We start from the raw sequence: 115,343 nt of genomic DNA, 5'->3' as shown, positions 1-115,343 counted from the left end.
ATTCCCGTCGACACCGGTATTGCCCTCAATTGGGTGGATGTCAAAGACGTCGCCGAAGGCTGTTACCTCGCTGCTATGAAAGGGAAATCGGGGGAGCGCTACATACTCGCAAACGAAAAGTGTATGCGCATTACTGATACCACCAAAATAGCACAAAAACTATACCCTGAGCTCAATTTACGTATTCCAATGTCAGTGCCCAAGTTTGCGCTCTATGGAATTGCTGGACTGATGCAGTTGTCAGCGAAGTTAAAAGGGAAACCACCCATAATCACGACAAAAGATATTGCAATGTTCTCAGGTCTTCAACAGGATTTCGATATTTCTAAGGCAAGAACGGAACTGGGATTTAACCCCAAAAGCAGCGAACAGGCAGTCACCGAAGCATTGGCCTATCTGATGGAACACAAAATACTGCTTTAGCGTTTGCGCGGAATAAATGCATCATAAATTGATTTATGATGCAATTTTTATTGTATGATGCATAGCTTGTCAACATATAGCCAACAAGCTTGTCTTTATATGATAGAGCTCTTAAATTTTTATCTGCGGTATATGTTTTTTTTATAAGCTATCTTAAATAAAGATGCATTGTTCGCATTAAAAAAGCATATTGGGATTTGCTGGATCTGCTCAATTTTTTGTATCATTGGGGAGATCATAACCAATGCAGCAGCTTAAGTCTTTTTTATACGCGTATATCCACCTCTTTTTTCTCCTTTTGTTAGGGCAATCTTCGGCTTGGAGCCAGGTCAATAGCTATGCTTTTAAAACCTTAACTTCTGACCAAGGCCTGGTTCATAATCACGTCAATTGTGCACTCCGGGATAAGTATAATTACCTTTGGTTTGGTACCGAATCGGGCTTGAGCAGATTTGATGGTGTACAATTTACAAATTTTCGTTATGCAGCCAGTAAACTTACAGGACTAAGTGGCAATGTCATTTCTGGGCTCTTTGAAGGGCCCGAAGGAAATGTATGGATTCGTACCGCGAATCGGATGAATGTATATGATCAACACTCGGGCATCATTATCCAACAAATAGATTCCATATTGACTGCCCTAAAGCTACCTGTGATGGATGTCTATTCCATCAGGCCTATGGATGAGCATTGCTTTGCACTTTTGTATAGCGATCGTTCTCTGATCTTGTTCGATTATCTAAAGAAAACGTATCGCAAGGTGCCGCAGTTGACCAAGGACAGCAGAATCACCGATGTAATTCCCGGCAGAGGCCAAACCATCTGGGTAATCTACGAAAACGGCCTACTTGGCAACATCGATACAAAGTCACTGCAAAGTATAAAGACCAGCAGGCTGCCAATGCCGAACAAACTGATAAATTATAACCTCTTTACCGACCGCGATGGCGCAATCTGGATCTTCTCAAAAGATATTCCGATCGGCGTTTACTGGCTTGATCCCAAAGACGGACAAATTCATCATCTACAAAAAGAACTGTCCAATCCTTTCGTGGGTAATATTGTTCAAGACGATCAGGGACAGCTTTGGCTGGGCACCGATCATGGCGGCATCAACATCTATGACAAGAAAAATAATAGCATCCAGCGAATTGGCAATGATAGATATGACTTAAGGAGCCTGCCTTACAATAGCATTACGTCGCTATACCGGGATAAATCAGGAATTATCTGGGTCGGAACATATAAGGGCGGGATCAGCTATTATCATCCCAATTTGTTGTTGTTCTCCCTAATCAAAAATTATCCCGGACTCCCCAAATCGCTCCCTTTTGATGATGTCAATAAGTTTGTAGAAGATCGTAAAGGCAACCTCTGGATCGGAACAAATGGGGGTGGATTGCTCTATTATGATACCAAACAGAAGACTTTTACTCAGTATCTCCATGATCCGGCTAACCCAAATAGCCTGAGTAGCAATGTGATCGTCTCCTTATTTTTGGATGCAGACAATGTACTCTGGATAGGAACTTATCGAGGTGGTATGTGCCGTTTTAATGGCAAAGATTTTCAGGTTTTCCACCGAGATCCGGCTCCCGGAGGACTAAACGACGATAGTGTATGGGAGATCTATGAAGATAGTCAGCATCGTTTTTGGGTAGGAACACTGAGCTCGGGCCTTTATCTTTTTGATAAAAAAACGCAGCGCTTCGCAAAAAAACATACCCGACGGGGTGAAACTGTCAATAGCAATTATATATCGGTGTTGTTTGAGGATTCAAAAAAACGCCTGTGGATCGGTACAGCGACAGGTCTGGCGCTGCTGGCGCCTGACGATGAGATCAGCTATATCAGCACCGTTAGTTCTCCGCTAAAACTTCGTAACGATTTAATTTATGATATAAAGGAGGATAAAAAAGGGCGTATTTGGGTAGCGACACAAGAGGGATTGCATGTGATAGATGAAAAAAAAATTAGCTACCTGACACAAGCAGATGGACTCAGTGAGGATGCGATCCTGGCCTTACTGGTCGATAATCAAGGTGATATTTGGGCATCAACCAATAAAGGACTGTCAGAGGTCGTCGGTACGGGGCAAGCACAAAAATTTATTATCCGCAACTTTACACAGGAACTGGGCCTTCAAGGGAATGTATTTAATGAGAACGCTGCGTTAAAATTGCAGGATGGAAGACTTGTTTTCGGCGGGCCAAAAGGATTTAACTTTATCGATCCTTCAAAAATCAGGGACAAAAGTGAACTGATACTGCCGGTTTTATCTAATCTCTACTTATTCAACAAACGCGTAGCAGTAGGTGAGGAATTTGCGGGTCGTGTGATTTATGGTCAATCCTTAAATAATCTCAAGAAGCTGACTCTCCCGTACACCCTGAATGCCATCTCCCTGGAGCTCTCCACCTTTGATTATCTGCAACAGCATAACGGTCTCTACCAATATCAGCTTAGTGGCCTAAGTGATAAATGGTTTGATTTTGAACCGGGGACCATGCGCGCCAATTTTACCAATCTGGACAGCCGGACCTATAGGTTGTACGTCCGGCATGCCATCGCTTCGAATAGCTGGTCGGAGGGAGTGCTCCTCCTAACAATCGACGTACAACCGCCGCTTTGGCGTTCAACATGGGCCTTCCTTTTATATGGAGGCCTGATATTGGTCGTACTTTGGACGTATATTTATTTAACCAAGCTGCGTGCCAAGACGCGCAATCAACTCTACCTGGCGCAGGAACAGGCCTCACAAGCCAAAGAACTGGATGCCTTAAAAACGCGATTCTTCACAAATATTAGCCACGAGTTTCGGACACCGATCAGTTTGATTCTGACACCAACGCAGCAGTTGTTGGATGGCGAACAACATCCGGATAAAAAAGCAGACTTAAACTTGATCAAGAAAAATGCAGACCGTCTACTCAAACTCGTCAATCAGCTCCTGGACTTCCGAAAGCTGGAAAAAAGTGAATTGGAACTGAGCGAAGAATATGGAGACCTTATGGGTTTTATGCGCGAACAGCTCGATGCTTTTATAGGACTGGCACAGAGCAACCAAGTTATATTGCAGGTTAGTCTCGCCCCACAGGTGTATTCGGTCTGGTTTGACAAAAATAAGCTGGAAAGCATTATTTTCAATTTGATGTCGAACGCAATCAAATTTAGCCCACTATCCGGCATCGTGACATTCAAGGCCAAAATAGGTGAAGAAGGTATGGCAAAGATATTGTCTATTGAAGTCCAAAACCTAGGGACAACAATTCCCGAAGCCCTTCAATCCCGTGTTTTTGAACGCTATGTTCAACTGGACGTTCCTAATGGTAAACTGAACCAGGGTACAGGTATCGGGCTTTCTATCGTCAAGGATTATGTAGAGTTTCTGGGAGGTAACATCAGACTGAACAGCAATGCGGGACGGACAACATTTTACGTGGAGTTGCCTATACACAGCGTGGAGACGAGCAGCGATAGCAACGAAAGTAGCACGCGGGATAAACCTTGTATTTTATTGGTCGAAGATGATGCTGACTTTCTTCACTACCTTGAGCGAATGCTCAGATCAACCTATCTAATTACTTCTGTACAAAGTATCAATGAAGCAAAGCTGATTCTAAATAAACAACAGGTTGATCTGGTGATCACTGATTTTAGCTTGCCCGGCGATACTGGATTGGATCTGTGTCGCTATATAAAAGCTCATACCAAGCTGGTCCATATCCCTGTACTTATCATAACCGCCATCGTCAATCAGAAAACTGAACTGGAAGCCCTACAAGCTGGCGCCACAGATTATATCAACAAGCCTTTTAATGTGAGTCTGCTGCGTTCTAAATTGGCCCAAATACTTAGTCAGCAGCAGACCTTGGTGAAACGGTACAAAAAACAGATTAACGTACAGCTGACGCAACCCGATATCGAGTCTGCCGATGAACAGTTTATCCGTACGCTTGTAAAGGAAATTGAACAGGACATCAGTGACTCGTCGCTTTCTGTCGAACTGCTAGCCAAAAGAATGAATATCACGCGCGTAGGACTTTATAAAAAAGTGCTTGCCATTACAGGCTATTCACCGATGGAATATATCCGTCATATCCGGCTTAAACGTGCTATGCATCTGGTTCAAAACTCAAAATTATCGATGGCCGAAATTGCGTATGCAGTCGGATTCGGAAATCCCAAGCAATTCAGTAAATATTTTAAATCTGCTTTCGGTAATTTGCCTTCATTCTACCGTAAACAGCTGTAAAACTACCATTTAAGTATAATCAATGCCCTGCATTATATTTTGTATGTTAACAAAACAACCCCTAAAAGTTAACAAATCATAACCTTTATACAACCGGTTGCACCCTATATTTGATTTGTTCTTTCGATGGGAAAGGACACGTAATAACCAAGGGAAATATAGTAACCAATAATCTTATTTTAAATGCGCAACTTAACGTATGCTTTAAGTGGTTTGATGCTCTTCGCAATGCTGCAGCAAGGGCTCGGACAGGCCAGCAAAGCTCATTATGAAAAAACACCAACTGGTATCAAAGTCAGCTTCAAAAATTCGGAAACTTCCATCGATCAAGATGTCTATTTGGATGTCGTAACGGATAAAATCGTGCGTGTCACGGCAGTTCCGGCTGGTGCCACCTTTCCAAAACAAACGAGTATGGTGATTATTGATTCATTGCGTCGGCAAGTGAAATCACTGGTTGTCAGTTCAAGCGATTCGACGGTAAATGTGCAAACAGCAAATATAAAGGCAGTCGTCTCCTTGGTAAGTGGCAAAGTAGAATTCTTGGATCTCACGGGGCAATCCATCTTTAAAGAGGCGAAGCGGAATTCAAATTCCTTTTTATCGAACAGTTATCAGGCTGATGCATTTTATCAGATCAACCAAGACTTTATCGTCAATTCCGAAGAAGGGATTTATGGGCTTGGCCAACATCAGAATGCCGTCATGAACTATAATCGTGGGAAGCAAGTTTCTTTGCTGCAATACAATACGGAAATCGGGATCCCTTTTTTGCTATCAACCAATAACTACGGGATCTTATGGCACAATTACTCCATTACAAAGGCGGGTGACGTCAGGCCATTGCTGCCCTTAAATGCCTTCAAGCTTCTGTCAAAAGAAGGTGAACCGGGCTGGCTTACCGCGACCTATGTAAATCGGAACCAGGCCGACGAAGTGTTCGTATCCCGACCGGAATCGATCATCGATTATGGTTATCTAACGGATCAGCACAAGTTTCCAACGGGGATAAAGCTGGCTGACAGTAAAGTCATCTACGAGGGCAGCCTTGCTTCGCCCTATACAGGCAAGCATGTGCTGCATTTCAAATATTCAGGTTATATGAAAGTCTGGATAGACGGTGAACTTGTAGCCGACCGCTGGCGGCAATCCTGGAATGCAGGTACTTTTGAAATCGAAAGGAATATGAGCAAAGACCAGCCGCAGCAAATCCGAATGGAATGGATACCTGATGGCGGTGAATCTTATTTTACCTTAAACTGGCAGAGCCCTATTCCCGCAGCGCGTGAAAATATATTCTCTTTTAATTCGGAAGCTGGTGATGCCATTGACTATTACTTTGTTCGGGGTACATCGATGGACGAAGTCATTTCGGGCTATCGCCAATTGTCCGGTAAGGCACCTATTATGCCACTTTGGAGCTTTGGGTTCTGGCAGAGCAGGGAACGTTATAAGACCCAGGAGGAAATTGAACAGGTGGCTGCGGAATTCCGGAAGCGTAAAATTCCGATTGACAATATTGTTCAAGATTGGTCTTACTGGTCTGAAAACGACTGGGGGAGCCAAAAATTTGATCCGAAACGCTTTCCGGATCCTCAGGCAATGATCAAAAAATTACATGATCAACACTTTAAAATCATGATTTCGGCATGGCCCAAAATCAATGAGGAGTCTACAGTATACCAAGAATTTAAAGCCAACAAATGGATCTATCCACGCAATATCTATGATGGCCGTAAAGATTGGATAGGAAAAGGGTATACGTCTACTTTTTATGATCCTTTTAATAAAGGAGCGCGCGATGGATTTTGGAAGTTGTTGGACGATAACCTCTTCAAAATTGGAATTGACGCCTGGTGGATGGATGCCAGTGAGCCGGACATCCATTCCAATATCGATTTAGATGAACGCAAATCGGTCTTTCAACCCAGTATAGGATCATCTGTTCGCTACTACAATGCATTCCCTTTGCAAAATGCCAAGGGTATCTATGAGGGGCAGCGTGTGACAGACCCCAATAAAAGGGTTTTTATTTTGACACGATCCTTTTTTGCCGGACAACAACGCTATGCTGCGGCAGCCTGGAGCGGTGATATTGCCTCCAGATGGCATGATATGAAAGATCAGATCGCTGGGGGGATAAATTTCTCGATGTCAGGCACGCCCTATTGGACAATGGATGCAGGCGGCTTTTTGGTCGAAAACAGATTTCACAAACCGAATGCAACTGATCTGGAAGAGTGGCGCGAACTCAATAGCCGATGGTACCAATACGGCGCATTCTTACCTTTATTTAGGGCCCACGGACAGTTTCCATATCGGGAACCGTACAATATTGCTCCCTCGGATCACCCTGCTTATAAAAGCATGACTTATGCAATCAACCTGCGTTATAAATTGCTATCCTACAACTACAGTCTTGCGGCAAAAACATTTTTTGAAGATTATTCGATGATACGTGGGCTCGCCATGGATTTTCCACGGGACAAAAACGGCTTTAACAGCAACGATCAATACCTCTGGGGGCCATCCTTACTGGTCAATCCAGTCACCGAAAAAGGAGCGATATCCCGCAAAGTACATTTCCCGAAGGGTACGACCTGGTATGATCTATATCATGGCAAGCAGATCGAAGGAGATCAGGACCTGATTGTTGCAGCACCTTATGAACGCATGCCAGTCTATGTCAGAGCGGGCGCAATACTACCCATTGGGTCGGTCATGCAGTATACAACAGAGAAAAAACAGGATATACTGGACCTTTATGTCTACGATGGAGCAGATGGTCATTTTTCACTTTATGAAGACGAAGGAAACAATTATAATTATGAAAAAGGGAAATATAGCCGCATAGATTTCAACTATGACAACACGACAAAAACGCTGTCCCTGCAAGAACGTAAAGGTGATTTCGACGGGATGCTGACCAAAAGGAAGTTTAATATCATTTTTGTCAGTGACAAGAATGTAGTCGGGCTGGATGTACCATCAAAAAAATCAACAGCAGTATCCTATACGGGTAAAGCTGTACAGATCAAATTAAAATAAATAAAAAACCAACTTATAAATCAAGACGTATGATAAGCAAACAATTGTTGAGCAGGGGCGTGGCCGTCGTGGTCATGACCAGCGTGACCTCTTTGGTCTGGGCACAATCCTTCACAGGATCGGTTGTTTCGGCTGATTCAGGCTTGCCAATCGGGGGAGCGAGTATCAAAGTAAAGAATCAGAAGATTTCAACAAGTAGCGATGAATCGGGCAAATTTTCATTGACGGTCGGTACTGGAACAATTTTAACGGTCTCTTATGTGGGGTATAAAACCGAGGAAATTACAGTGACCGGTCCCAATATGGTGATCCGTCTACAACCACAAGCTTCCGATCTCGAAGAAGTAGTTGTCATTGGCTACGGTGTGCAAAAGAAAAAATTGAATACAGGAGCCAATTTGAAGGTAGAGGGTGAAGAACTGCAGAAACGCAATCAGTTGAACCCCCTGCAATCGCTTCAGGGGCAAGCGCCGGGGGTATCCATCACCTCCACTTCCGGTCAGCCAGGAGCAGATATGAAGGTCGTCGTCCGCGGACTGGGAACAATCGGCAATTCCGGTCCTCTATATGTCATTGATGGCGTCCCCGGTGGCGATATTTCGGTCTTGAATGCCGCCGATATCCAATCCATTGATGTTTTAAAAGATGCCGCCTCCGCAGCCATCTATGGATCGCAGGCAGCAAATGGGGTTGTCCTCGTCACCACAAAGATGGGGGCCGCAGGTAAAAATGTACTTTCGTTCGATGGCTATACAGGCATTCAGAATGTTTCGCGCAAAGCGAAGTTATTGGATGCAAATCAATACAAGCTGATCATGAATGAGCAATCGCTGAATTCGGGTGCGTCGCCGATCAATTTTGATGGTATGGAAGGCTTAGCTAACACAAGATGGCTGGATTACATGTTCAAGGACAATGCAAAAATGGACAATTACAACGTGGCGCTTACGGGCGGATCGGAAAAATCCACCTATGCCTTGTCGATGAACTATATTGGTCAAGAAGGAATAGCAGGTGGTAAAGAGGTGTCCAATTACCAGCGTTATGGTTTTCGAACAAACTCGGAGCATAAACTCTTTGATAATTTTGTAAAAATCGGCCAGCACCTCAACTTTAACTATATAAAAAATCGGGGTATTGGTGTCGGCAATCAATACAACAATACGCTACGCGGCGCATTTGCCACGTCGCCCTTGTCACCGGTCTATTCGGACAATGGCCTATATGGCAGTCCTTTCAATGACACCTCCAACTCGCCCTGGTATAATGGGGACAGTAATCCATATGGTGTCATGATGACCAATTCGAATAACAATAACGATGGTCAGAAATTGCTAGCCGATATTTTTGCAGAGATCGAACCGATCAAGGGGTTAAAAGTCCGCTCGCTATTGGGGTTCAACTATTATGCCTCAGAATATCGGAGTTTCACGCCTTTGTACCGCTTTTCGATTTATACCTACAACCAGGATCATACGACTACCTCGCAGAATATGAGCAAGGGGCATACGCTTACCTGGACAAATACCGCATCCTATGACTTTGATATCAACACAGACCATCGCTTTTCGGCCATGCTGGGTATGGAGTCGTTACGTTATCAGGGAACCTATCTGTCAGGATCCAACTGGAACTTGCTTTCCCAGTTTAACGATTTTGCGCATGCTTACCTTGACAACACCACAGGGCAGGCGCATTTGGATGAAAAGGGTAATGTCGTGGAGACCAGGACGGTCTCGGGAAAGCCTGAAAATATCTCCCGAAGGGTTTCATATTTCGGAAGACTGGGTTACAATTACAAGGAAAAGTACCTACTGAATGCGACAATACGGGCAGATGGGTCCTCCAAATTTTCACGTAGCAACCGCTGGGGGTATTTCCCTTCGGTGTCGGCTGGCTGGGTCATTTCTTCGGAAGATTTCTTTAAGGAGAATTTAGCTGGCGTAAACTTCTTCAAACTGCGTGCTTCATGGGGACAGGTGGGCAACCAGGATATTGCTGATTTCCAATATGCAGCGCCCATTAGTACCTCAACAGGTATCACCTCATCCAACCCCGGAGCGCATTATGTCTTCGGAACAAGCAACAACAATATTGCTGGCGCCTATCCAAGCCGTTTGTCCAATCCAAATTTGACCTGGGAAACCTCCGAGCAAACCAATATTGGGTTTGATGCCAAATTTGCGAATAACCGCCTGGATGTGGTTGCCGACTTTTATGTCAAAAAGACTAAAAATTGGTTGGTTACAGCTCCAGTCTTGGCAACGACAGGAACACTGCCTCCATTTATCAATGGGGGTGATGTAAAGAATACAGGTGTGGAGCTTGGGCTGAATTGGGCTGACAAGATCAATGAACTCAAGTACCGGGTGGGGGTAAACGGAGCCTACAACAAAAATAAAGTTGGCCAGATCCCTACCGAAGACGGCATTATTCACGGACAGACGGCCATGTTGTACGATAATTCAGAGGAATTCTATCGTGCTGAAAATGGCCTGCCCATTGGTTACTTCTGGGGATATAAGACCGACGGTCTATTCCAAAATCAATCCGAAATTGATGCTTGGCGAGCAGCTGGAAAAGGTATCCTGCAAGCGGATGTAAAGCCTGGCGACGTAAAATATGTAGATCAAAACAACGATGGCATTATCAATGCCTCAGACAAAACAAATCTGGGAGTAGGCATGCCTGATTTTACCTATGGTTTTAATATTGGTCTAGATTATAAAGGTTTTGATTTATCGGTGAACGCCTATGGTTCCCTCGGGAACAAGATTGTACAGTCCTACCGTAATCATACCAATAAACAGGCAAACTATACAACGAGAATACTAGATCGATGGACCGGGGAAGGTACTTCCAACAGCATCCCGCGTGTCACCGAAACGAACGTCAACTGGCAGTTTTCAGACCTTTATGTTCAGGACGGGGATTTTCTGCGGATCAGCAATGTTACCTTAGGCTATGATCTTTCCAAACTTATCAAGTGGAAGTATGGCAATCAGATCCGTTTCTATGTACAAGGACAAAATCTGCTCACATTCACCAAATACGACGGTATGGATCCCGAGATTGGCTATGGTACGGACGGCTGGGTATCGGGCATTGATCTGGGCTATTACCCAAGACCCCGGACAGTTCTATTTGGCCTAAATGTTAAATTCTAAATCAAGAAATCATGAAAAAAACGAGCTATATCTATCATTCCATGTTATTGGGATCCTTATTATTAGGGTCATGTTCTTCCAATTTTTTAGATGTCGAACCGATGACAAGCGTTTTGGAGAGCAATTTTTATAAAACAGTGGCCGATGCTGAAATGGCTTTAGTCGGCTGCTATGACGGTTATCAAAGGACGACGTCCAACGGCAGCCAAGCCTTTTATATCACGTCGGAGATCGCCTCGGACAACTGTTTTGGCGGTGGGGGGACAACAGACGGCCGAGGGTTTCAAGCAATAGACCGTTTTGATATTGCACAATCCCAATCGGACAATAATATCTTTGACGGCACCTGGTCAGATTACTATGCCGGTATTTTTAGATGCAATACGCTACTAGGGAAATTGGATGGCACCGACTTCTCGGGAAGCACAACCGCCCGCGCGCGAATTGAAGGTGAAACCAGATTCCTACGTGCCTTAATGTACTTTGATCTTGTACGCCTTTTCGAAAGAATACCTTTGTTAACGAGTCCGACCAACGAGAATATTCCACAATCGGATCCTAAAGCGATTTATCAATTGATTGTTTCGGACCTCAAATTTGCGGCTGCGAACATTCCGGAGACAGCTTATCCGAAATCGGCAGCCGCCACCAATGACGGTCGGGCTACGACATTTGCTGCAAAAGCGCTCTTGGCCCGTGTTTATCTCTTTTATTCGGGATACTACGGCAGCGAGGACATCGGCGTATCCAGAGCAGAAGCCCTGACGGGGTTGGAAGACGTGATCAGCAGCGGACAGTTTGCCCTGGTGGCAGATTTTAAGAATCTATGGCCAGCAGCAAGTTATATTCCAAATGCCAGCAACAATACACTAGATATTTCCAAATATGCCGGCAAGGGAAATTCTGAGGTTGTATTTGCGCAGAAATTTAACAATACCTCTAACTACAGCGGGTATGTCGATGGTAATCGCTGGGTAGTATTTCTAGGCCTGCGGGGCAAAAATTGGTCGCCCTATGGACAGGGATGGGGTGTATGCACAGTAAGTAAAAACTTCTTCAATGAGCTTGACAATAACGACACACGTAAGACGGCGTCCATCATTGATATCGAGGGCGAAAAAATAACGGGTTTTGACCTCAAAGATCAGCGCGAATACACGGGATACGCCGTAAAAAAATATGCACCCACCGCATTGCCGGATGGCACCACGAATACGGGTGGGGATAAGGATATGCAATTATCACAGGATCAGGATTACTTTGTGATCCGCTATGCCGATGTCCTGTTGATGGCAGCCGAACTGGGTTCCGTAAATGCCCAAAAATATTTTGACGAGGTGCGGAAAAGGGCTTATAAAACCAATTTTGTAGCGCTGCCCGTATCAAAAAGCAATATTCTAAAGGAAAGAAAATTTGAGTTTGCATTTGAAGGTATCCGCTATTGGGACGTGCTGAGACAAGGGCTGGATATGGCAGCAACCACGCTACAAACATCAGAAGATGTGCTTAGTGGTTCGGTGCCTGAGAAAGTTATTGTAAACCGAGAGCGTTTTTTGACAACAAGAGGCTTTATGCAAATTCCAAACAAGCAGATCACCCTTTCCAACGGTATATTGAAACAGAATGCTGGATGGAATTAAGCGTAAACACCGTACAATGGACTATTGGTTTAACTATAATAAATTGATAAAAATGAAAAAGATACTAACAGTTATCATCTGCTTCTTTGCGGCGATGGTACTCTTTGGAGCCTGCACTCCGGAGAACTATACACTGGGTGACATCGATGTCACATCGACACAGTTGGAGAAGGGAAAAGCTTTTACCGTTGAACATGATGCTAATAATCCCAATATTGTGTATTTAACCAGTTTAATGGATCCCAAATATACGCCTTTATGGGAACATCCACAGGGACGCAGCCAGGAAAAAAAGGTAACGCTGAAAATGCCTTTTCCCGGGGAATACACGATCAAGTTTGGCGTCGAAACCCGAGGGGGAATTGTCTACGGAGAGCCGGTGTCATTTAAAATCGATCAGATGTATGCCGAATTTATCAGCGACGAGACCTGGACTTTGCTGACGGGTGGCGCAGGAGAGGAGAAAACATGGTATCTGGATCTAGACGCAGATGGCATCTCCCGCTACTTTAAAGGCCCCCTATATTTTTACGGCACAGGAGACTGGTGGGGAACGATAAACAAAACCGGTGAGCCGCTCAATAGTGACAGCTGGAGCTGGGAGCCCGATTGGAAAAGCAACAGCTGGCTTATGCCCGCGGGTGACTATGGTAGCATGACTTTCGACCTGAAAGGCGGGGCAAACGTCAACGTGAAGCACGCGATGTTGGGTAAAGTTCAGAAAGGGACTTTTAATATTGATACCGAAAAGAAAACCATGCGTATGACAGGGGCTTCACCTTTGCACGGAAAGCCGCAAGATGGGATCGTCGTCGACTGGGGAGATGTACGTATTATGTCGCTGACGCAAAATACCATGCAACTGGCGGTACTACGGGATCCGGTGCTGTCGAATGACGGTGCCGCCATGCTGACCTTCAATTTTATCAGTAAAGCCTATAAGGAGAGTTTGACTGAAAATGGAGCGGAAACCAATAACGATAAATAAGATAATTGATCCTGACTATTTACCTAAAGCTTATTCAATACATACCATTTGTACGATCTATCACCATCAGGATAGGTCCATGTAAGTAAATATGCATGAGACAAATGACTATATGATTGATCAAATTTGGTGCCTACAACGGGAGATAAATTTATGTGGAAACGACTATTTTATAAAGGATATTGCCAAATAATGGGCCTGCTGTTCCTAACATTGGTAACAACAGGCTCTTCCATCGGGCAATCCAGACAGGTTATTAATTTTAATCCGGGCTGGTGGTTTAAACTGGACAGTAGCCAACAATATACCGATGACCGAAGTGGAGAAGGCTGGCGCTACGTCGACCTACCGCACGACTGGAGCATTGAAATGCCATTCAGCGCAAGCAGCCCTGCGGCTAGCGGCGGGGCTTACCTCGATGGTGGAATTGGCTGGTACCAAAAATCATTTAAGCTGCCTAAGGCTGAAAGGGGACAACGGATATTTATTGCATTTGAAGGGGTGTATGAAAATAGTGAAGTATGGATCAATGGGCATTTCTTAGGCAAAAGACCCAACGGTTATATCGGATTCGAATATGAAATGTCACGCTATCTGTTCCAGGATGGCAGGGAGAACCTGCTTTCGGTCAAAGTAAATAACAACAACCAGCCCAACTCGCGTTTCTATTCAGGTTCCGGGATTTATCGGGATGTAAAATTAGTTGTCCGAAATCCGATTAGCGTAGCCAGCAACAGTACCTTTATAAGAGCCTCACAGCTCAATGAAAAGCACGCCGTCGTAAACCTGTCGCTGGAAATTGAACAGACCCTTAAGGAAGCAAAAACGATCACGGTACTGACACAATTGCTTTCGCCAGACGGCCTGTCTATTGCAAGTGAACATACGATTTTGTCAAAATTAAAAACGGGGCTTCACCACATCCAGCAGCAAATATCCATTGACAATCCTATTTTGTGGAGTATTGAAACGCCGCGGCAGTATACGGCACGCGTACAGTTGATTGCGGATGGCCAGGTGCTGGATGAACAGAATAACAAATTTGGTTTACGTAATTTTAACTTTGATCCTCAACAGGGTTTTACGCTAAACGGGAAGCGTCTTAAAATCCGAGGTGTGTGTCTACACAGTGATCTCGGTGCACTGGGTATGGCATTCAACCGTTCTGCAGCATTACGTCAACTACGATCCATGAAAGCAATGGGTGTCAATGGGATACGTACATCACACAACCCTGCAGCACCGGCATTTTTGGATCTCTGTGATAGCTTGGGTTTTGTGGTGATGAGCGAAACATTTGACGTTTGGAAGGGGCACAAAAACCCGTATGACTATCATTTATATTGGGATCAATGGTACAAACGGGATTTTGTGGACCATGTTAAACGCGACCGTAATCATCCGTCGCTGTTTATCTGGTGCCTGGGTAATGAAGCGCAAGAACAGTGGCATTCAAAACCGGATGGAACAGCTATTCCAATCGCTCTGGCCTCGATCGTCGACAGCTTGGATGGAACCCGTCCGACTACCATTGCAAACAATGAACTTTCCAAAGCGAATCCGGTGCTGATGAGTTCTGCAGTGGATCTGATAGGCTATAACTACAACCATAAAAAATGGGCAAGTTTTCCAGAGGATCATCCTGGCAAAAAGTTCATCGTAACGGAAAGTACCTCTGCATTGGAAAGTCGTGGACAGTATGATTTGATTCCTTATGATTCCGTTCGCATGTGGCCCGAAAGATGGGATATCCCTTTCGATGGAGGCAACAAGGATAAGAGTATATCGGCTTATGACCATGTATTTACCCCTTGGGGGTCAGACCATCAGACGAGTTTGAGGTTAATGGAAAAGTACGATCATATCGCGGGCATGTATGTATGGACGGGATTTGATTACCTTGGTGAACCCACACCTTATACTTGGCCAGCAAGAAGTTCGTACTTTGGAATTGTGGACTTAGCAGGCTTCCCGAAGGATATATACTATTTGTACCAAAGCGTATGGACATCGAAGCCTGTCCTACATGTATTGCCTCATTGGAATTGGAAAAAAGGAGATAAAATAGATGTGGTGGTTTACTTTAACCAAGCAGACCGGGTAGAACTTTATCTCAATGGCAAAAAGATAGGCAATAAGAAAAAAGATTCCGACCGTTACGAACTCGTTTTTAAGGGTATAGCATTCGAACCCGGCACGCTTGAGGTTATCTCTTATCAGCAGGACAAAAGAGTGTTAAGTAAAATAATCCGTACAGCAAAAAAGGAACAGCGGATAGCACTGATTGCAGAAAACGACTCACTTAGTGTCGCGACAAATGAACTTTCTTTTGTACATGCCTATGTTGTGGACGAGTTTGGCACCCTTGTTCCCGATGCAGCAAATAAAATTGATTTTGAGGTGGAGGGAGATGGGGCAAAAATTGTGGCGACGGATAATGGGGATACAATAGATCATACGCGTTTTCAGTCGACATCGCGACGGGCATTTCATGGTAAAGCGTTGGTTATTGTCTCAAGTAAAAACAAAGGCCAAATTGTCGTAAAAGCAAAAAGTAAGGGGCTTATTTCGGGGGATATTCGCATCAAGGTTGAATAGGGGAATCAGCCCTATTTTTGTTGGACTGTCGGCAATGCCTTGTCATCGTACGAAGCAAAGCATTGCCCACTAGTCCATTCGAATAATCCTGTTAATTACTTAATATTGTATTGATTTTGGAAGTAATCTCATCCAGATCAAAAGGTTTAGCAATAAATCCATTGGCACCTAAATCGTCTGCAATGACAGCTCCATCGACACTCGCGGAAAGGATAAGAACTGGCAAGTCTTTCACTTCAGGCGTATTTCGGATAATTTTTATGACCTGATCACCCGATAGCAACGGCATCCATAGGTCCAATAACAAGAGATCTGGCCGGTGCGTCGTGAGCTGTTTAATCAGGTTGGTACTGTTGATCTCGCATATAACATTAAATCCTTCTAATTCGAGAAATAGCTCAAGCATCTCTACTATTCCTTGATCGTCATCACAGATCATTATTTTTCTACGCTCCATGGCTTTCGTCGTTATTTGTAATTGGTAATGTGAAATTAAATGTAGACCCTTCTCCGGGTTCACTTTCTACCCATAGCGTTCCATTATGATTGGCAATAATCTCATGCGATACATAGAGCCCGATCCCTAATCCGGGAAATTTTTTCTGTATATGGCTAGCCCTGAAGAATCGTTCGAATATTTTCAGTCTGTCCTGATAATTGATACCCATGCCGTAATCTCTTATGGAGATTTTTACAAAATTGGCAACTTTGTGCATCCTTACTTCCACCTTATTTGAATCGGGTGAGTATTTAATAGCATTGGATAATAGGTTATTAACTACTTGGATGATCTGTAGCTCGTCCCCGTGGACAATGGCGCCTGTAGCACCTGATAGCTGGATTTCATAACCGGGCACAGCGAGCGTAATATTATCAATTGCCTCGCGAATTGTCTGATCAATATCAAATGGCTCCATATGCAATTCAATATGACCGGACTGTATTTTTGATGTATCCAACAGTTTAGTGATTAAGAGATTCAAGCGATCGACATAGGCCGACATCTTATCGAGCGTGCTCACAAACTTGTCATTCGAATGATCTGGGCTCATGCGCTGTAAAATTTGAACCAAACCTTTAATCGTCGTTAGGGGCGTCTTGAGCTCATGGCTAGCAATGGACAAAAAATCGTCTTTTCGCTGGTCTTGCTCTTTTTTCTCCGTAATATCTTCGAAAGCAATCAATATGCGATCTTTGTAATGCCCTTCAAATTCAATGCGATAAGCATTTAATAGCATCACTTTACGGCCTATATGGGGAAATATATTGTCGACCTCGTAATCAATAACAGGATTGTTGGTTGGTAGAATCTGGGTCAGGAGCTCTTTCAAAGATTTGATATTCCACTGTTGCATCCCAAGTTCAAAGAGAGGTTTTCCTAACGTTTCTTCGGAGGAAACCTTAAAAGAATTTAAAAAATGTTTATTCGCACTCAACACGATATAATTGGCATCTAATACCAATAAACTCTCCCGGACAGTTTCAATGATACTGGAGAGAAAAATTTCCTTTTCCTGTAATTCTTTTGTTCGTTCCTGTATTTTAAGTTCGACATGCGCTTTCTCTTCCCTAAGGTCGTACTCGGCTTTCTTGCGCGCCGTTATATCATTTTGTACACCTATAAAATGGGTTACCTGTCCCGCTTCGTTTTTAACTGGAGATATAAAAAGCTCATTCCAAAAAAGTGTACCATCCTTGCGGTAATTACGAATTTCGACTTTACATTCTTCACCCCGCTGGATACTTTCTTTTAAAAGCTGGCGTTGCGGCTGTGAACGATCCTGAGCCTGCAAAAAACGGCAATTATGCCCAATAATCTCGTTGTGCGAATAGCCACTGATAGTTTCAAATGCTTTGTTGCAATAGATAATCGGATTGTCGTATTGCATATTATCTGTAATAATAATGCCTGAATAGGCGGAATTTAAGGCTTTAAGATAAAGATCGAGATCATTGCTCGAATTATGAATGGTATGTTTTGATTTATCAATATACGTGTTTTTTTCTTCCATATACGTTTAAGACCCTAACGAATTAATGTCCTACAATTTAATTTTTAATTTGAAAACTAAATGCAAACCATATGCCTTTTCTGTATTGACCGTATTTTTTTAAACAAAATGGGTATTTATCCCTATAAGGCATGTGAAAGAGCGGATCAGAAGTTAAGCCCTTCCAGGTGTTCTTTCTGACGAATTCGGCCAGTGACCTCATTGACAAGGAACATTGACTACACGCCGCTTAGTGATGCCGATTTCCTTTTTGATGGTAGGGTACATGCTGAGGTGAATTTATCACTTGGGCATGTTTGTTGTCGATGACCACCTGCGGATCAGCATGCTGCAAGGCAACAATATCTGGATTAATTTCCGTAGCCAGATCTTTAAATGGCCGATAACCGATGGGTTTATTTTGTTGTTTACCTTTTGATTTATTTTTGGCTTTCTTTTCCTGTTCTTTATGTTTAACTTTTTCTGTATGACGCTTGAATAAAATCAATGCTGCTCCAGTAATCAGGGCAATAGCAAATTTGAATTTGAGATGCATAATAATTCTTTTTAGTTGATCTTTTCTGAATGAACAAAGCCAGGACATAAATCGTTTACCTTTTAACACAGGCATTCCTTGAGGCAAAGTTGTCTATAAATCACAAAGAGCGATATGGTTGTAGCCATATCGCTCTTTGTGATTGGAATATTACAAGACACCCTTACCCGGAATTATATAGCTATGGTAGGGTAGTGAAGTCAATTGCAGGAGCGGGATTACCATTGTTGACCGTAAATAAAGTGCCCGGGCTAACAACAGTATTGAAAAATCCACCATTTTTAAGGAAGAAACTGCTTCCATTGGTACCGCCCATGGCATCTATACGCTGGTTGCTGGAATAGGTGCCGTCTACGGTAAATTTGGCCTGAACCACCGGCAACCAGGTGCCGGATGCGGTGCGTACCCATTGATTTTTATAATCCGCCGAGCGTCCAAGATAGCCGTTATCCGCATTGAAATTTTCCAAAAAACTGTGGAAATTGGTCAGATAAGTTGCTATTTTAGGTCGTTTCCAGCTTGCAATCAAGGTCCAAGTATTTACCGTCGGATCATTGAACCAGGCTGTAAAATCGGTCGCGCCGTTGCCATCGGGTTCACCCTTGAGTAGGAATTTATAGTTCTTGCCGCTTGTCCAACCATACTTCATATAACTTTGTCCGCCGGAACCTTCACCGCCAAATTCGCCTGTTGTAGTATTTGCCCCCTTACGGTTAAGGGTAATGCGGTCCTCAACAGGTATTTCCGCCGGATTGTCGGTGCTGTAGGGACTCCATACCGAAAACAGAATGCGGCGCTCGCTGGCCGAATTAACCTGCATGCCAAAATAGCCCTGACCAAATCCATTGGCCATAAAGTAAGAACCTATTTTGTCTTCGCCCGTAGGAACATTGATTTCGCTATAGTAGTAGGAAACCTGCTGGTTGGTCGGCACCGAATAACTTAAGTGACAGGAAGGCCCGCGTCGTGACCAGTAGTAAGTATTGTCGACATTATTGTCGCTATAGATGGTAGTTCCGCTAGTAGCGCTTCCGCTCAAAATAAGGTGCGAAACATCCGCAAAGTAACCCCCAGTCTTGGAGACACCCTGAAGGTCCATTTTTACGTAACCAGCAGCATTTAATGTGTAGTTGCCCACTGCATAATCCTTCACGGTACCGCCTTTTAGACTAATTTGTTTGCTGACGCCATTAATGGTTAGCTTGACCACGCTACTGTCCCCATTTGGCAAGACTTTAGCCCTGATTTTTACGGTTAATGTACCTGCCTGCGGCAGCTTGGCGTAAGTACTTACGATGCTATTGGCATTGGTCCAGTTGGCTAGGCCATTGCTATTGATCACTTCAGCAGCGCCGATAGGTGCCGATGTGACAAAGGCATTTCCTCCAAGGGGAACTTCATAACCGTTAGGCCCCGGGGTGGCCGCCCGCAGTGATAGTTTTTCTTCGGTCTCCGTTTTCTCCACAGTCTTTTTGCAGGAAACAAAACAGACCAATGCAGCACCGAGCAGTGCTAGAAATTTGATTTTTCTCATAATTTATTTTTAATTGTTCAGTATGAATTTATTAAACAACTTTCATATTGTGAAAATGAATTAAATGCAATCGATTGTGCTATTTACTTTTGTAACAGAATATACAATTCAGGGTAATTTACAGACAGCTGACATTTGCGCAGTTCATTGGATTGCTGATTTTTGTATATTGCACTAGCCGCTATTAGCCCAAATTTAAGCGGATATCATTACACATTATAAAAAAGCATAAGGAATGGATTTAAAAATCAGACAGGCACAGGAACATGAAATCGATGTATTATTGGAATTTGAACAGGGAATCGTGGCGGCAGAACGCCCGTTTGACGATACATTGGAAGAAGGTGAAATTCACTACTACGACCTGCTGGAACTCATAAAATCACCAGAAGCAGAAGTATTGGTCGCTGTGGTCGGCAGTGAGCTTGTCGGATCTGGCTATGCGAAAATAGTCGATGCCAAGCCATATCAAAAGTTTGCCCGATATGTGCATTTGGGATTTATGTATGTTAAACCAGATCACCGTGGGCAGGGGATCAATAAATTGATTCTGGAAGCATTGCTAAGCTGGGCAAAAGAAAGAAATATCTCGGAAGTGAGGCTTCAGGTTTATGATCAGAACGACAGTGCAATAATCGCCTATAGTAAAGTCGGGTTTAAGCCCAATTTATTGGAGATGAGAATAGAAATTTAGAGATTCCCCCGACCAGAAGTGCCAAGGGAAGATATTAAGGGGCTTATGTTTTTCTTTTCATTCAGGACGGGACCAGAAACAGAAACAAAAGAAGTACAATACTGTTATATCAGGCATGAAAGTCTTGATCAGCATATTTTTTATTTTTCTATACGTTTCCGTTATTGGACAGACGGGGACCTATCGGCTTGTGACTACCACTGGTGCTTCAAGTACGATGGTGATCAGATCCATGCAATCCACTGTAGTTGCCGATGTTTTCGCCTGGTGGAATATTCCTTCTGGCACCCATGGCACTTTCTCAGGGAAGGGTACCTGCACTGGCAATAGCTGTTTCTTAAAAGAAAAGGACGATCAGGGCTGCACACTGAAATTGACTTTTGTGGGAAAGCAGCTTAAAGTTCAATTTTCGGGTTGTAACAGACAGAATATACCCGAGGATTTTTCGGGTAGTTATAATCAACTGACACTACGAACGCATGGCACCTATCGGACCAGACCGGCTAAAACCTATTTTTATAAATATCCAAGACTTACTAAAACACGGAAAAATTATCTCCGGAAAGGGACTACGGTCCAAGTGAATATTGAAAATATCGTCGACGACCGTTGGGTTTACATCAATTGTCGTGACAACCTAGGCAAGGTATCCAGCGGTTATATTTTATGGTCCAGTCTAGGACAATAAAACACTATTTGCTATTGTAACGTCTGCTTTCAAATCGGCCCGTATCAACCCCGTGCTTCCCAAAGTTTGTTAAGACCAGCATTTTTATTTTTTCGAACTGTTGTGCAGAGAGTCCATCCTGTTCTTTGGCAACCATATAAAAATAGGTTCCTTTGTATTTCTGAAGTATAGAACGGACGGAAGCGAAGTCCATATTATCGAGGATTTCCGATTTCGGTTCTCCAGCGCGCGGCATTGCAATTGAAGTACTATACCGGATGGGTCTAAAAGTCGAATCTACGGCTTGCTGGCCAAATGGAGTAGGCAGAGATTCTTTGGGGTTATAGACTGTGAGGTAAATCGGTATGGCTAAACTATCATCGCGGCTAAATATGCTCTTATTCATCACGGCGTAAAATTTTTCGGCTGGATTGACTACTGTCAGATCGTAGTTTACACTATCTGGATGTTGGATATACTGTTCCAACAGTTTATTATCTTCGACATGCCGCAGGCCGATCACATCGATTTCGGCACCGTAAGGATCCTGGGGAATATCGGGGCTAAATACCACAGTAGCGCGAGGGTCATTGGTCCACAAAAATATAGGGCCGAATGTAAGTCCGTATTCCGCGGCCACATTTTTGGCTTTTTGCACATTGTTTTCGTAGTCTGTTTCTATGCTAAGAATCCCATCTCGAAAACCTGCCATTTCTTTGTCCCGTTGTTGCTGAATAAAATCAGCGCCACAGGTGCGAATGAGCATGACGAGTGCAAATACCGCAGATATGGGTATTGCAATGTATTTGTAGTCACGTTTTTTAGATTCTTCGAGTTGGGAGACAAGCGCTTTTGCATTATTTTTTTGCTTGCTACCTACGGCAACACCGCTGGTAGCGATATTCTCTTTAAGGTGTTCATTCTGCAGCACTACAGCCTGCTGTCCAAGATGACGCAAAAGCTCTTCCCTGAATGCAGTAAAGATAATGATGTCGGCGGCTGATTTTGGATGATCAGGATTGAACAGCCAAACCAGCTTTTTACCATTATTGAGTTTGATCCGCATAGATGGTGGGGGAGCCTGAAGCAGACCATAGGGTGGAATACTATGAATATCTTGGTAAAGAACACGTCCATAACTGTGGGATGTAAACCCATTCTCATCCAGACTGATGGTATCCGTTGCCCTAGATTTCTTGACAAAACGCCAGACACCAAATCCCATCAGGCAAAGCATAAGTACAATATTAGGCCAAAAAATCCACTGCACATAATTCATAAGCCATACCGTCGGCAGAATAATGCCGAGCGGTATCCCAATGAGAACCAGTATTAGATAGAGAAGTCCGCTGTTATTCTGATATTTGAATGTATATTCTTTCATTGTATGTCCTTTCCCAAGTTACCTGTCTATTTTTGTGGGGTGTTTCCCCAAAACTACGACAAATAACCAGGCAGAAAAATCCATGAAAACAGGGATTTCATAGTCTAATAGGGCCCAAAAATACCTGATAAAACTCGGCTGAATAGCGAAATGTAGGAAGTCGATCGACTTTAAAACCGATACCCTAAGGATAAGGCGGTACGAATTCCAGCGAATGGGCCTTTCGTCTTGAGCGTGACTCCTTCGGAATCAACTTCTTTTTTGAGGTCTAACACATCAATGTCAAAATCCTCCAACTGTTTACGCAGTTCCTCTTGTTCATCGGAATTTAATTGGGTTTTCCCCTCAAAGGTGCCGTTATTAAATCCGTAGTTGGGACCAATAATTCGCCAATCTAGATAGATATGCTCGCCGAGACGCCATTGGCTACCAATAGCTAGTCCAGCTGTCAAGGCATTCAAGGCACCCGAAATCGGAACTTCCTTTTGGTAGTCTGGCTCTTCAACCGACAGTATGGTGTTAAGGCTATAACGCGCATATTTTACGAAAGGAGCAAAGTAGAATCCTCTGAAAGCATCATTATTACCGAGATAAAAGCGCATTTCCGGTGTAAAGGAAAATGCCCCAAATTTCGCTCCACCCAGAATGTCACTTGGATCATCAATAGCAGATTCCCATATCGAGCGGAAGGGAAGACCAGATTTAGGACGAAGACTTAATGTCGCATTTAGTGATAGGCGTTGTTGAATCGCCTTTTCATATTCGAACGCAACATTGCCAACCGCCAATGGCAAGAGATTTAATTTAATTAAATTGGTATTTTCCTGTGCTTTTAATCCCGACATCGCCAATATTCCGATGATAAGTGTAGCTAGGTAGTGATGTTTCATATTGATATTTTAAACTGATCCGGCCTATTGGCGTAGATGAACAAATCCAAGCTGTAGCATGTATAAATTCCTCTACCCCAATAACGTTATTTAGTAGGATTTATTTTATCTCATTAAGAACATCAGAGGTCGATATAAGGTTTTACTAAAGATCTGCCGATCTAAGTGAAATTTTAGCCAAAGCATTGGGCTTGCTGGACAATCTTGGTGAGCCGATCTATGACGACCCTCAGATGATGACCTGGCGAAAGCGCCTACGGGTAGTGGAACAAAAACTGAAATAATATATTGGCCAGATTCGGCCAAATTTAGGCCAATTATATAAAATCCCACAGCATCTTTCCCGATAACTTTGTCAAATAGCGTTAAACAAGGTTATCATGAAAGAAAAAGTACAAAAAATTATTGCGAAAGTCGTCCATGAGAAATCGGCTGACCCGATTGCCGATGACGATAGACAAGTGAACAGGCTATACTTCAACTACGCAGGTATGTATCTATTCCCCCTATTTCCTATGGGGGATCTGTCCGTTGTTCTCCATGAATTGAGGCGAACCTGGAAGAAATATGCCGAAAAACGGCATAGCGCCAAGCAACAGCATGTTGTTTTTAAAGGAGTAAAGAAATGAGGCGGGATCTTTCTTTTGTTTCTATTGCTGTGGGCATATTTTTCTTTTTACGGTCCGCCAACGGCCAGGTAAGAGATACAATACAGCCTATGAACCTGGTAAAAATATGGGAGTCGATAGCCTCCCATAACCACCAGCTAAAGTTACAGGGTCTCAAGGGTGTAGCTGCTTCACTTGCCATTATTGAGGCGAAAGATCAGTTTTTACCAACGATTTCTCTCAACGGGGATTTTAAACTCAACACTAAATTCCTCCTGTATCCAGAAGGACTGTTCTCTGCTCCACAGGATGTGCCGGTATCCGGTTATGGCTATGGGCTGGGTTACAACCTAAACCTCAATCTTTACAATGGTGGCCTCGATAAAAGAAATATTCAGCTAAAAAAGGAAGAAAAGTTGGCCATGCAATTTGAATACGAATTGCAGCACAGCAATCTAAAGTATATAACTGCTGTCGCTTATTATGAACTATACAAATTCATGAAATTCAAGGAATTTATTTCTGCCGAAATATCCGCTGAACAACGCCAGCTATCGACAATCGAACATCTCTACAAGAATGGAATTGTCTTAAAGAGTGATGTGCTGCGAATCGCTGTTAAATTGGACAATTTAGAACTCCGCCGGTCTGAAGTACTCAGAAGAATTGACCTTACGAAACAGAAACTGAATGTGCTCATGGGCCGCGGCGAAATGGAATCACTCCAGATAGCACTTCAAGAAGACTTGAACCCTGATCTGCAGGATGTACATACATACGGTGATTATGTTGGCATTGCCCAACAACAGTCTCAGGAATTTAAAATCATTGAATCCACGATCAAAACCAGTGAATTAAAACTAAGACAGGTGAAATCTGCCACACGGCCAAAGCTCTACTTATACTCGACCTATAGCTACACCTATCCGCAGATCTCATTCTATCCATATAGCAATAATTTATGGGGATTTGGACAGACAGGGCTCAAAATGCAATGGTCTATTGACAATGCATTCAAAAGTAAACATGCTGTGGCACAGGCCAACATACATATTGAGGAACAAAAGTCAGTCATGCAGATCAAACAGGAAGAAGTTAACCTGAAGATCAGACAGGCATTCCTGCAGCGCGAACAGGCCCAACAACAGGTAATAACAGCTGAGAAAAACATCGCGCAAAACACCGAAACTGTCCGTGTCATCAAAAACAGTTACCTCAATCAAGAATCCTTGCTGACGGATCTGTTAGAAGCAGAAAATGCATTGCTTGAAGCCAAGTTTAACCACATATCTGCGTTGGTCGAATTAAAACTAAGCCACATCCAATTGTTGGCGATAACAGGGATACTTTAAAAAGATATCAGATAATGAATAAGAATAAAATAGATAAGGTCGTGGTCATCTCCACGAAGTACTTTGGTATTGTCTTCCTTACGGGCATGCTGGGTTGGGCTGTGCTATACCTATGGCGAAATTTACAGTATGAGCAGACAAATGATGCACAAATAGATGCTTACTTATCGCCCATAAGTGCCAAAGTGGGTGGATATATCAGTAAAATTTATTATAACGATAACCAACAGGTACACCAAGGCGATACACTTGTATTGATTGAAAAAGATGAGTATCGACTCAAACAGAAGGCCGCTGCAGCCGAGTTGTTAAGTTCGCGTGCGAAACTGCCGATCTTGGCGGCAAGTGAAGAGACACAATCCAAAAACATTGCTGTAATCAGTGCACAATTAATGGGGGTCCAGGCAAAATTAGAGCAACAACGCAAAGAGTTTGAACGATATAAAAGCCTGCTGGCAGATGAATCGACCACACAACAAAAGTTTGACCTCGTGAATACAACACTCCTGAGCCAACAATCTGACTATGCCCAGACAATAGCTTCTCTGGAGGCCGCCAAATCAAGACTCAAGGATATACAAGCTCAGCGGGCTGCAATTGCCGCTGAAATAAATATCAAAACGGCGCTATTGGAGCGACAAGAACTTGATCTTCGGTACACCGTAATAACGGCACCTTTTGATGGTCGTATTGGTAAGAAAACCATTCAACAAGGACAGCTTGTGCAACCGGGGCAAACATTGGCTTTTTTGCTCAATGAGGCCGAAAAAAAATGGGTAGTCGCCAACTTCAAAGAAACACAGATCAAGTCATTTCATATAGGCCAGCGGGTTGCTATAGAAACAGACGCTTACCCCGAAGAAGTATTCTCTGGAGTAATCGAATCGCTTTCGCCAACGACAGGAGCACGTTACTCGTTGTTGCCACCGGATAACGCCACCGGTAATTTTGTAAAAATCATCCAACGCATCCCCGTCAGAATTAAATTGACCGGTAATTCGGAGATGCTATCTAAGCTCTCGCCCGGAATGAATGCCAATGTTTATGTTTTAAAGAAATAACTATGCAAGCACATAAAATACCTTTATTTAAACACTGGGTCTCGGAAGGTCTCGCACGGGCAGTCATCTTTGCGATATTGATGACATCACTTTGCTGTTTTGCCTTATATAGCAGTCCTGTAACCATTATGGGATTTTACGGTATCGATGCTACGGCCATGCAATACGGAATGGTGGTTATTTATGGCTCGACCGTAACTTTCCTGGCGCTAGATGTGCGCATCGTAAAACGCTTTACTTCGCGAGGCTATTTGCTCCTGGCCCTCGCCATCAATGGGATATGTGCCTTAATCTGCTTCTATAGCAGAAATTGGACAATCTTTATAATCGGCCAATTTTTACAGGGGATGACATGTGCTCTTTTGTCCGGTATCGTACTCAACCTAATCTTTCCACGGCTGGAGTCGACCAGAGCAAAGGTAATTGGCTACACAATTTTATATGCTGGTATACAGATTTCAGTGCCACTATATGCCATATTCTGTAGCGCTATCTTGTATGTCAGGGATTTCAATTGGCTATTTTATGGTATTATCATGCTACTTATACTACTTGGGCTAAGCGTATTGATTACTATGCATCCAAACGCCAGGCTTCATAAAAAGCTACCGTTATATCAGGTCGACTGGATCGGTTATATCTATTACACCTACATTACCTTAGCTCTTGGATATATTCTTGTATATGGGCAACAGTTGGACTGGCTGGATAATCCGTACATTAAAATACTAAGCCTTATTTTAGGTCTTGTGCTTATTTTATTCGTCTTACGGGAAATGCGACTGAAACGACCTTTAATTGACCTTCGCATTTTTGGAACCAAAAACTTTGTATTGGGACTATTATTACTAGTGATTTTCTACCTCTTTAAGGGAAGTACAGGACTGACCTATAGCTATGTGGAGAATGTTTTGGCCACCGATTCCCTACACACAATCCCGCTCTGGCTCGCCGTGATTGCAGGAACCTTACTAAGCATGTTTGTGACGGCCCGCTTTGTCTTAAGTGGGACGAATCTGATGCAGCTCATGCTTGTGGGATTTATGATTATGGCCATGTATTACGGCTATATGCTCCTGTTTGTCTCCGTGGCAGGGGAGACCTTAGATTTTATCCTACCCATGTTTATTTATGGTCTTGCCACTGGAGCGCTGTTTGTACCAATTGTTTTTTTTACAGCTTCGGCAGCGCCACAAGGGATGGCACTATACGCCTCCCTATTAGGTATCTTCGCCCGATTCGTTGGATTCTGCAGTAGCATTGCCCTTAATAACCAGCTACAGCTCTATACAAAGGGAGCTATCCGCGAAAAACTACGCGAAACACTGACCGAAACAAACCCGCTTATCCCTTCGCTGTGGCAGGATATTCAAAATACTTATATAAATGCGGGGAACGATATGTATGTGGCTAAAAATGCATCGGATTTTCTTTTTAATAAGTTAATCAAACAGCAGTTATTTGCACGAGCGGTGCGGGATTATTATGATGTAATGCTTGTTATACTGCTTTGTATCATAATCGCCTTGTTGTTGGTACCAAGGATCCGCAATATTGTCCTAAAGCTTGGAAAGAATAATATCCCTTATTGAATTAAGATAGCCTTGCCTTACTTTAACTTAGAACGAAAATCTGAAGGGCGGATATTTGTCAGTTGGAAAAAAGTATTGCTGAAAGCCGAAATATTAGAATAACCGACCTGATAGGCAATCTCACTTATGGAAAGACTCGTATCTTTGAGTAGTTCCATCGCACGTATGACACGGAGCATTTTGAGATATTGAACAAAGGAAAGGTGTAAACACTGTTGAAAAAGCCGAGTCAAACTGCGGACACTGAGACCGAATTTTTGGGCAGACTCTTCCAAGCTTAACGGCTCGCCAATACGATGGCGCATATCATCGGTGATGGCACGTATACGGCTATCGTCTGTGATAGGTAGTTGAATAGAAAATTTCTGCAAATTTTCATGTGCGAGCAGCTTTTTCATGGTAGACATCAATTCATACTCCCAGCAGCCAGCAAAATAATTGCCCTGCCAGGTCTCACTAAAGGCAAGCAGTTCAAACAATAACCTGCTGACGGGATAGATGCCAAGTTCTTTGTAAAAGGCCCCATCATCAGCCGCGGGGAAATAGATATTGATAATATGAAGATCTTGTGCATTATACATCAGGTTGTGCGCATAATCTGCTGGGATCCAAATATAATGATTCGAGGGAATGTAATAATCACGCTCCAGAGTTTGAAGATAGGCTATACCACCAAATACCAGCAGCAACTGTCCTTTGGCATGCTGATGGGCCGGCAATTTCTGCTCCATCTGTTGACGCATCACTAAAATGGATTCGGGATACTGGTCAATGGTTTTTGAAAGCTCGTTTACGTATTCCATCAATGGCTTAAATTTATCTTATACTGCTTGATAACCTGTATGTAGAGTTTTGATCTATATGCTATCAATATCTTGATCATCCGGTTGACTTAGTTTAGAATAATTATAAAGAATGTACAATTATACAGCTTTGTAACGAATAAGTCAAACGACCTAATTTGACTGCGCACAAAACCACGTTAAAAGCGTTTACATTTTTGTACAAAAGATATGGATAACGTTTTTTGTTTTTTCACCCTAAAAACGTACTTCTTACAATTTCAATCCGATTTATTACCTAATCTATTTTTTTTCCTATTCAATTAATTTTTGAACAATATGAAATAATTTACTCGAAAAGGGCTTTAATAGTACTTGTATAACCATTCTCAGCGAGAATACGTATTTCTACCCCTGCCACCAGTATAATTATTTTCGAGGTAACACCCATTTAAAATTAGCATTCTTCTTGTTCTACGCTATTAGGATCAACTTTAAACAACAAAGAGGATAAATTATGAACAACTACAATTTAAACGTACTAATTAAGGAGAAAAGAGGGTTGCTAAACCATTTTGCTACTAAATTTACAAACGACCCAGATGAAAAAGAAGACTTGATCCAAGAAACGTGGATCCGGGCATTAAAATCTATTGATAAATTTGTGCATCACCCCAAATTAATGAGCTGGTTATATGTAATTATGAAGCATACATATATTAATAAATACCGTAAAGCTAAACGTGTGGGGGAAATACAAGAGACCTATATTGACCTAGAACGTTCCAATAATACTGTTCATAATAGGGGAGTAAGCAAATTTGTGGCGGAAGACATCGAAAAGGCAATGTGTAGTCTGACGCAGGATAATTATGAGATCTTCCGATTATATTTAGATGGGTACAAGTACCATGAAATTGCCAGTTACTTTAACATGCCGGAAGGAACAATAAAAACAAGAATTCATATGGCCCGCAAAAAATTACAGAAACAGCTTAAAGCTTATAAATTGAATTGATCGTACACTATTTTTTATAATTATATCCAGAGCCAAACGGAATCTCCTTTTGGCTCTTTTATTTTTACCTTCCATCGTGCACGTTGAAATGCTCATGAAGCAGGACCGAGCGAGCGACAAAAGTACTAGCCAGATCAAATTAAATAAATAAGCGCACAGACTTTGTGCGCTATATATAATCCTTCGCAGTTTACCAGAGATAGAGTGGCTATTGCGTTGTCTTTTTTAGCTCTTGCAGTATTGACAATTTTATATTGCAATTTTACCGCCTGTTACGGCGATAGTGGCTCCAGCAATGTAACTGCTTTCCTCTGATGCCAGAAATACGTACGCAGGGGCAATTTCCGCTGGCTGTGCTGGCCTTTTAATTGGACTATCCTTACCAAAGTTCTCAGGTTCGGGCATTGTGGATGGAATTAAAGGTGTCCATACTGGACCAGGGGCGACGGCATTGACGCGAATTCCCTTATCCTGCTCAAGCAGCATCTGTGCAAGATTGGCTGTAAAATTTTGAATGGCACCTTTTGTGGCTGCATAATCCAATAGCACGGCGTTGGGATGGTAGGAGTTTACGGATGCTGTATTAATAATGGAACTGCCTGGTTTCATATAAGGAACTGCGGCTTTACACAAGTAGAACATACTCCGTATATTGGTTTCGAAAGTACGATCCCATTCTTTGGATGTAAGCTCCTCCAAGGTTTTATGAGCCATTTGATAGGCCGCATTGTTAACCAGAATATCAATACCACCTAGTTCCTTGACACAGAGAGCAATCAATTCGTTAGCATAGGCTTCGTCTCGTAAATCACCTTTGGAAATAATGGCCTTACGACCTTCGCTTTCAACAAGACGTGCAGTTGCTGCTGCATCCTCATCCTCGATATCATAACCATAGTTAATAACCACATCTGCACCTTCACGGGCAAAAGCGATCGCTATCGCACGACCTATTCCGGAATCAGCACCAGTGATGATGGCTTTAGCATCCTTTAATTTTCCCGTGCCAATATAGCTCTCTTCGCCGTGGTCAGCTTGTGGCTTCATTTCTAGTTCTACTCCCGGTACTTCTTGTTTCTGCTTTGGAAATGGGGGCACCGGATATTTTGTGTGTGGATTTTTGAATTGTGTCATAGCATGAATTTTATAGTGACATTAAATATTTCTTTTAAGTGGTCCAATGTTATAGCAAACATCCTCCCGGAAACAATAACGGTTGAAGTATTTATAACAATTTGCCTACTGATTACGGTGCGATTTTTGTATCTATTTTATCTTTCCTTTACACTTTTAGAGTGTTTAAGGAATGTAAAAAGTTTTCTTCATTGCTTTATGAATTAGTTTTTAAACTGAACAGTAGTGAACCGCGTATCGTTCAAAAAAAATAACGATATACCTCAACTGATCGGTATAGATAGCGTGAAGATAAACCTCAACATTCTACGATCGCCAGCCGTTTACGTTTCCCGATGGCTTCGGTTTTCACTTAAAATACAGCGCACACCCTTTCGGTAGGCAACTATTATGGCGGTAGCGTTGTTCAAGATACAGTTAGAACCTGTTTAATATCAGGACACAAGTAAAAACAACAAAACAATGATCACTATAAAGCATATCTTTTGTACAGCCGAAACACCAAAAGGTTCAAATGCCAAATACAATTACGATCCGAATTGTGGAGGATTTGTACTTGCTAAGTACCTACCTCTGGGATTTGTTTTTCCCTACGATTTTGGTTTTATTCCAGGAACGGAGGGTGAAGATGGAGACCCACTGGATGTTATTATAATAGCTGAGCAGGGAACTTTTCCGGGCTGCATGATGAAATGTAGAGTCATAGGCGCAATAAAAGCTGTACAGCAGGAGACCGGTGAGATGGTGGAGAATGACAGGTTTCTGGTCGTTCCTGAAACTTCAATGATCTTTGGAAATATTCATAGAGTGGCACAATTGCCCGACACGGTGCTAGAAGAGTTGCAAAATTTCTTTATCAGCTATAATAAACAGGAAGACAAACTCTTTCGGCCCCTCAAAATAATGAGTGCGAAGGATGCCCTTAACGCAATAGAAATAGCAAAGAAAAAAATGAAACCGGCCAAAAAGATTGAGATTTTTGTACCGTTAACAGACAGAAAAGGAAAGCCTTTTCCAAATTACCTTTATAAAAATATTAAGAAGCAACTCACAAAAGATTTTGGTGGGATGACCGCTTATATACAAGCTCCCGCCGAAGGAATATGGGCGGATGAGGGGCAAGAAGTGGTCAAGGATCGTATGATTGTTTACGAAGTCATGGTACCTGTCGTTGACCAGTCCTATTGGCGGGAGTATAAGCACAAATTAGAATACCAGTTTGCACAGAAAGAACTGGTGATAAGGCAAAGTGACATTGCCGTGTTTTAAACTTTCGGGACTGGCCCTTACAATATCTAAGACCAATGGATGCATGATGTACTTAAAAGTATGTAGTACAGCTGCTAGATGCCATTGTTCAAATCATAGCAGGCTAAACAGCTTACCAACTTATTTTGATCATTCCTGCAGCGTCCAACGCGAAATGCCCAAGGCTTATCGCCTTTATCTCCCGATATGCTGACTTAATTTTTTGTTTAACTTTGATTGTTGATAAGACCGTTTGAGACAGCATAAGAAGCTGCATTTCTGCTTGGAGCAGGTGACTGCCCTCCATATGGAAGGTGGCTGAGTTTTTTCCTACTCTAAATCCGGTAATAGGATAGTTGACAAAGACAATCGCACCAAGCCCTTGAATTGTGAAATATTGTCTCGGTATAATTCCGAATGCAAGTCCTGCACCATAGACTTCCTGACCAACTGACCCACTTTTTTCCCATCCGTCATGTATGTCTTCCAGCGGAACCCAAAGATCTTTCTTGATTTCACCGGTCTTGATTTCATCGGCGATCATCTCATCAGGTAGAAGGGGTGGATAGTAATAAGCTAATCTTCCGATTGCATATTTGATAAATTCAGGTAGCAAAACTTTTAGGGAAGGCAAAATCGCCATATCTTTAGCGACTTCCAAATAATGATGGAGGGCAGCAAATACTTCTAGTTCTTCATAAGCCGCGGTGTAAGGCGCATCGTTCAAAGGGAACACGGCGAAGAAATAAGGAAAATTCGTACCATGACCGTAATTGCAATCCCATAGCTGACAATTTTTAAAAACCCCGGCTAGACAGCAATAACTAAGTTCCAAATAATGTTTTTCTGCTGTTTCGCGATATAATTCAAGTAGGGCTGCTGCTGCAAACGCGGTATTATTTGCCTGATAAAAGATGTCGAAAGCCAGTCCATCAAGACTTTTAACTGCTTTTGCAGCCTCATTCAAAAATCTCTTTTCCTTTGTCAATTGCCAGGCCATGAACATTACATGGGCATAGCTCCCGGGAACATCCTTTTCGCCACCCTTGCCGGGTTCGGTTTCTGCTTTTAAAACCTCCAATGTAGTCATTTTATAGAACACAGGCCAGTTATAATCGAAATGCTGAGCCCCCCTAATTGTATAGTCTATTGAATCAAGAAACAATTTTTTAGCTTGTTTATCGCCACGCAACGCTAATCTAGATAGATTTAAAAGGGGATGGTGAAGGTACCAGGAATCCATTACCATTTCGCGCTTCTGCTCCTCCGATCGATCTAAACCGTGTTGCAAAGCTGGATGCCATCTGACAATACTCTCTACGGTCTGATCGTAGAAGGCCTCGAGACCACTACTTATGTCTTCATAAAGCGGATGCGCTTTGCCTGTCCAGCTTAGATACTCATGCAGGGGCAACAATACTGCAAGCTGTACCATAATCTCAGAAGGTGTATCATAATCACTTACATAGGCATTGAGATAGGGGACACCACCTGTTTGTGTCCAACAACCTTTGTTTCTATAGAGATCTATCAGCACTTTCTCAGCCGTAGACAACCAATCGTGCTTGGCAGGTGCTGGCTTTGGCAACAATAAGTAAATATTTGCAAGATGTTCAAGGAACTGTGTTGTAATAGCCAGATCGCCACCAGGTATATCCTCACGCAAGAGAACAAAAGCATCAGAAATTATAAATTCGCGATTAGCAGGCAGTGGCTTTTCAGCATTGACAGGAAATTGAAAGCCGATTTCGGGCCATTCCCCTCCAACAGTGTCACGCAGGGAAACTTCGGCAGCTTGACAATACGAAGACATGGCACTTAAATTCTGAAAGTAAAACACTGAGCCGACCTGAGGCTTTGTCATACTGAAAAAGAGCTGGCCGGAGCGCGCCCCCACTTGCTTCGCATGGATCAGTCCATTGGTATTTTCTATTCTTCCTTCTTTGGTAAGTGGAACTATATCCCGCGGCCAAAAGGGTATAAGCAACGGAAACTTAACTTGTAGTGTCACCGTATAACGAAAGATGGTAGCTGGGCTTTGGGGGATGAACAGAATAATACGATAATATGCTAACCGAGTTGAAGCGGTGACGAGTATCTCATCTGTGGCTTCTGTAATCGAAGCTTTTTCAAACTGACTATTCATTCCAAAGGCAAGCCTGAAAGCTATGCTTCCCCCTTCCGGCCATGAGACTACCAGCCAAATGCTGTCGCCAATGTTATAAAATCGAAGTAAGTATGCCTCCATAGCCATCTCATAGATAGGCTCGCTGTCCGAAATGTCGGATTGGACTGTTACGGACCAGGGTGTGACCGCGTTTATCATATTCAATTGTTGAATTAGTTATCAAATAGCCTTTTAGGCCTTAATATGCTAGTAACTATAACCGAAAAAGTTGTGTGACTGACCAATAGTTTTACAAATGTGTGAATTTGCTATACTTCGATAGAAAAGTATTTAAAAAGCCTGTCCGTGACGATGGCACATGCACGCTAAATAGGAGCGCGAATGGACTTTTGAGATTGGCTCGACAAGCTAAAAATAACTGTGGCATTTTGCTGTTTCTCTTATCGATGAAAACAGTTGGGCTGGATGAAGATCTGTCGATAAAAAAGCTTTAATATAGTTTGTGCATCGCTGGGCCTCTTTGAAGTGTTGCTTGTCAACTATAAGAAAAATGGGTGTTCGAGGAAAATAGTCGTTAAGTAGAGAAAAAAAAAGCGCAGTATTATTCAGCACGAGGCGATAATCTAAAAATAGGAAGTCAATTTTCCCCAAGCTGTCAATCTTGCCCCCAAAGGTTTCAATTGAAGGCCCTTCAAGAACTATCCTTGCAGGGCTTTGAGCATCTTGATCAAAAAGTATCCGGTAGGCACATCTTAGCTTACGAACGTTGGAAATTATAGCGATATTAACCTTTTCCATAGGAAAGCAATTGATTCATTTCTGATTTAGCAGACCACAAAAAGATTGAAACTATAAGATCATTGACGAATTTTGTGTAATGCCTGTGCGTTTGATTGTATCTTTTCGACAGCAAAAATATTTTGCTTCTTTTGGAGTTCTTTTTCACTTACCATTTCACGTAATGACTGGCTCGAAAAGCGATTTTTGCGCTTAGTATATACAATTTCAATACCTTCAGCGATACAAAAGTCTCTTCCAGCAAAATCCAAGGTCTTATATTCCTCGCTGACGAATAGTTTGTGAATTGGTAAGGACTGCAACATATCTGAGAGATCATCTTCAGACTCATACGGAATAATTTCGTCTACAAATTTACACCCTTCCAATTTGATAAATCGCTCGACCATCGTTTGCGCAGCAACGTATTCCTCTGTTAATTGGGTATTTGAATCCGTCTTAAGCCCTACAATTAAATAATCACATTGTTGTTTTGCTTCCTGCAATGCCACGATATGCCCAACATGCAACATATCAAAAATCCCAAATATTATTCCTATAACCATATCCTGTCTGTTTTAAGCATTAATCCTTTTTAACTTATAATTTGTTTCATCATTCAATTTAACAATGGCACCTTGTGGATTTTCCTGTTTTTTTGCAATGATCTTGCGCAGTGAAGAACTTGAAAATCTATTTTCGCGTCTATTAAAATAGAGCTCGATACCTTTCTCCTCACAATATTTACGTCCAGTGAACGCCTTATCAATATATTCATCACCCAGAATGCGAACATGTATTTTATAAGACCGAAGCACGTCTTCCAAATCCTGCTCAGTGGCATAAGGTATGATCATATCCACATGTTTGCAGGCCTTTAATTGCATATAACGTTCGAAAACACTCTGCGTTGGTTTATTTTTCTCTGGCCTGTCTAAAGTGGGGTCTGTCTGAAGCCCGCAGATCAAAAAGTCACATTGCTCTTTAGCATCCTCCAACATTTTGACGTGACCAGCATGTAAAAGGTCAAACGCGGAAAATGTAATTCCTATTTTTCTCATCATATTACGAATAAACTGTTTTTAAAATTTCCATTGTTATAAGCAGAACGTCCCTTAAAATGGAATGGTTTTAATTTTAAATTATTTTTTTACCAAATTGTGATTTCATATTTTGTGTATTAAATTTTTTGAAGACAGACAGAACTAATTTTATCGAGCAGCGTTCTGATGTAAATGAAATCAATCAACACCATGCACACAAAAGGACTTAGAACGATATGCCCGCATACTTTACCACATACAACCTATAGAATCCAATTTCATAAAGATTTTAATTTTAATGCCTTAGAATCTATCCTACCATATTTGCATGAATTGGGCGTGGATACGATTTATGCATCTCCGATCCTACGCTCAACACTGGGAAGTATGCATGGTTACGATGGTACAGATATGCAACAGATTGATCCTGAACTCGGGACTGTCGCTGATCTAAGACGGATTCGAAAGCAGCTCAATCTGTACGGTATAAAATGGTTGCAGGACATTGTGCCTAATCACATGGCCTTTCACCCAGACAACGCTTGGTTAATGGATCTACTCGAGTTTGGTCCCTCCTCGACTCATGCTAGTTTTTTTGACACCTGCTTTGTCGGAAATATGTTTGAACCTGGGAAATTAATCGTCCCTATACTGGCAAAGGAAGTACATGAGGCTATCGATGACGGCGAAATAACGATAGCATTGGTAGAAAGAAGATTATATTTAAAGTATTTTGACAATTGCTATCCATTAAGCCCAGAGTCATATTGTACCGTCCTAGAAGACCAACTCAGAAAAGTAAAAAATGATTTTAGCGGATTTTTGGTTCGAGTAAATACCGCACAAGCGAACGGAAATCAGCAAGAGTGGCAAACAATTCGTGACGAAATACTTGCTGATATTTCTGATATTGACCTCCAAAATTATTTAAACAATGTAAATAATATAAAATATAAACTCAAAGAACTTATTGAAACACAGTTTTATGAACTTTGTCCCTGGTGGACTACTAATCGTCGTATAAATTACCGCCGTTTTTTTACAGTTAACGGATTAATCTGCATTAATGTCCAACATCCGGAGGTGTTCCGGGAGACACATCGGTTTATCAAAGAACTTATTGAAGAAAAGCTAATTGATGGGTTGCGAATTGACCATATAGATGGGTTATACAGCCCCAATCAGTACTTGAAGGATCTGCGTGACTATATTGGACCTGATATTTATATCGTGGTGGAGAAAATATTGGAAAGGAATGAAGATCTACCTCAAATATGGCCAATACAGGGCACCACAGGATACGAATTCCTGTCGGCCTGCAACAATCTAATAACCTGCGCGAAAGAAAAGAAACAATTTAATTTTTATTATAATCAGCTAACAGGAAATAAGCGTCCCCTTAAAAAGCAACAATTAAATAAAAAAATGCAGATCCTTACCAAGTATATGCAAGGTGATGTTGATAACCTCGTCAATTTGCTTGTTCGATTAATGGACGATAGTATCGGCGTGGATCGCCAACATTTAACGGCTGTGCTGCAAACTTTCTTGGCAAACTTTCCAGTATACAGAATTTACGATGAAAACTTTCCTTTATCAGCAGCAAGTTATCGAATGATTGTAAATCTCTTTGAACTATTAAAAAAAGACCAGAGCTTAAATAAGCAGGCTATAGAACAGTTTTTCTGTCTTTTCAGCGACGCGCAAGAAGGAAGGAATCCAACTAGAATCCCAGAAACAATTCGGTTATTAAAACGTTGTATGCAATTTGCCGGGCCGGCCATGGCCAAAGGGGTAGAGGACACGTTGATGTATACCTACAACCGGTTTATAGGCCATAATGAGGTGGGAGATCACCCGGGTAATTTTGGTATTAGCATTAAAAACTTTCATAGGCTGATGCAAAAAAGGCAAACGCAATGGCCACTCTCACTCAATACGACGGCGACACATGATACAAAGCGCGGAGACGACACACGCAGTCGTTTAGCTGTGCTCACAGCAATGCCCAATAAATGGGTTAAGCAGGTACAAATATGGCAGGATATCGTCTGGAATGAATATCGAGGTGATCTCCCACATCCCAATGACGAATATTTTATTTATCAGGCGTTATTAGGATCTTATCCACTTGGCTCTCAAGAGAACGCCCAGGACAGTGAATTTGAAACGCGTTTTTTGGATTACCTGATCAAATATCTCCGTGAAGGAAAAGAACGTTCTAGTTGGGAAGAACCGAATGAATCTTATGAATCTGCGGTGCGCAATTTCGCAGGTTTTCTCCTTAATAAAGAACGCCCTTTTTTCACGAGCTTCTACCAATTTTTGCAGCGTATTTCTGATTTTGGAATAATCAACTCTTTAGCTCAGCAGTTACTTAAATTTACTTGTCCTGGAGTGCCTGATATCTATCAGGGGACTGAACTATGGAACCATAGCTTTGTGGATCCAGATAACCGCCGCGCAGTAGATTATCGACGTTGTAAAGAACTCCTGGCCCAAATAGCAAAAATTCCCGAGAACGTGATAATTAAAACATTGTGGCGCGAAAGGTACGATGGAAAAATCAAACTTTGGATGGTCAACAAGCTAGTGAAGCTGCGCAAAACTCATCCTGCGTTATCGTTTAGTAGCAGCTATATAAAGCTTAAAGTAAAAGGTGCTTATAAAAAAAACATCTTGTCTTTTGCACGTAAATATGGGGATGATTGGCTCGTGATCGTCATTCCGCTGCACCTTGCCGAACTCGGAAAATTTTCACAATTTATTCCGGGCAGCTTTGCATGGGAGGATACGCGTATATTATTGCCGACCAACCGTCCTTTAAAATGGGAGCATTTACTTTCTAATGCTGAAGGCGAAGAAATTGAAATCGGCATTGACAAGTTATTCAGCGATTTGCCCTTGGCAATTATACAATATAAAAACGAGCCTAAAAAAAGGAGCGCAGGCATATTAATGCACATTAGTTCATTGCCCTCTCCATATGGCATCGGTGACCTGGGCAAGGAGGCCCGACGCTTTGTCCGCCGACTGCAGGCAAGTGGACAGTCCTGGTGGCAAATGCTTCCGCTGGGTCCAACCGCAGAGACCCAATGTCACTCTCCTTATAGTACACTGAGTGCATGGGCTGGAAATCCTCTATTTATTGACCTAGAAGGGCTTGCCAAAGTAGACTTATTAACGGAAGAGGAATTGCAAGCCGTAAAAAGGCCCTATTCCACCGAAATTAATTTTCAGGAGGTAAGCTCGATTAAATATAGACTGTTGAAAATGGCGTATAGTCGATCCTCGGTTGAGGAAGAAACGGCTTTTGTAACGTTTTGCAACGATGAATCCAACTGGTTGGAGGATTTTGCTTGCTTCATGTTATTAAAGGAAAAACATGATAATCTTCCGTGGTATAAATGGCCCGAGAAATATAAATTGAGAGATAAAGATGCACTCAATATGCTTAAGAGCGAACATAACGCTGATATCCAAATGATAAAATGGTGGCAGTATGTATTCTATCATCAGTGGCAAGAGTTGCATCATTATTGTGGGGATCATGGTATTAGACTATTGGGCGATATTCCTTTTTACGTGAGCTATGATTCAGCAGATGTGTGGGCGAATCCACAATTTTTCACACTTGATCAAGCTGGCAACATGACCAAAACCGCCGGCGTACCCCCGGACTATTTCAATGATCAGGGGCAGCTTTGGCGTATGCCTATATATCAATGGGAAGTACTCAAAAGAGATGACTACAGGTGGTGGGTAGCCCGTCTGCGACATAATTGTAAATTATTCGATCAGTCTCGATTAGATCATTTCCGCGCCTTTTCTAGCTTCTGGCAGGTGCCTGCAGAGGAGCAGAGCGCAAAACATGGTGCATGGTCACCTGGGCCTGGGGCAGATTTTTTTGAGCATGTAAAGAATGAACTAGGACATATGCCATTTGTCGCTGAAGATCTCGGGGATGTGGATGCGGCGGTTTATGCTTTGAGGGATCAATTTGGGATACCAGGAATGAAAGTACTACAATTTGCTTTTGGGGAAGACATGCCCCGCTCGCCACATATTCCGCATCAATACGGTCAGAACTTTGTCGCTTATACAGGCACACATGACAACAACACGTTGCTCTCCTGGTATAACCAAGATGTCGATCAGACTACAAGAAATAGAATAGATCACTTTTTAGGTATGTCTATTGATCCTTCAAACATCAATAAGTCATTTATGCGTCTCTTGTATGCTTCTATCGCCGATACAGTCATCATTCCGATGCAGGATATTTTGGAACTAGATGGTTCATGCCGGATGAATAAACCCGCAAGTACCGCAGGAAATTGGCTGTGGCGTATGAAAAAGCAAGCATTTCAAAAAAACGTTCAAAAACAATTATGGCAATACACGCAATTATATAATAGATAATACACAATGGAACCAAAAATTTATACTGGAACACCTTACCCGCTCGGCGCTACATTTGATGGACAAGGGGTTAATTTCGCCTTGTTTTCTGAACATGCTGAAAGTGTAGAACTCTGTTTATACAACGATACCGACGAGGAAGTTGAAGTCCTAAAAATCAAAATAAAAGAAAAAACACATCAGGTATGGCATATCTATCTAAATGGAATAAAACCCGGACAACGTTATGGCTATCGTGTACATGGACCTTACCGTCCTCAAGAGGGGCATCGGTTCAATGCGAATAAATTACTGATTGATCCATATGCTAAGGCAATTTCTGGTACAGTGCAATGGAATGACGCGCTCTTCGGCTATCGTATTGGAGCGCCAGAAGCGGATCTTAGTTTTGATGACGCAAACAGCGCTGCATATGTACCCAAGTCAGTTGTGGTCGATAATCGATTCGATTGGGGAGAAGACCAACCGATGCGCATACCTATGCATCGCAGTGTTATCTATGAAGTCCATGTGAAAGGCTTTACTGCCTTGCACCCCGATATCCCGGAAAACATCCGAGGAACTTATGCTGCTATGGGTCATCCAGTTACTATTGCTTACCTCAAAGAATTAGGAGTCACTGCTGTTGAATTATTGCCCGTTCACCATTTTTTAAGCGATCGCCACCTCATCGATAAGGGGCTTACTAATTATTGGGGATATAACTCAATTGGCTTCTTTGCACCTGATATACGCTATGCTTCAGGTGGGACTCAGGGTGATCAAGTGACCGAATTCAAAACGATGGTCAAATCTCTGCATGCAGCAGGAATCGAAGTGATCCTGGATGTAGTATATAATCATACTGGCGAAGGAAATGAAATGGGGCCAACACTCTCATTTCGGGGTATTGATAACGCATCCTATTATCGCTTGACAGAAGATGGCCGTTATTATATGGATTTTACGGGAACGGGAAATACGTTGAATGCACGTCAACCAAATGTATTGCGAATGATCATGGATAGCTTGCGTTATTGGATCCAGGAAATGCATGTGGATGGATTTCGTTTTGACCTAGCATCGGCGTTAGCGCGGGAACTCCATGATGTCGACAAATTAAGTTCCTTTTTTGATGTAATTCATCAAGATCCAATAATTTCGCAGGTAAAATTGATCGCTGAGCCTTGGGATATTGGCGAAGGAGGTTATCAAGTGGGGGAATTCCCTCCGGGATGGGCGGAATGGAACGGAAAATATCGTGACTGTATGCGTGATTTTTGGATTGGTGCTGACAGCATGATTGGAGAATTTGCCAACCGACTGACCGGATCGTCCGATCTTTATCAGGGCGACAACCGGAGACCATCGGCTAGTGTTAACTTTATCACAGCCCATGATGGTTTTACCCTTCAGGATCTTGTCTCTTACAACGACAAACATAACGAAGCTAATGGTGAAGATAACAATGATGGGGAAAGCCACAACCGTTCATGGAACTGTGGTGCAGAAGGTCCGACCGACAACATTGAGATCAGCCACTTGAGAGCAAAACAAAAACGGAACTTGCTCACCACATTATTCTTATCTCAAGGTGTGCCTATGCTGCTTGCAGGCGATGAATTTGGGCGAACACAACAGGGAAACAATAATGCCTACTGTCAAGATAATTCGATTTCTTGGCTTGACTGGAAAAACATGGATAGTTCATTGCTGACTTTTACCAAAAGCCTTATCGCATTTCGAAGAGAGCATCCCAGTTTGTGCCGGCGGAAATGGTTTCAAGGATTACCCATAAGGGGTACTGGTGTTGAAGATATCGTATGGTTTCTTCCTGATGCTACTGAAATGGATGATTTCCATTGGGAAGATGATTTTGCACGTTCCTTAGCTGTTTTTTTAAACGGCGAAGGGATAAGATCAGTAAGTCAAGATGGAACAAAAATAACAGACCATCATTTTTATCTGCTTTTCAATGCCTATTGGGAAGACGTCGAATATCAGCTCCCTGATCAACGCTATGGTACGAGCTGGATTAAAGTTATCGATACAAACTTGGATACAATATCCGAGCATGCTATCTTCGAGGCAAACAGTAGAGTTAGTGTTCCCTCGCGTTCAATTTTGGTACTCATGTCAAGTTAGGAAACAGCAGATTTAGTTCAACATTATGCAGAAAACTGGAGTTACACAGCTCGGGGTACGCTGGGAGGGGGACTTGGCGCAGATACGAGTATGGGCGCCAAACGCAAAGACAGTAAATTGCGAGTTAAGCAAAACGTACCATTCATTGCCGCTCGAAAAACAAGAATATGGTTATTGGTATACCGAAAGTCGGTTGCCACAACGGAGAGATTACTATAAAATCATCATAGATGGGGTCCCATATCCCGATCCAACATCGCGATCCCAGCCAGAGGGCGTGCATGGGCCATCTGCTATGGTCGATCTCGCTTATCCCTGGACCGATCAAAGATATGTGCCGCCATTGCAACGTGATTTAATCATTTATGAATTACACGTAGGGACATTTAGCACAAATCACAATTTCGCAGGTATAATTGAAAAAATACCCTATTTAAAAGATCTGGGGGTAAATGCGATCGAAATTATGCCTATAGGGCAATTTCCAGGTGAAAGAAATTGGGGTTACGATGGTGTTTTCCCTTTTGCGGTGCAGCATTCTTATGGAGGAGCCCATGAATTGCAGCGACTGGTGGATGCATGTCACCACGCAGATATTGCGGTCATTTTGGATGTTGTGTATAATCATTTTGGACCTGAAGGAAACTATCTCTCTTATTTCGGACCGTATTTGACAGATAAGTATCATACTCCATGGGGCCAAGCTATTAATTATGACGATCAATTCAATCATGGGATTCGTGATTTTGTAATGTCAAATGTACGGATGTGGTTTGAAGATTTTCATATCGATGGCCTACGCATGGATGCGGTACATGCAATAAGAGACTTTGGTCCTATACACATTCTTCAAGATATACGCAAGGAAGTGAATGCAATTATCAATAGCACTAGAAAACAAAGATACTTATTTGTTGAATGCGATCTTAATGACCGTAGATTTCTAGATCCTCTAGAAAAGAATGGATTTGCAATGGATGCACAATGGCTAGACGAGTTTCATCATGCTTTGCGGGTAACAGTAGGTGAAGAAAGAAAAGGCTATTATAAAGAATTCGAAGGGATAACTCATCTTGCCAAAGCCTACGAGCAGGCTTACGTATTTGACGGTTGCTACTCTAGTCATCGTCAAAAGTTCTTTGGTACTGATGCCAAAGGCATCTCGGGAAATAAATTTATTGTATTTAGTCAGAATCACGATCAGGTAGGTAACCGCATGCTAGGTGAGCGAAGCGCCTCGCTCTATAGCGATGAAAAAATAAGATTAATGGCTTTGGCAGTGTTCCTATCGCCGTATATTCCCTTGTTGTTTATGGGAGAGGAATGGGGAACTAAAAAGCCCTTTCAGTATTTCGTCAGCCATAGTGAGCCTGAATTGGTGGAAATGGTGAGAGCGGGAAGGAAAAGTGAATTTGCTGATTTCCAAGGAGAAGGACAGTTTCCAGATCCACAGGATCTAGCTACATTCGAACGTTCAATATTGGACTGGAGCGAACAGCATCATATTTCCAACCAACAGCATTTGGCTTACTACAGGGATTTAATCGCACTTCGTAAAACCCATCCCGCCTGGAGTAACATCCAGCGCGAAGACTTAACAGTTGACTGCTTGCCAACACAGAATACCTTGATTTTACGTGCCGGAAATAGTGCGGCCAGGCTCCTGGCAATTATGAATTTCTCGAATGAAATACAGCATATTTCTATCAATGAACACCAAAAATGGCAGTTAGTGTGGGACACGGGAGATGCGAATAACCATAAGTATGAGCTGGGATCTGGTCTGTTGACCAAAACGTGCTCAATACCCGCCCTGAGTGGACTCGTTTTTTCGACAATATGATCCTATTAAATGTAGTTCAAATGAATGGAAACTCAAAAAGGTTAAAAAGTGAAATGATACAAACTAAGTCCTTTCATAGATTGTACTTAACCAAAGACTGCTTGTCCCAGTCGTGAAGAAAGTTTTTTAAAAGCTAGGTTCCTTTCCAACCTAGCTTTTTATTTTATACATTAAGTGTATTAGCCTACAAATTTATTTTACGAATATTCTGCTTATTTATATAAAAAACAAACGATTTGTACTATGGACTAGTTCATAAAATAAACTTAAGTTATTTACATTTCTAAACATTGAATTATGAAACATGAAAGCGGAACTACCGCTAAGTTCAAAACTAAGACACTTTTAAATGGAGAATCGTCATTGCAAGAGCTGTTTTTGGATGGGATTATGGATTTGTATTGGGCAGAAAACCATTTGGTCAAATCTCTTCCAAAAACGATAAAAGCTGCAAATTCGTCAGCTTTGATAACTGCTATCGAAAATCATCTCAAGGAAACCGAGCAGCATTTTGTGCGATTGGAGCAGATCTTCAAGCTAATGGGTAAGGAAGCCTTGGAAAAGAAATGCGATGCGATGGAAGGATTGACCAAAGAAGCAGAGGAGATAATAGGAGGTACCGAGGCCGGCACTGTGGCCCGCGATGTGGGCATAATCTTAGCTTCGCAAAAAGTAGAGCATTACGAAATTGCAAGCTATAGTGGATTACTTCAGCTCGCCTTTACACTAGGTTTGCAAGAAGTCGCCTCGCTATTGGAACGGACCCTGGAAGAAGAAGAAGCCGCTGATGCATTGCTGTATGAGGTCGCAGAAAACCAAATCGAATACACTGCTCCAGAACAATAAATTTTAATCTTATTACAATGAAAAAGAGAGACACACAAGTTAAAATGGTTAAACAGCCAGAAAATGAGAAAATGAGAAAATTAAATCAACATATATCCGATGCTAGTGGTGAACTAATGACAACAGATCAGGGAGTTAAAATCAATGATGATCAGAACTCACTACGTGGCGGTGACCGGGGCGCTACATTATTAGAGGATTTTATTCTGCGTGAAAAGATTACTCACTTCGACCACGAACGTATCCCCGAACGTGTAGTACATGCAAGGGGATCTGGCGCACATGGTGTATTTAAATTGTACAAACCATTAGGTGAGCTTACAAAAGCGGCCTTCCTGAATGATACAGAAACGGAAACGCCGGTGTTCGTACGCTTTTCAACTGTCGCTGGATCTAGAGGGTCTACGGATCTAGCGCGTGACGTACGTGGATTTGCTGTAAAGTTCTATACACAGGAAGGTAATTTCGATCTGGTCGGGAATAATATGCCCGTTTTTTTTATACAGGATGCAATGAAATTTCCAGATTTGGTACACGCAGTAAAACCTGAGCCTGATAATGAAATTCCGCAGGCGGCATCCGCACACGACACTTTTTGGGACTTTATTTCACTAATGCCTGAATCTACCCACATGATAATGTGGCTCATGAGTGACCGCGCTATTCCGCGCAGTTACCGTATGATGGAAGGATTTGGAGTCCATACTTTCCGATTTATCAATAAAAAGGGGGAAGCACATTTTGTGAAGTTTCATTGGAAACCACTATTGGGCGTGCATTCCGTCGCATGGGATGAAGCGCAAAACATTTCTGGAAAAGATCCCGATTTTCATCGACGCGATCTTTGGGATGCCATTGAATGTGGTGCATTTCCGGAATATGAATTGGGTGTGCAGATTATCCCTGAAGCTGACGAATTTAAGTTTGATTTTGATTTATTGGACTCAACTAAAATTATTCCAGAGGAACTAGTTCCCGTTCAAAGAATCGGTAAAATGACGCTTAACCGAAATCCAGATAATTTTTTTGCTGAGACTGAACAAGCTGCTTTCCATATTGGGAATGTTGTTCCTGGTATTGACTTCACAAATGACCCCTTACTGCAAGGTCGTTTGTTTTCCTACACAGATACTCAATTGATTCGATTGGGTGGTCCTAATTTCCATGAGATTCCAATTAATCGTCCGATCAATTCTTCCTATAATAACCAACGTGATGGATTTATGCGACAACGAATCGATCGCGGTAAAACGAGCTACGGTCCGAATTCACTTGGAAACAATGATCCAGCACAGGTGAAAGAAGCTGAAGGCGGATTCACCAGCTACCAAGAACGCATTGATGCACGAAAAGTCCGCGCTAGAAGTGATAGCTTCCGCGATCACTTTAGCCAGGCTAGATTATTTTTTCACAGCCAGTCGGAACCCGAAAAAAACCATATTATCGATGCTTTTAGCTTTGAACTTGGTAAGGTTAAGGCGGTAGCAATAAGACAACGGATGGTCGGCATCTTATCCTTAGTGGATAAAGGGCTCGCGGCTGAAGTTGCTTTTGCTTTGGGGATTGAAGTACCACAACAGCTCGAAAAGCCGATTAACCGCAGCATCCCTGCTGACGGTGATCCTTCAGATTATGAACCCATCCAAGTTGAAGGAAAGTTAAAAAAATCAGATGCGCTGAGTATGATGAATACGACTAAAGAGAGTATTTTAAGTCGAAAAGTAGCTGTGCTCGCTGCCGACGGTGTGAATGCGGCCACCCTACAGGTAGTCCGTGATGCCATACTGGCTGCTGGCGGAATAGTCCATGTAATTGCGCCAAAACTGGGCGAAATAATTGCATCGGACAATACCGCTATTCCTGTGGAAGAGAGTTTTTTGACAGGGGCCTCTGTACTTTATGATGCTGTGTATGTACCAGGTGGTAAAAATAGTGTGGCCACTCTGGAAGCGGAAGCAAATGCTGTTCATTTTTTGAATGAAGCTTTTAAGCACTGTAAAGCTATCGGAGCTGATACTGAGGCGAGTCAAGTGTTGAAAGCCACCTATTTCTTTGATAAATTACCTGAAGAGTTTTCAGAAGAAACTGTACTATCTGAAGGAGTTGTCATCGCGGAGAAACCGTCCGAACTAGCAGACAAATTTATCAAAGCGATTGCACAGCATAGATTCTGGGAACGCGAAAAACCTAGACAGGTGCCCGCTTAGAATTACTGAAATCTCAAAAAATTAAAGGAAAGCCTGGCAATAGCCGGGCTTTCCTTTAGTTCATATATTGTTCGCTTTGAAGCAGTGATATTGCTGCTTCGTTGCCCTGTTGTGCTGCTAAGTCCACAACGGAGAGTCCACGACTATCGACCAATGTTCTATTTGCACCGCTTTCGAGTAAAAGTTTTAAAACGTCATTTCTACCAAACATCGCTGCAAACATTAGGGCGGTACCACCATTTCCATGTTGCAGATTCAAGTCAGCACCATGGAGAATTAATAATTCGGCAATATCCTTGTACCCTTTGAAGGCGACACCCATTAATGCCGTATTACCGCCGCTGTCCTGTGCATTAACATCAGCGCCAGCTTGAAGCAAAAGCTTTGCTGCTGCAAGCTGATTGTTGTAACAGGCAATAATCAAAGGTGTATACCCCTTCACGTCACGTGAATTCAAATCTACGTTTTGTCGGATGAGCTCCTGTAACACTTCAAGGTTGCCCAACCGGGCAGCGTGAATCATGACTTCTGTCGTTTGTATCATAAATAATTTTTTTAAGAGATTAGGTTACAAAGTCTTACTCGTGGATCATCTAAATATGGTCGATTACTCCAGACCGATGGCATTAGGTGGCAGGGTTTGCAATTTTAAAATAGAATGCCCGAGGATTCGGGCATTTCTAATACTATGATGCAGATTCATTTACACCTGACATCGCAATTTCTGTCAGAAGACTATCAGTCTGTTTTTCCTCGTCTAAAGTTTGCTGAAGTAATTGCTCGGCCTCACTATGTTCCATAAGTTTTGCATAGGTCACCAAACAACCATAACTGGCAATTTCATAATGCTCTACCTTTTGTGCGGCCGAAATAAGTGCAGCATCCAACGCTGGGTCACCTTCAAAGCTCTCAACGATTTCGTCAGCTTCTTCAAGAAGACCTTCCATAGCTTTGCATTTTTTACCACGTGCGCTCATTTCCATCGATGTAAATACTCCTTTCAGGCGCTCAATGTGACCTTCAGTTTGGCTATAATGTTGCTCAAATGCTTGTTTTAACTCGTAGCTTTCAGCTGCCTTACTCAGCTTTTTCAAGCCTTTCAAAAGTTGTTTCTCTGCCCCGAGCATATCCTTTAACTCGTCTATAAATAATTCATGTAAATGCGCATTTGGCATCTGTTGATTGTTTTGCTTTGATGTTGCCATAATTTTGATTTTTTTATAAGAAGAACAGCAGTGGAAATGTGATGGTTTGAATGTTTTTTAAAAGTTTTGCGATTATTTCAATATCTTCATTAATGTCTGCCCATTATGCGGCGCGTAGCCGTTTTGATCATTATCAAAATAGAAATAAATATCCTTTCCTTCGTCTTGCCAATAAGTACATTTTTCTACCCAACTGATCAAATTATTTTTTGTATAGCTGCCTTGATATTTATTTCCTAGACCATGCAAACGTATGTAAACAAAGTCTGCCGTGGTAATAACTGGATTCTGGTACCCGGCGAGATCATAAATGCAATAAGCACAATTATAATGTTCAAGTAGCTTATAAACTTCCGGAATGTTCCAACTAGAATCGCGAAACTCAAACACAAATCTATGGTCGGTAGGTAACATCTCAAGAAAGTTATAAAGCCTTTCGGTATTAACATGCCATCTTGGCGGCAATTGAAATAGGATAGGACCCAGCTTTTCTTTCAAATGGGCTGCCCGTTGCATAAATTGATCAATCGTATCGTGATCAACATGCAATTTCTTTACATGTGTGATGAAACGGCTGGCTTTTACAGCAAATATAAAATCCTCTGGCACTTGTTGATACCAATTGATAAACATATCGTCAGTGGGGAGCCTGTAAAAGGAATTATTGATTTCAACCGTCGGAAAAATGTCGGAAAAATACCTCAATTGATTATCATTTTTCAACTTTGCTGGATAGAAGGTTTGTTTCCAATGCTTATAATGCCAACCAGATGTCCCTATATATATCTTTGCATTCTTCATATTATTTTGGATAAAACCTACACCAAAAAGAACAGCGACATGGAGCGAATGGTTGACAAAATTCAGGGGATGCCACAGGCGGTTATAAAAACAGCGAATGGCCTGAAACGCAAAAAAGGCAAACCATTTTACTGATCTGCCTTTTGGGTAAGTAATCGGGCTCGAACCGACGACCCCTAGAACCACAATCTAGTGCTCTAACCAACTGAGCTATACCTACCGTGATTTTGATGTCACAAAAGTAGTACTATAGGCCATATCTTCCAAATGTTTTTTAAACTTTTTGATTAACCGATTGTCTATCAAATGGTATATTTTTGCCGAGCGATATTAGAAAGTAGTATAAGACAGTGTTCGTACAACATTTTCGGTCCAAATATCTATAATTGCAGCTTGGTCTATTATTTGTATTATAATATTTATGGGAAAATTTTTAAAATTTTTATTGATCGTGGCCATTTTGGCAGTAGGGGCTTGGTTTGTCTATCAAAAATACAACAGCGGGCCTAAAGTAGAAAGCAAGCACCAGCTGCTGGTCGATCGCATTGAAGCGATGGGTAAATTGGAGCTTGTTAAATATCGTTATAGTGATGTTGTTGAACATAAAAACATCAATACTTTTTTGCCTACAGCAAGCGTATTACTCATTGTCAAGGCAGATGCTGTAGGTTGCGTGAACTTGACTAAACTGACGCCTGAGGATATCAAGGTAATAGGAGATTCTGTTTCCATCAAATTACCGGCGCCAGAAATATGTTATATTAAGATCGACCATGAGGCATCAAAGGTTTATGATACCAAAATGGCATTTCTTAGAGAGGCTGAACTGGTTGATGAAGCCTATAAAACTGCTGAAAAAGCGGTAGCAGATGATGTGAAAAAATCGGATATTCTGCAACAGACCAAAGCAAATGCGACCACGGTCTTTAAACCTTTATTACAAGGATTGGGATTTTCAAAAATCAACCTGACATTTGAATAAATTCATTGGTAGGTGGGCACAATAAAAAAGCTAGACACTCAGGTGTCTAGCTTCCTACAATAAATCTATCTCCGGCCGTCTCCCGACGGGAGAGCACATAATTATGCTATTATCACAGGATGAACAACAATCAACACCATATCGTTTTATTTTTTTGAAGATGTGTCTGGTTGAGGTGTAGGAGGAATATCACCTCGCGATTCACTTGAATTTGTATCTCTATATTGGATTGTTGTCGTGTCATTTGGTACCGAATCCCGCATTAATTCATTTGATTTTTGTTCATTGGTTTTACCATTACATCCATACATTGCCAATAAAATGGATGTTATCGCCATAAGGGTTTTCACTGTCTTCTTCATAAGCTAATCTTTATTTAAATTTTCTAACAGGGTTTAAATCCTGTCATTGTCTTTAATAGAACAGTTTCGACTTAAGAGTCGTTTAACTTTTTAAATTTAGTTTTTTTAGTTACCTATTTGACAATGTCCATCCTGACGCCCACTGTTAACGATATTGTTTTGTAAAAAACTTTTTACAGTTTACTTATGTTCCTATTAGTATAGACAATAAGTTCATGTAAATTAGAAATTATGATACAGTTAATGCTTGTGGACGACCATCATTTAGTGAGAAATGGTTTTCGATTAATTTTGGAATCTCAAAAAGATATGGCTGTATTGGCTGATGTCGAGAGTGCAGAGGGGGCTTTGGATATGTTGGCACAAAATAATCTACCGGATATCATTTTAACGGACGTTAAAATGGAAGAAATGAATGGCATTACATTCATAGGACGTCTCAAGGAAAAATATTCGCAAATCAAAGTGCTTGCCCTTTCGATGATGAATGATATACAGACTGTTTTTGAAGTGTTACGTGCTGGTGGAGACGGTTATCTCGTCAAAGACAGTTCCGCTGATGAGGTAGTCTTTGGAATCCGCCAGATTGCGAACGGAGAAAAATATCTCAGTGTTTCATTAGGTCTTTCCTGTATAGAGAATTACAGACTATACATAGAAAATAATCCGGATAAACGTATTATAATGACTAAATATGATATCTCAGAACGGGAATTGGCCGTACTTGAATTGATTTCAGAAGGTTATACCAATGCCGAGATCGCTGATCGTATATTTTTAAGTAAACGTACAGTGGAAGGGCATCGGCAGCGCTTGATCGAAAAAACGAGAACAAGAAATACAGCTGAATTGGTTAGATTCGGTTTTCATAATATGCTTTTACATTAATAAATTAAATAATTATGGCGACAAAAAATGAAAATAGATTGGTAGGAAAAGAAATGGAGAAAAAGAAAAAAGTTAAACTTGGCACTGATGGTGAAGTGCTAAAAGATGTAGGTCATAAGGATAGGGGTGATGCTGAAGCGGGTGTGGATCCACAGGTTGACCAACTCAATGATATGCCAAATGATCCCACAGACCGGCCCAAAGAGAAAAGGAAATAAAGAAAGTCGCTTTTAGTAGGCGACTTTCTTTATTTCCGTTCTAGTTTTTCCCTTGCTTTTCAATAGCCTTGATCAGCTCATCCTTGGTCATATCATGTCGGCCAGTGATTTCGAGTTTTTTGGCCATTTGCAAGAGTTCATCTTTTGTTTTACTGGCGTTGCCATTTTCGGTGCTTCGTTGAGTCGATGAACCCTTTGTGTTACTTTTATTCATACTTTTTGCTTTGTCGGTGTTACCATGTGACTGTCCTTTGGATGTGTTACTGGCAGTACGTTTTGCTGTGTTCATAATATTTTGATTTATGTGTTACTTATTAGCTGAACAGCTTCGTGAGTCTAAACGTTGACCGATTTACTACGTGAAGATCGTGTACTTCTACGTCTTTTATAGGAGATCTATGTCCTTGCAAATACATTAATAATTGCTTTATTGAATGCAGGTAAATCTTCAGGTGTGCGACTACTTATCAGTCCCTCGTCAATAACAACCGCGGCATCTTCCCAAATGGCGCCTGCGTTGATTAAATCTATTTTTATCGCTTCTACCGAAGTCATTTTCTTACCTCTGACAAGATCTGCGTTGATTAGAAGCTGAGGACCATGACAGATGGCGGCAATTGGCTTATTACGCTCCCAAAAAGCGTTAATCAATGCTATGGCGGTTTTGTTGGTGCGAAGTTTATCGGGATTGATGACGCCACCAGGTAACAGAAGGGCGTCGTATTTATTTTCCTCGGCCTCCTGAAGCGTGACATCGACAACATATTCTTTAGACCATTCATCACCTTTTTTTGAGCGAACCTTAGTTTTCGAAGGTGATATAATATGCGTTTTGGCACCTGCATTTTCCAATGCTTCTTTCGGACTGCTCAATTCGATTTCTTCAAAACCATCGGCAACCAAGATGGCGATCTTTTTGTCTTTTAATTTTTCCATGTAAAGAAATGTTTTGTTCTTATATTGAACGGTTGTCCATTATGGAAAGTTTGTATTAATCTCAAATTAAGCTGTAATTCCGCAAACTCTTTCTCCATTAACATTGTCCATTTATAAACCATAATATAATGCATAAAATCGCTGTTTTCCGCGCGCTTCAATTGGGTGACCTGCTTTGTGCAATGCCGGCAATCACCGCATTAAAGTATAATTATCCTGAATCTACGCTATATTTTATTGGCCTTCCGCATATGGAGGCGCTGCTGGAGCGCTTCGATTGCGTGGATGAATTTATACCCTTTCCCGGACATCCAGAGCTGCCGGAAATACCCTGTAATCCATTGGCTTTGGCGGATTTTATGAAACGAATGCAAGCCGAAAAGTTTGATCTCCTCCTGCAGTTGCAAGGAAATGGTACAATCGTAAATGATTTCTTAAAGAATTTTGGAGCCAAACGGTTGGTTGGCTTTCGGCCGAGTGGATCACCGGGTGACAGCGACTGGCTAGAATATCCCGATAAGCTGCATGAAGTAGATAGGCATCTGGCACTTATTGATTTCTTGGGGCTCCGGATAACAAATAGGGCCATGGAATATCCTTTATTTAGCTCGGATTGGGCTGACTTCGAAGTAATAAAAAATAGTCTTACTTATCCTTTTGTTATTGTCCATGTTGGAAGTCGGGATACAAAGAGGCAGTGGCCGCTTGAAAAGTTTGTATGCTTAGCCGAGTATCTTCATGACCGGGGGTATCAAATTGTGCTTACAGGTGTCTTGGGAGAGAAGCTACGGATTGCCGAGTTTGAAAACCTGCTGCCCTTCGGTGCGCTCAATCTATGTGCTCAGCTAGATTTGGGCGTCCTGGGCTGTCTTGTCCGGCAAGCTTCCTTGGTCATCTGTAATTGCACGGGAATCTCCCATATCGCGGCTGCCTTAGAAACCAGAAGTATTGTGATTAGTATGGATGGCGAACCCGAAAGATGGGGACCCCAGAACAAGCGCCTACATAGAATCTTTGACGCAAAAAAATCCATTCAAATAACCGATATTTTTAGTGCAATTGATTCCCTTCTTGAATTTCAGTTTCCCGTCGGCCGAAACGCAGCAGCAAATCCGAAAATTTCTGAAGAATAGCATCCACTGTAAACGGAGCATGCTCAGCCTGACTATATTGCTGATCGACAAAAATATTGATCGAATTTTTTGACTGTTTGCCAGCACTAACTGGGTATAGAATAAAGGCAGATTCCTGCGACCAAGGGATATGTTGAGGATTTGTTTGCGCATAAAGTACAAGGGTGGGCGTCTTTAAGGCACACGCCATATGAACCAGCCCGGTATTGACTGTGATCACGGCTCTGGCACGCTGGACAAGTGATAGTAGATCTGAGATAGATGTTTTACCGATCAGGTTGATCAATTGCCGTGATTCGATATTTTTTTGGCACGCAGCTAAGTAGTCGTTATCATTCTTACCCACCAGTAGCACCGGATAATCAAGGCCGAGTAACTTTTGTATAAGTTCCTGCGCGATTTCCACTGGGACTCGCCGCTTTTCTTCCGAAACATCATAATTAAGGACGATACAATGGCTTAGTGGGGCTGATAATTCCAAATTCCAGGGGTGATCCGGTAGTTTTAAATCAGGCAATCGATTGGTATGCGATGAGATCCCTAAATGGGTTAAAAGCCCCAGATCTCGTATAATTTGATGCTGCACCTGAAATAGTGGTTCCTGGTCTGGCACCCAATCAGTGAGTAGGGAATAGGGGTTCTCCCGCATATAAGCTGCCCGTTTGGGAATGCCCGCCATATATGCAAGAAAGATAGCTGCCATGGGGTTTTGACTATAAACATTAAAAATCAGGCAGCCGTCAAAATGCAGGGCTTTGATGACGTGAATAAGGGCTTCGGTACTTGCTGCTGAATCTTGATCCGCCAGTTTCATCCAAGGGGCATCGTATTGGATATAGTCATCTATAGTCCCCAGATAGGGTATAATCGGAATGGCCATTTTTGAGGCAAGCAACGTAATTTTGCAGGATGGCATTTGATGTTTTATTTCCTGCAGCGCTGCATTGTTCATAATAAGATCACCCATATTATCGAGGCGAATGACCAACAGGTTTCTACAATCTTTCCACTGTCCCATATTAACTTATTTTCTTTAATACTTGCTTATTTTCCTGTACGCGCTGGATGATTTTGGTTGTTGACTGTTGGTGAACATGTTCAACATACACCAGCTTGGTACCCAAAGTGTCTAGCAATCCCTTTTCGGGTATGTCTTCATCTCGGTAAGCTTCGCCCTTTACAAACACATGTGGTCTTACTTTTTCTAACAGTGGGATTGGATTATCCGACCCTGCATCCCCAAAAGGGACCACATAATCCACGGCTCCCAGTGCGCAAAGTACCTCAATGCGATCCTCCAGCCTGTTCACCGGGCGCGAAGCTCCTTTCAATCGGCTAATACTATTATCCGTATTGATCCCTACAATAAGAATGTCCCCCATTGTTTTTGCCTTGCCCAAATAATGGGCATGCCCAGCGTGGAAAATATCAAAACAGCCATTCGTAAAAACCAAGCGATGTCCTTTCCGAAGCCTATCGCATAGTGCTTCTAATTCGTTCAAATCAGCAACAACTTTATTGTCTGATTCGCTGATCTTATGAGCCAGCTCCTGGCAGCTACAAGATGCAGTTCCACTTTTCGCTATTCCAATATGTGCTGCTTTGATACTCAGGTCAATAGCGCTGTCCTGATCAAGCCCATTAAAATAGGCGAGACAGAGCGCAGTCAGAAATGTATCGCCCGCACCCGAAAAATTACCTTCTTTTAACTCAGGCACAGTATAGTGGATAGGGGGATCGTTCCTTTTAAAGAGCACAACACCATCTTTGTCTAACGTAAGGGCTACCCAATGTGCATTAGCGAGTTCAGCTAACTGCTGCGACCATTGCATCCCCTGATGTACGCGATCTTCATCCTCGTGCTGGCCTAATATCTGGCGTGCCTCTTCATAGTTAGGTTTGATCAGATCCGGACGAAGGCAACTGTATTTTCGGTAATCTTTGCTATCCACCACAATTATTTTAGGATGCAGTTGTTGCTCCTGATAAAGCATCTGAATTAATTTGTCAGGAATGCTCCCCTTATCATAATCTGCAACGAAAATAATATCAACTGACTGAAGGGCATCTTTAATCGCCAGAAGGTAAAGTTGCAGCATATCATCGTCAAAACTGTATTTTTGACCGATATCATAACGTAGCAAACATTGCTGCTCCCTGCGCAGTCTTGTCTTGGTAAGTGTCTGGCAATTTTTACTATACAAAATTCCAGTGGTTTCTATTCCTTTTTGCTGCAACTCATCGGCAATAAGCACTGCATTAGCATCGTCTCCAAGTACGGTAACGACAGATACCATCGCCCCCATGTTGTGCAGATTAACAATGACATTTCCGGCTCCACCTAGGCAATGCACTGCGGTCTTTACATCAAGTACCGGAACGCCTACGTCTGGTGCAAGCCTTTTGCATTCACCGTCCAGATAGATATCCAGCATACAATCCCCAAGAACCAAAACCTTTGGTTTGTTAAATCCATTTTTTATCAATTCATTTAATCTCGTATCCTTCATAATGTCTGTTTTTTAATGCGATAAGCTGATTGAGCTCAAGGAAATCGTCAAGAACAAAATCGGGTGTAAATTTGGGATTGCTAATCTGGTCGTCTAAACGTTCTCTTTTGCTTCTATCCACCAGAATGGTTTGGCAGCCAGCTGCTCGTCCTGCGGCTACATCATTGAGAATATCACCGATCATCCAGGATTTTTTAAGGTCAATATGGAGTTCGCTCGCTGCTTTATAAAGTAAACCGGGCAGTGGTTTACGGCAGTTGCATTGCGCCTCTGCCGGTATATCCGAATGCGGACAGTAATAAATCCCGTCCAAGATGATATGTTCGGTTTTCAGCTGATCCCGTAGTTCTGAAAACGCGATTTCCAGGTCTGCTGCGGTAAAATACCGTTTGGCAATGCCAGATTGGTTGCTGATGACGACTAATTTATAACCTCTTTTTTGCAGTAGCCGGAGCGCAGGAAAAATATCAGGGTAACATTTGATACGTGCAGGATCAACGTTATAAGGCACATCCTTGATGAGCGTTCCGTCTTTATCCAGAAATATTGCTTTATCCATTGTTTATGCGATCAGTTTTTTGTGAACGATATGATGTTGCTTGGAAATGGAACCCATGTTCATCTGTTGCTCGACAAGGGCACACAGCTGATGGATGATATGGAGCTGTACCTCCTGAATGCGTGCGGTATTCTCGGAGGGGACAATCAGATTGTATTCGCCATAGGCTGTGGCCTGCCCACCATCTTTTCCGAGAAGGTTGACACAGGTAATGTCCATCTTATTGGCCTCTTTAAGCGCATTGATAATATTTGCCGATTTTCCGCTGGTGCTCAGACAGATGAGCATGTCGCCCGACTGTCCCAATGCTTGAACTTGCCGTGAAAAGATACTGTCGTAACCGAAATCATTTGCCCATGCGGTCAGGACCGAAGAGTCCGTATTCAAGGAAATAACCGCATACCCGGGCCGATGGGGAATTTCAAAACGACCGATCAATTCCGCCGCGAAATGTTGGCTTTCAGCGGCGCTTCCGCCGTTACCACAGATCATGATCTTTTTGCCATGACGTAAGACATCCACCATTTTGTAAGCCAGTCTGGCAATCCCTCCAGCCAAAACTTCGGCAGCCAGTTCAAAGGTTCGGGAGGAGCCCATAAAAGTATCCTTAATCTGCTCAATCGCTTCTTTTTCTCGCTGCATGGGTATACATTGCTCATACACTTGGGCAATACTTTCACTGATTTTGTTCCAGGTAAAGCTTCGCACATGTTTCAGTGCATTGACTGCAAATCTGATACGTTTTCGCTCGTCAGTAATTAAATCCACTATCGCAGCGGAAAGCTGTTGCGGTTGCTGGGGCGGTACCAGGATTCCGGTTTCGCCATTGCGTACGGTGAATGAAATGCCCCCGACGTCTGCACCGATCACGGGCGTACCGCAAGCCATGGACTCTAAAGGAGTGATACCAAAAGGTTCGTACCAGGGCGTGGTAATAAACAATTCACTTGCGGCATAATAATATTTGAGCGTATCACGTGTTTTCTGACCAGTGAAAATCACCTTGTCGCTTACATTCAGCGCGTTACAAAGGTGTTCAAGACGCACAAATTCTGCGTGATCATCCTCGGCCTGAAGGTTCCCGCCAACAACCAGCAACCTTAATTCGGGGAGTAAGTGCTGTGCATGGGAAAAGGCTTCTATAACATTGTCGATGCCCTTGCGTTTCACCATACGCCCAAGCTGTAAAATATAGGTAAATGCTGGATCGAGCCCCAACTTTTCTTTTGCTTCTGTTCGGTCTAAGGGGTGGAAGTCCTTGGGGTTATAACCACATGGGATAATTTCTATTTTGTCCTGTGGGGCCTGATAATGTTGAATTAGATCCTTTAGATCATTTGGGCATTCAGCAATAATACGCTCAGCCTGCCAAATGATATCTTTTTCGATTTGTTCCCGTACTTTAGGAAACTTATCTGAACAACCCTGATGTAATCGACGGACAGCACCTAGGGCATGAAAAGTTATAACAAAAGGTATTTTAAGTTGTTTTTTTAACGTCATTGCTACCATCCCCGAAAGCCAAAAATGGGCATGGACCAAGTGATAGCTGAGCTCGTTACATTGGATAAAGTTGACCATTGCAGAACTGAATTCGTCCATGTACCCATAGAGTTCCTCTTTCGGAAGTATACGGACTGGACCAGCTTCCACATGTATCACACGAATTAGCGGTTTCCAATACACAATCTGCTCCTGCTCCTCGCTTTCCTTTCGTGTATAGATATCGACCTGATAGCCCTGCAAAGCAAGTTGAACGGCAACCTCCGCAACATAAACATTTTGCCCACCACTATCTTTACCACCTAAAGTGGCCAGTGGAGAGGCATGATCACTGATAAAAGCTATTTTCTTTTGCATGATATTTTGAGTTAATTAATTTTTTGATGAATGAGATAAGTCCATTGTTGTGCGAAACGCTGGATATCAAAAAGTTCAGCGGCCTTCTGCCTGGCCTGTTCACCTAAGTGCTGCGCATGCGTTGGACTGTCAAGCAGCATTTTCATTTTTTCAACCAAGGCGTCAATGTCCAAACCTATATATCCCGTTTTGCCATTTTCGATAATTGTTGACAGTTCAGTTGTCGCCAGACCAACGATGGGCAAGCCTACCATCATTGCTTCGCAGATTGCCAGTCCAAGACTTGTGTATCGGATTGGATTGAAAAAGAAACGGTAGTCCTTAATGAACTCAGGAAGTTCGGGATGCAGTACCTCCCCAATGCCCCAAGGTTCATTTCCCATGCCGATCAGATCCAACGGCACCTGTTTTTGAACGCGCTCAAATAAGTCACTGCCCAGCATGCGACCGCGGGATGGAAGGTTGTTCACAACCACAATCCCTCTGTCGAGAAGCCCTGTATATTTAACGCCATGCACATCGACACCATGCGTGATGACCCGTACGTCCGGAAGATCCGTTTTCCACATCAATTTATTGAAATGCGTCACATGTACCAATGTTACTGCGGGATTGGTCACGGGATGCACCTCGTCACAGGGCTGCTGCCAGGGTGGGTCATGCTCAATGTAAATACCGGGGAGTTGACGCTGCTCGGACGATAGGATATCATATTGATCCTGAAGATAATTTTCATCACATTGAAAGAGTATAAGGTCGAATTCAAGATTCCGTACTTCGCTTGCTGGAATCTCGATCACATTTTCTCCAAAAGGGAAGGTGCTACCTCTGCCGACATATCTGGGGCCGTGTTCTGGCGTATAGGGGACATAAAGAATGTAATCCCCCTGAGATAAATAGTATAAATAGGAGCCATGGATGTGCCAAGTGAGGACGCGTGGTTTGTGTGCCATAATTTTCTTGTTTAATAAAAAATAAAAGATCAACCATACTATCGAGGTCAGGTTCGTCCCTGCTATAAGCGTAATCAACTTATCTTTTGATTAATGAACTGCTGACGGAGGCAGTTGGTTGAATGGACTAATACCCTTTTAAAGGAATGAAATACTTTATCTTGCGTATAAAAACTATATTTTAACTTTTGAGCAACCAAACTATGCGGGCAGGCGTTACATCAGAAAACCCTATGGACATCAAGCCCAAGTTGCATCTGGAACCAGCAGAAATTAATAGAAGTCTGCGTATGGTCATTATTGATGGCTTGTGTTCTGAAGTGGTTGTCTGTTTGAGCAGTGGCGCGATTTTAGTCGGCGCGGCACTGCTGCTTGGTGCAAGCAACTTCCAGATTGGCTTACTTGCCTCGTTCCCTACGCTCTGTAACTTGGCACAACTGCTCACCATTCTATTGATACAGCGTTACCCCAACAGAAAGTTAATTACGGTCTTAGCGGTATTTCTGGCAAAGATGCCGCTGTTGATTATCGGAATCGTGTTATGGAGAAATACACAGCTATCTTTTAATATTCTGCTGGTTTTTATGTTTATTCATTATTTCCTGAGTGCAATTGGTGGGGCCGGATGGAATGCCTGGATTAAGGATCTTGTTCCCGAACAACAGTTGGGAACTTATTTTTCCAAACGCACACGGCTCATGCAGCTAACAAATATTGCTGTAAGTCTGGCTGTGGCAGCATTGGTTGATTATTATACCAAATACAAGGGGGATGAATTACCCAATCTGTATGGCATTTATTTTTTTGCTGCCGGTCTGATAGGCGCAATTGGCGCGTTCTTCCTCGTACAGGCCACCGAGCCCAAACAAGAAATATCTGGCGGGAATTTAGGCCGATTATTACTCGAGCCACTAAAAAATACAAACTTTAAGAATCTACTTTTCTTTAATGCCGCCTGGGTACTGGCGATCAACTTAGCGATTCCCTTTTTCACGGTCTTTATGCTCCAAACCTTGGGGCTGTCGATGAAAGTTGTTATTTTGTTGACCGTGGTCAGTCAGATAGCCAGTGTTGCCGGTCTTCCTTTATGGGGCAAATTATCGGATCGGTATAGTAATAAAAGTATAATTTACCTTACGGCACCAATCTATATCTGCTGTATTCTTTTATGGATATTTGTTGGCATTTATTCCCGGGCACTACCCAATCTGATTCTTTTGGTCATCCTCCATATCATGACCGGGATTTCGACGGGAGGTATCAATTTGGCGCTTACAAACATTGGCCTGAAACTCGCGCCAAAAACCGATGCTATTATATATATCACTGTAAAGAATATGGTAGCCTCATTTTTTACTGCCCTTGGGCCTATATTAGGTGGTTTAATGGTAGACTACTTCGCGACACGAGAACTTCAGATCAGCATTTCCTGGAAGAGTCCGAATTTGGAATCTGTTGCAAAATTGATTTATCTGCATGAATGGAATTTTCTCTTTCTATTGGCTTCAATACTGTCTTTTTTTTCGCTTCGCTGGCTTGGCAAAGTCCAGGAGAACGGGGAAGTAAGTCACCAATTGGTAAAGCGCATTATGAAAAAGCGGTTTCGGGCCGGGTTAAAGGAGCGTCTGCTTGTGGGGAATATTATTACTTTACATGCGCAATTAAAACAGATTTTGAAACGAAAAGAGCTACCCACCAAGGAATAAGTCACGACAACATAATCACCCAAAGTGAGCACCTCACTAGATATCGATAAGGGCAAAACTGGTATCATCGCCATGATGCGCCTTCAAAACGGGAACGGCCACATTGTAAATGGGGATGCCTGCCGGCGATTGTGCTTTAAATTTGCCCGCATGAGCATGCCCATGGAATGCGGCTGTAACATTTCGGCGCTGAATAGGTTCCATCAGATGTGTTGAGCCCAAAAAAGGATAAATCTCTTTGGGTTCGCCCACTACGGTATCCGCGATGGGGGCGTAATGGAGCAAGGCCACTTTTTTTATGTCTGTATATTCCTGCTCTAGCCTGGCAAGAGCCCGATCCAATAGGAGGGATTCATTAACTGCTTCCTGAACAAAACTTTTCATTGCATCTTCGCCAAACATCGAGAGCATATAGCGGTCAAACCCCCCGCCAAAACCCTTGACGCCAGCAAAACCGATATCTGCTACGACAATAGCCTCCCCATCCAGGACGGTAACTTTGCTATCGGTTAGAATCTGACGAATCTGCTTTTGACGGCCCTTTTCATAATCATGATTCCCAAGGACCGCAATCACCGGAATTTGTAAGTGTTTTAATTCCGTGACGAGCATTTCCGCTTCTTCTTCATCTCCGGTATCTGTCAGATCGCCACATAATAGCAGGACTTTGGCTTTGGGAGAGATTTCCTCAAATATAGTTTTCCATTTTCCCTGTTGGCTCTGATTCATATGAATATCACCTATTGCCGCAATTGTTGTTTTCCTTGCCATCGCTATACAGTTTTTATAGTATATGATTTATAATCCCATTCTTTAATATCAATTTGATATTGCGTTTGATCGATCAGCGGACCCAAGCACACTTTTTCGAGACAGGGGGGAAGTTCATACTGTTCCTGTGCGCGTTTGATCAACTCGTCAAACAGATCCCGTGGAATGATCTCGCGATAATCATGTGGATAAGTAAACTGGAATATAATCAGCTGCGCCAATAAAAGATGCCAATGTTGGTCCATGCGCATCAATAAATGATTCCAGTCAAATTGTTTTCCATAGCGGAGCCACAAATGATTAATGTCAGCGCTATCATGACGTTCCCTATTCTGTACATATAATTTGCACCAGACAAGTTCTTCTGCCGGAACATAACGTACGGGCGTGTCAAATAATATGCCTTCGGGCGCACGATCGTACCAATCCTGTTCAATGGTGCAATTATGATTGACACTGTCGAATATAATATCAATAAAATAAGGTGCTTTATGGATTTTGGCAAGCCACCGGACATCGGTCAATTCAGTCTGGTAACCATTGGCTGCGAAATGTTTCAGGATCGCGGGATACGCACTGCTCTTACAAAAAATATCGAGATCTTTAGTGGGCCGAATAATCCCCGTATAATGAAACATAGCCAGTGCACCACCAACCATAAATGAGCTGCCGCTGGTATGTAGCAGCTGTAACGTATCCTTAAAAAATGAAATGCACTCTTCAGGGGGATTATCAAGATCGATCATAGTATCGTTTTTATTTTTACATAAAACAGCCTTAAAATCGTAGTAGTTTGGATTCAGCAGGTGAAAACGTATTCCCCACATTTAGCTCAGGTATAAGTACTTGATTTCCATTCTTAGGCAAACCGCTTCAACGCTTGGAGACGTTCTATTCAAAGCAAAAGGAGCTGTTTGTTCACAAAGGATTTAACCACAAACAGTTTACCTCTTGTTTATCGGAAAATTAAACTAAACTTAAAAATCATGGAAAGTTTATTCGGCTCGGGAGAGGATCTCTCGATGATTCAGATGGGAATCCGCGCATTCATCATGTTCATGGTTGCCCTTTTTTTAGTTCGTTTGGGTGGAATCAGGATGTTGGGCAGAAAATCAGGAGTTGATTTTGTTATTATAATCATGTTGGGCGCGGTATTGGCACGGGGGATTGTAGGGGCTTCACCTTTTATGTCGACCGTATTTGTAGGAGCTGTAATGATTATGGTCAATAAGATCTTGGTGCAAGTATCAGCTCGCCTTCCTTATTTAGGTAATCTCGTCAAAGGAAAACCCGCTGTATTATATAAAAATGATCAGATTCAATGGGATCAGATGGATCGATTAGGAGTCAGTCGAACAGATCTATTGACGAGCTTGCGCCTGGAAACCCACAGTATACATCTCGATGAAGTTGATATCGCACTCATGGAACCCAATGGCCGGATCAGCTTTACCCTGAAAACAAAAGCATAATATTTTATGATAAAATAACAGTTATGAAAACAAAAGAATCTTATTCCTTTTTATACCGGAATGGTTTGAGCCTGGTATTCTTAACCCTTTTTATTTTTGCACTCGGCATGCAATTTATCACAGGTTGGAAGGTGCACAACGAGGAATTACAACAAGCGGAGCAAGTACCCTTGACATTAGTTTCCTACCTCAGAACCGGACATTTTATTTCGGCCACTTTTGAAAATTTTGAAAGTGAATTTTTACAGATGGCGCTCTATGTCATGCTTACCGTGGGATTGCGCCAATGGGGATCCGCTGAATCAAAAAAACTGGATGAACCCGAGGAGGTGGATCGTGATCCAAAGCCGAGCCCGGATGCACCTTATCCTGTTCAAAAGGGAGGATGGTTGCTGCGTATATACAGTTCTTCTTTGTTTATTTGCTTTGCGCTGCTTTTCCTGATCAGCTGGGCCGCACATTTCTATGGAAGCTGGCGCCAGCATAATGTGGAACAATCACTCGATGGTTTGCCGCCTGATGCTGCATTAGCTTATCTGCTGATGCCTGAATTTTGGTTTGAGACGTTTCAAAACTGGCAGAGTGAATTTTTATCTGTACTTTCTATTGTATTTTTTACAATTTTTTTAAGGCAAAAGGGATCACCGGAATCCAAACCCGTAGATGCGCCCCATGCACAAACCGGAAAGAACTGATCTGTTAACGATTAAAAATTTATCAAAATAAATCGGACAAGAAATGAAAAAATCGAAATTAATGATAGGCGTTCTGGGTGTAGCATTCACGCTGCTTGCATGTAAGGATAGAACGAATAAAACCGCTGACGATAATGTAATCGCGACCGATAGCTCAGAGACGAGTCATGGTGTGCCGCTGGATAATATTCACCGTAGCCGCCCCGCAGATACACTTCAGGACAGTAGCGGTACCAAAGATCAGGCTGTTCCTTTGGACAATCTTGACCGGGAAAAGGACGGCGAATAAGTTTACGTAGTTCTACCTGTTATTGTTAGCAAGTACTCAAATTGGAAGTTAGGAGAACTTTTCCATTTTTGATAACGTTCAACATTCAAATAGTTTGAACACTTAAACACTTGTATATGAAAAAAATCAGTCTTTTAGTCGTATTACTTCTTGGATTGTGGGGATGCGACAACAGTAGCAATAAGGGAAATAAGGCAAACGGTTCTTATGATTCATCCATGACACCGGACGAAGGGCAGACTCCTCCAGCTGGCAGGGATACGCTTGCTTCAGATAGTACGGATAGCCTACAACGTCAGCCATCTCCGGCGAAACCACAATAGCGAGTCTGAATACAAGTTATGGTGGTTGGAAGAAGAATTCTATCAAAATGCAGCATTTGGAGGCTGGGTAGCTTCGTTTACCTGAGCCTCTTTTGTGCGCTGCTGTATGGGCAGCCGCTAGATTCAACTAAGGCTCCTTTAGATTCAGCAAGTTTAAGGGACTCGCTACCGGAGAGCCCCCTTATTACCTTAAGAAATTATGCCCATCAATGGCGGGCACAGCTGGATCGCTATTATTCCGAACTGGACAGCGTCAAGCGTACTATTGCCTGGCAGCGTCAAGAACGTAACCAATCTATTCCACTGCAGGTACAGCGCTATATCACCCGAACCATTCCACCGGTAAAGGAGCTAGGGAATAAAATCAAAAATGCACAGAAGCGAGTCATACTGCCTGACTCCATGGCTTCAGCATGGAAAGGTGTGCAAGATAGCGTAGCTACTTTAGCCACGGAGGCCGAACAGTTGCTTGTTGACTTATCCGATATGGGCGCGAAAGCAAAACAACAGCAACAGGTCGTCCGGGCAGCGCAAACAGGTACGTTTTGGTCACATTTACAAAACGTGATACGCAATAATCTCGAACAGGATGGATTATCGCTACACTATTACGATACTGCCTGGGACGGTCGATTGTTGCTGGTACTGGTGAGTCTAGCCTATTTGTATTGTTTATATCTGATGCGGCGGCGAGCCGTAGGGGCCGGGGAGGAGCTACCACTTCACCGTAATCAACCCTGGTGGATTCCCTTATTAAAATTTGCGGTTTTCTTTCTTCTTATGTTGCCCTTAACATCATTCCGCATCCCAGTGCTGGTACTCGAATTAAGCTACCTATTACTATTTATCTTTTTATATATTCTGCTTCATGTCGAACTTTCGGTCGAGAAAGTTCGTATTATGCGCTTAGTTTTCCTTTATTATATTGCCTTGTTAGTGATTCACCTGGTCGTGGGCACGGATTTGCTGACAAGGGGCATTGCTGTGCTGGTGAATTTGGCTGGTCTACGTTTGGTCTGGGCTTTGGGAAAACATACCGATGAAAACAATCCTTTTGATCACCTGCATTATTTTATGCGATGGATATTGCTTTTGGTAGGCATACTAGCCATTTTATTTAACCTTTTTGGTTTTCTAAATCTAGCACGGATATGCAGTATTGCAGTAGGTATTGGCCTCCTGCAGGCTTTATCTATAAGGGCTTTTCGGGATATGTTAGCACATGATATCGTCAATTCTTATGAAAAGGCAAGCGAGGAACGTTTCATACGGCGCTTCGATAAGACGAAAATGGTCCAGACATTGGGCCGAATTGTTGGGCTTTTCGCCTTTATTCTTGTCCTGATTGTTTGGACAAATAGCCTGCACCTCACCAGTGAGGTGCGCCGCCTGTTGGATAGCCTGCTAAATAGTAGTCACAGTATAGGAAGTATAACCTACACCTATGGTGACATTCTCCTCGCAATTGCAGTAATTGCCCTCGCAAACTGGCTACAAAAGAATTTGAAAGACTTGCTGGATGACCCCAACTCCAACAAAAATCCGCGTCGGACAGCTCTTCTGCCCTTGGTCCGTGTATTTATTTTCATTGTCGGCTTTCTGATAGGTATACGGATTTTAGGGCTTAGTATGGATAAACTTACGGTAATCGTAGGAGCTTTGAGTGTTGGTATTGGTTTGGGCCTGCAAAACATTATCAATAATTTTGTATCAGGGGTTATTCTGGTTTTTGAACGGCCATTTAAAGTCGGAGATTATGTAGAGCTGGCCGATAAAAAAGGGCAAGTATTGCAGATCGGTATTCGATCCAGTATTTTGCTTACTGACCAAGGGGCACAGGTCATTATTCCAAATGGCGATCTACTCTCCGGGCGTTTGGTCAATTGGACATTCGGTGAAGCAGATATCCGCTTAAATCTACAATTAACCTTTATTACGAAAAGGGCTGTCGCGCAATGGAAGCAATGGCTCCATGAGATAATCCCTTCCTTTGATGAAATTGATCCGGGCATCCCATTGAAAATATTCACCAAGGATATAACAGCAGAAGCATATATTCTGTCGGTGCAGGTTGGGATTCAAAATGTACAACAGATCGAACGTTTCAGAAGTAAGTTTTTGGAGACTGTCAGGATTGAAGCGATTAAATACGATACGAAAGTTAGTTCGGCCTAGCGAAACAATGCACCCTTACCATTAGCATTTTTTTTCAGACCGATAATAAAGCCAACCTTGTAGATTTTCCAGTTCCTCGGGCTTACTCAGATCAACAATTGTATTGAGTGCCAATTCGAGCGATTGTAGACTATCAGCATTGAGTTCATAAATCGGATAGAATATCGCATGTTCGTTGGGCATATCGACATTTCCCTGTAACCATTTGTAACCTTCCGCATGAAGATTATCGATCAACGTATCGGTAATGGCATTTAGATAGCGCATCATTTTTTGTATCCATAGGCGCTCATCATCAATTTTATCTGGATAATGCTCCAGGGTAAAGTCTAGGATCAGTTGCTCCCCTTCATCATTCATGCCCTCACGGATCATAGCAAGGCCCATACTTCTGACTTCTTCTTGATAATAATCCTCTCCATAGTTAAAACTGATTTCGCCGGCACTTGGGCTGGCTTCAATTTTCGCCCGGAGGGCCATCTGTCTATTTAAAAGTTCATGTATATAATCGAATGTCTGTTGCATAATTATTTTGTTTAAAAGGAGAGGACAAAGCCGATTGCTTTGTCCTCAACATTGGAAAGTTGGAGTATAAAAACTATTTTAAACTGGGTCTGACTGGTTTTAATTTGGTCGGACTAGGAGCGCCCGGGCTCGTATTTTTTAATGTATCTTTTGTTGTAGTATCTGCCGCTGGCTGCATAGTCTTTAGCTGATCGAGATGTTTCTGGAAAGCCGGAATTTTGTCGGTTGCAAATTTACGCAGTTCTGCGTCTGTAGTGGCAGTGCCGGTGCTGGCATCCTTGAAAAGGGTAATAGCATCCTGGTGGCTTTTGGCCATCAGATCAACATAAGTACGATCAAAATTGGCTGGGTCCGCATTGTTCAACTGCTCGATTGATTGCTCGTAGTTTTGATTATCGGGCGTGCTCAATTGCCAGTTTTTGTTTTTAACCAATGTTGCCAGTTCGTTTCCGGCGGCTGTATGATCATCGACGATCATTTGCGCATATTGCTTAATGTTTTGATCCTGCGATTTTGTCAGCGCAATATTTGCTGCCTGGATTTCAAAGTTATTGCTTGCTGTCGCTTTACTAGCAAAGTCTATATCCCCAGTTTGTGCTTGGGTCTGACTAGTATCCTGTGCGTAAATGACCATTGTCCAGGTCATTATGGCTATACATAAGCCAACGATTTTTAAAATGATTTTCATAATGCAATTATTTAATATTTAACGATTCTCTTTGTCGCGTGTGTCGCTTTTTCTATGGCGATAATTTATAATAATATAAGTGGCTACCAGAATAAAAACAATACCAATAATAATAGATGTAAACATAAGCTCTTCCTTAAATAATGTATTGCTTTAGGAACACAGCCCAATAGACTAGCGTTTTGAAAATCATTATTTTAGGTATTTAAAGCAAAATTTGTGGCTGATACGCAGGCTTATCGTAAAAGTCCGTTTCTGCTATAAAATAAATTCAAAAAAAACTATTCATCTATCAGGGTTGTTTCAGTAAAAAAACAATTTATTCATCTTAAATCACGAAGAAAAACAGATAGCTATGGCACAGTTACTTTTAGTAGACGACCATGCACTGGTACGTTCAGGTTTCCGATTAATTTTAGAGACTCAAGAAGATATAACTGTAATTGCTGAGGCAGAAAATGGTAAAAATGCCTTGGAGTATCTTGTAGATGCTCCTCAGCCGGATCTCATTCTTACAGATCTCCATATGGATAAAATGGATGGTATAAGATTTATTAAGGCAATAAAAGCACGCTATCCTGACATCAAAATTATTATATTAACCATGGATAATGATTTTCATCTCGTAGCTAATGCATTTGATCTTGGTGTTGATGGGTATCTGCTCAAAAGTTCCCACTTGGATGAGATTCTATTTGGTATCAGACAGGTTCAACGTGGCGGGCGTTATATCAGCTCTGCACTTTCATTTGATCTGATGGATTATTCGGCTCAGCATATTCCAAAGGAGGTAAATAAAACTGACGTTATGACGAGGTATGATCTCTCTGAACGTGAACTATTGGTATTGGAACGAATTGCTGAAGGTTATACCAATGCCGAGATAGCGGATCAAATATTTTTAAGCAAACGTACTGTGGAAGGCCATCGGCAACAGTTATTGGAGAAAACAAATTCTCGTAATACAGCCGGATTGATCCGATTTGGATTTAAAACCAAACTGTTAAGTTAAACGATTCGCTGCCTTAATGGCATTGTCAAACCAGATAAATGGGCCGGTATTGAAATTAATACGGCCCATTATGAATACCTTTTTTGTTAAATTGTTGTCTCATTTAAGTCCGAAGGGGGATTTCGAGGTTCTACGGGAACACCTTCCGCATCGTTGGCGCTTTCGTCGATTTCTTCTTCATTTAGCTCAGGAACTTCTTCCTGTTCACCAAGGTCTAATTCTTCCCCTGTGTCCAGATCCTCCTGATCGATTTCGGGTTGATCATTGGGATCATTTTCCGGTAACTCTTCTTCGGGTCGATCCGGTATATCCTCCGGAAAATCATTTGGACCACCCTGAATGACGGTGAATGCAATGATCGGTATACCTTGATACCTTTCTTGCGTAATCAGATTTCTGTTCATTTATTTTATATTAGTTTCATACGACGAACAGATCTATTCTGCAAATAGTTAGTAGAATTAGTACGATTTCGGGGACGATTAGTACGTAAAAGCAATCATTTTATACAACGCGGTTTTATCGCTTGAATATGAGGTTTTTACCTTTTATAAGGATTATATGCTTGTTTTGGAGATTTCTAATCATCTATGTGAACGAATAAACTTTTGAAGCTGTTTAGTTAAATGAACCGCTCTTTGAGCATAAACATTTAGCATTATGGCACTAACAACTGGAAACGAGGGTGAAATCACCAAAAAAATTGAAAAACAAACTTCTAAAGTCCCTTCAACGGTATTCTTAGGGGCAGCTTTACTCGCAATGGGCGTATCAGCTGCGTTAAAATGTATGATGCAAGATAAAACGGCATTGTTCGTTGGACAATGGGCTGCACCATTTTTATTATTGGGTATCTACAACAAGATCGTTAAAACTGAAGGCCACGACTAGGATCTCTGTTCTTCTAATTGAAGGAAAAGGAAACAGGATTGTCCAAATTCTTTGGACAATCCTATTTTTTTGTTTAAAACTATTGCTTAACAGATTTTTAGGCCCGCTAATTCTTTCCCGCTCTTGGGATAAAGAAATATGGATTAAGCGATAAGCTTGATAGCATACGCAATTAAATTAATTGGATTACGCATTTTTGCTCTTAAGTCCTACTGATGTTTCATCTCGGAACTACTATCTTTTCGTTTTTGACGCTGTTTATTTTTGAAATCATGGTTTTCTTGGGCTGCATCAATGGAATGTGTATGCGTTAGATCATTCTCTTTGAGGGCAAGTTTCGCGATATGCGCGTAAAACTTGGCAAGCTGGTCCAGTTCCTCCTCACTCAAATCCTCTAAACTCACCATCCGGTTGCTCGTTCCTTCATGGGAGGCAATCAACTCATTGAGTTTTAAATGGAGTGCTTTGGAATCTTTATTCTGTGATTTTTGGATTAGAAATACCATGAGAAAGGTAATAATTGTGGTACCCGTGTTGATCACCAGTTGCCAGGTTTCAGAGTAATCAAAGATAGGACCGCTTACTGCCCAGACAATAACAGTGGACGTTGCCAAAATAAATGCCGCTGAGCTTCCGGTTGCGTGTGTAGCCCAGTTTGAAAACCGTTCGAATAAATTTTTCTTTTTTTTCATGCCTTCTACTTTGATCATTTAATCATTTGATGCCTTTTATCTAGGCTTGATGCCATTTTATATAATTTGACGTAAAGGTTTTACCTGCATACTTACGACTGAGGTACGCTCAGGTTGAGATAGCATAAACACAATGGACCGGGCGATGTCCTCCGCGTATAGCATTTCCATCGATTCAATTTTTTTGCGCTGCTCTGTTGGAGAGTAGGGTTGCATGTCGGTTCCAACAGAACCTGGTTCGATAAGTGATATCTGAATGCCCTTGGGGTTAGCTTCCTTCCGCAACGATTCTGTGAAGGCTTGAATACCGCCTTTGGTACATACATAAACAGAACTTTGCGCTTCACGTATGTCTGCGCTCATAGACCCTACATTGACGATGTGCCCTGCACCCCGTGGTTCCATCCGGTACAAGGCTGCTTGAGCACAGGCAAGGTACGCAAGGACGTTGGTTCGTAAAATGTAAGCCTGATCGTTATAACTGCCATCTTTGACAGATTGAAAAGCGATCGCAGCATTATTAATAAGGATATCCAATTGATCATACATCTGGTCAAACTTTTCAAAAAGTTCTCGTATGCCATCCTCAGTGGCTAAATCAATAGCTATTCCTGTCAGTAAACCTGGGGCATTCAATTCTTCAAAATCGCGTAAGGTATCGTGGAGCTGCTGTTCATGATGACCACATATAAAAACGTCGTTGCCCAAGGCTGCTAGAAGTAGTGCCGTGGCCCTTCCAATACCGGTCGTACCTCCAGTAATCATTATCTTCTTATCCTTTACCCAGGGTGGGATAACGGAATTTACATAATCGTTAAAATTATTCGTCATGGTCCTTTAGTTTTTATCTTCCTCTTTTTGGGAAAGAACATTAGTGGTAATTGGATAGTTTGCTTCTATATACGACGACGTATTTCTTCTTTTTTTTCCGTATTTAATCTTAAAACGATTAGTTCGGGTGTTGGTTCTTATTGTACAAATCATAATTAGTAGACCACAAAGAACTGGAAACCTAAGTTCCCAGTCTTTAAAATTGAATCGATATGAAACGTGACGGTAGCAACAAGAGCTTTTGGCAAACTGTCGAAGAGCAAAATTTCTCAACGGATTTCAGCGACCTAGAATTTGATACCATTATTGTTGGGGCGGGTATCACTGGTGTGACGCTTGCAAAGGAACTTCAGGACAGAGGTCTGAAATGCTTGCTTTTGGATAAAGAAAATCCTGGTTTCGGTACCACAGGCGGCACGACTGCCCATATCAATAATTTTTACGATGCCTCGTATGATGAAATTATGCATAAATTCGGAGAAGAATCAGCACGGTTGTTAGTTAAGAGCACGAAAGACACATTAGATTATATCAAGAAAAATGTGTTGAAATATAGCATAGATTGTGATTTTAGTACATGTAATTTTTTTCTTTTTAGCGCCGAAGATACACAAAATGAAAAGCTTGATAGCATTCTTGCTGCCCATCAGCAATTGGATGTAAAAACTACTCCAAGTGCTACACTGCCGTTCAACCTTCCTTTTGCAAAAGCTATCCGTATTGAGGGACAGGCACAATTTCATCCGCTAAAATATTTAATTCGGCTTTTGGATGCTTATAGACAAGCTGGGGGCGCCATATTGACAAACCAATCTATTGTTGAATATCAAAATCAAGAAAACGAAATTAGATTGAAAACAAGTGATGAACGCATTTTTACAGCAAAGAATATCATCTGGGCGACCCATATACCACCCGGAAAAAATAGGTTTGACTTGCTGGTGGCTCCCTATCGGAGTTATGTGCTTACGTTGAAGCTCCGGAACCCTCCAGAAATACTGGCGCAGACAGCAGATTTATATGATCCATATCATTACTTTAGATATCACCGGGATGGCGACACTTATTATCTCATTGCAGGGGGATTCGACCATAAGACCGGGGATGAAAATAATACGGAAAAACATTTTAATGATCTCAAAGAGCGGGTGGATAAATATTTTGAATACGATGAGTTAACTGCACAATGGTCTTCACAGTATTATGTTTCAGCAGATGGTTTACCCTATATTGGCCGCATGCCCCATGAGCCCAACGTCTATATCGCAACTGGCTACGGCGGAAATGGAATGACTTTCGGTTCAATGGCTTCTCTAATCATTCCTGATCTGCTCCAGGGCAAAGAAACATCTTTATCCAAATTGCTATCGCCAGCCCGCGTTAAGCCAGTTGCAAGTGCTAAAAGTGTACTCTCGGAGGGATGGAACGCTACACAGCACTTTATCATGGATAAATTGTCTGCTAATAAGATTAAAGAATTTGAAGATGTGCCGCTGCTGCAACAGGGTAGTGTGGTGAAATATCAAGGCAAAACACTTGCCGTTTACCGTGATGAGCACGGAGCTTTGTATTGCCTAAGTTCAATTTGCCCACACATGGGCTGTACAGTAAGCTGGAATGCCGCTGAAAAATCTTGGGACTGTCCCTGCCATGGATCCCGTTTTGATATTGAAGGTAAGCTATTAAATGGCCCTGCGGTTTCGGGCCTTTCGCGCGTAGACACATACTGATTTTTTGTTCAGCAGAGCATTATACATTAATGAAAGTCATCTTTTTTCCTAGGTCTGTATTTGCGCTCTATACATACTCGGTGTAAGTCCTTTAATAGATCTAAAGATCTTATTAAAATTAGAAAGGCAATTGAAACCACAGGCAAAAGCAATGTTGGTAATCTGTAATTTGTTTTCAGCAATCAGTCGACATGATTCACTGATACGTACTTCGTTGACAAATTGCACAAAGGTTTTTTGTGTACGGGATTTAAAATACCGGCAGAAGGAGTGCTTGGACATATTTGCCAAAGTCGCAGCCTCACCCAACGAAATTTCTTTTGTAAAGTTATTGAATACGAACTTAAAAATCCGGTCAATTTTATCATTATCCATCGAACTATAATTGTGTGTATACCCCGGACTGGAGAGACATTTATATTCATCAGTTGTAATCAGCAATTCGATGATCTCAAGAAGTAAAATTGTTTTTTGAATACCATAATCGATATGGATCATCTGTTCCAGTTTGCGTTTCAGTTGTTCTTTCGTCTCGCCCTGAAATAAAAGCCCCCGTTTGGATGCGGTAAGAAATGCCTCTATTTTGTGTGTTTTAAAAAGATGTCCCAATACCTCAACCATTAATTTAGGTTCGATATAAAGCGCCATTGAACGCGACACCTGTACCGAATCCCTATCCGAGCGATCATTATGCCATACATGGGGCAGGTCAGGCCCTAAAAAAGTCAATTCATCGGTAGAATAGCTGTCTATACTATCACCTATAATTCGCTTGCCTTCACTTTGCACAATGTAGGTCATCTGACAAGCACGATGGAAATGGAATTCGGTGGAAAAAGATGGCTGACAAACTTCCTTCGTTGCGAATGTCGCTATCTCTGATCCCTCTAATATTTTCGTGAAAACGGGTTTCATTTACTTGGTTATTATTGTTTAAAGGAATTTAAATATAGACTATTTTATCTCTAATATAAAATACGAGGTCAAATACCGCTAATATAGTGTCAATATTGAGCAATCCAAGCACAGTTTTATTATTTACAGAATTGTAGTTTAGCAGATGTAAATAAAAGTAGCATTAATAACTAAAACACCTAAATATGCCATCGAAGAATTTTTTTCCTGTGAGGCTTTTTGTGCTGTTACATACAATCACATTTTTAGCTGTGGGCTGCGGAAGACAAGGGAAGCCTGAATCGGTCAGGCGCTATGCCTCCATTACAGGGTTAAAAACAGATAGATTGGGCTATTACAAAAAACTGCATGCCCAAGCATGGCCAAGCGTGCTCCAGAAAATTAAGGAATGCCATATTCGTAACTATTCTATTTTCTTGAAAGAAGTAGACGGAAAACATTATCTATTCAGCTATTTTGAATATACCGGAACAGATTTTTCGGCCGATATGAAACGAATGGCATCGGATCCTGAAACACAACGCTGGTGGAAAGAAACAGACCCCTGTCAAATGCCACTCCCGGAAGCCCGCGCAAAAGGTGTTATCTGGTCCGATATGGAGGAGGTGTTCCATACCGATTGATTAAAGCAACATATTGAAATAAAAACCTATACGAAATAAATGATGAAACAGCAGTTATTATTTTGCTTAACCCTTTGCCTAATGGGCGCAAAGGTGTTTGCCCAAACAAAAGCCATTGTGCCTACAGCCGCTGATAAACCTAACCGATATCAGCAAGAGCAGATTGACCGCAAGTATGGCATGTTCATCCATTTTGGCATGAATACTTTCCATGATCAGGAATGGACGGATGGTTCGAAACCTCCGGGTTCATATGCTCCTACGGCGATCGACGTAAAACAATGGGTATCAACTGCAAAAGCTGCCGGCATGAAATATATCATATTGGTCAGTAAACATCACGATGGTTTCTGTCTATGGGACAGTAAATATACAAGCTATGATGTGGCGAGCTCAGCAAATAAGACAGACGTTGTAGCGGCATTGGCAAAGGAATGCCGAAATCAGGGAATTCGTCTGGGACTTTATTATTCCCTATGGGACCGTAAACAAAATGGAAATGTAAAAGACCTGACAGCAGACAAAGCTTATAATACCTATATGCTTAACCAATTGAGCGAACTGCTCAATATCACCCAAAAATATACGGACATTGTTGAACTCTGGTTAGATGGCGGGTGGGAAAAGGAGAATTACAGGTGGCCGGCACAGGAAATCTATACTTTGGTCAAAAGTAAAGCACCTCAGTGTCAGGTCGGCATCAATTGGAGCATTGGCACCCCTGAAAATGTGGATAAGCATATGGTGCTACCGAAGGATCAGCAAAACCTATTCCCGATACGTTACTTCCCGAGCGACTTCCGTTTGGGAGACCCGTATTTACCTGCCACACCTGACCCTAAACTCTTTACCTCACAAGGTAATACATACTACATGCCATTTGAAACCACGGTGGTATTGGGAGAGCGCTGGTTTTATAACACAACAGATAAAAAATACAAAACGTTGGGAGAGCTGGAGCAAATCTACCGGACAGCAACTGCACAGGATAATATCCTGATCTTAAACGTCGGTCCAGACAGAGCTGGACGTATCAGAGAGACGGATGTTGATCTGCTACTCAAGCTAAAGGAAAAATTGAAGCTATAATTTTATCGATCCAAAAATTTCAAAAACAACGAACTAGAATGATTACAACCTATGATATCCAGGACCGCAGATTTCCTTTAGGTACCGGAGCAGGGAGCGATGCTGTACACAAAGACCCTATATATTCCTATGCCGTCACACGTTTGAAAGATGACAAGGGACGTATCGGAACCGGACTAGCTTTTACGATAGGCGCAGGAAATGAATTGGTCTGTCGGGCGGCATCTTTTTACGCCGAACGCCTCAAAGGAATGCCGATCGAAGAATTAATGGCAAATTTCGGCGCGATATTCAACACCTTGAGCAATGAACAGCAATTCCGATGGCTAGGGCCACATAAAGGTATTGTGCACCTGGCATTGGCGTCTGTCACAAACGCCTGCTTTGATTTATGGGCAAAAACGCGTGGTATTCCGCTTTGGAAACTTTTAATAGACCTTTCACCCGAAGAAATTGTCAACACGCTGGATCTTTCCTATCTGGAAGATGAGCTTACGCGGGAAGAGGCCATTACGTTAATTGCCGAAAATTGGCAAAGCCGCCAAGAAAGAATGAATATAATCGAAAAGGGCTATATCGGTTATGATACTTCTGTCGGTTGGTTTAACTATTCTGATGAACAGGTTCGTGAAAACTGTAAACGCGCAATCGCCAATGGTTTTACAGCCATGAAACTGAAAGTGGGCAGTGAAGATCCGCTCCGTGATATCAGAAGAGCACATATTGTTCGGGAGGTTGCAGGGGATCAGGCTACTGTCATGTTGGATGCAAATCAACAGTGGACGCTACCACAAGCGTTGGCAATATGTCAGGATCTCAAAGCGATGAATCCTTATTGGGTGGAGGAGCCTACCCATCCCGATGATATTGTTGCACATAAAATACTAACTGAAACCATTGCGCCCATAAAGGTTGCCATGGGTGAACATGTACCCAACCGCATTGTATTCAAAAATTATTTACAGTTGGGTGCTGCGGGTTTTGTACAGGTGGATGCAGTCCGTGTGGGGGGTGTAAGTGAGTTTATCAGTGTCAGTCTCCTCTGCCGGAAATATGGTATCCCTGTGGTTCCGCATGTGGGGGATATGGGGCAACTGCACCAGCATTTAGTACTGTTCAACCACATCAGTCTTGGTCATCAAGCATTATTCCTTGAACACATCCCACATCTAAAATCTCATTTTGCACAACCTGTGCGGATTGAGAATGGTGTTTATCGGACAGCAATGGAACCTGGAAGTAGTTGTGAGTTAATATAGCATAATAGTATGTTAGGAAATATAGATTTAGGTATTGCTATCGCTTATATCGCTCTTATTTTGATCGTGGGTATTGTTGCAGGCATAGGAGGTAACAAAAGAAGTACAGGCACGGCAGAAGGCTATTTTCTCGCTGGAAAAACCCTTCGGTGGCCAGCGATCGGACTCGCGCTGTTTGCCACCAATATATCAACTGTACACCTTGTAAGCCTGGCCCAAAGCGGATTTGATACCGGTTTGCTCAATGGTAACTTTGAGTGGATGGCAGCATTTACATTGATCCTGTTAGCCCTGTTCTGTGGTTTTCTCAAAATTTTACCCGTCTTTATATTCGTACTACCCGGACTGTTTGCTTATACCCTGTTTAAAAGTGGACAGCTCGATCTTCATAGCTTGGGGGTAGATGCTGCAGGCAACGTGAATTCCAAAGGAATATATACATTGATGATAACGCAATTGTTACCTTCAGGTCTGATCGGTGTACTTGTAGCAGCGCTGCTGTCCGGTCTGATGAGCCAGATTTCGGGCGCGCTCAACTCTATCTCGACCATGGTTAGTTATGATATCTTCAAACAGCGGAAACCGGAGGCTACAGACAAGCAGCTGATTCGTATCGGAAAAATATCCGCTGTGATTGCCATGGTCTTTTCTTTGTGCCTATTGCCGTTATTGGATAAGTATGAAAGCATTTTTAATGGTATCAATGATGTGATCGCCCATATCGCCCCTCCAATAACCTGTGTTTTTCTTTTGGGGGTATTCTGGCGGAAAGCCTCTGCGGTATCTGCAAAAATGACTTTATGGATCGGATCATCTTTAGGTACAGGTGTTTTTATGATCAATAAGATCTTTCCACATTCTTGGATCGGACAGACGCCATTTATGATGATGGCCTTTTATCTTTTCTTGGTCTGCATGCTTATACAAATCATCCTATCGTATCTTTATCCGGTACAGCACAGTACTGAAAGCGAACTGCTTTACTGGAAAAGTCCATTGGAGCCCCTCCGCGGAGCAGCATGGAAAGGAATGGGGAATTATCGTGTTTTAACCGGTATATTACTTGTTATTGTCACAATGTTATATGTAATTTTCAAGTAATTGCTTACTTGTCGTATTTTAGATTCCTGAATTAATTGAATAACCTTTTATAGATTTATTTTGAACGCATTAAAGGATAAAGTGATATTGATCAGCGGTGGTACTGCTGGAATTGGCCTTTCATGTGCTCAGGCCTACGCAAAGGCAGGAGCGAAGGTTGTTTTTATTGGTCTGGAGCAAACGTCCGTTACCGCGGCAGGCGAGCTGCTGGGGGCTCCGCATTTGGGTATCTGTGCCGATATTTCCCAAGAAGAAGATGTAAAGGCAGCCCTCGATCAGACCATAGCGACTTTTGGTCGGCTGGACGCCATTCACAATAATGCAGGGCTGGCGAGTCCATCCAAACCTTTACATGACACCACTGTACAGGAGTGGGGCAGGCTGTTTGATGTCAATGTAAAGAGTATTTTACTGACGACCAAATATGGCTTTCCCCATCTAAAGGAGTCCGGCGGATGCATTTTAAATACAAGCAGTCTGGTGGGAGAGATTGGCCAGGAAAATCATGCTGCTTATGCTGCGACAAAAGGCGCTGTCAATGCGCTGACCAAAGCGATGGCAATAGATTATGCGGCACTAGGAATAAGGGTGAATTCGGTTATGCCGGCAGCAGTCATGACCCCTATGCTTCAACAATGGGCATCCGAGCAACCGCAGCCCGAACAGATTTTTGATTTTTTAAAAAACATACACCTTCTGGGTTATTGTCCGGAAGGGGATGTCATTGCAGATGCATGTATCTTTTTGCTGTCTGAAAGCGCCCGTTTCATCACAGGGGTGAACCTGCCTGTCAGCGGTGGCGCTGAGCTCGGCTACCGACGGAATACTTAGGATATTATTGGATAAATATCAAACTATTTTCAAATTATATAGTATATTTGGCGCGCAGATAATTCACTGCCAATATTTAATACATCAATCATGAGCCAAAAATTTACATACAATACGCGCTATCCTGCTGTTGAAGATCTAAGAAAACAGGCAAAGAAAAGAATCCCAAAATTTGCATTCGACTATTTAATAGGAGGTGCTAACGAAGAGCTGAATCTCGCCCGGAATGAAAATGATTTTGATCATATTTTATTAAAGCCGCAATATCTTCAAGCGAGCGATGAAATTGATATGTCCGTAGAGCTCTTTGGCCGCCGATATAGTGCTCCGTTTGGGGTTTCGCCAATCGGTCTGCAGGGCTTGATGTGGCCCAACGCACCGGAAATTTTGGCCAAAGCAGCCGCAGAAAATGATATCCCTTATATTTTGAGCACAGTGTCAACAAGCAGTATCGAGCGTATCGCTGAAGTATCGCAGGGCAAAGCCTGGTTTCAACTTTATCACCCAACAGAAAATAAGTTGCGCGACGATATCCTAAGACGTCTGACGGAAGTGGAATGTCCCGTACTTGTGGTTCTGGTCGATGTTCCTGCCTTTGGACTTCGGTATAAAGAGATTAAAAGTGGTTTGTCCATGCCTCCAAAGATGAATATTGCAAATATTCTACAGACATTTGCCTGTCCAACCTGGGGTATTGAAACCCTCAGACATGGCATCCCGTCTTTTGCAACGTTAAAGCCTTATATGGAAAAGGGTCTGGACCTTGCCCAACTGGGACAGTTTATGAACAAAACCTTTACCGGAAAAGTAGATGTCGAAAAAATCAAAGCCATTCGCGACTTATGGAAAGGACCACTGGTATTAAAGGGGATTGCAACCGATGAGGATATGCAGGCTGCCATCGCACTCGGGGTAGATGGTGTCATCGTTTCCAACCATGGCGGAAGACAGCTTGATGCCAGTGAATCATCCATCAATTCATTGATTCATCTTGCAGGCAATCCGGAATATAAAAACAAAATCAAGATTATGCTGGATGGTGGTATCCGCTCCGGTGTAGACCTAGCCCGTGCACATGCTGTTGGGTCCGAATTCAATTTCATGGGAAGACCATTTATGTATGGTGTTGGTGCCCTAGGGAACGCAGGCGGTGAACATACGATCAATATGTTCAAGGCACACCTGTTTCAAGTGATGAAACAGCTCAGCATTTCAAAAATAAGCGAATTCCCAAAACGTTTGCAGAAGGTATTATAACCACTTTTTACAATCAATAAAAGGCCGAATTAAACACCATTGTCCGTGTTTAATTCGGCCTTCTTACATACCGGTAGTGCTGATTTTATTACCAGTCTATTTTACGGTTGTCATCGTCACCAAGGCCCCATTGTTCACTGACGCAAGACCATTGCTATAGTCTTTAGGTTTATGGGGGCCGACAAAGAAATATGCTATTATGATAAAAGAGTAAATTTTTAAAATATTTTTCTAAATTTGTATAACAAATGAGGTTAGCTGTTATCATACTGATCACCTATATTTTGGGACTTTCCTTTGTCCCATGCAGTGATGCGAATATTCGCACCGAGGGAGCAGCTATGGAAACACAATTGAACGAATCGCATAATCATAGTGAAGATACCCCGGATGCATGTTCAATTTTTTGTTATTGCAACTGCTGCAGTGGAAATATTACGATATTTGAATATCAGTTACCAAAAATTGCGGGTATTCCGATTTCGATTTATTTTGACAATCGCATGCCGCTTTTAGACACACCCATTCTATCGAACTACTTCGGAACTATCTGGCAACCGCCCAAGGTAGATGCTTAATTTTAATTTTTATTAGCCTTCGGTAAACATTATTGGAAAATTTTTTTTCTAATCAGTGCTGGCCGTGGGAATTAGCTGTAGCATAATGCTACATGGAAATAGGATATTCTATATATCTATTATTTAAGCATTAATCAAGTATATTGTGTTAGATAGTATAATTAAATTTAGCATCAAGAATAAGATCATTATCGCCTTAATGACCTTGTTACTTATTATATGGGGCGGCTGGAGTGCAACAAAGCTGCCCATAGACGCCGTTCCCGACATTACCAATAATCAAGTACAAATTTTTACTTCCTGTCCTACCTTGGCAGGTCAGGAAGTCGAACAATTGGTTACTTTTCCGATTGAACAGAGTATCGCTACGGTACCAAAGATCGAGGAAATCAGAAGTATATCACGTTTTGGACTTTCTGTGATTACTGTTGTTTTTGAAGAAGATGTAGACATTTACTTTGCACGGCAACTGATCAGCGAACGTCTAAAAGACGCCGTAGACCAAATTCCTCAAGGTATTGGCAGGCCAGAGCTGGCCCCCGTTAGTACGGGCCTAGGCGAGGTATACCAATACATTATTCACCCCAAGAAGGGCAGCGAAAGCAAATATAATGCAAAGGATCTGCGGACAATGCAGGACTGGATCGTGGCCCGTCAGCTCTATGGCACCCCGGGTATTGCTGAGGTAAATAGTTTTGGCGGTGAATTGAAACAATATGAGGTAGCTGTTGACCCTAATCGTCTCAGAGCGATGAATATCACGATACCTGAAATTTTTACCGCGCTGGAGAAGAATAATCAAAATACCGGTGGCGCTTATATTGACAAAAAGCCCAACGCCTATTTCATTCGTGGCATCGGGCTGGCAACATCGTTGGAAGATGTAAAAAATATCGCAATCAAAAAATCGGGTGCTGTTCCAATTTATGTCAAAGATGTCGCCGATGTACGTTTTGGACATGCTGTCCGGTACGGCGCCCTAACCTATAACGGCGAAGTAGACGCCGTAGGCGGTGTGGTGATGATGTTAAAGGGTGAAAATAGCAATGAAGTCGTCAAACGTGTGAAGGAGAAATTACCTACTATCCAAGAATCCCTACCCAATGATGTGGTCATTGAGCCCTACCTGGATCGTACAGATCTGGTCAACCGGGCAATAGGCACTGTAGAAAAGAACCTCATAGAAGGAGCATTGATCGTCATCTTTGTATTGGTGTTATTTTTAGGTAATCTCCGTGCAGGCCTCATCGTGGCCTCGGCCATTCCTTTATCACTGCTCTTTGCATTAGGGCTAATGAATGTGTTTGGTGTGAGCGCCAATTTAATGAGCTTGGGCGCCATAGACTTTGGACTTATTGTCGATGGTGCAGTCATTATTGTTGAAGCAACGCTCCATCACCTGGGGCTACGCAAGTCTACCGAAAAGCTTACACAGTCCGAAATGGACCATGAGGTGTTTGAATCGGCGTCAAAAATACGGACAAGTGCCGCTTTTGGCGAGATTATCATCCTGATCGTTTATATCCCGATATTGACATTAGTCGGTGTGGAAGGAAAGATGTTCCGTCCAATGGCGCAGACAGTAGGTTTCGCGATATTTGGAGCGCTGATTCTTTCGCTGACCTATATTCCAATGATGTGTGCCCTATTCCTGCCTAAAAAGCATCATGATAAGAATACTTTCAGTGATCGCCTGATCGAAAAACTTCAACATATGTATGCACCGTTGCTGCAGAAGGCAATCCGCTTTAAATACATCATTGTCAGTTTGGCGGTAGCCTTTTTTGCGTTATCGGTTTTCTTCTTTAAAAACATGGGTGGAGAATTTATCCCACAACTACAGGAAGGGGATTATGCCTTTCACTGTATATTGCCTCAGGGGAGCTCGCTTTCACAAAGTATAGAAACTTCGATGCAAGCTTCCCGTATCATTAAGGAGTTTGAAGAAGTAAAAATGGTTGTGGGAAAAACGGGAGCTGCGGAGGTACCGACAGATCCTATGCCGCCAGAAGCGACGGATCTGATGGTGGTCCTCAAACCACAGGAAGAATGGAAATCAGGGCGGAGCTATAGCGACCTTGGAGCTGCTATCCTTGAAAAACTAGAGGTAATACCGGGTGTTTTCTTTGAGAAGAACCAACCTATTCAGATGCGTTTCAATGAACTGATGACGGGAATCCGTCAGGATGTGGCCGTGAAAATTTTCGGCGAAAACATTGACTCGCTGGCTTCTTACGCCAATATCGTCGCCGCACAGATTCAATCTGTTAAAGGAGCTACTTCTCCTCAAGTGGAGCGGGTATCCGGACTTCCACAGATCAATATTGTTTATGACCGTACACGTATTGCCAATTATGGACTGACTATTCAGGAAGTAAATGATGTGGTAAGTACAGCTTTTGCCGGTAAAAGTACAGGCCAGATCTATGAAAACGAACGTCGTTTTGATCTTGTCGTGCGTCTGGACACGACACATCGCAATAGTATAGATGATGTACGTAATCTGATGATTCCAACAGACACCGGCATCCAGATCCCACTCTCACAGGTAGCAGCGATTGACTACAAGCTTGGTCCAGCACAGATCAGCAGAGAGGCTGGTAAACGACGGATTGTCATCGGCTTTAACGTTGTTGGAAGAGATGTTGAAAGTGTGGTCAAGGATATTCAGCAACAGCTATCAACAAAGGTTAAGTTACCGGCAGGCTATTACTTCACGTATGGAGGTCAGTTTGAGAACTTGCAGAAAGCGAGCGCACGTCTAATGATTGCCGTACCGGTTTCGTTATTACTAATCTTTATGTTACTATATTTCACATTCCATTCGTTTAAGCAAGCAACGCTGATCTTTACAGCCATCCCGATGAGTGCAATTGGCGGTGTCTTTGCGCTGATGCTGCGTGGTATGCCTTTTAGTATCAGTGCCGGGATCGGTTTCATTGCCCTTTTTGGCGTTGCCGTACTGAATGGCATTGTTCTGATCGGTACCTTCAATCAATTGAAGAAAGATGGCATGGATGACATTTTTCAGCGCGTCAGAGAGGGGACACTCACCCGGCTACGTCCTGTACTGATGACAGCCACCGTAGCATCGTTAGGCTTTCTACCGATGGCAATCAGCACAAGTGCCGGTGCGGAGGTGCAAAAACCATTGGCTACAGTCGTTATCGGCGGACTGGTAACAGCAACCTTCTTAACCTTATTTGTACTGCCACTATTGTATATCATTTTTAACTCAAAAAGGAATATGAAAAAAGGAAATGCAGGCAAAGCCATTGCAACAGTATTGGTTTTCCTATTTTCTGCCTCTGGATTTAAGGCCTTTTCACAGGAACGGATCGGGATCGATCAGGCGCTCAGTACCGCGCTAAAAAACAACCGCCAATTTCAGGTTAATGAAGCTGAAATTGCTGGGGCGACCTATACGGTCAAAACAGCCAATGAAATCCCAAAAACGGGTGTCTTTGTGGAAAACGAAGATTATCGGCCCAGTGATAAAACAGGGATCATGAAAATCGGAATCACGCAGAGTATCGCATGGCCTGGACTCTATTCTGCCCGCAAGGAATATTTTAAACAACAGCTAAAGTATGCTAACCTGAACACGGATGTGCTCAATGCGAATATCAAGAGAGACGTACGCACAGCATATTACCAACTTTGGTACCTTCAGGACAGACAAAAGCTTTATGTGAACCTGGACAGTATCTATTCGGCGATGTTCAAGGCGACTGAGCTTCGCTTTAAAACCGGTGATGTTGCCGCCCTGGATAAAATAGCCGCAGAAACGAAATTAAAGGAATTACAGGCGCAGCTGTTGCAGAATAAAAAGGATATACTGGTTCAACAACAACAATTGATGATGCTCCTGAACCGCAACGACTGGTTATTGCCTGTGGAGCGGCCGCTGGAAAAGGTCGAAATGGACGCGGACCTACAAAATCCTTCAGCGGACCCCTCACATCCTGTTTTAGCACTGCAGCAACAGAATGTCAATATTGCATCATCTAATATTACGGTTCAGAAAAATATAAATAAGCCAGAATTTTCAGGTAGATTCTTCTCGCAACGTCTTTGGGGAGCAAAAGATCCTTTTACCGGTTTCTCCGTATCGGCATCCTTCCCCGTATTTGGGCTCGGTGCTTACAAGAGCAAGGTGAAAGCTGCAAATGCTGAAATGGAGGCGCAACAAAGACAACTGGAGTATGACACTCAAGTGTTTCAGACGGAAAAAGGAAACGCGCTGGCCAGCATTGAGAAAAACAGTGCATTATTACAGTTTTATGAGTCTTCTGGTCTTCAGCAGGCGGATGCCATCATTAAGGCGGCGAGCCTCGGTTATAGAACCGGAGAAATAAGTTTTGCAGAGATGAGCCAGTTTTTAAGTCAGGCGATCGGTATCAGACAAAATTACTTAGATGTGCTCAATCAATACAATCAATCGGCAATACAATACAATTACTTCAATAATAAATAAGTCAACAATGAAAGTTATCATAAAAATATTCTTTGCACTAGCGATTTCATCGGTTTTATATAGCTGTGGATCAGATTCAAAAGGCGCCGGCGAGCCCCAGGGAAAGGAGGAAGGGAAGGGAGCCGCCGAAGAAGGCCATGAGGAGGGGCCAGTGACGGTCGCTGCGCTAAGTGAGCAACAGATCAAAGCCGTGGGAATTGTCTTCGGAAGCATTGAAGAAAAAGAATTGACAGCAACTATCAAAGCCAACGGCTTACTCAGCGTGCCCAACAACAACAAAGCCAATGCGACAAGCTTATATGGTGGTGTAATTAAGACTTTAAATGTGCAACTAGGTGACATCGTGCGCAAAGGCCAGGTTATAGCAACCATTACGAATCCGCAATTTATTCAGCTTCAGGAAGAATATGTCGCTCTGGCAAGCAAAATTACGCTTGCAGAACAGGAGATGGCAAGACAGCAAGAGCTCAATGAGGGCAATGCCGGGGCGAGAAAGAACTTGCAATCGGCGACAGCAGAGTTTAATAGTCTTCGCGCCAGAAAGGCATCCCTGCAACAGCAGATTCAGTTAATGGGTATCAATCCAAACAGTGTCAATCTTTCCAACCTGCGCTCGTCACTTGTGGTTACAAGTCCAATTAATGGTACTGTAAGCAATGTTTTCGCAAAAATAGGCAGTTACGTAGATGTTTCGTCTCCGGTTATTGAGATTGTGGACAACAGCCTGTTACATCTCGATCTACAAGTCTTTGAAAAGGATCTTCCGATGATCAAAATCGGACAGATCATTAATTTTCAGCTAACGAATAATCCGGATAAAACCTATGCGGCTAAAGTCTTTACGATCGGATCTTCCTTTGAGAATGACAGCAAAACAATCGCCGTGCATAGTACCGTGATCGGCAGTAAGATTGGTCTGATAGACGGAATGAACATCACTGGGATGATCGGAATAAATAATGTGACGACTCCGGCTGTTCCCAATGACGCGATTGTAGAGGCTGATGGTAAGTTCTATATTTTCGTAGAGACAAGTAAGCAGCCCGAAGAGCATGAAGAAGGGCACGATGATCATGGTCATGCGCATGATGAAGGCGAAGCAAAACATGAACACAAAAATGAACAGGAAGCCGCTAAGCATGCCACAGATCAGGGTAAAAATATAAATTTTGAAAAAATTGAAGTTCAAAAAGGTGTCTCGGCAATGGGGTATACAGCAATTACACCTGTACAGGAAATCCCTGCACAGACCAGAATTGTAGTAAAAAGCGCATTTTTTATCAATGCAAAGATGAGCAATACCGGCGGACATGAACATTAACTATTCGCTCTTTTTTATGCGTAAAATCATGGCAAGTTATGGAACACAAGCATATTTATGATGCACAAGGTAAACAGCTTTGTTGTACACAAACCGAAAAAGTTTATAATCAGGCAGGCGCCCAACGTTTAATACGGGGCGCGCCTGCCCAGGATCCGGCGCGTAATCACAGTGATGATGATGGTCATGATCATTCAATGGCGGAAGGCAATACATTGAAGCGCTTTCTGCCAGCGATTATTTCATTTGTACTGCTGAGTGCAGCTATCGCAATGGACAACTGGGTGCCTCAGGCCTGGTTCAAGGGCTGGATCCGGGTATGTTGGTATGTCGTCGCATATATTCCCGTTGGATTTCCCGTAATTAAAGATGCGCTGAAAAGCATCAGCAAAGGGGAAATATTCTCCGAATTCTTACTGATGAGCATCGCCACCATTGGTGCTTTTGCAATAAAAGAATTTCCCGAAGGGGTTGCCGTCATGCTTTTTTATGCGGTAGGGGAAGTGTTTCAGACATTGGCTGTCAGCCGTGCCAAGAGCAATATTAAAACGCTCCTGGACCAGCGCCCGGATGAGGTGACCGTTGTTAAAGCAAACAGTAGCCGGGTGATCAAAGCTGAGGCTGCAACAATAGGTGATGTCATCCAGCTGAAGCCCGGGGAGAAGTTGGGCTTGGATGGGGAACTTATCTCCGATACCGCTTCCTTCAACACGGCGGCGTTGACGGGAGAAAGTAAACCTGACACAAAGACCAAAGGTGAAGTTGTGTTGGCAGGAATGGTCAACATGAATACCGTGAGTCTGGTAAAGGTGACAACAGCATACCAAGACAGTAAATTGAGCAAAATCCTTGAGCTTGTACAAAATGCGACCTCGCAGAAGGCTCCTACGGAGCTCTTTATCCGGAAATTTGCGAAAATCTATACGCCAATTGTTGTGCTTTTGGCGATAGCGATCTGTCTGCTGCCTTACTTTTTTGTCGGACAATACGTATTTAGCGATTGGCTTTATCGAGCGCTTGTATTTCTCGTGATTTCCTGTCCATGTGCCTTGGTCATCTCGATTCCATTGGGTTATTTTGGTGGCATAGGTGCTGCGAGTAGAAACGGTATCCTGTTCAAGGGAAGTAACTTTCTGGATGCGATGGCAGCGATACAGAATGTTGTCATGGATAAAACCGGTACGATGACCGAAGGGGTTTTCAAAGTGCAGGAAGTTCGTTTAGAACCAGATTTTGATGAAGCGACAATCCTCAGGTTGGTCAATAAAATCGAAAGTCATAGCAGTCATCCCGTAGCAACAGCAATCAGGGAATATGTGGGTGAGGTCGATGAATCTGTTAATCTGACTGATGTCGAAGAAATACCGGGACATGGACTGAAGGGTAGTGTGGACGGCAAGGTATTTTTGGTTGGTAACTTTAAGCTTTTGGACAAGTTTAATATCAGCTATACCATCGATCCCAATACAATCGTTTATACCACAATAGCCATTGCATTGGATAATCGCTTCGTTGGATATATTACCATTGCAGATAGTATCAAAGAAGATTCCGCACAGACCATACAACTCTTGCACAAACTTGGAGTGAAAGCGACTATGCTAAGTGGTGATAAGGGGACGGTCGTCGCTTATGTAGCGAAGGAATTGGGTATTGATAAAGCCTATGGAGATCTTCTTCCGGAAGATAAAGTAAATAAAGTCAAGGAGATAAAAGCTATTGGTGAAAGTGTGGCTTTCGTTGGTGATGGCGTCAATGATGCCCCCGTAGTGGCTTTGAGTGATGTTGGTATAGCCATGGGGGGACTGGGCAGTGATGCAACCATCGAAACCGCCGATGTAGTCATACAAGATGACAAACCATCTAAGATACCAATGGCAATTAATATTGGTAAACAGACCAAAAAAGTAGTTTACCAAAATATAGGGTTGGCATTTGTGGTCAAGGGAGTTGTTTTAATCCTTGGCGCCGGGGGGCTGGCGACCATGTGGGAAGCCGTGTTTGCAGATGTTGGTGTTTCTCTTATCGCGATACTGAACGCGATCCGGATCCAGAAAATGAAGTTCTAAATCAATTTTTAGTTAGGATGTGCTTACCCTTCAAGTAGAAATATTGGAAGGGTAGGCATAATAAGTTTGGAATAAAGGCTGTAAAGTCATTTTAATAAACTTTTTATACACTAATTTCTTGTAAAAGAGCTCATGGTCGGCTGTGATTCGGGTATCTTACTGGATTTGGTCGAACCTGGGTGCAGCTTTCGTCTTACCAGCTTCGGACTGTGTCCACTATGAATCCGACGTGAGTCCGTGGTGAGTCCGAGTTAAACACGGTCTGATGGCAGTATGACTATGTGTTCATTATGATCTTATATCGACTGAGGGTTGAAGAAGGCCATATCCTACCCCGAATCGAAGCCAAACATATGCCGAATGAATGGTAAAACACGGACATCGTTCCGAAAGTCTAAAAGAATTGCATGTTAATCATTTAAAATGTATTATATATAAATGTAATTATATAGCTATTAAATATAATAAAATGGAAAAACTGGATTTATCAATATATTAAGTGTAGATTTTATATATTTTATTTGGAAGATTGCTGAATTGAAAAGAGCTGAGGTTTATTTTGCCACGAGCTTTTCATAGAGTGGCCAGAGCTCCGCTAGGTCATCATCTGATTGCGCTTCTGGATAGTGTTCATCATGAAGATTGCGGATTTCAACACCCTGTCCCTGATCATTTACCACAACCGCGGCCCGAAGTTCGTCAGTTCCATCATAATAAATGCCCACACCGACAAGCTCGTCATTGAGAATAATTTCACTGACAATATACTTTCTTGCAGCCTTACCTTTGTGGGTACTATGACCACTAGAAATCGTGTTTCCTTTGTTATAATTTCTTTCCATAAGCATAGAACACTGGAAACATCAATTTGTTGTATTTTTTAGCTATTTTCTACCTTCCGATCGGTTGCAGTATCTATATTGAACCTTGGTTATCTGGCAACAGCGCCTGATGATGAGAATAATCTGGAAATCACCACTCAAGAAACAAATAGCGATCTTATTCCATTATCGGATGCCATTCAGGCGTTAAGATTTATTATCTCGACATCAAAAGCAAGTTGTGTGAAAGAGATTCATATGCCGGCAATGAATGACAAGAACGTGTAATAATACCGCCGCAGGAGATGTAGATCTCTACTGTTCTAATGGCCAGTTACAAACTTCAATCCAAGAATAGAGGCGATTAGCGTACCGATAAAAAATAGACGCCAGAAGCTTACGGGGTCTTTAAATACAAGGATTCCAATAATGACTGTGCCGACAGCTCCGATACCCGTCCATATTGCATAAGCGGTTCCTAAGGGGAGTCCCTGTACGGATTTGATCAATAAAACCATACTGACGATGAGACATAATACGAAGATACCGTACCAGGCATAGATAGCACTGCCTGATACCTCTTTTGTTTTTCCCAGACTGTAGGTGTATCCTACCTCAAACAATCCGGCGATGATTAAAATTACCCAATTCATATTTTATTCTTTTATACAAAGATCAGTAATGATATCTTTTTAACATTTTACAAATGTTAAAAAACAAGGGGCTAATGATATTGATTTATATTCCTGGTATCCTGCATTATATGATCAACGATTACTAATATTATCGTAAGGATAAATATAAGTAGTTTCGTAGAACTTGGCTTTAATTTTTATGGCAGTAAATAATTTTTACCAAAACATTTCGAATGCGGGGCAAAAATCATTATTTCACTGCAGATTTGTTATACTTGTTGCGATAGGCTAAAGGAGAGAGGCCGGTAACTTTACGAAATATTTCGGCTGCACATTATTATTCCATCATGACGGCTGGGCTAATTTTAGCGGAGAATTTGCTTCCTGTAGTTATGATTGGGCATTATTCTTTCGAAGTTTAAAATTCTTCTGTGAAACAGGAAAGGGATTTCCATACCCTGACTTCAATGTATAGCGACCAGATGCATTATTGAGTAGCCTATGTAGCTTGGTTATCTTCCGTGCGTCGACTATTTGATCCTTCGATCTATAAGCTCAAGGCTGATACCTGGCAAGTTCATTATTCAGTGCCCGAATCGTTAAATCCTTATCATTAACGGCAGCACTTCGTTTATCAATTTCACTTAGGATCGTTGTCTTCAAGTCGAAGCTATCCTGACGGATGATCAGGTCGGTATGTTCGATTCCAAATGACGCCATGGATTTTTTCAAGATGGCAATAGCTACTGTTTCAAGTGCACGGGGGATATCAACATGGCACCAATAATGACCGCCGTTGAATTCACATTGAGGCAAACCGAGGCAATAACAATGGCACAGGCCAAAATCCATGCATTGGCTCCACGGAATGAAATATTGTTGATGACATTCTCAAGTACAGCCTCTTTACGCTCTTCGCCCGGATGTAAATCAAAAAATCGAATTATTTTATTCATATGGATCGTTTCTTTCTATACGAATATACACAAGAGAAATCATTATTCTTAAATGAGAGATTTTACTGACTTAAAATAATAAAATAAGTAACGTTACATACAGGTATACTTGGCACACTCTTGTTAAAATGTCCCTGCAGCTTAACCTCCAATTCGTTCCTTAGTCTTACGTCTAAAAGCTGAATACACAATAATCACACTAATAGTCATTAAAATAAACGCCAGAAAAAATGGGGCTCCGGAGAATTTAAAGGGTGCCTTATCGTGTGTAAAATAGTAAAACAAATTGGTCATCATCGGCGGACCTATAATGGATGTCGCACTCATTAAACTGGTTAATGCACCTTGAAGTTCCCCCTGTTCATTTGACGGAACATTTTTGGTAATTACAGACTGTAGTGCCGGACCACAAATCCCGCCCAGGCAGTAGGGGATCAGGAAGACAAACATCATCCAGCCCTGATTGGCAAATGCAAACAGCAATAGTCCTAAGGCGTAAAATATCAATCCATAATAAATGCTTTTTTGTTCACCGAGTTTTGGTGTTGTCCAGCGTATCAGAACGCCCTGGACCAAGCCTATCAATAGACCAATAACACCAAGAGAGATACCGACCATTCTTTCTGTCCAGTCAAATTTATACATGGTGAAAAAGTTCCAGTTGCTCTGTACAGCGTGACCCGCGATATAGATCAATATCAAAGCTACAATTAAGCCGGAAATTTCAGGATGTTTTCCTAAGAATCGAAATGACCCGATTGGGTTGGCACGCTTCCAGTCAAATGCACGTCGCCTATCTTTATCCAAGCTTTCAGGAAGAATAAAATATCCGTAAAGAAAGTTCAATAAACATAATCCCGCAGCAGCGTAAAAAGGAACCCTTGCGCCATAATGTCCGAGTAATCCGCCGATTACAGGCCCAATAATAAAGCCCAATCCAAAAGCGGCCCCAATGAGCCCAAAATTTTTCGCCCGGTCTTCATCCGTAGAGATATCCGCAATATAAGCACTGGCTGTTGTGAAACTTGCGCCCGTTACCCCAGCAATCACCCGTCCTAAAAATAACCAGCCGATCGAGGGAGCAAGGGCGAGAAATATATAGTCCACCGCAAAACCGAATAAGGAAATTAAAATAATCGGTCTTCGTCCATATTTATCGCTCAGATTTCCCACCACCGGTGAAAATATAAATTGAGTGAACGCATAAGCAAAACCAAGCCAGCCACCATACTTTGCGGCCTCACTGATATCACTGTGGATAAGTTCCTCAATAAGCTTGGGAACAACAGGAATAATGATACCCCATCCTGTGATGTCAATAAGTAGAGTAATAAATATAAAGCCTATGGCGGCCTTCTTTTTCGAGCTGTCAATCATGGCCTAAAAATAAAAAAAACCTGAAAAAAATTCGCCTGAATTTTAAAAACTTAATTTTTGATAAACTATCAGCTCAAAAGAGAAAGTCAATTGATAAAAGATCGAACTGGATACAATCTGTTTCAGTCGTGCTGAGAAACGAATTCTCCGAAACAGTTATTTTTTGTCAGGAGACAGAACAAACTGCATGATGTCGTACGGGAAAATTACAGGAATTGGCTATAAAACAAAGCCGATTCGCTTCATGATGTAATGATAACGCCAAAACGATCTTTGCCGGATCAGATATACTGACCTCTGGATATAGATCAACCTGAACAAACCGACCGCTGCCGTCGGGACTGGTTTCTAAAACTGCCTCGGCATTGTCGGTATAGGAAATTACTTCAATGTTATTTTTAGAACAGACATATAGGTAAGACATCATGTGGCAAGAGACGAGACTACTCAGCAGCAGATCCTCAGGATTATATAATGTCGGATCACCCTTAAAGGCCTTTGCTGCAGAAAGCTGTAAATCCGTTTTGCCCTGGATAGAAATCCGGTGACTCTTAGGATATAACTTTGCGCCTGATGCAGGCTGTTGTTGATGAAACCATCTTAAAGTAGCCTTAAAATAATGTTTGAAAGCCATGCTATGAAAATTTTGGGTATTATTAGTTTCTATTGCTGGAGTTAAGTTTATGTCCGAACGAAAGAAATGTAATCGGTATTGATGGGATCAAGTCCATTCCTTCGCATTTCCAAAGCGATTTGTGCTCGATGATATGTACCGTGATTAAATACATGTAACAGAATATCTCCAAAAGAGTTCTGGAACTGCTCATTCTTGGTATTGGCATAGTTTACGGTTTCCATGATCTTGCACTCATCAGCGTAGACCTTTTCTGTAAACCCCGAAGAAGCTAACTGATGATATTGTTCACAGGTTAACAGGCTGTGTTCATCCCATACCCCTACAGGAGGTTTTTCGCCATTCAGCCGGTATAGCCATATCAACTGTGCATTCATAATATGACTTAATAAGCGTAAACAGCCCGCAGGAATACGTTCAGCGTCCTGTTTCATTTTTTCGATCAGCAAATTATTCGCCCAATCGTTATATAACCATAATTGTACTAGCGAATTTGACATTGCGAATTACTTAGTTTGAGCATTAAATATACACAAGAATATGCAAGTAAATACAGTTGCGCTGATTAATTTTGTGACAAGCCGGTTATCTATATCCCTTCGAATATCATTTTTTAGATGGGGAGCATGCTAAAAAAATTCAGGAAATACAACGGACGGTGCGGTTGGCAGGTAGATGAATAGTTATATCCAGGAATATGCTTATCGAACTGGCCAGGGGCCTTGCGATGACGGGAACTTTGGTAATCGGCATTACGATATTGACTGTAGGCTATCAGTCTATACGCGCTTCTCTTGCTAATCCGGTAGATTCCTTGCGGGATGAGTGATAGATGAAATGATTATCTTTACAGCTCGTTGAATCAGCATGGAAAATAAAAGAGTTTATAGAATCATAGCTTACAATATTTTATACGTAGCCTTCAATCTTTTCATGTATTATCTGTTAAACATGAAGGAAACCGGATTAAGCTTTTGTGTAATTGGCACCGTGCTGATCAATGTGTATTATTTCATGAGCTGGTTTGAGGATACTAGAAAAAAGAAGTTTATACAACGTTATGAAATTATTCATCAGCGTGCGTTAAGTAAAACCACAATAAATTATAAAGTAACATTTACGGTAAGCCCAAATATATTATTTACGCTTATTTTTGGTTTGGTCATTTGCTTTTCCGCGATTGGTATACTTCGTGAGCAGTCAATTGCTGGTATTTTTGTTCTCTTTATTGGTATAAAGTTTACTTTGATGCCACTCAAAGAGAAAACAACAATCAGATTAGCCCCTAACGGGATATGGACAAGCGACTACCAGTTTATCTTTATCAATGATATTCAGGAAATTTGTTTTAAGCGTTATCTTGGAAAAAATAGTTCCAAAATGAGTATGAAGATTAAAGACCCAACATTGTATGGGATGAAGGATCCCTATTTATCTGTACCAATCGGCGGGCTGAATCAAGTTACGCAAATGATCCCTATCGTAAAAAGGCTATTTTCAGATACACGGATACTTCAGGACATTTAGTTATTGATCAAATTGCAACAAATCTACTATTTTAGTGAATATATTGATTAATAAACCTAAAGATTTCCTTAGATGATGCCGCGCGGAAAGAAGCCTGGATTAAGGCTCTCACATAGACAAGCTGCTATGGCCACAGGTCTCATCAGGTTTGGGAGGGTGGGACAGAGGTCCTGACGGTAAATAATCGCACGAAATCTAAGGGGCGAAGATCTGCAAAATAAATTGAAAACAATCTTCACCCTACAAGCAATTCAGTAATATCCCTATCGTCTGTCAAAAATGTCAGCAAATTGTGTTTTTTTTGGCCATGCTATATTGTTCCAAAAATAAGTGTAAAAAATTGCTTGCAATTGCGGCTGATTTTCTATCTTGCGCCTTTAATTAAAGATCACATAGCTTTAGGATATTTGGACTGTAATCCAATTTGATCGGTGCAGCGTACTTTAAATTTGGAGTGAAAGCAGATTGTTTTGTATTTGATATTATTCGACTTATTTGATGGATGTTTTTTTTGAATTTTTAAATAACCTCACAAATCCGGACTGGATTGTTAACCATGGAGGTTTATATCTGCTGTTGTTTATTATTTTTGCCGAGACAGGTATCCTCATTGGATTTTTCCTTCCGGGTGATCCGATTCTTTTCATTGCTGGGATGATTGTTTCTAACATGACAATTCCGCCATCAGAACAAATACCGACATTGCTTTATTGGATTGTACTCGTGTCATTGGCCGCAATTCTGGGTAATTTTGTGGGCTACTGGTGCGGAAAGGTCTTTGGAAAAAGGATAATGAGTATGGAAGATAGCTGGTTCTTCAAGAAAAGTTATATCTATAAAGCACAGGAGTTTTACGAAAAAAGAGGTGGTGGCGCTATTGTTCTTGCAAGGTTTCTTCCTGTTGTTCGAACTTTTGCACCGATCGTTGCGGGCATCGTTGGCATGGAGTTCAAAAAATTTGTATTGTACAACGTGATTGGAGCAATTGTCTGGTCGGGAAGCCTAGTTACTCTCGGTTACTTGTTAGGTGAGAATGTTTGGGTAAAAGAAAATCTAGAGCTCGTCATTATCGTTATTGTTCTGATTGCGACAGCACCGGTCATTATAAAAGCTTTTGCATCGAAAGATAAGGCAAAAATTATTCAATAAGATCTGATCAAATATTTAGTCAGAAACGGCCCCCATCTTTTATATGCCCTAACAGACATTACAAACGAAAAGGATTATCTATTTGATTTCATGGCTTTTACTTTTTTAATTTTAGTATCATTCAGAAAATTGAGGTATTCCTTTGTTTCCATTCCATAGAGAGCTACTTTCCCTTCATGATCACTATGGATGCCAAAGCCATACTTTTTCGTAAGAGGGGAGGCACGCAGGCAGGCTTGTCCTTTTGAAAAGAATATCCTCCTCGCTTCTTCATATACCTCCTCAGTAAGAGCGTTACGCTCCGCATAAATTTTAAAAAGTAACTCATCGGAAGTATATTTATAGGGAAATTGTGAAATAATTTCATATTGAATTTCTGCTATAGTCTTTCTATCCCTTTTTGGAGGTATATTCCCTTTAGAAACTCCTGTATCTTCTGCGACTTCTATAAATGTGTCAATGTAGTTTGTCGTATGGATTTTCATACCATTAGTTGATTACTTTGTCAATAAATATAAAATCTAAACACCTGAAAGACCAACGCAAAATAGGTATTCCTAGTGATTTGCCAAAATATCTAAAGAAATTATTATCCATATTCTCACTAATTTCACCTGTGTTTTAAATATTTTTTTCACAGAAAAGAAATATTTTGGGGTATTTTTCTTACATTTACAGCACTATTACGGAGCACCCTACAGTATACCTATCATAAATGGCTACAAATCAATAGATAAGTAGCCATTTTTCTTTTCATAGCCTATAAATACCTCGGCGTAAACTACATCGTTAATTACTTTAAAATATAGCATAAAGTAACAATTAGTACCCCCAAAGGTTGATATCCTTCAAATTTATAATAATAATTTACAATATTCCTTGTTTTGAGAAAATTTATTATTCAATATATCTAAGATCCGCTATTTTCTTACAGGGATGAAAAATATAATAACTATAGTTTTAAAGAGGAAATAGCAGTTAGCAATGTTTGCTGTATATGGGGTCCACGGCTCGAATTACACATTTTTATTATTTTTTTTAATTTTACCCCATAAGGGAAAATTATTTTTCTATATTTGTATATCATTGAGGCGTTCTTCACTTATTCAGCTCTGATAAACTGCTAAGTGAGCTTATAAGGATGTATTTGTCCTATAAAAATGTAGATATGATATGTATACTGTAGGTAGGTGTATAATATAACAGGGGTAGCTGTAGGGGCTACCCACTGTTGTTTTTAACAACTTCTTTTTAATACAATGACGTAACTTAACCGCCCTCCGTTGAAGTTAAAGCTTTTGTTAATGTACGTTTCTTTTTTTATCATTTATTAGTATAATCCTCACTGTACATATACCGATAGCCAACACGAGATTAACATTGTCCTATACCTTGGAAAGGTCCGTCAGGAAATTTTTGTAAACGAATGTTTAGTAAGATGAGCAATCTAATTTTTACTTTATATTTATGGTATTATTATGAATACCTAACAAAATATCTATGGAAACTAACCAACAAATTGATTTTGCGACAGCAAGTTTTAAAGAATTTGAAAATATTGCTGGTTTTGATATGATGGATACTGCAAAGTATTTCGATTCCTATATAAATTACATGAAGGAAAATGAGCATCTTAACTTTAGATTTATAACGCAAGGATGTGGGCCAACGGCTATTGTAACTTCTCCATTTTTAGCTAAACCGACTGAATGCATAAGTCTTGTATCAAACGATTATCTTAATTTTTCTCAACATCCAAAAGTGAAAGCTGCTGCAATAGCTGGAATTGAAAAATATGGTACGGGAGCGGGAGCGTCTCCGTTAATCGGAGGACATCATGAATATCATGTGGCTTTAGAACGGAAGCTGTGTGAATTTTTCAATCGTCCTGAGGGATCGAGTATAGTTTTTACAACGGGGTATACTGCAAATAGCTCGACCTTACTAAGTTTATTGAAGCAAGAAGACTGCGCTATTGTTGACATGGAAGTACACGCAAGTGTATATGAAGGTTTGCCAAATACAAATGTCAAGCGATTTCCACATAATAGCATGATTCATCTTGAACGTGCATTAGTTGAGGCGCAAAGCAAATTTAGAACCAAATTAGTTATCATTGATGGTGTATATTCTCAGAACGGGGATTTGGCGAAAATGGACGAGATCTATGCGTTGACAAAAAAACATGGTGCATATTTAATGGTCGATGATGCTCATGGTATAGGTGTAATGGGTGATCGTGGCAGGGGTGCTATTGAAATCTACAACCTGTTGGATAAGGTGGATATTATTGCAGGCACCTTGAGTAAAGCGTTGGGTCATATTGGAGGTTTTATCATTTCAACTCCGGAGATCATTAATTACCTTCGTTATCAATCCAGACAACAGGTATTCTCATCTACGTCAACTCCAGCAAGTTTTGGCTTATTAAAAGCAATTGATCTAATTGACGAAGAGCCCTTTTGGCGCAACAGACTCAAAGAAAATGTCCGCTATTTTAAAGAAGGGCTACTGTCACTCGGCGCAGATATCGGAACATCATCCTCTCCAATTATTCCGATAAAAATTGGCGATCCTATTCGAACCGCTCAGGTATCGCGGATGTTGTTACAAAGTGGGGTCTATGCTAATTGTATCGTGTATCCCGGTGTAGCAAAAAAGGATGCCCGTATTCGTACAAGCCTGATGGCTACACATACAAAAGAACACTTGGATAAGGTATTAAATGTATTGGACGACATCGGCAAAGCCGTAAGTTTAAAAAAATCAAGATAAAGAAATTATATAATTTTTTATTATTTATTATATTGATCTGAATCATTAATTTTAGAAACTCAGATCAATACCATATCGACAACAGATGCGCAAAACTTATAAAGGAGAAAAGAACGATAAAGAACGTACCATGAACAAACTTATTTTGTCTGTAGGCAAAGTACTTAGAGATAAAGGGTACACAGGATTGACAATAGCAAATATTTCTAAAACTGCTGGTGTTGACAGGAAACTCATTTCACTTTATTTTGGTTCGATTGACAATTTAGTGGAAACATACATCAGAAGTAAAGATTATTGGGTATCTGCGACTCTCGGTGCTGTTGAATACTTCGGTACAGCACCAAAAGAAGGATCAAAAGGTTTTTTGGAATCGTTGTTATTAAACCAAATGGACAGTTTTTTGAAGAATACTGAAATGCAAAAAGCAGTTCTATGGCAAATAAGTGAGAAATCTGAGATTATGTCTCAGATTACCAGAGAACGTGAAAAGATGAGCGCGTTGTTTTTTGCATTTGCTGATCAGGAAATGAAGGATAAAAATGTTGATTTAAGGGCTATTAGTAGTATTTTAACCGCAGGAATTTATTATTTAGTGTTACATTCAATAAATACGGATAGCACCTTTTGTGAAATTGAATTAAATGAAGACGGATTAAACAGAATACGTAATGCGGTTAAAACAATTCTCTCCTGGGCATATGGAGAGCAGACAACAGAAGCTTCATCCTGAGAACAATCCACTTAAATAAACTTGTTTCTTAAATATAATGCTATGGTACAACAGAGCAAATTACTGAGAATGGACAATATTGGTATTGTCGTAGAATCCCTAGACAAAGCCATTTTATTTTTCACGGAACTCGGTCTAAAACTTGAAGGACGCAGTATAATTGAGGGGGAGTGGGCAGGCCGGATTACAGGCGTCCATGGGCAATCAGTGGAAGTTGCGATGATGGTTACACCTGATGGTCATAGTAGGTTGGAACTATCTAAATTTCTCACTCCATCTGTCATATCTGACCACCGGACCGAGCCAGTGAATTCTTTAGGTTACTTAAGGGCTATGTTTACCGTTGACGATATTGATGAGCTATTAAGTAGACTTTTCAAACATGGTGCTCAACTTGTCGGAGAGCTTGTACAGTACGAAAATGCTTATCGTCTTTGTTATATTCGTGGTGTGGAGGGACTACTCATAGGCCTGGCTCAGCCAGTTCATCAGTAATAATCAGCGGTAGCCCGCCAATGATCAACGATTTCTTATTCATACCTGCTATTATGAATATGTATCAGAAAATGACTGTCTGTATGAGATCCAGTTGCCCGGTGGCATAAGGAATCGCTCTTTTTTCTTAATCCAGTACTATTGCAGCGCATGTCAATCTGTCAATTATCCCATAGGAATCATGTGATTACAGCGCCAATTGTCACACAGAAATCAAGATCTCATGCAAGAAGCCATTCATTTTCTATCTGGCTATTTTTGGCATATCTTTCGCCAGCTAAGCTTCAAACGATTCAAAAATGGCAAAGAGACTGTTGTTTATATTCATGGTATTTATACTTGGCGATATTTATTTTTTTCAAGCATTTACTACTGTTTTTCATACTCCTTTTTTACACAACGCATATTGGTGTATAGATTTGTTATTGCTCATTGGTGTCGCAACACTGATTTTTCTCCAACGGCAGGGTAAGGATATTCAGCGGCAGGCAGGTGATTTAATTACCTTTTTTTTAATTGTGTTTATACCGAAACTGGTGGCCTTGCCAATTTTATTGACTGAAGATTTACTGCGTATGGCACAGGGCTTTCCACCTCGAAATATATATCTAAGCGAATTTGTTCTTATATGTGCCGCCCTGATCGTACTTGTTATCGCTTTCGGTCTTACAAGAGGAAGACATTATTATCGGGTCAGGAAAGAAATCTTAAGTTTTCCGGATCTGCCAGATGCATTCGACGGGTTTAAAATCACACAAATTTCAGATATTCATTCCGGCAGTTTATCCAACGTTGATGGTGTGCGCAAGGGAATAGCCTTGGCAAACGCACAAAACAGTGATCTCTTACTGTTTACAGGAGATCTTGTTAATAACAAAGCTGCCGAGATGGAAGCATGGATTTCAGATTTTACACTTCTAAAGGCACCATTTGGTAAATTTTCGGTACTTGGGAACCACGATTACGGAGATTATACCCGATGGGATAATGCCGAATTGAAGGCATCCAATCTCGACAGATTGAAAGAAATTCATCAGGAAATGGGATTTAAGCTCTTGCTGAATGAATCTATCAAAATTCAAAACAAGGGAGCGAGCATCGCATTGATCGGTGTGGAAAATTGGGGAAAGGGTGGTTTTCATCAATACGGAGACCTCGGTAAAGCGACGTCCGCTTTACCAGCTGAATCCTTTAAAATATTGATGTCACATGATCCTTCACATTGGGACAGGGTCACCCTGACGCATGATCAACATGTACATCTGACACTAGCCGGACATACACACGGCATGCAATTTGGAATCGAGCTCTTTGGGTTTAAATGGAGTCCGATCCAATATTTTTACGAACAGTGGGCCGGATTATATCAAAAACAGGGTAAATATCTGTATGTTAACCGTGGTTTTGGCTATCATGGACTAAAGGGTAGAATCGGCGTATGGCCAGAGATCACTGTCATTACGCTTAAAAAGTCTGTTTCTTAGTTTTTATGCCAATGGCCCAAATGTCCAAAACAGTTAATGCCTCTTTTAACTACTCAATTTTTAACATTCACACGCCTCTCTTTTCCTTCGATCGTACGCACAAAGGACTGCGGGCTATATGCGCCTGGACTTTTATTGACTGGCCTAATGAATCAGATATGAATTGGTATTTATACGATTCTTGCACAGGTCGTCATTAGTACTACCACACATAATACCAATAGGACAATAACTGTTGTAGTATAAGGTGTTCTTCTCATGATCTTTTTTTTATTTATTACTTATAAATTTTAGTTGGCAAAAGTCATGCCCCAATATAAAAGTGAGTCTATCGGTAGCCAAAACTGTAGTTTGAAGACTACAAACCCTTGGGATGGTATTTTTAAATAGCTCCGGTCATCATGGATATCCACGGTCTTTGAGTCGTGTCGTTTTTTCTAAAGGTATTGAGAAAATTAAGCTGGACCAGCTAACGCTCAGTTTTGTTCACGGCTTTCTGGTTTATAATAAATGAGTAATGCTCCGCCATTAAAAGTTTTTGTTTTCAGGTGCTTGAGCACTATCCGCTGGTTTAGGTTCATAAATAGCGGTAAACCGCCTCCAACTATAACAGGATGGATGCAAATTTGGTATTCATCTATCAGATCGCAATTTGTTAATGCCACGATTAAACTTGGGCTACCTACCAAAATATCCTTACCAGATTGTTGTTTTAACGCCATAACTTCATCCAACATATTTCGGTGCGCTAACCTAGCGCTACTCCAATCCACGTTATTAAGAGTTCTCGAAAACACGATTTTTGATATTCTGTCCATAGCATGGGCAAATTCATCCATGGATCTGTTACCACTAGGCTTTGTCAAAAATGGGCGCCAATATTCCATAAGCTGATAGGTTATCCGGCCATATAGTATGGTGTCAGCCTCAGATAATAAGCTTGTATAGTGCGCATGAATTTCATCATCTGCAACCACTGAATTATGGTCACAAAAACCATCCAAGCTCATATTAATTGCCGCAATTACTTTTCTCATATCTTGCTTATATCGGTGTGCAACTTGAATTTACGAAAAAAAATCGCGAAACAGCGTATACTATTCGTCGATAATTGTAAGGTTGCCAACAACTTCAAATGTTGCCACATGGTAATCATCGGCAAAAAACAAGCTATTAATATAATGCTGGATAGGATAGAAGAGGTCTAGCGGGATGCCCTTATAGAAAGTTTTGAAATCATTTGGAATAGAGTAAAAATGACTGTACTTTCCTTTTCCAAGACTAATACCGCCAATTTTTTTCAGGTAACCCGTAATTCTGTGTTGATAGGAATTTGAGAACTTTTCACTTGTTTCCACAAAATAATCCTCAATATAAAAGTTTCTGATATCTTTTAGTTTGATCGGAGAAGTTTTATCAGGTTTTATCCTACGGGAATAGGATATATCCGTTAAAATACAGCTCGCTTTCTGAACTGTAGAAACATCGATAAAATAGTCTCCATCAACCAGTAGATGTTTGCTATCCTTATAGATTCCCAGGATCATCTCATTGATTTCCCTATCGGAATAGTCCATTATATTTGAAGATCTCCCAAACTTTTCGAATTGCAGTCCGCTATCTTTAACATTTTTCCTGATTTTATTTAGCTCATATTGCTGAAAAGTTCTTATTTTTTCCATTTCTGTTGCTCATTATATTTGGCACGTTAAAGATAATTTTAAAACTTCGCTTTCAGTCTCTTTATCAGGATCTAATTGCAATTTGAATCGAATCTAATTTAACACTAAGATAATTTTAATGAACATTCCCTCAGCCACTTTTTTTACTCGCGAATACTGACTTTGTTGATCGGAAGACGATTAACAAAGTCAGTATTCGCATAATATAATAGAAATACTTGATCATTTTCATATAGGTTTCGATACTTATGCATGCATGCATTCATTCGTACCAAGCATACTTTGCTGCTCCTAATGCAAAGCTTATATCAGTTCAAAATCTGTCATCAATGTTTCCTCTCCATTGACAATAATGGAAATTTTGTGTCTACCCGTGTAAAATTTTCGTGTGGTAATCACTTTAAATGATTGGTTTCGTTGGATCCGATTAATTTCAGATCCCTGGTAGATTCGCTCACTAATTTTGAATACTTTGCGTGACAATAAGCCATTTGATTTTTGGTAATACAGCCCATACTCCAGGCGGAGTGCTTTGGGCTGCGGCTGAGCATTTTCAATCTGAAAAGAGAAACTGACCTGCCCACCAATTTTTACGACCGGGGTTTCAATGTATAAATCGGTGATCTTGAAATCTGTGGCATCCAAACCATAATAGTGCAGAATATCGGGATGCCCTCGCTTGAGCAATGTACGGCTAGCATGTTTGATAATTGCGTCCGTATCTCTACTAATCCCTTTCCAATGCCGGGCTATGTCCAATAAAATAACCGGATGGTCTTTCGAGATATCATTTAAATTATTGGCGACACTTCTTCTTACACTTTCAGAAACATCATTTTTTAACAAGTTCAGAATGGGTAAAATTGGCGCCGGATCTTGCTTCAAAAAGGGGATAGCCATTGCCCAGGGCAATCGTGGGCGAATACCCTCACTTGCTAAACGACGAACCGCCGTATGCGGACTTTCAGCCCATTTTTCCATAACAGCGATCATCCGCTCTCTGTATTTGATGATAAAGGGACGAACCGCAAATTCACAGGTTATGAAGGTGGTAACTAATTCAAATGACTGTACCGCCAATTCAAAATGGTCAATGCCGTAAGTCTCAATATAGTCGGGAAAAATAATATATTCGAGACCAGCAGAATGGCCTGTGGCAATGAAATTTTTGACAACCTGATTGATCAATTCAACCGCTTCCTCAAAATCGGGTGGCATAAACTCATGTAGGGTCTGTGTGCTGTGTTTTGTCCGTTCCTTCCATTCCAAATCATTAAAATTAGTGCTAAAAATTCGCTTGATAAATTGTTTACCATCGAAATCAGGCTTTATACCGCTAAACTGATCTGCTAGTTGTTGGTAGAAGCTGATGGAATAGATATCCTTAATAAGACTCATAAATACGCGCTATATAGTTTAAATATATATATCCTGAATTGCCAAGTCATCTCCAAATAAGTTGGAATTTCATTGTATAAAAATTTTATTGCTAAACAAAGTTAGATCATAGAACTGACAGCAGAATGTCAACATAAAAAGATTATGATTTAACCTCGTTCTACTTTACAACTTGTATGACGCGCTGCAAAAGTAGCGTAAGTGTTTTCAATTCATTATCTGTCAACGATTTTGAAACTTTCTTTGCAATATTCTCCCTAAAATTTTCCGAATTATCGATGATATACTTGCCTTCGTCGGTCGCCCTTAGATCAAAAAATCTACGGTCTGTCCTGGACTGCTGCTGCTCGATAAGCTTATTTTCAACCAAAAATTTAAGCTGTTTGGAAATAGCAGCCTGACTGATTTGAAACGCTTCAGCAATCTGTTTTCCAGTTACCTGACGGTTTCTATATATATACTCAATAATATTATAATGCGTAGCAGTTACACCATGCACATTGCCCTTATTCATGTGTGCCAATATATAGCAATGTAAGTCTGTAAAGACATGGTAGAAATCAATTTCGTTCTCATTCATAAAACAATACATTAGTTAACTTTGTTAAATAATATACTTAACTTAGTTAAGCAATAAATACCAAAGATAATTAAAATGGAGCATATCGTTGTTATAAATGCCAAGCAGAACAATCTAAAAAATATTTCGCTTAATATTCCCAAAAGACAGATTACAGTTTTCACAGGTGTATCCGGTTCGGGCAAATCGTCCTTGGTGTTTGGAACTATCGGAGCAGAAGCCCAACGTCAGTTTAATGAAACTCAAACGAGCTTTATCAGAAATCGATTACAACATATCGGGGTACCAGAAGTGGATAAAATTGACTATTTAAATGTCCCCATTATCATCAATCAAAAAAGGCTAGGTGGGAACGCCCGTTCTACTGTAGGCACCGCAACAGATGTTTATAGCTCATTGAGGTTACTTTTTTCTAGAATGGGAACACCTTTCGTGGGCTATTCCAATGTGTTTTCATTTAATAATCCACAAGGGATGTGCAAGGAATGCGAAGGTCTTGGTTTTGTGCAGACCATAGATATCGGGCAACTCTTGGATAAGGAAAAATCCCTAAATGAGGGCGCAATCAAATTTCCGACATTTCAACCCGGTGGATGGCGCTTAACCCGATATACACTATCGGGGTACTTTGACAACAATAAGAAATTAAAAGACTACGACGAGAGGGAATGGCAGATGCTCTTAAATGCGACGGAACATAAACCCAAACATCCTGATAGACAATGGGGGAAAACTGTAAAATATGAAGGATTAATCCCCCGCATTGAAAAGGCATTCCTAAAGAAAGATTCGAAAGAGCATGTCGCACGGAAAGAAGTCCTCAAGAAGATCATTACCACGACGGACTGCCCTGTATGTAATGGTAAAAGACTGAATAAAAAGGTGCTATCTTGTAAAATATCAGGAAAAAGTATAGCCGATTGTGCGTCGCTCGCAATAGATGAGCTTCTCGACTTCATAAACACCATAAGATCAATCACCTATGAGGTATTATTAAACGAACTGATTAGAAAATTACAACATATTGTTGATATAGGCTTGCAATATTTGTCGTTGGAACGACGCACAGACACCTTGTCCGGTGGGGAATCCCAACGCATCAAGATGGTACGTAATCTCGGCAATAGTTTAACCGATTTGCTTTATATTTTCGATGAACCGAGCATAGGGCTGCATCCCAAAGACCTCCAAAATATTGCTGCTATTATCCAACAGATTAAAGCAAAAGGAAATACTGTGTTAATTGTTGAACATGATCCGGATCTGATCAAAATTGCGGATTGGGTTGTTGATATGGGGCCCGGATCCGGAAAAGCGGGCGGCGAAGTTGTATACCAGGGAAAATTTGACACACTTCCAGATTCAAAAGGGAAAACAGGAACCTATTTTGTAGGTCATTTTGACTTCAATCGAAGCCCTCGCCAAGCGAAAGGTTATCTGGAGATAAGACAAGCGGACTTACATAATTTGAAAAACATCAATGTTAACATACCAAAACAGGTTCTATCTGTTGTTACAGGCGTTGCTGGTTCGGGTAAAAGTACCCTAATCAACAAGGTTTTGCCAACATTTTACCCTGAAGTTATTGTAGTCGATCAGACCTTATTCGCCGCTAATGTGCGTTCAAATTTACTTACTTATCTAAATTTATCGGATGTAATTCGAAGGCTCTTTTCGAAAACCAATAACGTTTCTGAGAAACTATTTAGTAGAAATAGTCTTGGCGCCTGCGAAAATTGCAAAGGATTGGGTATTGAGAAGATTGATCTTGCTTTTATGGAAGATATTGAACAGGCCTGCGAACTTTGTGGTGGTTCGGGCTTTACGCCTAAAATGCTAAATTACCATTATAAAGGTAAAAATATAGTTGATATTATGAATATGACAGTGATGGAGGCCGTCAGCTTTTTCCCCGAAGAGCCATTTTATTCCACCTTTGATTTATTATCCAAACTTGGTCTTGGTTATCTTAGCCTAGGACAGCGGCTGGATAGTTTTTCAGGTGGCGAAAGGCAACGGCTGAAACTTACACGCGAACTCCATCAAAGCAATGGTATTATTGTCCTTGATGAACCGAGCACCGGATTGCATCCGACTGATACGGAAAAGCTATTGAACTTTATAGATATCCTTGTAAAAAATAAGAATACGGTTATTGTAATCGAACATAACCTGGATGTAATCGCGCAGGCAGACTGGGTAATAGACATTGGCCCAGGGGCAGGTAAATATGGAGGTGAACTACTTTTTGAAGGGACAGTGGCCAATCTATTAAAAGACAAAAGGTCGTCAACAGCAGAATATTTGCGGCAACATTTAAAAATGACATGATATACTTGCTTATTGCTCCGGCACCTTGTTGCACTTAAATTGTGCTTTCAAATATTGAAATTTCCTGGTCAAACAGGCCATAATCTTACAAATCAATCCCATAATTCCATAAAGATTTCAGAGCAGTTTGTGCGCACATTTGTATTGTAAGATTAAACATACAGATATGGCTACAAATAATTATAAAGAGACAATTTACATTCCCTTGGAAGATGTCGAAAGCGAACATTGCGCATTAATTGTTGAAAAAGAACTGGCCCTGGTGAAAGGGATTGAGAGCCACAACGTAGAATTAAATAACCGTAGGGCAGCTATTACTGTCAAGGACAACCAAGTTGTTGCCGCTGCTGTAAAAGCTGTCAAAGACCTTGGTTATGGCGTATCTACGATAACAAAGACTTTTCCGGTATTGGGAATGACCTGTGCTTCCTGTGCAAGCAGCGCCGAGAGTATGGTTAAATACGAGCAGGGGGTAGTTAATGCTTCCGTAAATTTTGCCACCGGAAATTTGACTGTCGAATATCTTCCAAATATAACCGATGCTACGAAAATCCAGAAAGCTGTTCAAGCTGGCGGCTATGATTTATTGGTAGAGGACGAAGCCACACAACAAGAAACCTTAGAGTCCATTCACGCTGAAAAATTCAGAACGCTCAAAACCAAAACAGTGTGGGCTGTCATCCTGTCCCTACCAGTGGTGGTAATTGGCATGTTCTTTATGGATATGCCTTATGCGAACCCGATTATGTGGTTCTTTGCAACACCTGTCGTACTCTGGCTGGGAAAAGACTTTTTTACCAATGCATGGAAACAAGCAAAACATGGTTCAGCCAATATGGATACCCTGGTCGCGTTAAGTACTGGGATCGCTTATATATTTAGTGTTTTCAATATGCTGTTTGCCAATTTTTGGCATCAACGCGGCTTGCATGCGCATGTCTATTTTGAAGCTGCCGCTGTGGTGATTGCTTTTATTTTGCTCGGGAAATTGCTGGAAGAGAAAGCCAAAGGCAATACCTCATCAGCTATAAAAAAGCTGATGGGCTTGCAACCTAAGACAGTGATGGTAATACAAGCAGATGGATCTGAAAGACAGGTTGCTATAGAAGCGGTCAATGTTGGCGATATCATTCAGGTAAAACCGGGTGAAAAAATTGCTGTTGACGGGATGGTCATATCGGGCGATTCCTACGTGGATGAAAGCATGTTGAGTGGTGAACCTGTACCTGTTCTGAAAAAAGAAAATGAAAAAGTTTTTGCCGGTACGATCAATCAAAAAGGCAGCTTCCAGTTTCGCGCCGTAAAAGTGGGTAAGGAGACCATGCTAGCTCAGATCATCAAAATGGTTCAGGACGCCCAGGGTAGTAAAGCTCCCGTACAAAAAATGGTTGATAAAATTGCCGGTGTATTTGTTCCGGTGGTCATCGGCATTGCACTATTCACCTTTGCCATGTGGCTTATTTTGGGTGGGGATAACGGCTTGGTACAAGGTTTGTTGGCCGCTGTTACCGTACTAGTTATCGCCTGTCCCTGCGCACTTGGCCTAGCAACACCTACCGCAATCATGGTTGGCGTAGGAAAAGGGGCGGAGCATGGTATCTTGATCAAAGATGCGGAAAGCCTTGAGCTTGCCAAACGCGTCAATGCGATCGTATTGGATAAAACCGGAACAATAACGGAAGGAAGACCACGGGTAACGGGTATACAATGGTTAAACGATGATGATGCCACAAATGGTATCTTATTGAATATTGAGAAACAGTCAGAACATCCGCTGGCGGAGGCAGTAGTCAATCATTTGGAAGGTGTAAGCATCACGCCGATAGCTGCATTCGATAGCATAACAGGCAAAGGAGCAAAAGCGAATTATGGACCGGAAACTTATTATGTAGGAAATAAGAAACTGCTGATGGAAAATGGGATCAGCGTAGCGGCAGAATTGCAGCGTCAGGCAGACCAATGGAGTGAAGAGTCCAAAACTGTTATCTGGTTCGCAAATAGCACAAATACACTTGCGGTAATTGCAATTTCCGATAAAATCAAAGAAACCTCCGTGTTGGCCATTCAAGAAATGCAGGCCATGGGTATTGAACTTTATATGCTGACGGGTGATAATGAATCTACCGCTAAAGCGATTGCCGAACAAACCGGTATTAAACATTACAAAGCGGAAGTCATGCCACAACACAAAGCTGACTTTGTAAAAGAACTTCAACAACAGGGAAAAGTGGTGGCCATGGTTGGCGACGGTATTAATGACAGCACCGCGCTGGCAACGGCTGACGTCAGCATAGCGATGGGTAAAGGAAGCGATATTGCTATGGATGTGGCAAAAATGACCATCATCTCCTCGGATCTAACTAAAATACCCCAGGCAATCCGGCTGTCAAAACAAACGGTGACCACGATCAAACAAAATTTATTCTGGGCTTTTATTTACAATGTGATCGGTATTCCGCTCGCAGCAGGCATACTCTTTCCGATCAATGGCTTCCTTTTAAATCCTATGATCGCCGGAGCGGCAATGGCCTTGAGCAGTGTTAGTGTAGTGAGTAATAGCTTACGTTTAAAATGGAAAAAATAGAATTAGTAATATTAAAATTAAATAACATGGAAAGCAAAAACATTCAATTCAAAACAAACCTCAACTGTGGAGGCTGTGTAGCCAAAGTTCGTGCTGATCTGGACAATGCCGAAGGGATCTGCGAATGGAATGTCGACACATCGAACAATGATAAGATTCTCACCGTGAAATCAAACGGTATATCCGAAGAAGAAGTTATGGAGATTATCAAAAAGAAAGGCTTTATTGCAGAACCGCATTCTGCATAATTAACTGCAATCATCAAGGAAAAGTCGCCCGTTTATATTGGACGGCTTTTCTTTGTTAGTTAAATGAGGTAGTTTTTTAAAGCCTATAGTTGGCATTTTGGTAAGGGGGTGCTTGCTATAGCGACTATTTTGAATGCTATAGCAAGCACTTTAAAGTAAATAAAATAGCTTCAGTCACTTGTGTGCTTGCACAATTAAGCTTATTTTAGCCATTGATGGGCTACATTAAATCTGATATTTTCAAAAACTACGGACAATACGTGATGACTTTACTTATGTTGGTCATCGTATGGTTCACATCCTGCCCAATAAAGAGTGGAATCAAAAGTCTCATCGGGCTAACGATAAATACTTACCTATCTTTCTCCAATACCAGACATTGCGCATTTAGGATTATCTTTTTTTCAAAAGTTTGTGTCTTCTCAACAGAACGGCAGCAACTGTATTCACATTTTTATACAGCTGAAGGTTAGCAAGGTAAAAAATTAAGGCAATAAATTTCGAATATAAACTATAGTAACTTACACATACAATGATGAATATAAGATTTAACAGTATAACCATGCGTATTGGGCTTTTTATTCTCGCGGCAGGTGTTTTGACTGCCTGCGGAAATACAACTCCGAGTAACAAACCCGAAACGGAAAAAGAGCAGCCTATCCAGGAGATGCAAACACCAAAAGTAGCAGACGTTTCTTTTAAAGATAAGTCTGGAAATGTCGTATCGTTGAGTGCTTTAAAAGGGAAAGTTGTGTTTATCAACTTCTGGGCTACCTGGTGTCCTCCGTGTATACATGAGATGCCGTCCATAAATACCTTAAGACAAGGATTCAAGGGTAATAAAAATATTGAATTCCTGATGGTGGATGTAGATAATGATATCGATCAATCGGCAGCATTTATGGAAAAGAACAATTATGACTTGCCTTTATACACTCCCGCAGGAGAAATCCCACCTGAGTTTTTAGGTGGATCAATTCCTACCACAGTCATTCTGGACAAAAATGGACAGATAATCGAACGATTAGAGGGGAGTAGAGACTATGCTGCTCCAGAGATAGTAAAAGCATTGACGGAACTTACAAAGGCAAATTAACACACGAACAAATAGTTCAAGTGAAATGTCTTAAGAGAGCTAAATGGATTTTAATCTATTTAGCTCTTTTTATAATACGATAAGATTTTACGATACTACACTTACAGCCTCTTTGATCAATGCTGTAATTTCATTTGGATGGGTAGCCAGGGAAGCATGACTAGCTGCTAAATGAATGATTTTTTTTGCGTTGATCCGCTCAGCCATTTCTATTTGTGTTGCAGGTGGTATCATATGATCATTGTCTGATACCTGGTACCAGCTAGGTTTTGTTTTCCACGCCGGTTCATCAGCCTCAGCGGCGAAAATACTGCCATGAGTTGGCTTTTGAGCCAAAGACATCACGATTGCATCTTTTTCGCTTAAATCATGGGCAAAGCTTTCATGGAATTTATCGTGCTTGATCCAAAGAAATCCTTTTGCATCAGGAACAATACTTGCTGCGCCAGAAGGCTTCTCTCTGCGACTGAATATCCCGCCTAAGCTTTCGCCCTTCTCCGGAGCAAAGGCAGCAATAAACACTAAACCCACAACTTTTTCATGATGCCCTGCTGCCGATATAACTGCTCCGCCATAAGAATGCCCAACTAACACAACTTTACCCGTCTGTAAGTCAATCAAATCCTTCGTTTTCTGAATATCATCTTCGATTGACGTCAGTGGATTTTGTACGCTTCGAACAGTATATCCTTCCGCATGAAGATTTGCAATAACATGTCGCCAATGGGACCCGTCTCCCCAGGCTCCGTGGACTAAAATAATTGTTACATTTCGATTTCCCATATTCGTTGAAGTTTATAAACAAATATATGTTTAAGTTGCTATTGAACATATTAATTTAAGTTGACCTTTTAAAACCCGTCGACCGATTCTACTCAACCATGGCCGGTTGATCTTGAGATAGTTGGCAATATGTTTTTGAGCCCAAACCCTGGACTTTATTTATCTTGGGCGGGATCATTATCTAGAAAGAAAGCTCTTTTCGAATCGTGATGAAGAAGAGCGGGGAGACCGAAGCCTAATGCTAATTAGCGTGTTCGTATATAAAATAATGCTGTTCGTATAATTTTGTCAATCTGTATTTATTTTTCTTTTAGCTTTATCCCAAATAACAGCTACTTCTCAAAAAATAGTTTTTTGTAAGCATTCTCCTGCTGTTGATTACGAACTTTGGCTGTATGTCAGCAGGTATTCTGTTGTGTTGACAGAATTATCAGGAGAAACTCAAATAGTAAATGACATTGTATGCCAGACAACAAAAGGAAGAAAATCGTATTTGCCGTAACAGTAATTTTTGGACTACTGTCCATACACAAAGCTTTAGCACAATTCGGAATGGGCATTCGGGCAGGAGGCAATCTATCAAGTACAGATGGCTCAGCCTTTCGCTCAAATAAGAGAGTCGGTTTTCAGATCGGAGGGGATCTTACTTATCGTTTCAATAAAAACATCGCTTTACAAGCTGAACCAGTCTATAACTTGATGCGGATCCGAAATAATGACCAGACAGCACAGCGTGAGCACGGTATTGGAGCCGGTACCAGAAAGTTAGCCTATATGAGTGTACCACTCTATTTAAAACTAAACTTTACCCGTACTATTGCAATTATGGGTGGTCTCGACTTTAATTTTTTACTCAATGATGACCACTATAAATTGAACAATGGAGACAATGCATTCCGTAGTAGACCAAGAACAGGCTACAGTTTAGGTGCAGAATTGGGTGGAGTTTATTTTCGGTATCGAAAATTTAATAGAACAAATAATATTATTGACAATTGGACTGCGGATATTGAACAATATCAACTGGGATTCAAATTTGAATTATTTTAAATGAATTTCGGTGCAAAACCTGATTGTGGAAGACTTTGCTGAAAAGTTAGTTTTAATGCATAAAAATTGATATTGGCAATATTAACAGGAGGGAGCCATCCCGATGTAATCGGGATGGTTTTTTTATTATATGTTATCCTATGTTTCCGCCGATAACATTTCAATCTGCCACCTGATATGGTCTATTGTAATCGGGTATTCAACATCATTAATAAGATTTTCATAGATAGCATTGAATAATAGATTATAATCTCCTTTATGCGGGCGAAGGTAAGATATATGCTTTTGATTTGAGCTATCGATGGTCACAAGTTTTCCTTCGCTGCCTTCCGGCTCCATGCCATATATCGAATTGTTGGGAAGCATACCATCTATTAATTGTTGTTCCTGTACATCAGCCATCGTTTTAATAAAGCTCCCCTTTGTACCGTTTAAAACAAAAGCGGGTAAAGGTTCAGCAACAGCGAGACTTCCCGTTAAAAATACATTCAAGCCATCCGGATAATGCAAATGATAATGAAAGTAATCCGCGACTTGGGAATCCGGTCGGTTGATTGAGGTTGTTTTACTGAATTTTAATGGTTTACCAAAAAGTGCGATAGCCTGATCTATTATATGAGGCCCTAAGTCGTATGTGAGACCGCTGGAGATGTATTGATTATTTTCCTTGAAATATTTTTGACCCAATTCCAGTTTATAGCGGTCGAAGCGAAAAGATACTTCAACCAGTTTGCCAAGATCACCGCTTTCGACAACTTTCTTTACATCAAGGAAATGACTATCATAACGTCTGTTTTGATAAAAGAAAATCCGCTTCCCGCTTTTCTTGCTGACCTCAATAAGTTCGTCGAATTGAGCAATATTTTCCACTGCTGGCTTCTCGATAAGGACATGTTTTCCTGCTTTTAGCGCATCGATAGCGAACTCAAAATGGGTATGGTTTGGTGTATTTACAATCACAAGCTCTATTGTATCGTCAGCCAATAATTGAGCTACACTGTCATAACTAATAATTTCTGGATAAAGTTCCTGCGCTGTTTTATTTGACCGCTCTACGACAGCGGTTAAGTTAAAATGTGGACTAATATGGATGAAAGGTGCGTGAAAGACACGCCCAGACATGCCAAAACTTAAAATTCCGGTGTTGATTTTGGTACTTGTCATTTATATCTATTCTTGTTGTAGCGATGTTGTCCGAAATTGAATATTCTTCCAAATATTCATGACATTGTCTAACCTAGGAAAGACCTAAACATAA

Annotated in this window: 99 protein-coding genes, 1 tRNA gene and 1 pseudogene (1 of these 101 only partly in view); 55 read left to right on the top strand and 46 right to left on the bottom strand. The window is 41.6% G+C overall.

Annotated features, from left to right (window positions below; all coding sequences use genetic code 11):
- From G6053_RS14540 to G6053_RS14510, 7 genes are all read left to right on the top strand, one after another.
- Positions 1-423: the end of an NAD-dependent epimerase/dehydratase family protein gene (locus G6053_RS14540; protein WP_165306888.1), read on the top strand. The gene continues 588 nt to the left of window position 1, outside the view; 423 of the gene's 1,011 nt are visible here — the last part of the coding sequence; the start codon falls outside the window, past its left edge; it ends in the stop codon at positions 421-423.
- A 244-nt stretch (positions 424-667) separates the two neighbouring features.
- Positions 668-4,678 (top strand): two-component regulator propeller domain-containing protein, encoded by a 4,011-nt coding sequence (locus tag G6053_RS14535; protein ID WP_165306887.1) that lies wholly within the window; start codon positions 668-670, stop codon positions 4,676-4,678.
- A gap of 183 nt (positions 4,679-4,861) precedes the next feature.
- Positions 4,862-7,726 (top strand): TIM-barrel domain-containing protein, encoded by a 2,865-nt coding sequence (locus tag G6053_RS14530; protein ID WP_241255002.1) that lies wholly within the window; start codon positions 4,862-4,864, stop codon positions 7,724-7,726.
- A 29-nt stretch (positions 7,727-7,755) separates the two neighbouring features.
- Complete coding sequence (locus tag G6053_RS14525) at positions 7,756-10,893, top strand: TonB-dependent receptor (RefSeq protein WP_165306886.1); 3,138 nt, start codon at positions 7,756-7,758, stop codon at positions 10,891-10,893.
- A gap of 11 nt (positions 10,894-10,904) precedes the next feature.
- Entirely contained in the window at positions 10,905-12,533 is a 1,629-nt protein-coding gene (locus tag G6053_RS14520) for a RagB/SusD family nutrient uptake outer membrane protein (protein WP_165306885.1), read from the top strand.
- Between the two features lie 52 nt (positions 12,534-12,585).
- Complete coding sequence (locus G6053_RS14515; protein ID WP_165306884.1) at positions 12,586-13,521, top strand: hypothetical protein; 936 nt, start codon at positions 12,586-12,588, stop codon at positions 13,519-13,521.
- A gap of 153 nt (positions 13,522-13,674) precedes the next feature.
- Positions 13,675-16,119, top strand: coding sequence for a glycoside hydrolase family 2 TIM barrel-domain containing protein (locus tag G6053_RS14510; protein WP_165306883.1), 2,445 nt, complete (start codon positions 13,675-13,677; stop codon positions 16,117-16,119).
- A 91-nt stretch (positions 16,120-16,210) separates the two neighbouring features.
- Here the strand turns inward: G6053_RS14510 and G6053_RS14505 are convergent, their stop codons facing one another.
- From G6053_RS14505 to G6053_RS14490, 4 genes are all read right to left on the bottom strand, one after another.
- A complete protein-coding gene (locus G6053_RS14505) occupies positions 16,211-16,576 on the bottom strand; it encodes a response regulator (protein ID WP_108634169.1) in 366 nt (121 codons plus the stop codon).
- Positions 16,566-18,131, bottom strand: a complete 1,566-nt coding sequence (locus tag G6053_RS14500) for a PAS domain-containing sensor histidine kinase (protein ID WP_165306882.1) — start codon at positions 18,129-18,131, stop codon at positions 16,566-16,568. The genes G6053_RS14505 and G6053_RS14500 overlap by 11 nt, the downstream gene beginning before the upstream one ends.
- Positions 18,132-18,360: 229 nt before the next feature.
- Positions 18,361-18,666, bottom strand: coding sequence for a hypothetical protein (locus G6053_RS14495; RefSeq protein ID WP_146191057.1), 306 nt, complete (start codon positions 18,664-18,666; stop codon positions 18,361-18,363).
- A 181-nt stretch (positions 18,667-18,847) separates the two neighbouring features.
- Entirely contained in the window at positions 18,848-20,200 is a 1,353-nt protein-coding gene (locus G6053_RS14490) for a DUF3472 domain-containing protein (RefSeq protein ID WP_165306881.1), read from the bottom strand.
- 235 nt (positions 20,201-20,435) lie between these two features.
- Here G6053_RS14490 and G6053_RS14485 point away from each other — a divergent pair, with 235 nt between their 5' ends.
- Both G6053_RS14485 and G6053_RS14480 read left to right on the top strand, forming a co-directional pair.
- The gene (locus tag G6053_RS14485) at positions 20,436-20,894 is read left to right on the top strand and encodes a GNAT family N-acetyltransferase (RefSeq protein ID WP_108634173.1); all 459 of its coding nucleotides are present in this window, start codon (positions 20,436-20,438) and stop codon (positions 20,892-20,894) included.
- Between the two features lie 115 nt (positions 20,895-21,009).
- Positions 21,010-21,582, top strand: a complete 573-nt coding sequence (locus G6053_RS14480; RefSeq protein WP_165306880.1) for a hypothetical protein — start codon at positions 21,010-21,012, stop codon at positions 21,580-21,582.
- A gap of 4 nt (positions 21,583-21,586) precedes the next feature.
- On the opposite strand, the gene G6053_RS14475 is transcribed toward G6053_RS14480, so the two are convergent.
- Together G6053_RS14475 and G6053_RS14470 are read right to left on the bottom strand one after the other, a co-directional pair.
- The gene (locus G6053_RS14475) at positions 21,587-22,945 is read right to left on the bottom strand and encodes a hypothetical protein (RefSeq protein ID WP_165306879.1); all 1,359 of its coding nucleotides are present in this window, start codon (positions 22,943-22,945) and stop codon (positions 21,587-21,589) included.
- A gap of 170 nt (positions 22,946-23,115) precedes the next feature.
- Positions 23,116-23,835: a DUF3575 domain-containing protein gene (locus G6053_RS14470; protein ID WP_165306878.1), complete on the bottom strand. Its 720-nt coding sequence runs from the start codon at positions 23,833-23,835 to the stop codon at positions 23,116-23,118.
- Positions 23,836-24,215: 380 nt separating this feature from the next.
- On the opposite strand from G6053_RS14470, the gene G6053_RS14465 reads away from it, so the two are divergent.
- Genes G6053_RS14465 through G6053_RS14450 form a run of 4 tightly spaced genes read left to right on the top strand, consistent with a single transcriptional unit; the run spans position 24,216 to position 28,448 of the window.
- Entirely contained in the window at positions 24,216-24,464 is a 249-nt protein-coding gene (locus G6053_RS14465) for a hypothetical protein (RefSeq protein ID WP_108634177.1), read from the top strand.
- The gene (locus tag G6053_RS14460; RefSeq protein ID WP_206531948.1) at positions 24,461-25,795 is read left to right on the top strand and encodes a TolC family protein; all 1,335 of its coding nucleotides are present in this window, start codon (positions 24,461-24,463) and stop codon (positions 25,793-25,795) included. Before G6053_RS14465 ends, G6053_RS14460 begins: the two co-directional genes overlap by 4 nt.
- Before the next feature lie 14 nt (positions 25,796-25,809).
- Entirely contained in the window at positions 25,810-26,856 is a 1,047-nt protein-coding gene (locus tag G6053_RS14455) for an HlyD family secretion protein (RefSeq protein ID WP_165306876.1), read from the top strand.
- Positions 26,857-26,858: 2 nt separating this feature from the next.
- Complete coding sequence (locus G6053_RS14450; RefSeq protein ID WP_165306875.1) at positions 26,859-28,448, top strand: MFS transporter; 1,590 nt, start codon at positions 26,859-26,861, stop codon at positions 28,446-28,448.
- A gap of 17 nt (positions 28,449-28,465) precedes the next feature.
- On the opposite strand, the gene G6053_RS14445 is transcribed toward G6053_RS14450, so the two are convergent.
- Complete coding sequence (locus G6053_RS14445) at positions 28,466-29,251, bottom strand: AraC family transcriptional regulator (protein WP_165306874.1); 786 nt, start codon at positions 29,249-29,251, stop codon at positions 28,466-28,468.
- Positions 29,252-29,747: 496 nt separating this feature from the next.
- Here G6053_RS14445 and G6053_RS14440 point away from each other — a divergent pair, with 496 nt between their 5' ends.
- Complete coding sequence (locus G6053_RS14440; protein WP_108634182.1) at positions 29,748-30,248, top strand: RNA polymerase sigma factor; 501 nt, start codon at positions 29,748-29,750, stop codon at positions 30,246-30,248.
- Positions 30,249-30,497: 249 nt separating this feature from the next.
- Here the strand turns inward: G6053_RS14440 and G6053_RS14435 are convergent, their stop codons facing one another.
- Entirely contained in the window at positions 30,498-31,382 is an 885-nt protein-coding gene (locus G6053_RS14435) for an SDR family oxidoreductase (RefSeq protein ID WP_108634183.1), read from the bottom strand.
- A 462-nt stretch (positions 31,383-31,844) separates the two neighbouring features.
- Here G6053_RS14435 and G6053_RS14430 point away from each other — a divergent pair, with 462 nt between their 5' ends.
- On the top strand, positions 31,845-32,651 hold the full coding sequence (locus G6053_RS14430; protein ID WP_108634184.1) for an inorganic diphosphatase: 807 nt from the start codon (positions 31,845-31,847) through the stop codon (positions 32,649-32,651).
- A 112-nt stretch (positions 32,652-32,763) separates the two neighbouring features.
- Here the strand turns inward: G6053_RS14430 and G6053_RS14425 are convergent, their stop codons facing one another.
- The 4 genes from G6053_RS14425 to G6053_RS14410 form a co-directional block, all read right to left on the bottom strand.
- Entirely contained in the window at positions 32,764-34,956 is a 2,193-nt protein-coding gene (locus G6053_RS14425; protein WP_165306873.1) for a hypothetical protein, read from the bottom strand.
- 210 nt (positions 34,957-35,166) lie between these two features.
- Complete coding sequence (locus tag G6053_RS14420) at positions 35,167-35,556, bottom strand: hypothetical protein (RefSeq protein ID WP_108634186.1); 390 nt, start codon at positions 35,554-35,556, stop codon at positions 35,167-35,169.
- A gap of 59 nt (positions 35,557-35,615) precedes the next feature.
- Positions 35,616-36,101 (bottom strand): adenylyltransferase/cytidyltransferase family protein, encoded by a 486-nt coding sequence (locus tag G6053_RS14415; protein ID WP_108634187.1) that lies wholly within the window; start codon positions 36,099-36,101, stop codon positions 35,616-35,618.
- A 12-nt stretch (positions 36,102-36,113) separates the two neighbouring features.
- Complete coding sequence (locus tag G6053_RS14410; RefSeq protein WP_206531947.1) at positions 36,114-36,599, bottom strand: adenylyltransferase/cytidyltransferase family protein; 486 nt, start codon at positions 36,597-36,599, stop codon at positions 36,114-36,116.
- A gap of 171 nt (positions 36,600-36,770) precedes the next feature.
- Between G6053_RS14410 and treY the strand changes: the two genes are divergently transcribed.
- From treY to G6053_RS14385, 5 genes are all read left to right on the top strand, one after another.
- Positions 36,771-41,000, top strand: a complete 4,230-nt coding sequence (gene treY, locus G6053_RS30600) for a malto-oligosyltrehalose synthase (protein WP_206531946.1) — start codon at positions 36,771-36,773, stop codon at positions 40,998-41,000.
- A gap of 6 nt (positions 41,001-41,006) precedes the next feature.
- Positions 41,007-43,124: a glycogen debranching protein GlgX gene (gene glgX / locus G6053_RS30595; protein WP_206531945.1), complete on the top strand. Its 2,118-nt coding sequence runs from the start codon at positions 41,007-41,009 to the stop codon at positions 43,122-43,124.
- Positions 43,125-43,149: 25 nt separating this feature from the next.
- The gene (gene treZ / locus G6053_RS14395; RefSeq protein ID WP_165306872.1) at positions 43,150-44,967 is read left to right on the top strand and encodes a malto-oligosyltrehalose trehalohydrolase; all 1,818 of its coding nucleotides are present in this window, start codon (positions 43,150-43,152) and stop codon (positions 44,965-44,967) included.
- Positions 44,968-45,264: 297 nt separating this feature from the next.
- Positions 45,265-45,813 (top strand): DUF892 family protein, encoded by a 549-nt coding sequence (locus G6053_RS14390; protein ID WP_165306871.1) that lies wholly within the window; start codon positions 45,265-45,267, stop codon positions 45,811-45,813.
- A 44-nt stretch (positions 45,814-45,857) separates the two neighbouring features.
- Positions 45,858-48,020, top strand: a complete 2,163-nt coding sequence (locus G6053_RS14385) for a catalase (protein ID WP_241255015.1) — start codon at positions 45,858-45,860, stop codon at positions 48,018-48,020.
- Positions 48,021-48,075: 55 nt separating this feature from the next.
- On the opposite strand, the gene G6053_RS14380 is transcribed toward G6053_RS14385, so the two are convergent.
- The 4 genes from G6053_RS14380 to G6053_RS14365 form a co-directional block, all read right to left on the bottom strand.
- Entirely contained in the window at positions 48,076-48,564 is a 489-nt protein-coding gene (locus G6053_RS14380; protein WP_165306869.1) for an ankyrin repeat domain-containing protein, read from the bottom strand.
- A gap of 142 nt (positions 48,565-48,706) precedes the next feature.
- Positions 48,707-49,225, bottom strand: a complete 519-nt coding sequence (locus G6053_RS14375; protein WP_108634195.1) for a ferritin-like domain-containing protein — start codon at positions 49,223-49,225, stop codon at positions 48,707-48,709.
- Positions 49,226-49,297: 72 nt separating this feature from the next.
- On the bottom strand, positions 49,298-50,026 hold the full coding sequence (locus G6053_RS14370) for a DUF72 domain-containing protein (RefSeq protein ID WP_165306868.1): 729 nt from the start codon (positions 50,024-50,026) through the stop codon (positions 49,298-49,300).
- Between the two features lie 146 nt (positions 50,027-50,172).
- A tRNA-His gene (locus tag G6053_RS14365) sits at positions 50,173-50,246 on the bottom strand.
- Positions 50,247-50,447: 201 nt separating this feature from the next.
- Between G6053_RS14365 and G6053_RS14360 the strand changes: the two genes are divergently transcribed.
- A complete protein-coding gene (locus tag G6053_RS14360; RefSeq protein ID WP_165306867.1) occupies positions 50,448-51,008 on the top strand; it encodes a DUF4230 domain-containing protein in 561 nt (186 codons plus the stop codon).
- Positions 51,009-51,154: 146 nt separating this feature from the next.
- Here G6053_RS14360 and G6053_RS14355 read toward each other — a convergent pair whose 3' ends face one another.
- Positions 51,155-51,370, bottom strand: a complete 216-nt coding sequence (locus tag G6053_RS14355) for a hypothetical protein (RefSeq protein WP_165306866.1) — start codon at positions 51,368-51,370, stop codon at positions 51,155-51,157.
- Between the two features lie 231 nt (positions 51,371-51,601).
- Between G6053_RS14355 and G6053_RS14350 the strand changes: the two genes are divergently transcribed.
- Both G6053_RS14350 and G6053_RS14345 read left to right on the top strand, forming a co-directional pair.
- Positions 51,602-52,258, top strand: a complete 657-nt coding sequence (locus G6053_RS14350; protein ID WP_165306865.1) for a response regulator transcription factor — start codon at positions 51,602-51,604, stop codon at positions 52,256-52,258.
- Between the two features lie 14 nt (positions 52,259-52,272).
- Positions 52,273-52,476: a hypothetical protein gene (locus G6053_RS14345; protein ID WP_108634200.1), complete on the top strand. Its 204-nt coding sequence runs from the start codon at positions 52,273-52,275 to the stop codon at positions 52,474-52,476.
- Positions 52,477-52,516: 40 nt separating this feature from the next.
- On the opposite strand, the gene G6053_RS14340 is transcribed toward G6053_RS14345, so the two are convergent.
- Positions 52,517-52,765, bottom strand: coding sequence for a Rho termination factor N-terminal domain-containing protein (locus G6053_RS14340; protein ID WP_108634201.1), 249 nt, complete (start codon positions 52,763-52,765; stop codon positions 52,517-52,519).
- 107 nt (positions 52,766-52,872) lie between these two features.
- Positions 52,873-53,412 carry a type 1 glutamine amidotransferase domain-containing protein gene (locus tag G6053_RS14335; protein ID WP_108634202.1) on the bottom strand — a complete coding sequence of 180 codons (540 nt, stop codon included), beginning with the start codon at positions 53,410-53,412 and terminating at the stop codon, positions 52,873-52,875.
- Positions 53,413-53,540: 128 nt separating this feature from the next.
- On the opposite strand from G6053_RS14335, the gene G6053_RS14330 reads away from it, so the two are divergent.
- Complete coding sequence (locus G6053_RS14330) at positions 53,541-54,545, top strand: glycosyltransferase family 9 protein (protein WP_165306864.1); 1,005 nt, start codon at positions 53,541-53,543, stop codon at positions 54,543-54,545.
- Here G6053_RS14330 and G6053_RS14325 read toward each other — a convergent pair.
- Genes G6053_RS14325 through G6053_RS14305 form a run of 5 tightly spaced genes read right to left on the bottom strand, consistent with a single transcriptional unit; the run spans position 54,463 to position 60,427 of the window.
- Complete coding sequence (locus G6053_RS14325) at positions 54,463-55,563, bottom strand: glycosyltransferase family 9 protein (RefSeq protein ID WP_165306863.1); 1,101 nt, start codon at positions 55,561-55,563, stop codon at positions 54,463-54,465. The genes G6053_RS14330 and G6053_RS14325 overlap by 83 nt on opposite strands.
- A 1-nt stretch (position 55,564) precedes the next feature.
- Positions 55,565-57,055 (bottom strand): PfkB family carbohydrate kinase, encoded by a 1,491-nt coding sequence (locus G6053_RS14320; RefSeq protein WP_108634205.1) that lies wholly within the window; start codon positions 57,053-57,055, stop codon positions 55,565-55,567.
- Positions 57,033-57,614 carry an HAD family hydrolase gene (locus G6053_RS14315; RefSeq protein ID WP_108634206.1) on the bottom strand — a complete coding sequence of 194 codons (582 nt, stop codon included), beginning with the start codon at positions 57,612-57,614 and terminating at the stop codon, positions 57,033-57,035. The genes G6053_RS14320 and G6053_RS14315 overlap by 23 nt, the downstream gene beginning before the upstream one ends.
- 3 nt (positions 57,615-57,617) lie before the next feature.
- Positions 57,618-59,474 carry a glycosyltransferase gene (locus tag G6053_RS14310; protein WP_165306862.1) on the bottom strand — a complete coding sequence of 619 codons (1,857 nt, stop codon included), beginning with the start codon at positions 59,472-59,474 and terminating at the stop codon, positions 57,618-57,620.
- A gap of 11 nt (positions 59,475-59,485) precedes the next feature.
- Complete coding sequence (locus G6053_RS14305; protein ID WP_108634208.1) at positions 59,486-60,427, bottom strand: glycosyltransferase; 942 nt, start codon at positions 60,425-60,427, stop codon at positions 59,486-59,488.
- 188 nt (positions 60,428-60,615) lie between these two features.
- Between G6053_RS14305 and G6053_RS14300 the strand changes: the two genes are divergently transcribed.
- On the top strand, positions 60,616-62,133 hold the full coding sequence (locus G6053_RS14300; protein WP_241255001.1) for an MFS transporter: 1,518 nt from the start codon (positions 60,616-60,618) through the stop codon (positions 62,131-62,133).
- 36 nt (positions 62,134-62,169) lie between these two features.
- On the opposite strand, the gene G6053_RS14295 is transcribed toward G6053_RS14300, so the two are convergent.
- Together G6053_RS14295 and G6053_RS14290 are read right to left on the bottom strand one after the other, a co-directional pair.
- The gene (locus tag G6053_RS14295) at positions 62,170-62,904 is read right to left on the bottom strand and encodes a metallophosphoesterase (RefSeq protein ID WP_108634209.1); all 735 of its coding nucleotides are present in this window, start codon (positions 62,902-62,904) and stop codon (positions 62,170-62,172) included.
- Positions 62,905-62,906: 2 nt separating this feature from the next.
- Positions 62,907-63,731 carry a hypothetical protein gene (locus G6053_RS14290; protein ID WP_241255000.1) on the bottom strand — a complete coding sequence of 275 codons (825 nt, stop codon included), beginning with the start codon at positions 63,729-63,731 and terminating at the stop codon, positions 62,907-62,909.
- Positions 63,732-63,890: 159 nt separating this feature from the next.
- Here G6053_RS14290 and G6053_RS14285 point away from each other — a divergent pair, with 159 nt between their 5' ends.
- The 5 genes from G6053_RS14285 (at position 63,891) to G6053_RS14265 (ending at position 67,858) form a co-directional block, all read left to right on the top strand.
- The gene (locus tag G6053_RS14285; protein ID WP_165306861.1) at positions 63,891-64,376 is read left to right on the top strand and encodes a YetF domain-containing protein; all 486 of its coding nucleotides are present in this window, start codon (positions 63,891-63,893) and stop codon (positions 64,374-64,376) included.
- Between the two features lie 23 nt (positions 64,377-64,399).
- Entirely contained in the window at positions 64,400-65,071 is a 672-nt protein-coding gene (locus G6053_RS14280; protein WP_108634211.1) for a DUF6766 family protein, read from the top strand.
- A 43-nt stretch (positions 65,072-65,114) separates the two neighbouring features.
- Complete coding sequence (locus G6053_RS14275) at positions 65,115-65,360, top strand: hypothetical protein (RefSeq protein WP_108634212.1); 246 nt, start codon at positions 65,115-65,117, stop codon at positions 65,358-65,360.
- A gap of 116 nt (positions 65,361-65,476) precedes the next feature.
- Positions 65,477-65,683, top strand: a complete 207-nt coding sequence (locus G6053_RS14270) for a hypothetical protein (protein ID WP_108634213.1) — start codon at positions 65,477-65,479, stop codon at positions 65,681-65,683.
- An 18-nt stretch (positions 65,684-65,701) separates the two neighbouring features.
- Positions 65,702-67,858 (top strand): mechanosensitive ion channel domain-containing protein, encoded by a 2,157-nt coding sequence (locus G6053_RS14265; RefSeq protein ID WP_165306860.1) that lies wholly within the window; start codon positions 65,702-65,704, stop codon positions 67,856-67,858.
- 21 nt (positions 67,859-67,879) lie between these two features.
- Here the strand turns inward: G6053_RS14265 and G6053_RS14260 are convergent, their stop codons facing one another.
- Entirely contained in the window at positions 67,880-68,383 is a 504-nt protein-coding gene (locus G6053_RS14260; RefSeq protein WP_108634215.1) for a hypothetical protein, read from the bottom strand.
- A gap of 73 nt (positions 68,384-68,456) precedes the next feature.
- Positions 68,457-69,071: a DUF4142 domain-containing protein gene (locus tag G6053_RS14255; protein WP_165306859.1), complete on the bottom strand. Its 615-nt coding sequence runs from the start codon at positions 69,069-69,071 to the stop codon at positions 68,457-68,459.
- A gap of 355 nt (positions 69,072-69,426) precedes the next feature.
- Between G6053_RS14255 and G6053_RS14250 the strand changes: the two genes are divergently transcribed.
- A complete protein-coding gene (locus G6053_RS14250) occupies positions 69,427-70,083 on the top strand; it encodes a response regulator transcription factor (protein WP_108634217.1) in 657 nt (218 codons plus the stop codon).
- An 86-nt stretch (positions 70,084-70,169) separates the two neighbouring features.
- Here the strand turns inward: G6053_RS14250 and G6053_RS14245 are convergent, their stop codons facing one another.
- Positions 70,170-70,487, bottom strand: a complete 318-nt coding sequence (locus tag G6053_RS14245) for a hypothetical protein (protein WP_165306858.1) — start codon at positions 70,485-70,487, stop codon at positions 70,170-70,172.
- Between the two features lie 256 nt (positions 70,488-70,743).
- Here G6053_RS14245 and G6053_RS14240 point away from each other — a divergent pair, with 256 nt between their 5' ends.
- A complete protein-coding gene (locus tag G6053_RS14240; protein WP_108634219.1) occupies positions 70,744-70,974 on the top strand; it encodes a hypothetical protein in 231 nt (76 codons plus the stop codon).
- Between the two features lie 209 nt (positions 70,975-71,183).
- Here the strand turns inward: G6053_RS14240 and G6053_RS14235 are convergent, their stop codons facing one another.
- Positions 71,184-71,666: a low affinity iron permease family protein gene (locus G6053_RS14235; protein ID WP_165306857.1), complete on the bottom strand. Its 483-nt coding sequence runs from the start codon at positions 71,664-71,666 to the stop codon at positions 71,184-71,186.
- A 57-nt stretch (positions 71,667-71,723) separates the two neighbouring features.
- Positions 71,724-72,497, bottom strand: coding sequence for an SDR family oxidoreductase (locus tag G6053_RS14230; protein WP_108634220.1), 774 nt, complete (start codon positions 72,495-72,497; stop codon positions 71,724-71,726).
- A 212-nt stretch (positions 72,498-72,709) separates the two neighbouring features.
- Between G6053_RS14230 and G6053_RS14225 the strand changes: the two genes are divergently transcribed.
- Positions 72,710-74,227, top strand: a complete 1,518-nt coding sequence (locus G6053_RS14225) for an FAD-dependent oxidoreductase (RefSeq protein ID WP_165306856.1) — start codon at positions 72,710-72,712, stop codon at positions 74,225-74,227.
- A gap of 48 nt (positions 74,228-74,275) precedes the next feature.
- Here the strand turns inward: G6053_RS14225 and G6053_RS14220 are convergent, their stop codons facing one another.
- The gene (locus G6053_RS14220) at positions 74,276-75,142 is read right to left on the bottom strand and encodes an AraC family transcriptional regulator (RefSeq protein WP_165306855.1); all 867 of its coding nucleotides are present in this window, start codon (positions 75,140-75,142) and stop codon (positions 74,276-74,278) included.
- 185 nt (positions 75,143-75,327) lie between these two features.
- Between G6053_RS14220 and G6053_RS14215 the strand changes: the two genes are divergently transcribed.
- The 10 genes from G6053_RS14215 (at position 75,328) to G6053_RS14170 (ending at position 89,747) form a co-directional block, all read left to right on the top strand.
- Entirely contained in the window at positions 75,328-75,765 is a 438-nt protein-coding gene (locus tag G6053_RS14215) for an L-rhamnose mutarotase (protein ID WP_165306854.1), read from the top strand.
- Positions 75,766-75,846: 81 nt separating this feature from the next.
- A complete protein-coding gene (locus tag G6053_RS14210; RefSeq protein WP_206531944.1) occupies positions 75,847-76,854 on the top strand; it encodes an alpha-L-fucosidase in 1,008 nt (335 codons plus the stop codon).
- 38 nt (positions 76,855-76,892) lie between these two features.
- Positions 76,893-78,113, top strand: coding sequence for an enolase C-terminal domain-like protein (locus G6053_RS14205; protein ID WP_165306853.1), 1,221 nt, complete (start codon positions 76,893-76,895; stop codon positions 78,111-78,113).
- 9 nt (positions 78,114-78,122) lie between these two features.
- On the top strand, positions 78,123-79,214 hold the full coding sequence (locus G6053_RS14200; RefSeq protein WP_165306852.1) for a hypothetical protein: 1,092 nt from the start codon (positions 78,123-78,125) through the stop codon (positions 79,212-79,214).
- A gap of 60 nt (positions 79,215-79,274) precedes the next feature.
- Entirely contained in the window at positions 79,275-80,045 is a 771-nt protein-coding gene (locus G6053_RS14195) for an SDR family oxidoreductase (RefSeq protein WP_165306851.1), read from the top strand.
- Positions 80,046-80,135: 90 nt separating this feature from the next.
- Positions 80,136-81,302, top strand: a complete 1,167-nt coding sequence (locus tag G6053_RS14190; protein WP_165306850.1) for an alpha-hydroxy acid oxidase — start codon at positions 80,136-80,138, stop codon at positions 81,300-81,302.
- 248 nt (positions 81,303-81,550) lie between these two features.
- Complete coding sequence (locus G6053_RS14185; RefSeq protein WP_165306849.1) at positions 81,551-81,880, top strand: DUF6660 family protein; 330 nt, start codon at positions 81,551-81,553, stop codon at positions 81,878-81,880.
- 145 nt (positions 81,881-82,025) lie between these two features.
- Positions 82,026-86,357, top strand: coding sequence for a CusA/CzcA family heavy metal efflux RND transporter (locus tag G6053_RS14180; RefSeq protein ID WP_165306848.1), 4,332 nt, complete (start codon positions 82,026-82,028; stop codon positions 86,355-86,357).
- A gap of 7 nt (positions 86,358-86,364) precedes the next feature.
- Entirely contained in the window at positions 86,365-87,678 is a 1,314-nt protein-coding gene (locus tag G6053_RS14175; RefSeq protein WP_165306847.1) for an efflux RND transporter periplasmic adaptor subunit, read from the top strand.
- 38 nt (positions 87,679-87,716) lie between these two features.
- A complete protein-coding gene (locus G6053_RS14170) occupies positions 87,717-89,747 on the top strand; it encodes a heavy metal translocating P-type ATPase (protein WP_165306846.1) in 2,031 nt (676 codons plus the stop codon).
- 554 nt (positions 89,748-90,301) lie between these two features.
- Here G6053_RS14170 and G6053_RS14165 read toward each other — a convergent pair.
- The 7 genes and pseudogenes from G6053_RS14165 to G6053_RS14135 all read right to left on the bottom strand — a co-directional run bounded on the left by G6053_RS14165 (position 90,302) and on the right by G6053_RS14135 (position 94,670).
- Entirely contained in the window at positions 90,302-90,589 is a 288-nt protein-coding gene (locus tag G6053_RS14165; protein WP_104381859.1) for a hypothetical protein, read from the bottom strand.
- A gap of 302 nt (positions 90,590-90,891) precedes the next feature.
- Complete coding sequence (locus G6053_RS14160; protein WP_165306845.1) at positions 90,892-91,221, bottom strand: multidrug efflux SMR transporter; 330 nt, start codon at positions 91,219-91,221, stop codon at positions 90,892-90,894.
- 537 nt (positions 91,222-91,758) lie between these two features.
- Positions 91,759-91,923 carry a hypothetical protein gene (locus tag G6053_RS14155; protein ID WP_165306844.1) on the bottom strand — a complete coding sequence of 55 codons (165 nt, stop codon included), beginning with the start codon at positions 91,921-91,923 and terminating at the stop codon, positions 91,759-91,761.
- A gap of 41 nt (positions 91,924-91,964) precedes the next feature.
- Positions 91,965-92,159, bottom strand: a pseudogene (locus G6053_RS14150) (hypothetical protein); the annotation flags it as partial.
- 141 nt (positions 92,160-92,300) lie between these two features.
- Entirely contained in the window at positions 92,301-93,536 is a 1,236-nt protein-coding gene (locus G6053_RS14145) for a TCR/Tet family MFS transporter (protein ID WP_206531943.1), read from the bottom strand.
- Between the two features lie 166 nt (positions 93,537-93,702).
- On the bottom strand, positions 93,703-94,170 hold the full coding sequence (locus tag G6053_RS14140; RefSeq protein ID WP_108634235.1) for an OsmC family protein: 468 nt from the start codon (positions 94,168-94,170) through the stop codon (positions 93,703-93,705).
- Between the two features lie 47 nt (positions 94,171-94,217).
- Entirely contained in the window at positions 94,218-94,670 is a 453-nt protein-coding gene (locus tag G6053_RS14135; RefSeq protein WP_165306843.1) for a DinB family protein, read from the bottom strand.
- A gap of 197 nt (positions 94,671-94,867) precedes the next feature.
- Here G6053_RS14135 and G6053_RS30920 point away from each other — a divergent pair, with 197 nt between their 5' ends.
- The 3 genes from G6053_RS30920 to G6053_RS14125 all read left to right on the top strand — a co-directional run bounded on the left by G6053_RS30920 (position 94,868) and on the right by G6053_RS14125 (position 96,846).
- The gene (locus tag G6053_RS30920) at positions 94,868-94,999 is read left to right on the top strand and encodes a hypothetical protein (protein WP_277603206.1); all 132 of its coding nucleotides are present in this window, start codon (positions 94,868-94,870) and stop codon (positions 94,997-94,999) included.
- Between the two features lie 122 nt (positions 95,000-95,121).
- Positions 95,122-95,697: a hypothetical protein gene (locus G6053_RS14130; RefSeq protein WP_146191058.1), complete on the top strand. Its 576-nt coding sequence runs from the start codon at positions 95,122-95,124 to the stop codon at positions 95,695-95,697.
- Between the two features lie 498 nt (positions 95,698-96,195).
- The gene (locus tag G6053_RS14125) at positions 96,196-96,846 is read left to right on the top strand and encodes a VTT domain-containing protein (protein ID WP_165306842.1); all 651 of its coding nucleotides are present in this window, start codon (positions 96,196-96,198) and stop codon (positions 96,844-96,846) included.
- Between the two features lie 74 nt (positions 96,847-96,920).
- Here G6053_RS14125 and G6053_RS14120 read toward each other — a convergent pair whose 3' ends face one another.
- Positions 96,921-97,331 (bottom strand): DUF6157 family protein, encoded by a 411-nt coding sequence (locus G6053_RS14120; RefSeq protein ID WP_165306841.1) that lies wholly within the window; start codon positions 97,329-97,331, stop codon positions 96,921-96,923.
- A 1,015-nt stretch (positions 97,332-98,346) separates the two neighbouring features.
- Here G6053_RS14120 and G6053_RS14115 point away from each other — a divergent pair.
- The 4 genes from G6053_RS14115 to G6053_RS14100 all read left to right on the top strand — a co-directional run bounded on the left by G6053_RS14115 (position 98,347) and on the right by G6053_RS14100 (position 102,333).
- Entirely contained in the window at positions 98,347-99,621 is a 1,275-nt protein-coding gene (locus G6053_RS14115) for an aminotransferase class I/II-fold pyridoxal phosphate-dependent enzyme (RefSeq protein WP_165306840.1), read from the top strand.
- Between the two features lie 85 nt (positions 99,622-99,706).
- On the top strand, positions 99,707-100,354 hold the full coding sequence (locus G6053_RS14110; RefSeq protein ID WP_108634241.1) for a TetR/AcrR family transcriptional regulator: 648 nt from the start codon (positions 99,707-99,709) through the stop codon (positions 100,352-100,354).
- A gap of 42 nt (positions 100,355-100,396) precedes the next feature.
- Entirely contained in the window at positions 100,397-100,849 is a 453-nt protein-coding gene (locus G6053_RS14105) for a VOC family protein (protein ID WP_165306839.1), read from the top strand.
- 299 nt (positions 100,850-101,148) lie between these two features.
- Positions 101,149-102,333 carry a metallophosphoesterase gene (locus G6053_RS14100; RefSeq protein WP_165306838.1) on the top strand — a complete coding sequence of 395 codons (1,185 nt, stop codon included), beginning with the start codon at positions 101,149-101,151 and terminating at the stop codon, positions 102,331-102,333.
- 476 nt (positions 102,334-102,809) lie between these two features.
- On the opposite strand, the gene G6053_RS14095 is transcribed toward G6053_RS14100, so the two are convergent.
- The 4 genes from G6053_RS14095 to G6053_RS14080 form a co-directional block, all read right to left on the bottom strand.
- Entirely contained in the window at positions 102,810-103,370 is a 561-nt protein-coding gene (locus G6053_RS14095) for a dihydrofolate reductase family protein (RefSeq protein ID WP_165306837.1), read from the bottom strand.
- 60 nt (positions 103,371-103,430) lie between these two features.
- Positions 103,431-104,015 carry a hypothetical protein gene (locus G6053_RS14090; protein ID WP_108634244.1) on the bottom strand — a complete coding sequence of 195 codons (585 nt, stop codon included), beginning with the start codon at positions 104,013-104,015 and terminating at the stop codon, positions 103,431-103,433.
- A 303-nt stretch (positions 104,016-104,318) separates the two neighbouring features.
- A complete protein-coding gene (locus G6053_RS14085) occupies positions 104,319-105,413 on the bottom strand; it encodes a DNA alkylation repair protein (RefSeq protein WP_165306836.1) in 1,095 nt (364 codons plus the stop codon).
- Between the two features lie 160 nt (positions 105,414-105,573).
- Complete coding sequence (locus G6053_RS14080) at positions 105,574-105,993, bottom strand: MarR family transcriptional regulator (RefSeq protein ID WP_108634246.1); 420 nt, start codon at positions 105,991-105,993, stop codon at positions 105,574-105,576.
- A gap of 75 nt (positions 105,994-106,068) precedes the next feature.
- On the opposite strand from G6053_RS14080, the gene G6053_RS14075 reads away from it, so the two are divergent.
- The 4 genes from G6053_RS14075 (at position 106,069) to G6053_RS14060 (ending at position 112,252) form a co-directional block, all read left to right on the top strand.
- The gene (locus G6053_RS14075; RefSeq protein ID WP_165306835.1) at positions 106,069-108,324 is read left to right on the top strand and encodes an excinuclease ABC subunit UvrA; all 2,256 of its coding nucleotides are present in this window, start codon (positions 106,069-106,071) and stop codon (positions 108,322-108,324) included.
- A gap of 166 nt (positions 108,325-108,490) precedes the next feature.
- Positions 108,491-110,908: a heavy metal translocating P-type ATPase gene (locus G6053_RS14070; protein WP_165306834.1), complete on the top strand. Its 2,418-nt coding sequence runs from the start codon at positions 108,491-108,493 to the stop codon at positions 110,906-110,908.
- 26 nt (positions 110,909-110,934) lie between these two features.
- The gene (locus tag G6053_RS14065) at positions 110,935-111,156 is read left to right on the top strand and encodes a cation transporter (RefSeq protein ID WP_108634550.1); all 222 of its coding nucleotides are present in this window, start codon (positions 110,935-110,937) and stop codon (positions 111,154-111,156) included.
- Between the two features lie 532 nt (positions 111,157-111,688).
- Positions 111,689-112,252 carry a TlpA disulfide reductase family protein gene (locus tag G6053_RS14060; RefSeq protein WP_241254998.1) on the top strand — a complete coding sequence of 188 codons (564 nt, stop codon included), beginning with the start codon at positions 111,689-111,691 and terminating at the stop codon, positions 112,250-112,252.
- Positions 112,253-112,339: 87 nt separating this feature from the next.
- Here G6053_RS14060 and G6053_RS14055 read toward each other — a convergent pair whose 3' ends face one another.
- On the bottom strand, positions 112,340-113,035 hold the full coding sequence (locus G6053_RS14055) for an alpha/beta hydrolase (protein WP_165306833.1): 696 nt from the start codon (positions 113,033-113,035) through the stop codon (positions 112,340-112,342).
- 462 nt (positions 113,036-113,497) lie between these two features.
- Between G6053_RS14055 and G6053_RS14050 the strand changes: the two genes are divergently transcribed.
- A complete protein-coding gene (locus G6053_RS14050) occupies positions 113,498-114,085 on the top strand; it encodes an outer membrane beta-barrel protein (protein ID WP_165306832.1) in 588 nt (195 codons plus the stop codon).
- A 138-nt stretch (positions 114,086-114,223) separates the two neighbouring features.
- On the opposite strand, the gene G6053_RS14045 is transcribed toward G6053_RS14050, so the two are convergent.
- Positions 114,224-115,249 carry a Gfo/Idh/MocA family oxidoreductase gene (locus G6053_RS14045; protein ID WP_165306831.1) on the bottom strand — a complete coding sequence of 342 codons (1,026 nt, stop codon included), beginning with the start codon at positions 115,247-115,249 and terminating at the stop codon, positions 114,224-114,226.
- Positions 115,250-115,343 lie beyond the last annotated feature (94 nt).

It is taken from the genome of Sphingobacterium sp. DR205 (assembly GCF_011064245.1).
GTDB classification, from domain to species: Bacteria; Bacteroidota; Bacteroidia; order Sphingobacteriales; family Sphingobacteriaceae; genus Sphingobacterium; species Sphingobacterium athyrii.
This window is presented reverse-complemented; position numbering and strand designations above follow the sequence as displayed.

Bases quoted from the DNA above. Each gene is read 5' to 3' on its own strand.
- G6053_RS14535 (WP_165306887.1), top strand. From the start codon at position 668: ATGCAGCAGCTTAAGTCTTTTTTATACGCGTATATCCACCTCTTTTTT.
- G6053_RS14530 (WP_241255002.1), top strand. From the start codon at position 4,862: ATGCGCAACTTAACGTATGCTTTAAGTGGTTTGATGCTCTTCGCAATG.
- G6053_RS14525 (WP_165306886.1), top strand. From the start codon at position 7,756: ATGATAAGCAAACAATTGTTGAGCAGGGGCGTGGCCGTCGTGGTCATG.
- G6053_RS14520 (WP_165306885.1), top strand. From the start codon at position 10,905: ATGAAAAAAACGAGCTATATCTATCATTCCATGTTATTGGGATCCTTA.
- G6053_RS14515 (WP_165306884.1), top strand. From the start codon at position 12,586: ATGAAAAAGATACTAACAGTTATCATCTGCTTCTTTGCGGCGATGGTA.
- G6053_RS14510 (WP_165306883.1), top strand. From the start codon at position 13,675: ATGTGGAAACGACTATTTTATAAAGGATATTGCCAAATAATGGGCCTG.
- G6053_RS14505 (WP_108634169.1), bottom strand. From the start codon at position 16,576: ATGGAGCGTAGAAAAATAATGATCTGTGATGACGATCAAGGAATAGTA.
- G6053_RS14500 (WP_165306882.1), bottom strand. From the start codon at position 18,131: ATGGAAGAAAAAAACACGTATATTGATAAATCAAAACATACCATTCAT.
- G6053_RS14495 (WP_146191057.1), bottom strand. From the start codon at position 18,666: ATGCATCTCAAATTCAAATTTGCTATTGCCCTGATTACTGGAGCAGCA.
- G6053_RS14490 (WP_165306881.1), bottom strand. From the start codon at position 20,200: ATGAGAAAAATCAAATTTCTAGCACTGCTCGGTGCTGCATTGGTCTGT.
- G6053_RS14485 (WP_108634173.1), top strand. From the start codon at position 20,436: ATGGATTTAAAAATCAGACAGGCACAGGAACATGAAATCGATGTATTA.
- G6053_RS14480 (WP_165306880.1), top strand. From the start codon at position 21,010: ATGAAAGTCTTGATCAGCATATTTTTTATTTTTCTATACGTTTCCGTT.
- G6053_RS14475 (WP_165306879.1), bottom strand. From the start codon at position 22,945: ATGAAAGAATATACATTCAAATATCAGAATAACAGCGGACTTCTCTAT.
- G6053_RS14470 (WP_165306878.1), bottom strand. From the start codon at position 23,835: ATGAAACATCACTACCTAGCTACACTTATCATCGGAATATTGGCGATG.
- G6053_RS14465 (WP_108634177.1), top strand. From the start codon at position 24,216: ATGAAAGAAAAAGTACAAAAAATTATTGCGAAAGTCGTCCATGAGAAA.
- G6053_RS14460 (WP_206531948.1), top strand. From the start codon at position 24,461: ATGAGGCGGGATCTTTCTTTTGTTTCTATTGCTGTGGGCATATTTTTC.
- G6053_RS14455 (WP_165306876.1), top strand. From the start codon at position 25,810: ATGAATAAGAATAAAATAGATAAGGTCGTGGTCATCTCCACGAAGTAC.
- G6053_RS14450 (WP_165306875.1), top strand. From the start codon at position 26,859: ATGCAAGCACATAAAATACCTTTATTTAAACACTGGGTCTCGGAAGGT.
- G6053_RS14445 (WP_165306874.1), bottom strand. From the start codon at position 29,251: ATGGAATACGTAAACGAGCTTTCAAAAACCATTGACCAGTATCCCGAA.
- G6053_RS14440 (WP_108634182.1), top strand. From the start codon at position 29,748: ATGAACAACTACAATTTAAACGTACTAATTAAGGAGAAAAGAGGGTTG.
- G6053_RS14435 (WP_108634183.1), bottom strand. From the start codon at position 31,382: ATGACACAATTCAAAAATCCACACACAAAATATCCGGTGCCCCCATTT.
- G6053_RS14430 (WP_108634184.1), top strand. From the start codon at position 31,845: ATGATCACTATAAAGCATATCTTTTGTACAGCCGAAACACCAAAAGGT.
- G6053_RS14425 (WP_165306873.1), bottom strand. From the start codon at position 34,956: ATGATAAACGCGGTCACACCCTGGTCCGTAACAGTCCAATCCGACATT.
- G6053_RS14420 (WP_108634186.1), bottom strand. From the start codon at position 35,556: ATGGAAAAGGTTAATATCGCTATAATTTCCAACGTTCGTAAGCTAAGA.
- G6053_RS14415 (WP_108634187.1), bottom strand. From the start codon at position 36,101: ATGGTTATAGGAATAATATTTGGGATTTTTGATATGTTGCATGTTGGG.
- G6053_RS14410 (WP_206531947.1), bottom strand. From the start codon at position 36,599: ATGATGAGAAAAATAGGAATTACATTTTCCGCGTTTGACCTTTTACAT.
- treY (WP_206531946.1), top strand. From the start codon at position 36,771: ATGAAATCAATCAACACCATGCACACAAAAGGACTTAGAACGATATGC.
- glgX (WP_206531945.1), top strand. From the start codon at position 41,007: ATGGAACCAAAAATTTATACTGGAACACCTTACCCGCTCGGCGCTACA.
- treZ (WP_165306872.1), top strand. From the start codon at position 43,150: ATGCAGAAAACTGGAGTTACACAGCTCGGGGTACGCTGGGAGGGGGAC.
- G6053_RS14390 (WP_165306871.1), top strand. From the start codon at position 45,265: ATGAAACATGAAAGCGGAACTACCGCTAAGTTCAAAACTAAGACACTT.
- G6053_RS14385 (WP_241255015.1), top strand. From the start codon at position 45,858: ATGGTTAAACAGCCAGAAAATGAGAAAATGAGAAAATTAAATCAACAT.
- G6053_RS14380 (WP_165306869.1), bottom strand. From the start codon at position 48,564: ATGATACAAACGACAGAAGTCATGATTCACGCTGCCCGGTTGGGCAAC.
- G6053_RS14375 (WP_108634195.1), bottom strand. From the start codon at position 49,225: ATGGCAACATCAAAGCAAAACAATCAACAGATGCCAAATGCGCATTTA.
- G6053_RS14370 (WP_165306868.1), bottom strand. From the start codon at position 50,026: ATGAAGAATGCAAAGATATATATAGGGACATCTGGTTGGCATTATAAG.
- G6053_RS14360 (WP_165306867.1), top strand. From the start codon at position 50,448: ATGGGAAAATTTTTAAAATTTTTATTGATCGTGGCCATTTTGGCAGTA.
- G6053_RS14355 (WP_165306866.1), bottom strand. From the start codon at position 51,370: ATGAAGAAGACAGTGAAAACCCTTATGGCGATAACATCCATTTTATTG.
- G6053_RS14350 (WP_165306865.1), top strand. From the start codon at position 51,602: ATGATACAGTTAATGCTTGTGGACGACCATCATTTAGTGAGAAATGGT.
- G6053_RS14345 (WP_108634200.1), top strand. From the start codon at position 52,273: ATGGCGACAAAAAATGAAAATAGATTGGTAGGAAAAGAAATGGAGAAA.
- G6053_RS14340 (WP_108634201.1), bottom strand. From the start codon at position 52,765: ATGAACACAGCAAAACGTACTGCCAGTAACACATCCAAAGGACAGTCA.
- G6053_RS14335 (WP_108634202.1), bottom strand. From the start codon at position 53,412: ATGGAAAAATTAAAAGACAAAAAGATCGCCATCTTGGTTGCCGATGGT.
- G6053_RS14330 (WP_165306864.1), top strand. From the start codon at position 53,541: ATGCATAAAATCGCTGTTTTCCGCGCGCTTCAATTGGGTGACCTGCTT.
- G6053_RS14325 (WP_165306863.1), bottom strand. From the start codon at position 55,563: ATGGGACAGTGGAAAGATTGTAGAAACCTGTTGGTCATTCGCCTCGAT.
- G6053_RS14320 (WP_108634205.1), bottom strand. From the start codon at position 57,055: ATGAAGGATACGAGATTAAATGAATTGATAAAAAATGGATTTAACAAA.
- G6053_RS14315 (WP_108634206.1), bottom strand. From the start codon at position 57,614: ATGGATAAAGCAATATTTCTGGATAAAGACGGAACGCTCATCAAGGAT.
- G6053_RS14310 (WP_165306862.1), bottom strand. From the start codon at position 59,474: ATGCAAAAGAAAATAGCTTTTATCAGTGATCATGCCTCTCCACTGGCC.
- G6053_RS14305 (WP_108634208.1), bottom strand. From the start codon at position 60,427: ATGGCACACAAACCACGCGTCCTCACTTGGCACATCCATGGCTCCTAT.
- G6053_RS14295 (WP_108634209.1), bottom strand. From the start codon at position 62,904: ATGGCAAGGAAAACAACAATTGCGGCAATAGGTGATATTCATATGAAT.
- G6053_RS14290 (WP_241255000.1), bottom strand. From the start codon at position 63,731: ATGTGGGGAATACGTTTTCACCTGCTGAATCCAAACTACTACGATTTT.
- G6053_RS14285 (WP_165306861.1), top strand. From the start codon at position 63,891: ATGGAAAGTTTATTCGGCTCGGGAGAGGATCTCTCGATGATTCAGATG.
- G6053_RS14280 (WP_108634211.1), top strand. From the start codon at position 64,400: ATGAAAACAAAAGAATCTTATTCCTTTTTATACCGGAATGGTTTGAGC.
- G6053_RS14275 (WP_108634212.1), top strand. From the start codon at position 65,115: ATGAAAAAATCGAAATTAATGATAGGCGTTCTGGGTGTAGCATTCACG.
- G6053_RS14270 (WP_108634213.1), top strand. From the start codon at position 65,477: ATGAAAAAAATCAGTCTTTTAGTCGTATTACTTCTTGGATTGTGGGGA.
- G6053_RS14265 (WP_165306860.1), top strand. From the start codon at position 65,702: ATGGTGGTTGGAAGAAGAATTCTATCAAAATGCAGCATTTGGAGGCTG.
- G6053_RS14260 (WP_108634215.1), bottom strand. From the start codon at position 68,383: ATGCAACAGACATTCGATTATATACATGAACTTTTAAATAGACAGATG.
- G6053_RS14255 (WP_165306859.1), bottom strand. From the start codon at position 69,071: ATGAAAATCATTTTAAAAATCGTTGGCTTATGTATAGCCATAATGACC.
- G6053_RS14250 (WP_108634217.1), top strand. From the start codon at position 69,427: ATGGCACAGTTACTTTTAGTAGACGACCATGCACTGGTACGTTCAGGT.
- G6053_RS14245 (WP_165306858.1), bottom strand. From the start codon at position 70,487: ATGAACAGAAATCTGATTACGCAAGAAAGGTATCAAGGTATACCGATC.
- G6053_RS14240 (WP_108634219.1), top strand. From the start codon at position 70,744: ATGGCACTAACAACTGGAAACGAGGGTGAAATCACCAAAAAAATTGAA.
- G6053_RS14235 (WP_165306857.1), bottom strand. From the start codon at position 71,666: ATGAAAAAAAAGAAAAATTTATTCGAACGGTTTTCAAACTGGGCTACA.
- G6053_RS14230 (WP_108634220.1), bottom strand. From the start codon at position 72,497: ATGACGAATAATTTTAACGATTATGTAAATTCCGTTATCCCACCCTGG.
- G6053_RS14225 (WP_165306856.1), top strand. From the start codon at position 72,710: ATGAAACGTGACGGTAGCAACAAGAGCTTTTGGCAAACTGTCGAAGAG.
- G6053_RS14220 (WP_165306855.1), bottom strand. From the start codon at position 75,142: ATGAAACCCGTTTTCACGAAAATATTAGAGGGATCAGAGATAGCGACA.
- G6053_RS14215 (WP_165306854.1), top strand. From the start codon at position 75,328: ATGCCATCGAAGAATTTTTTTCCTGTGAGGCTTTTTGTGCTGTTACAT.
- G6053_RS14210 (WP_206531944.1), top strand. From the start codon at position 75,847: ATGGGCGCAAAGGTGTTTGCCCAAACAAAAGCCATTGTGCCTACAGCC.
- G6053_RS14205 (WP_165306853.1), top strand. From the start codon at position 76,893: ATGATTACAACCTATGATATCCAGGACCGCAGATTTCCTTTAGGTACC.
- G6053_RS14200 (WP_165306852.1), top strand. From the start codon at position 78,123: ATGTTAGGAAATATAGATTTAGGTATTGCTATCGCTTATATCGCTCTT.
- G6053_RS14190 (WP_165306850.1), top strand. From the start codon at position 80,136: ATGAGCCAAAAATTTACATACAATACGCGCTATCCTGCTGTTGAAGAT.
- G6053_RS14185 (WP_165306849.1), top strand. From the start codon at position 81,551: ATGAGGTTAGCTGTTATCATACTGATCACCTATATTTTGGGACTTTCC.
- G6053_RS14175 (WP_165306847.1), top strand. From the start codon at position 86,365: ATGAAAGTTATCATAAAAATATTCTTTGCACTAGCGATTTCATCGGTT.
- G6053_RS14170 (WP_165306846.1), top strand. From the start codon at position 87,717: ATGGAACACAAGCATATTTATGATGCACAAGGTAAACAGCTTTGTTGT.
- G6053_RS14165 (WP_104381859.1), bottom strand. From the start codon at position 90,589: ATGGAAAGAAATTATAACAAAGGAAACACGATTTCTAGTGGTCATAGT.
- G6053_RS14160 (WP_165306845.1), bottom strand. From the start codon at position 91,221: ATGAATTGGGTAATTTTAATCATCGCCGGATTGTTTGAGGTAGGATAC.
- G6053_RS14155 (WP_165306844.1), bottom strand. From the start codon at position 91,923: ATGGCGTCATTTGGAATCGAACATACCGACCTGATCATCCGTCAGGAT.
- G6053_RS14145 (WP_206531943.1), bottom strand. From the start codon at position 93,536: ATGATTGACAGCTCGAAAAAGAAGGCCGCCATAGGCTTTATATTTATT.
- G6053_RS14140 (WP_108634235.1), bottom strand. From the start codon at position 94,170: ATGGCTTTCAAACATTATTTTAAGGCTACTTTAAGATGGTTTCATCAA.
- G6053_RS14135 (WP_165306843.1), bottom strand. From the start codon at position 94,670: ATGTCAAATTCGCTAGTACAATTATGGTTATATAACGATTGGGCGAAT.
- G6053_RS30920 (WP_277603206.1), top strand. From the start codon at position 94,868: ATGCTTATCGAACTGGCCAGGGGCCTTGCGATGACGGGAACTTTGGTA.
- G6053_RS14130 (WP_146191058.1), top strand. From the start codon at position 95,122: ATGAAGGAAACCGGATTAAGCTTTTGTGTAATTGGCACCGTGCTGATC.
- G6053_RS14125 (WP_165306842.1), top strand. From the start codon at position 96,196: ATGGATGTTTTTTTTGAATTTTTAAATAACCTCACAAATCCGGACTGG.
- G6053_RS14120 (WP_165306841.1), bottom strand. From the start codon at position 97,331: ATGAAAATCCATACGACAAACTACATTGACACATTTATAGAAGTCGCA.
- G6053_RS14115 (WP_165306840.1), top strand. From the start codon at position 98,347: ATGGAAACTAACCAACAAATTGATTTTGCGACAGCAAGTTTTAAAGAA.
- G6053_RS14110 (WP_108634241.1), top strand. From the start codon at position 99,707: ATGCGCAAAACTTATAAAGGAGAAAAGAACGATAAAGAACGTACCATG.
- G6053_RS14105 (WP_165306839.1), top strand. From the start codon at position 100,397: ATGGTACAACAGAGCAAATTACTGAGAATGGACAATATTGGTATTGTC.
- G6053_RS14100 (WP_165306838.1), top strand. From the start codon at position 101,149: ATGGCAAAGAGACTGTTGTTTATATTCATGGTATTTATACTTGGCGAT.
- G6053_RS14095 (WP_165306837.1), bottom strand. From the start codon at position 103,370: ATGAGAAAAGTAATTGCGGCAATTAATATGAGCTTGGATGGTTTTTGT.
- G6053_RS14090 (WP_108634244.1), bottom strand. From the start codon at position 104,015: ATGGAAAAAATAAGAACTTTTCAGCAATATGAGCTAAATAAAATCAGG.
- G6053_RS14085 (WP_165306836.1), bottom strand. From the start codon at position 105,413: ATGAGTCTTATTAAGGATATCTATTCCATCAGCTTCTACCAACAACTA.
- G6053_RS14080 (WP_108634246.1), bottom strand. From the start codon at position 105,993: ATGAATGAGAACGAAATTGATTTCTACCATGTCTTTACAGACTTACAT.
- G6053_RS14075 (WP_165306835.1), top strand. From the start codon at position 106,069: ATGGAGCATATCGTTGTTATAAATGCCAAGCAGAACAATCTAAAAAAT.
- G6053_RS14070 (WP_165306834.1), top strand. From the start codon at position 108,491: ATGGCTACAAATAATTATAAAGAGACAATTTACATTCCCTTGGAAGAT.
- G6053_RS14065 (WP_108634550.1), top strand. From the start codon at position 110,935: ATGGAAAGCAAAAACATTCAATTCAAAACAAACCTCAACTGTGGAGGC.
- G6053_RS14060 (WP_241254998.1), top strand. From the start codon at position 111,689: ATGATGAATATAAGATTTAACAGTATAACCATGCGTATTGGGCTTTTT.
- G6053_RS14055 (WP_165306833.1), bottom strand. From the start codon at position 113,035: ATGGGAAATCGAAATGTAACAATTATTTTAGTCCACGGAGCCTGGGGA.
- G6053_RS14050 (WP_165306832.1), top strand. From the start codon at position 113,498: ATGCCAGACAACAAAAGGAAGAAAATCGTATTTGCCGTAACAGTAATT.
- G6053_RS14045 (WP_165306831.1), bottom strand. From the start codon at position 115,249: ATGACAAGTACCAAAATCAACACCGGAATTTTAAGTTTTGGCATGTCT.